119 protein-coding genes and 5 pseudogenes (2 of these 124 cut by a window edge) are annotated in these 115,343 nt (G+C 40.2%); 32 read left to right on the forward strand and 92 right to left on the reverse strand.

Going from position 1 to position 115,343, the window contains the following annotated elements:
• Positions 1-357 (forward strand): annotated as a pseudogene (mnmE, locus tag A3I9_RS12560) (tRNA uridine-5-carboxymethylaminomethyl(34) synthesis GTPase MnmE) (it extends 1,000 nt beyond the left edge of the window).
• A 104-nt stretch (positions 358-461) separates the two neighbouring features.
• Positions 462-1,752: pseudogene (locus tag A3I9_RS13195) on the forward strand (IS4 family transposase).
• A gap of 163 nt (positions 1,753-1,915) precedes the next feature.
• Here the strand turns inward: A3I9_RS13195 and A3I9_RS0106735 are convergent.
• The 10 genes from A3I9_RS0106735 to trpX form a co-directional block, all read right to left on the reverse strand.
• Positions 1,916-3,832, reverse strand: coding sequence for an ABC-F family ATP-binding cassette domain-containing protein (locus tag A3I9_RS0106735; RefSeq protein ID WP_018378271.1), 1,917 nt, complete (start codon positions 3,830-3,832; stop codon positions 1,916-1,918).
• A gap of 74 nt (positions 3,833-3,906) precedes the next feature.
• Positions 3,907-4,332: a GNAT family N-acetyltransferase gene (locus A3I9_RS12570; protein ID WP_018378272.1), complete on the reverse strand. Its 426-nt coding sequence runs from the start codon at positions 4,330-4,332 to the stop codon at positions 3,907-3,909.
• A complete protein-coding gene (locus A3I9_RS0106745; RefSeq protein WP_018378273.1) occupies positions 4,332-5,123 on the reverse strand; it encodes an alpha/beta hydrolase in 792 nt (263 codons plus the stop codon). Before A3I9_RS0106745 ends, A3I9_RS12570 begins: the two co-directional genes overlap by 1 nt.
• A 55-nt stretch (positions 5,124-5,178) precedes the next feature.
• Complete coding sequence (locus A3I9_RS0106750) at positions 5,179-6,840, reverse strand: ribonuclease J (protein ID WP_018378274.1); 1,662 nt, start codon at positions 6,838-6,840, stop codon at positions 5,179-5,181.
• 201 nt (positions 6,841-7,041) lie between these two features.
• Complete coding sequence (locus A3I9_RS0106755; protein WP_018378275.1) at positions 7,042-7,626, reverse strand: class I SAM-dependent methyltransferase; 585 nt, start codon at positions 7,624-7,626, stop codon at positions 7,042-7,044.
• 55 nt (positions 7,627-7,681) lie between these two features.
• Entirely contained in the window at positions 7,682-8,179 is a 498-nt protein-coding gene (locus A3I9_RS0106760) for a GNAT family N-acetyltransferase (protein WP_018378276.1), read from the reverse strand.
• 14 nt (positions 8,180-8,193) lie between these two features.
• Positions 8,194-8,703, reverse strand: a complete 510-nt coding sequence (locus A3I9_RS0106765; RefSeq protein ID WP_018378277.1) for a DinB family protein — start codon at positions 8,701-8,703, stop codon at positions 8,194-8,196.
• 106 nt (positions 8,704-8,809) lie between these two features.
• Positions 8,810-9,568: an ABC transporter ATP-binding protein gene (locus A3I9_RS0106770; RefSeq protein ID WP_018378278.1), complete on the reverse strand. Its 759-nt coding sequence runs from the start codon at positions 9,566-9,568 to the stop codon at positions 8,810-8,812.
• Positions 9,565-10,434 (reverse strand): ABC transporter permease, encoded by an 870-nt coding sequence (locus A3I9_RS0106775; RefSeq protein ID WP_018378279.1) that lies wholly within the window; start codon positions 10,432-10,434, stop codon positions 9,565-9,567. Before A3I9_RS0106775 ends, A3I9_RS0106770 begins: the two co-directional genes overlap by 4 nt.
• A 30-nt stretch (positions 10,435-10,464) precedes the next feature.
• On the reverse strand, positions 10,465-11,466 hold the full coding sequence (trpX, locus tag A3I9_RS0106780; protein ID WP_018378280.1) for a tryptophan ABC transporter substrate-binding protein: 1,002 nt from the start codon (positions 11,464-11,466) through the stop codon (positions 10,465-10,467).
• A gap of 364 nt (positions 11,467-11,830) precedes the next feature.
• Here trpX and A3I9_RS0106785 point away from each other — a divergent pair, with 364 nt between their 5' ends.
• A complete protein-coding gene (locus tag A3I9_RS0106785) occupies positions 11,831-13,480 on the forward strand; it encodes an Rqc2 family fibronectin-binding protein (protein ID WP_018378281.1) in 1,650 nt (549 codons plus the stop codon).
• Positions 13,481-13,681: 201 nt separating this feature from the next.
• Here A3I9_RS0106785 and A3I9_RS0106790 read toward each other — a convergent pair whose 3' ends face one another.
• Complete coding sequence (locus A3I9_RS0106790) at positions 13,682-14,914, reverse strand: tetratricopeptide repeat protein (protein WP_026217373.1); 1,233 nt, start codon at positions 14,912-14,914, stop codon at positions 13,682-13,684.
• A complete protein-coding gene (locus tag A3I9_RS0106795) occupies positions 14,907-16,088 on the reverse strand; it encodes an AI-2E family transporter (protein ID WP_018378283.1) in 1,182 nt (393 codons plus the stop codon). The genes A3I9_RS0106790 and A3I9_RS0106795 overlap by 8 nt, the downstream gene beginning before the upstream one ends.
• A 131-nt stretch (positions 16,089-16,219) precedes the next feature.
• On the opposite strand from A3I9_RS0106795, the gene A3I9_RS0106800 reads away from it, so the two are divergent.
• Together A3I9_RS0106800 and A3I9_RS0106805 are read left to right on the forward strand one after the other, a co-directional pair.
• A complete protein-coding gene (locus A3I9_RS0106800; RefSeq protein WP_018378284.1) occupies positions 16,220-17,236 on the forward strand; it encodes a lactonase family protein in 1,017 nt (338 codons plus the stop codon).
• A gap of 54 nt (positions 17,237-17,290) precedes the next feature.
• Complete coding sequence (locus tag A3I9_RS0106805; RefSeq protein ID WP_018378285.1) at positions 17,291-17,485, forward strand: hypothetical protein; 195 nt, start codon at positions 17,291-17,293, stop codon at positions 17,483-17,485.
• An 81-nt stretch (positions 17,486-17,566) separates the two neighbouring features.
• Here A3I9_RS0106805 and mgtE read toward each other — a convergent pair.
• A pseudogene (mgtE, locus tag A3I9_RS13835) lies at positions 17,567-18,902 on the reverse strand (magnesium transporter).
• Between the two features lie 159 nt (positions 18,903-19,061).
• On the opposite strand from mgtE, the gene A3I9_RS0106815 reads away from it, so the two are divergent.
• The 3 genes from A3I9_RS0106815 to A3I9_RS0106825 are packed head-to-tail and all read left to right on the forward strand — an operon-like array spanning position 19,062 to position 21,203.
• Positions 19,062-19,703, forward strand: coding sequence for an amino acid ABC transporter permease (locus A3I9_RS0106815; protein WP_018378286.1), 642 nt, complete (start codon positions 19,062-19,064; stop codon positions 19,701-19,703).
• 11 nt (positions 19,704-19,714) lie between these two features.
• Entirely contained in the window at positions 19,715-20,344 is a 630-nt protein-coding gene (locus A3I9_RS0106820) for an amino acid ABC transporter ATP-binding protein (protein WP_018378287.1), read from the forward strand.
• A gap of 46 nt (positions 20,345-20,390) precedes the next feature.
• The gene (locus A3I9_RS0106825) at positions 20,391-21,203 is read left to right on the forward strand and encodes an amino acid ABC transporter substrate-binding protein (RefSeq protein ID WP_018378288.1); all 813 of its coding nucleotides are present in this window, start codon (positions 20,391-20,393) and stop codon (positions 21,201-21,203) included.
• Between the two features lie 152 nt (positions 21,204-21,355).
• On the opposite strand, the pseudogene eno (A3I9_RS0106830) reads toward A3I9_RS0106825, so the two are convergent.
• From eno (A3I9_RS0106830) to eno (A3I9_RS0106840), 4 genes and pseudogenes are all read right to left on the reverse strand, one after another.
• Positions 21,356-21,598, reverse strand: a pseudogene (eno, locus tag A3I9_RS0106830) (phosphopyruvate hydratase); the annotation flags it as partial.
• Between the two features lie 194 nt (positions 21,599-21,792).
• On the reverse strand, positions 21,793-22,158 hold the full coding sequence (locus A3I9_RS12580) for an HAD family hydrolase (RefSeq protein WP_169333653.1): 366 nt from the start codon (positions 22,156-22,158) through the stop codon (positions 21,793-21,795).
• Positions 22,112-22,423 carry a hypothetical protein gene (locus A3I9_RS13570; RefSeq protein ID WP_169333654.1) on the reverse strand — a complete coding sequence of 104 codons (312 nt, stop codon included), beginning with the start codon at positions 22,421-22,423 and terminating at the stop codon, positions 22,112-22,114. The genes A3I9_RS12580 and A3I9_RS13570 overlap by 47 nt, the downstream gene beginning before the upstream one ends.
• A gap of 55 nt (positions 22,424-22,478) precedes the next feature.
• Positions 22,479-23,786: a surface-displayed alpha-enolase gene (gene eno, locus A3I9_RS0106840; RefSeq protein ID WP_018378290.1), complete on the reverse strand. Its 1,308-nt coding sequence runs from the start codon at positions 23,784-23,786 to the stop codon at positions 22,479-22,481.
• Positions 23,787-23,945: 159 nt separating this feature from the next.
• Between eno (A3I9_RS0106840) and A3I9_RS0106845 the strand changes: the two genes are divergently transcribed.
• From A3I9_RS0106845 to A3I9_RS12585, 3 genes and pseudogenes are all read left to right on the forward strand, one after another.
• On the forward strand, positions 23,946-24,398 hold the full coding sequence (locus tag A3I9_RS0106845) for a DUF1694 domain-containing protein (protein ID WP_018378291.1): 453 nt from the start codon (positions 23,946-23,948) through the stop codon (positions 24,396-24,398).
• 1 nt (position 24,399) lies between these two features.
• The gene (locus A3I9_RS0106850) at positions 24,400-24,726 is read left to right on the forward strand and encodes a nuclear transport factor 2 family protein (RefSeq protein WP_018378292.1); all 327 of its coding nucleotides are present in this window, start codon (positions 24,400-24,402) and stop codon (positions 24,724-24,726) included.
• 11 nt (positions 24,727-24,737) lie between these two features.
• A pseudogene (locus A3I9_RS12585) lies at positions 24,738-25,385 on the forward strand (HAD family hydrolase).
• Positions 25,386-25,389: 4 nt separating this feature from the next.
• Here A3I9_RS12585 and A3I9_RS0106860 read toward each other — a convergent pair.
• The 6 genes from A3I9_RS0106860 to acnA form a co-directional block, all read right to left on the reverse strand.
• The gene (locus tag A3I9_RS0106860; RefSeq protein WP_018378294.1) at positions 25,390-25,590 is read right to left on the reverse strand and encodes a hypothetical protein; all 201 of its coding nucleotides are present in this window, start codon (positions 25,588-25,590) and stop codon (positions 25,390-25,392) included.
• 148 nt (positions 25,591-25,738) lie between these two features.
• Positions 25,739-27,472, reverse strand: coding sequence for a phosphoenolpyruvate--protein phosphotransferase (ptsP, locus tag A3I9_RS0106865; RefSeq protein WP_018378295.1), 1,734 nt, complete (start codon positions 27,470-27,472; stop codon positions 25,739-25,741).
• 4 nt (positions 27,473-27,476) lie between these two features.
• Complete coding sequence (locus A3I9_RS0106870; protein ID WP_018378296.1) at positions 27,477-27,740, reverse strand: phosphocarrier protein HPr; 264 nt, start codon at positions 27,738-27,740, stop codon at positions 27,477-27,479.
• A gap of 172 nt (positions 27,741-27,912) precedes the next feature.
• Positions 27,913-29,094 carry an NADP-dependent isocitrate dehydrogenase gene (icd, locus tag A3I9_RS0106875; RefSeq protein WP_018378297.1) on the reverse strand — a complete coding sequence of 394 codons (1,182 nt, stop codon included), beginning with the start codon at positions 29,092-29,094 and terminating at the stop codon, positions 27,913-27,915.
• 15 nt (positions 29,095-29,109) lie between these two features.
• Positions 29,110-30,228, reverse strand: coding sequence for a citrate synthase (locus A3I9_RS0106880; protein WP_018378298.1), 1,119 nt, complete (start codon positions 30,226-30,228; stop codon positions 29,110-29,112).
• Positions 30,229-30,297: 69 nt separating this feature from the next.
• The gene (gene acnA / locus A3I9_RS0106885; protein WP_018378299.1) at positions 30,298-32,964 is read right to left on the reverse strand and encodes an aconitate hydratase AcnA; all 2,667 of its coding nucleotides are present in this window, start codon (positions 32,962-32,964) and stop codon (positions 30,298-30,300) included.
• A 283-nt stretch (positions 32,965-33,247) separates the two neighbouring features.
• Between acnA and nrdH the strand changes: the two genes are divergently transcribed.
• The 3 genes from nrdH (at position 33,248) to nrdF (ending at position 36,902) form a co-directional block, all read left to right on the forward strand.
• Positions 33,248-33,466: a glutaredoxin-like protein NrdH gene (gene nrdH / locus A3I9_RS0106890; protein WP_018378300.1), complete on the forward strand. Its 219-nt coding sequence runs from the start codon at positions 33,248-33,250 to the stop codon at positions 33,464-33,466.
• Between the two features lie 88 nt (positions 33,467-33,554).
• Positions 33,555-35,714 (forward strand): class 1b ribonucleoside-diphosphate reductase subunit alpha, encoded by a 2,160-nt coding sequence (gene nrdE, locus A3I9_RS12590; RefSeq protein WP_042361639.1) that lies wholly within the window; start codon positions 33,555-33,557, stop codon positions 35,712-35,714.
• 228 nt (positions 35,715-35,942) lie between these two features.
• Positions 35,943-36,902: a class 1b ribonucleoside-diphosphate reductase subunit beta gene (nrdF, locus tag A3I9_RS0106905; RefSeq protein WP_018378302.1), complete on the forward strand. Its 960-nt coding sequence runs from the start codon at positions 35,943-35,945 to the stop codon at positions 36,900-36,902.
• A 296-nt stretch (positions 36,903-37,198) separates the two neighbouring features.
• Here the strand turns inward: nrdF and A3I9_RS0106910 are convergent, their stop codons facing one another.
• The 9 genes from A3I9_RS0106910 to A3I9_RS0106955 all read right to left on the reverse strand — a co-directional run bounded on the left by A3I9_RS0106910 (position 37,199) and on the right by A3I9_RS0106955 (position 41,175).
• Entirely contained in the window at positions 37,199-37,858 is a 660-nt protein-coding gene (locus A3I9_RS0106910; RefSeq protein WP_018378303.1) for a CPBP family intramembrane glutamic endopeptidase, read from the reverse strand.
• Positions 37,859-37,873: 15 nt separating this feature from the next.
• Entirely contained in the window at positions 37,874-38,644 is a 771-nt protein-coding gene (locus A3I9_RS0106915; protein WP_018378304.1) for a DUF3169 family protein, read from the reverse strand.
• The gene (locus A3I9_RS0106920) at positions 38,641-38,856 is read right to left on the reverse strand and encodes a helix-turn-helix transcriptional regulator (protein ID WP_018378305.1); all 216 of its coding nucleotides are present in this window, start codon (positions 38,854-38,856) and stop codon (positions 38,641-38,643) included. The genes A3I9_RS0106915 and A3I9_RS0106920 overlap by 4 nt, the downstream gene beginning before the upstream one ends.
• 9 nt (positions 38,857-38,865) lie before the next feature.
• A complete protein-coding gene (locus A3I9_RS0106925) occupies positions 38,866-39,195 on the reverse strand; it encodes a hypothetical protein (protein ID WP_018378306.1) in 330 nt (109 codons plus the stop codon).
• A 9-nt stretch (positions 39,196-39,204) separates the two neighbouring features.
• A complete protein-coding gene (locus tag A3I9_RS0106930) occupies positions 39,205-39,768 on the reverse strand; it encodes a DUF3267 domain-containing protein (protein WP_018378307.1) in 564 nt (187 codons plus the stop codon).
• 10 nt (positions 39,769-39,778) lie between these two features.
• A complete protein-coding gene (locus tag A3I9_RS0106935; RefSeq protein ID WP_018378308.1) occupies positions 39,779-39,985 on the reverse strand; it encodes a hypothetical protein in 207 nt (68 codons plus the stop codon).
• 37 nt (positions 39,986-40,022) lie between these two features.
• Positions 40,023-40,625: a CPBP family intramembrane glutamic endopeptidase gene (locus A3I9_RS13000; RefSeq protein ID WP_018378309.1), complete on the reverse strand. Its 603-nt coding sequence runs from the start codon at positions 40,623-40,625 to the stop codon at positions 40,023-40,025.
• Between the two features lie 128 nt (positions 40,626-40,753).
• Positions 40,754-40,903, reverse strand: coding sequence for a hypothetical protein (locus tag A3I9_RS13410; RefSeq protein ID WP_018378311.1), 150 nt, complete (start codon positions 40,901-40,903; stop codon positions 40,754-40,756).
• 17 nt (positions 40,904-40,920) lie between these two features.
• Positions 40,921-41,175 (reverse strand): hypothetical protein, encoded by a 255-nt coding sequence (locus A3I9_RS0106955; RefSeq protein ID WP_018378312.1) that lies wholly within the window; start codon positions 41,173-41,175, stop codon positions 40,921-40,923.
• A gap of 205 nt (positions 41,176-41,380) precedes the next feature.
• Here A3I9_RS0106955 and A3I9_RS0106965 point away from each other — a divergent pair, with 205 nt between their 5' ends.
• Entirely contained in the window at positions 41,381-42,286 is a 906-nt protein-coding gene (locus A3I9_RS0106965; RefSeq protein ID WP_018378314.1) for a cation transporter, read from the forward strand.
• A 50-nt stretch (positions 42,287-42,336) separates the two neighbouring features.
• On the opposite strand, the gene A3I9_RS0106970 is transcribed toward A3I9_RS0106965, so the two are convergent.
• From A3I9_RS0106970 to A3I9_RS0107005, 8 genes are all read right to left on the reverse strand, one after another.
• Positions 42,337-42,702 carry a YccF domain-containing protein gene (locus A3I9_RS0106970; protein WP_018378315.1) on the reverse strand — a complete coding sequence of 122 codons (366 nt, stop codon included), beginning with the start codon at positions 42,700-42,702 and terminating at the stop codon, positions 42,337-42,339.
• Positions 42,699-43,538: a glycosyltransferase family 8 protein gene (locus A3I9_RS0106975; protein ID WP_018378316.1), complete on the reverse strand. Its 840-nt coding sequence runs from the start codon at positions 43,536-43,538 to the stop codon at positions 42,699-42,701. Before A3I9_RS0106975 ends, A3I9_RS0106970 begins: the two co-directional genes overlap by 4 nt.
• A gap of 87 nt (positions 43,539-43,625) precedes the next feature.
• Positions 43,626-43,958, reverse strand: a complete 333-nt coding sequence (locus A3I9_RS12600) for a CPBP family intramembrane glutamic endopeptidase (RefSeq protein ID WP_018378317.1) — start codon at positions 43,956-43,958, stop codon at positions 43,626-43,628.
• A 103-nt stretch (positions 43,959-44,061) separates the two neighbouring features.
• Complete coding sequence (locus A3I9_RS13415) at positions 44,062-44,226, reverse strand: hypothetical protein (RefSeq protein WP_018378318.1); 165 nt, start codon at positions 44,224-44,226, stop codon at positions 44,062-44,064.
• 29 nt (positions 44,227-44,255) lie between these two features.
• Complete coding sequence (alaS, locus tag A3I9_RS0106990; RefSeq protein WP_018378319.1) at positions 44,256-46,874, reverse strand: alanine--tRNA ligase; 2,619 nt, start codon at positions 46,872-46,874, stop codon at positions 44,256-44,258.
• A 264-nt stretch (positions 46,875-47,138) separates the two neighbouring features.
• Positions 47,139-47,633: an LURP-one-related/scramblase family protein gene (locus tag A3I9_RS0106995; RefSeq protein WP_018378320.1), complete on the reverse strand. Its 495-nt coding sequence runs from the start codon at positions 47,631-47,633 to the stop codon at positions 47,139-47,141.
• Between the two features lie 260 nt (positions 47,634-47,893).
• Entirely contained in the window at positions 47,894-48,883 is a 990-nt protein-coding gene (locus tag A3I9_RS0107000; RefSeq protein WP_018378321.1) for a peptidylprolyl isomerase, read from the reverse strand.
• A gap of 62 nt (positions 48,884-48,945) precedes the next feature.
• The gene (locus A3I9_RS0107005; protein WP_026217375.1) at positions 48,946-49,665 is read right to left on the reverse strand and encodes an O-methyltransferase; all 720 of its coding nucleotides are present in this window, start codon (positions 49,663-49,665) and stop codon (positions 48,946-48,948) included.
• Positions 49,666-49,776: 111 nt separating this feature from the next.
• On the opposite strand from A3I9_RS0107005, the gene A3I9_RS0107010 reads away from it, so the two are divergent.
• Complete coding sequence (locus tag A3I9_RS0107010; RefSeq protein ID WP_018378323.1) at positions 49,777-50,298, forward strand: transcription repressor NadR; 522 nt, start codon at positions 49,777-49,779, stop codon at positions 50,296-50,298.
• Between the two features lie 87 nt (positions 50,299-50,385).
• A complete protein-coding gene (locus A3I9_RS0107015) occupies positions 50,386-50,931 on the forward strand; it encodes a hypothetical protein (protein ID WP_018378324.1) in 546 nt (181 codons plus the stop codon).
• 72 nt (positions 50,932-51,003) lie between these two features.
• Here A3I9_RS0107015 and A3I9_RS0107020 read toward each other — a convergent pair whose 3' ends face one another.
• From A3I9_RS0107020 to metG, 5 genes are all read right to left on the reverse strand, one after another.
• Positions 51,004-51,522 carry a GNAT family N-acetyltransferase gene (locus A3I9_RS0107020; protein WP_018378325.1) on the reverse strand — a complete coding sequence of 173 codons (519 nt, stop codon included), beginning with the start codon at positions 51,520-51,522 and terminating at the stop codon, positions 51,004-51,006.
• Between the two features lie 45 nt (positions 51,523-51,567).
• Positions 51,568-53,373: an oligoendopeptidase F gene (gene pepF, locus A3I9_RS0107025; protein WP_018378326.1), complete on the reverse strand. Its 1,806-nt coding sequence runs from the start codon at positions 53,371-53,373 to the stop codon at positions 51,568-51,570.
• 69 nt (positions 53,374-53,442) lie between these two features.
• Positions 53,443-54,387 (reverse strand): competence protein CoiA, encoded by a 945-nt coding sequence (locus A3I9_RS0107030; RefSeq protein ID WP_018378327.1) that lies wholly within the window; start codon positions 54,385-54,387, stop codon positions 53,443-53,445.
• Positions 54,388-54,487: 100 nt separating this feature from the next.
• Positions 54,488-54,640 carry a hypothetical protein gene (locus tag A3I9_RS13575; RefSeq protein WP_018378328.1) on the reverse strand — a complete coding sequence of 51 codons (153 nt, stop codon included), beginning with the start codon at positions 54,638-54,640 and terminating at the stop codon, positions 54,488-54,490.
• Positions 54,641-54,666: 26 nt separating this feature from the next.
• Entirely contained in the window at positions 54,667-56,727 is a 2,061-nt protein-coding gene (gene metG / locus A3I9_RS0107040) for a methionine--tRNA ligase (protein ID WP_018378329.1), read from the reverse strand.
• Between the two features lie 121 nt (positions 56,728-56,848).
• Between metG and A3I9_RS0107045 the strand changes: the two genes are divergently transcribed.
• The 6 genes from A3I9_RS0107045 (at position 56,849) to A3I9_RS0107070 (ending at position 61,161) form a co-directional block, all read left to right on the forward strand.
• A complete protein-coding gene (locus A3I9_RS0107045; protein ID WP_018378330.1) occupies positions 56,849-57,541 on the forward strand; it encodes a DUF554 domain-containing protein in 693 nt (230 codons plus the stop codon).
• 145 nt (positions 57,542-57,686) lie between these two features.
• Positions 57,687-57,875: a hypothetical protein gene (locus A3I9_RS0107050; RefSeq protein WP_018378331.1), complete on the forward strand. Its 189-nt coding sequence runs from the start codon at positions 57,687-57,689 to the stop codon at positions 57,873-57,875.
• Positions 57,859-58,743, forward strand: a complete 885-nt coding sequence (locus A3I9_RS0107055) for an ABC transporter ATP-binding protein (RefSeq protein ID WP_018378332.1) — start codon at positions 57,859-57,861, stop codon at positions 58,741-58,743. Before A3I9_RS0107050 ends, A3I9_RS0107055 begins: the two co-directional genes overlap by 17 nt.
• A complete protein-coding gene (locus A3I9_RS0107060) occupies positions 58,743-59,474 on the forward strand; it encodes an ABC transporter permease (protein ID WP_026217376.1) in 732 nt (243 codons plus the stop codon). Before A3I9_RS0107055 ends, A3I9_RS0107060 begins: the two co-directional genes overlap by 1 nt.
• Complete coding sequence (locus tag A3I9_RS0107065; RefSeq protein WP_018378334.1) at positions 59,474-60,568, forward strand: sensor histidine kinase; 1,095 nt, start codon at positions 59,474-59,476, stop codon at positions 60,566-60,568. The genes A3I9_RS0107060 and A3I9_RS0107065 overlap by 1 nt, the downstream gene beginning before the upstream one ends.
• Positions 60,565-61,161: a response regulator transcription factor gene (locus tag A3I9_RS0107070; RefSeq protein ID WP_018378335.1), complete on the forward strand. Its 597-nt coding sequence runs from the start codon at positions 60,565-60,567 to the stop codon at positions 61,159-61,161. The genes A3I9_RS0107065 and A3I9_RS0107070 overlap by 4 nt, the downstream gene beginning before the upstream one ends.
• Before the next feature lie 43 nt (positions 61,162-61,204).
• On the opposite strand, the gene A3I9_RS0107075 is transcribed toward A3I9_RS0107070, so the two are convergent.
• The 23 genes from A3I9_RS0107075 to A3I9_RS0107190 form a co-directional block, all read right to left on the reverse strand.
• Entirely contained in the window at positions 61,205-61,708 is a 504-nt protein-coding gene (locus A3I9_RS0107075; protein ID WP_018378336.1) for a hypothetical protein, read from the reverse strand.
• Between the two features lie 233 nt (positions 61,709-61,941).
• Entirely contained in the window at positions 61,942-62,322 is a 381-nt protein-coding gene (locus A3I9_RS13005) for a barstar family protein (protein ID WP_018378337.1), read from the reverse strand.
• 45 nt (positions 62,323-62,367) lie between these two features.
• Positions 62,368-63,045 carry a ribonuclease domain-containing protein gene (locus A3I9_RS13010; protein WP_018378338.1) on the reverse strand — a complete coding sequence of 226 codons (678 nt, stop codon included), beginning with the start codon at positions 63,043-63,045 and terminating at the stop codon, positions 62,368-62,370.
• Between the two features lie 300 nt (positions 63,046-63,345).
• On the reverse strand, positions 63,346-63,771 hold the full coding sequence (locus A3I9_RS0107090) for a hypothetical protein (protein WP_018378339.1): 426 nt from the start codon (positions 63,769-63,771) through the stop codon (positions 63,346-63,348).
• 315 nt (positions 63,772-64,086) lie between these two features.
• Positions 64,087-64,299: a hypothetical protein gene (locus A3I9_RS0107095; RefSeq protein ID WP_018378340.1), complete on the reverse strand. Its 213-nt coding sequence runs from the start codon at positions 64,297-64,299 to the stop codon at positions 64,087-64,089.
• Between the two features lie 54 nt (positions 64,300-64,353).
• Positions 64,354-64,611, reverse strand: a complete 258-nt coding sequence (locus A3I9_RS0107100; RefSeq protein WP_018378341.1) for a hypothetical protein — start codon at positions 64,609-64,611, stop codon at positions 64,354-64,356.
• A 208-nt stretch (positions 64,612-64,819) separates the two neighbouring features.
• On the reverse strand, positions 64,820-65,179 hold the full coding sequence (locus tag A3I9_RS0107105) for a hypothetical protein (protein ID WP_018378342.1): 360 nt from the start codon (positions 65,177-65,179) through the stop codon (positions 64,820-64,822).
• A 4-nt stretch (positions 65,180-65,183) separates the two neighbouring features.
• Positions 65,184-65,507 (reverse strand): hypothetical protein, encoded by a 324-nt coding sequence (locus A3I9_RS0107110; RefSeq protein ID WP_169333655.1) that lies wholly within the window; start codon positions 65,505-65,507, stop codon positions 65,184-65,186.
• On the reverse strand, positions 65,479-65,742 hold the full coding sequence (locus A3I9_RS0107115; RefSeq protein WP_018378344.1) for a hypothetical protein: 264 nt from the start codon (positions 65,740-65,742) through the stop codon (positions 65,479-65,481). The genes A3I9_RS0107110 and A3I9_RS0107115 overlap by 29 nt, the downstream gene beginning before the upstream one ends.
• Positions 65,743-66,122: 380 nt before the next feature.
• On the reverse strand, positions 66,123-66,539 hold the full coding sequence (locus tag A3I9_RS0107120; RefSeq protein WP_018378345.1) for an immunity 70 family protein: 417 nt from the start codon (positions 66,537-66,539) through the stop codon (positions 66,123-66,125).
• A gap of 12 nt (positions 66,540-66,551) precedes the next feature.
• Positions 66,552-67,205, reverse strand: a complete 654-nt coding sequence (locus A3I9_RS0107125; RefSeq protein WP_156809179.1) for a hypothetical protein — start codon at positions 67,203-67,205, stop codon at positions 66,552-66,554.
• Between the two features lie 334 nt (positions 67,206-67,539).
• On the reverse strand, positions 67,540-67,746 hold the full coding sequence (locus A3I9_RS0107130) for a hypothetical protein (RefSeq protein ID WP_018378347.1): 207 nt from the start codon (positions 67,744-67,746) through the stop codon (positions 67,540-67,542).
• A 228-nt stretch (positions 67,747-67,974) separates the two neighbouring features.
• Positions 67,975-68,181, reverse strand: a complete 207-nt coding sequence (locus A3I9_RS0107135; protein WP_018378348.1) for a hypothetical protein — start codon at positions 68,179-68,181, stop codon at positions 67,975-67,977.
• A gap of 936 nt (positions 68,182-69,117) precedes the next feature.
• The gene (locus A3I9_RS0107145; protein WP_018378350.1) at positions 69,118-69,447 is read right to left on the reverse strand and encodes a hypothetical protein; all 330 of its coding nucleotides are present in this window, start codon (positions 69,445-69,447) and stop codon (positions 69,118-69,120) included.
• Positions 69,448-69,795, reverse strand: coding sequence for a PoNe immunity protein domain-containing protein (locus A3I9_RS12615; protein ID WP_018378351.1), 348 nt, complete (start codon positions 69,793-69,795; stop codon positions 69,448-69,450).
• Positions 69,796-70,008: a PoNe immunity protein domain-containing protein gene (locus A3I9_RS13860; RefSeq protein WP_083903949.1), complete on the reverse strand. Its 213-nt coding sequence runs from the start codon at positions 70,006-70,008 to the stop codon at positions 69,796-69,798.
• 164 nt (positions 70,009-70,172) lie between these two features.
• Positions 70,173-70,631, reverse strand: coding sequence for an SMI1/KNR4 family protein (locus A3I9_RS0107160; RefSeq protein ID WP_018378353.1), 459 nt, complete (start codon positions 70,629-70,631; stop codon positions 70,173-70,175).
• A 31-nt stretch (positions 70,632-70,662) separates the two neighbouring features.
• Positions 70,663-80,283 carry an HNH/ENDO VII family nuclease gene (locus A3I9_RS0107165; RefSeq protein ID WP_018378354.1) on the reverse strand — a complete coding sequence of 3,207 codons (9,621 nt, stop codon included), beginning with the start codon at positions 80,281-80,283 and terminating at the stop codon, positions 70,663-70,665.
• On the reverse strand, positions 80,267-80,896 hold the full coding sequence (locus tag A3I9_RS0107170; RefSeq protein ID WP_018378355.1) for a hypothetical protein: 630 nt from the start codon (positions 80,894-80,896) through the stop codon (positions 80,267-80,269). Before A3I9_RS0107170 ends, A3I9_RS0107165 begins: the two co-directional genes overlap by 17 nt.
• Entirely contained in the window at positions 80,893-81,591 is a 699-nt protein-coding gene (locus tag A3I9_RS0107175) for a class B sortase (protein ID WP_018378356.1), read from the reverse strand. Before A3I9_RS0107175 ends, A3I9_RS0107170 begins: the two co-directional genes overlap by 4 nt.
• A gap of 336 nt (positions 81,592-81,927) precedes the next feature.
• Entirely contained in the window at positions 81,928-83,607 is a 1,680-nt protein-coding gene (locus A3I9_RS0107180; protein WP_026217377.1) for a hypothetical protein, read from the reverse strand.
• Positions 83,608-83,709: 102 nt separating this feature from the next.
• Entirely contained in the window at positions 83,710-84,345 is a 636-nt protein-coding gene (locus A3I9_RS0107185) for an SdpI family protein (RefSeq protein WP_018378358.1), read from the reverse strand.
• Positions 84,332-84,610: an autorepressor SdpR family transcription factor gene (locus tag A3I9_RS0107190; protein ID WP_018378359.1), complete on the reverse strand. Its 279-nt coding sequence runs from the start codon at positions 84,608-84,610 to the stop codon at positions 84,332-84,334. Before A3I9_RS0107190 ends, A3I9_RS0107185 begins: the two co-directional genes overlap by 14 nt.
• A 178-nt stretch (positions 84,611-84,788) precedes the next feature.
• Here A3I9_RS0107190 and A3I9_RS0107195 point away from each other — a divergent pair, with 178 nt between their 5' ends.
• Complete coding sequence (locus A3I9_RS0107195; protein ID WP_018378360.1) at positions 84,789-85,616, forward strand: exodeoxyribonuclease III; 828 nt, start codon at positions 84,789-84,791, stop codon at positions 85,614-85,616.
• 35 nt (positions 85,617-85,651) lie between these two features.
• On the opposite strand, the gene A3I9_RS0107200 is transcribed toward A3I9_RS0107195, so the two are convergent.
• The 6 genes from A3I9_RS0107200 to A3I9_RS0107225 form a co-directional block, all read right to left on the reverse strand.
• Positions 85,652-86,008 (reverse strand): arsenate reductase family protein, encoded by a 357-nt coding sequence (locus A3I9_RS0107200; protein WP_018378361.1) that lies wholly within the window; start codon positions 86,006-86,008, stop codon positions 85,652-85,654.
• 1 nt (position 86,009) lies between these two features.
• Positions 86,010-86,489, reverse strand: a complete 480-nt coding sequence (locus tag A3I9_RS0107205) for a methylated-DNA--[protein]-cysteine S-methyltransferase (protein WP_026217378.1) — start codon at positions 86,487-86,489, stop codon at positions 86,010-86,012.
• Between the two features lie 53 nt (positions 86,490-86,542).
• Positions 86,543-87,724 carry a phosphoglycerate dehydrogenase gene (locus A3I9_RS0107210; protein WP_018378363.1) on the reverse strand — a complete coding sequence of 394 codons (1,182 nt, stop codon included), beginning with the start codon at positions 87,722-87,724 and terminating at the stop codon, positions 86,543-86,545.
• Between the two features lie 26 nt (positions 87,725-87,750).
• A complete protein-coding gene (locus A3I9_RS0107215; protein ID WP_018378364.1) occupies positions 87,751-88,338 on the reverse strand; it encodes a GNAT family N-acetyltransferase in 588 nt (195 codons plus the stop codon).
• Positions 88,338-89,432 carry a 3-phosphoserine/phosphohydroxythreonine transaminase gene (gene serC, locus A3I9_RS0107220; RefSeq protein ID WP_026217379.1) on the reverse strand — a complete coding sequence of 365 codons (1,095 nt, stop codon included), beginning with the start codon at positions 89,430-89,432 and terminating at the stop codon, positions 88,338-88,340. Before serC ends, A3I9_RS0107215 begins: the two co-directional genes overlap by 1 nt.
• A gap of 186 nt (positions 89,433-89,618) precedes the next feature.
• Positions 89,619-90,968 carry an MATE family efflux transporter gene (locus tag A3I9_RS0107225; protein ID WP_018378366.1) on the reverse strand — a complete coding sequence of 450 codons (1,350 nt, stop codon included), beginning with the start codon at positions 90,966-90,968 and terminating at the stop codon, positions 89,619-89,621.
• 141 nt (positions 90,969-91,109) lie between these two features.
• Here A3I9_RS0107225 and A3I9_RS0107230 point away from each other — a divergent pair, with 141 nt between their 5' ends.
• The gene (locus A3I9_RS0107230; protein WP_018378367.1) at positions 91,110-91,739 is read left to right on the forward strand and encodes a copper homeostasis protein CutC; all 630 of its coding nucleotides are present in this window, start codon (positions 91,110-91,112) and stop codon (positions 91,737-91,739) included.
• 306 nt (positions 91,740-92,045) lie between these two features.
• On the opposite strand, the gene rsmI is transcribed toward A3I9_RS0107230, so the two are convergent.
• Genes rsmI through tmk form a run of 4 tightly spaced genes read right to left on the reverse strand, consistent with a single transcriptional unit; the run spans position 92,046 to position 94,769 of the window.
• Positions 92,046-92,912, reverse strand: a complete 867-nt coding sequence (gene rsmI, locus A3I9_RS0107235) for a 16S rRNA (cytidine(1402)-2'-O)-methyltransferase (protein ID WP_018378368.1) — start codon at positions 92,910-92,912, stop codon at positions 92,046-92,048.
• A 1-nt stretch (position 92,913) separates the two neighbouring features.
• Positions 92,914-93,231 (reverse strand): DNA replication initiation control protein YabA, encoded by a 318-nt coding sequence (gene yabA / locus A3I9_RS0107240; RefSeq protein ID WP_018378369.1) that lies wholly within the window; start codon positions 93,229-93,231, stop codon positions 92,914-92,916.
• A gap of 13 nt (positions 93,232-93,244) precedes the next feature.
• A complete protein-coding gene (locus tag A3I9_RS0107245; protein ID WP_018378370.1) occupies positions 93,245-94,135 on the reverse strand; it encodes a DNA polymerase III subunit delta' in 891 nt (296 codons plus the stop codon).
• Between the two features lies 1 nt (position 94,136).
• Positions 94,137-94,769, reverse strand: a complete 633-nt coding sequence (gene tmk, locus A3I9_RS0107250) for a dTMP kinase (protein ID WP_018378371.1) — start codon at positions 94,767-94,769, stop codon at positions 94,137-94,139.
• Between the two features lie 130 nt (positions 94,770-94,899).
• Here tmk and A3I9_RS0107255 point away from each other — a divergent pair, with 130 nt between their 5' ends.
• Positions 94,900-95,760 (forward strand): YitT family protein, encoded by an 861-nt coding sequence (locus A3I9_RS0107255; RefSeq protein ID WP_018378372.1) that lies wholly within the window; start codon positions 94,900-94,902, stop codon positions 95,758-95,760.
• A 33-nt stretch (positions 95,761-95,793) separates the two neighbouring features.
• Here A3I9_RS0107255 and A3I9_RS0107260 read toward each other — a convergent pair whose 3' ends face one another.
• From A3I9_RS0107260 to A3I9_RS0107310, 11 genes are all read right to left on the reverse strand, one after another.
• Entirely contained in the window at positions 95,794-96,450 is a 657-nt protein-coding gene (locus A3I9_RS0107260) for a CBS domain-containing protein (RefSeq protein ID WP_018378373.1), read from the reverse strand.
• Positions 96,451-96,538: 88 nt separating this feature from the next.
• Positions 96,539-97,249, reverse strand: a complete 711-nt coding sequence (locus tag A3I9_RS0107265) for an ABC transporter ATP-binding protein (protein ID WP_018378374.1) — start codon at positions 97,247-97,249, stop codon at positions 96,539-96,541.
• Positions 97,249-98,013 carry an ABC transporter ATP-binding protein gene (locus A3I9_RS0107270; RefSeq protein WP_018378375.1) on the reverse strand — a complete coding sequence of 255 codons (765 nt, stop codon included), beginning with the start codon at positions 98,011-98,013 and terminating at the stop codon, positions 97,249-97,251. The genes A3I9_RS0107265 and A3I9_RS0107270 overlap by 1 nt, the downstream gene beginning before the upstream one ends.
• On the reverse strand, positions 98,013-98,969 hold the full coding sequence (locus tag A3I9_RS0107275; protein WP_018378376.1) for a branched-chain amino acid ABC transporter permease: 957 nt from the start codon (positions 98,967-98,969) through the stop codon (positions 98,013-98,015). The genes A3I9_RS0107270 and A3I9_RS0107275 overlap by 1 nt, the downstream gene beginning before the upstream one ends.
• A 4-nt stretch (positions 98,970-98,973) precedes the next feature.
• A complete protein-coding gene (locus A3I9_RS0107280; protein ID WP_018378377.1) occupies positions 98,974-99,843 on the reverse strand; it encodes a branched-chain amino acid ABC transporter permease in 870 nt (289 codons plus the stop codon).
• Positions 99,844-99,912: 69 nt separating this feature from the next.
• On the reverse strand, positions 99,913-101,088 hold the full coding sequence (locus A3I9_RS0107285) for an ABC transporter substrate-binding protein (RefSeq protein ID WP_018378378.1): 1,176 nt from the start codon (positions 101,086-101,088) through the stop codon (positions 99,913-99,915).
• Between the two features lie 78 nt (positions 101,089-101,166).
• Entirely contained in the window at positions 101,167-101,436 is a 270-nt protein-coding gene (locus A3I9_RS0107290; RefSeq protein ID WP_018378379.1) for a YlbG family protein, read from the reverse strand.
• Between the two features lie 217 nt (positions 101,437-101,653).
• A complete protein-coding gene (locus tag A3I9_RS0107295) occupies positions 101,654-102,262 on the reverse strand; it encodes an ATP-dependent Clp protease proteolytic subunit (RefSeq protein ID WP_342661903.1) in 609 nt (202 codons plus the stop codon).
• 104 nt (positions 102,263-102,366) lie between these two features.
• Positions 102,367-102,996 carry a uracil phosphoribosyltransferase gene (gene upp / locus A3I9_RS0107300; protein ID WP_018378381.1) on the reverse strand — a complete coding sequence of 210 codons (630 nt, stop codon included), beginning with the start codon at positions 102,994-102,996 and terminating at the stop codon, positions 102,367-102,369.
• A 90-nt stretch (positions 102,997-103,086) separates the two neighbouring features.
• Positions 103,087-103,638 (reverse strand): sugar O-acetyltransferase, encoded by a 552-nt coding sequence (locus tag A3I9_RS0107305; protein WP_018378382.1) that lies wholly within the window; start codon positions 103,636-103,638, stop codon positions 103,087-103,089.
• A gap of 71 nt (positions 103,639-103,709) precedes the next feature.
• On the reverse strand, positions 103,710-104,534 hold the full coding sequence (locus A3I9_RS0107310) for a MurR/RpiR family transcriptional regulator (protein WP_018378383.1): 825 nt from the start codon (positions 104,532-104,534) through the stop codon (positions 103,710-103,712).
• A gap of 122 nt (positions 104,535-104,656) precedes the next feature.
• On the opposite strand from A3I9_RS0107310, the gene murQ reads away from it, so the two are divergent.
• From murQ to A3I9_RS0107325, 3 genes are read left to right on the forward strand one after another with little or no spacing between them, the layout of a single operon-like run.
• Positions 104,657-105,571 (forward strand): N-acetylmuramic acid 6-phosphate etherase, encoded by a 915-nt coding sequence (gene murQ / locus A3I9_RS0107315; RefSeq protein WP_018378384.1) that lies wholly within the window; start codon positions 104,657-104,659, stop codon positions 105,569-105,571.
• A gap of 1 nt (position 105,572) precedes the next feature.
• Entirely contained in the window at positions 105,573-106,994 is a 1,422-nt protein-coding gene (locus A3I9_RS0107320; RefSeq protein ID WP_018378385.1) for a PTS transporter subunit EIIC, read from the forward strand.
• Positions 106,987-108,015: a MupG family TIM beta-alpha barrel fold protein gene (locus A3I9_RS0107325; RefSeq protein ID WP_245538929.1), complete on the forward strand. Its 1,029-nt coding sequence runs from the start codon at positions 106,987-106,989 to the stop codon at positions 108,013-108,015. The genes A3I9_RS0107320 and A3I9_RS0107325 overlap by 8 nt, the downstream gene beginning before the upstream one ends.
• 202 nt (positions 108,016-108,217) lie before the next feature.
• Here A3I9_RS0107325 and A3I9_RS0107330 read toward each other — a convergent pair whose 3' ends face one another.
• The 3 genes from A3I9_RS0107330 to A3I9_RS0107340 form a co-directional block, all read right to left on the reverse strand.
• Entirely contained in the window at positions 108,218-109,381 is a 1,164-nt protein-coding gene (locus A3I9_RS0107330) for a MalY/PatB family protein (protein WP_018378387.1), read from the reverse strand.
• Between the two features lies 1 nt (position 109,382).
• Positions 109,383-110,474: a cystathionine gamma-synthase gene (locus tag A3I9_RS0107335; RefSeq protein ID WP_018378388.1), complete on the reverse strand. Its 1,092-nt coding sequence runs from the start codon at positions 110,472-110,474 to the stop codon at positions 109,383-109,385.
• A 132-nt stretch (positions 110,475-110,606) separates the two neighbouring features.
• Positions 110,607-112,238 carry a putative polysaccharide biosynthesis protein gene (locus A3I9_RS0107340; RefSeq protein WP_018378389.1) on the reverse strand — a complete coding sequence of 544 codons (1,632 nt, stop codon included), beginning with the start codon at positions 112,236-112,238 and terminating at the stop codon, positions 110,607-110,609.
• Positions 112,239-112,371: 133 nt separating this feature from the next.
• On the opposite strand from A3I9_RS0107340, the gene A3I9_RS0107345 reads away from it, so the two are divergent.
• From A3I9_RS0107345 to A3I9_RS0107355, 3 genes are all read left to right on the forward strand, one after another.
• Entirely contained in the window at positions 112,372-113,802 is a 1,431-nt protein-coding gene (locus A3I9_RS0107345; protein WP_018378390.1) for a UDP-N-acetylmuramoyl-L-alanyl-D-glutamate--L-lysine ligase, read from the forward strand.
• A 120-nt stretch (positions 113,803-113,922) separates the two neighbouring features.
• Positions 113,923-114,708 (forward strand): ABC transporter ATP-binding protein, encoded by a 786-nt coding sequence (locus A3I9_RS0107350; RefSeq protein ID WP_018378391.1) that lies wholly within the window; start codon positions 113,923-113,925, stop codon positions 114,706-114,708.
• 22 nt (positions 114,709-114,730) lie between these two features.
• On the forward strand, positions 114,731-115,343 hold the 5' portion of the coding sequence (locus tag A3I9_RS0107355; RefSeq protein WP_018378392.1) for an ABC transporter substrate-binding protein. It continues 338 nt past the right edge of the window; 613 of the gene's 951 nt are visible here — the first part of the coding sequence; the start codon lies at positions 114,731-114,733; the stop codon falls past the right edge of the window.

The raw sequence follows: 115,343 nt of genomic DNA on the forward strand, positions 1-115,343 counted from the left end.
GACCTTCCACAAGCTATTGAAGTCCAAGAACTGCCAGAGGATTTCATCCCTATCTCAGTTCTCAAGAATCAAAATATTGACCAAATCGAAGATCGCATTAATCAGCTCTTCTTTGACAATGCAGGTTTAGTTGAGCAAGATGCAACCTATTTATCCAACAGCCGCCACATCTCCTTGATTGAAAAAGATCTCGAAGCCCTCGATGCAGTCAATACAGGTCTTGCTCTTGGCATGCCGGTCGATCTCCTTCAGGTGGATAGGACCCGGTGCTGGGAAATCCTCGGAGAAATCACTGGCGAAGCTGCACCAGATGAACTCATCACCCAACTCTTTAGCCAATTTTGCTTAGGAAAATAAGGGAGAGTTTCCTCAATGTCATTAAGTTAAATCCCCTACTACTCCAAATTATGAGTGGCAGGGGATTTTTTTCTATGTTAGACTAAAAATAAAAGGAGAAAAACATGTTTGACCAAATTAAAAGTCATTTGCTTAATAGTATTGATGACAGCGTTTCAGATGCCAACCAGTTTGTCCGTCAACCAGAAAAAGATTTCAGCCGAAACAGCCCATTGACCATGAAAACGATATTGAAATCTCTCCTTGCCTTGGGTGGCAAGAGTTTAGCTAAAGAACTGCTGGATTTGGACTTGCCCGTCTCTCAGTCTGCTTTCGTTCAACGACGTTATCAGATTAAATTCCAAGCATTTGAAAGGCTTTTTAGAGATTTTACTGCTAAAATCCCCACTGTTAACCCTATGCCAATCTTAGCTGTGGATGGCAGTGATGTCATTTTGCCTAGAAATCGCTGTGATAAGACGACCTGTATCCAAACGGGGTCACATCGTACGCCTTACAATTTGACTCATATCAATGCACTTTACGATTTAGAAAACGGTGTTTATTGTGACCTACGGATTCAAGACAAGGTCGATCATGATGAACGTGCTGCTTTCATTGACATGATGGAGAATTCTCCCTTTCGCACGAGCACTTGTCATCATGGATAGAGGCTATGAATCTTACAATGTCATGGCCCATTGCCAAGAGAAAAATTGGTTGTATGTCATTCGAATTCGGGATGGAAATGCCTCCATCAAATCAGGTTTGAACCTGCCTGACACGCCTTGTTTTGATGAACATTTCAACCTCAAACTCTGTCGGAAACAAACCCAGGAGATGAAGCAAAACTATCGAGACTTTCCCAACCAATATCACTATTTAACGCATCACTCCCCTTTTGATTTCTTGCCGAGCTCTAGTCGAAAAGCGGAACCCATCAGCTTTTATGAGCTAACATTTCGTATGGTACGACTGGAAATCCAACCTGGTTGCTATGAAACCTTAGTTACGAATACAGATGATTCCGTGGAAAAATTAAAAGACCTCTATGCCAGCAGATGGGGCATAGAGACCAGTTTTCGTGACCTTAAATACAGTGTGGGGCTGACTCATTTTCATGCCAAAAAGAAGGAAGGGATTCTCCAAGAAATCTATGCACGTTTTATCAATTTTAACTTTTGTAAATGGCTCATCTCACACGTTACCATTAAACAATCAAAGGCGAAAAAAGCTTATAAAATCAACTTTTCAGACGCTGTTTATGCCTGTCAAAAATTTCTCAGAGGTATCCTTGCTTCCTCCAAATTGAACACCTACATAGCCAAGCATTTATCCATTGTTCGACCCAATCGAACATTTCCAAGCAAGATAAAAAACCAAAGTCCAGTAAGTTTCACTTATAGAGTACCATAATTAATGAAAAATGGGGGAAAAACCTTCCTTTTGTGCGGCCAAAATGCGATAAAAAGCACAACCTATCCCAGAATATGCACCAATATACAAGTTTAGAAATAGGTTGTTTGATGAAGGATGAGGTTAACTTAATGACATTGGACATTTGTCTAGACTTCTTTTTTTATCCTTCTACTTGTTCACTTAACATTTCCCATTCTTCCATCAAGATTTCCTGCTGATGAGTGAGGGCATCCAGTTCTTTTTGCAAGTCCATCAGAATACTTGCATCGTTGGTCTGCCCCATCTCTTCATGAAGAACAGCTTCACGCGCTTCAATTGTCTCCAACTCTGCCTCAATCTGCTCAATGCGTCGAGTCAGTTTGCGAAGTTCTTTCTGGTTTTCCTTTTGTTTTTGATAATTAGAAAGGTCCTTTTCTACTGATGAAATAGATTGAGGAGTGGCTTCAGCTTCCTTCAGGCGAGCTAATTCTTCCAGCTCTGCCTTTTTGGTAATGTAATAATCATAGTCACCTAAATAAAGAGTGGAGCCTGTTTCTGAGATTTCCAGCACCTTGGTCGCGACACGGTTGATAAAATAACGGTCGTGACTGACAAAGAGCAGCGTTCCATCAAAGTCAATCAGGGCATTTTCTAGCACTTCCTTGCTATCAATATCCAAGTGGTTGGTCGGCTCATCCAAAATCAAGAAATTATTGTTTTGCATGGAGAGTTTGGCAAGGAGCAAACGAGCACGCTCACCTCCTGATAGCATAGCAACAGACTTTTTGACATCGTCTCCTGAAAAGAGAAAGGCTCCCAGACGGTTACGAATTTCTACCTCAGGTGTTGTTGAAAAATCATTCCACAGCTCATCTAAGACAGTATTGGTCGGAGTTAGATTGGACTGCGTTTGGTCATAATAACCTACCTCGACATTGGCGCCATAGGTCGCCTCCCCCTTGATAAAGGGAATTTGACCGATAATGGATTTGAGAAGAGTAGATTTACCAATCCCATTTGGCCCTACAATAGCAATGGCATCAAACTTTTTCATATCTAAGGAAACAGGCTGAGACAGGACTTGCCCATCATAGCCGATAGCTGCTTCTTCTACTGTCAACACGACATTCCCAGATACCTTGTCCGCCTGAAAGGTCATATTGGCGGATTTTTGTCCTGCCTGCGGTTTGTCTAGGCGTTCCATTTTTTCCAGTTGCTTTCGTCTAGCCTGCGCTCGTTTGGTTGTGGAAGCTCGAACGATATTACGATTAACAAAATCTTCTAACTTGGCAATTTCCTTTTGTTGCTTGTCATAATTCTTCATCTCCGTCGCCAATTTTTCCGCCTTCAAATCCATGAATTTAGAATAATTTCCGACATAACGGTCTAGCGAATGAGTTGTCAAATCAAGGGTTACCGTTGCCACCTTGTCCAAGAAATAACGGTCGTGACTGACGATAATGAGAGCCCCTTGGTAGTTAACCAAATAGTTTTCCAACCAAGCAATGGTCTCAATATCCAGATGGTTGGTCGGCTCATCCAAGACCAAAAGTTCGGGTTTTTCCAGCAACATCTTCGCTAATGCCAAACGCGTATTTTGCCCACCAGAGAGGGAAGAAATCGTCATCTGCCACATGGATTCATCAAATTTGAAACCATTTAAAATCGCTCGAATATCGCTCTCATAGGTAAAACCACCCTGCTGGCGAAACTCCTCTGACAAGCGGTCGTAGTCTGCCATCAATTTCTCTAGGTCGCTACCTGTAAGCTCTGCCATCTGCATTTCCATCGCACGCAGACGCGCTTCGTCCTTACGCAAATCATCAAAGACATGGAGCATTTCATCGTAGATGGTATTTTCCGACTCAAAACGACTATCCTGAGCTAGATAAGACAAGGTCAAATCGCGCTTGGTACTAACCTCACCAGTCGTTGCTGCCTCTTCTCCAACCAAAATTTTCAAGAGAGTAGATTTGCCAGCACCGTTGCGTCCAACAAGGGCAATCCGATCTCGCTCATCCACCTGAATATTGATATTATCAAAGAGCACTTCTCCTGAAAAAGAGCGCTCAATCTTGTTTCCGCTTAATATAATCATGATTCTATTCTATCAAAATTTTGCAAAAATGGCAGGGAAACTTCCCTGCCTAACTTACTAATAACAGATTTTCATCACGAAAGATATTTCACCATATAAATCTTTTCAACTCCCTTAAAAGGCATATCTTTCAATCGTCCAAATTCACGATAGCCAAATTTTTCATAAAAGGCCTGCGCTTGGTAAGATTCTGTTGAAATCGTGATGACATGGACGTTTTGTTCTATCGCCCATTTCTCCATCTCTTCCATCAATCGAGAGCCGATACCATCCTTTCGATGATTAAAATCTACTGCCAATTCTGCCAGATGGATGCTGTCAAAAAACTTTTTGGCAATCAATCCACCAAGGACCTTTTCATTTTCTACTGCCTGCAAAACCAGTTGATCCGAATGCTTCTCAACTTCTAATGGATGCCCCAACATGTGTTCATCATACTGGTCAAAAAAGTGCTGAATATGAGCCTTGGTATCAACCATATCTGCTTTCCGAATTTCCATTAAGACAACCTTTCCTCTTTCACATAATCAATCGGCAACATTTCTAAGAAAACTTCTAATTGCTTTTCCCAGTAGTACCATTCATGCTTGCCTGGTGCATGCGCATAGGTCAAATCAAGAGCTGCTTGCTGAAACTGCTCTACTGCGACTTGGTTGGCTTGATAGAGAAAATCCTCTTCGCCACACCAAGCGTAGAATTTAGTTTTCTTATCGTGGTCTTTCACAAGATTCGTCAGAACATGCTTAGAAGTAGTTAGTTGACTGACATCACCAAAAACACCTGTCCAATAAGGCGCTTCTACACCCGTTGCACGCGTCAAATCCTGCTCATCCATTCCAATGCCAATGGCACCTGAAAATGACCCTGCCCAACTGTATTGATTGGTGGACAGGGCAATTTTAAAGGCGCCATAACCACCCATAGAAAGACCTGCAATAAAGGTTTTTTCACGTTTTTTGGTCATATTAGGAAAGAAGCGTTGCATAATCGCAGGTAGTTCTTTTGCGATTGCGTCGTAGTAATCAAGTCCATAAGTCGTATTGGTGTACCAGCCCAAATCAGTTGTTGGCATTACGACAATTAAGTTGGTATGACGTAAAAGACGCTCGATAGCTGTTCGTTTACGCCACGAATCTTCATTGCCACCCATTCCGTGCAAGAGATACAACACGGGGATATCCGTTGACACAGCTTCTTCTGCTGTCACCTCAGCTGCATCTGGATAGAGGACAGATACACGACGCACCATATCCAGCACCGCTGATTGATATTCAATTTCAAATGTAGCCATATTTCCCACTCCTTCCTTTCAAGAAAAACAGCCACAAGGGCTGTTTTATAGATAATTAACGGACTTCCATAATCACTGGCAATACTGCCGGACGGCGTTTGGTTTGTTCGTAAAGATACTTAGACAGATCATCACGGACAGCACCCTTCAATTCACCCCAGTCAAAGGTATCTTTTGTGAAGTAATTTTCGACAGTGTTATTGACCAATTCACTTGATTCACGCAGGATATCTTTACTTTTCTTGACATAAACAAATCCACGTGTGTGTACTTTTGCCTTAGAAATAATCTTCTTTTCCTTACGATTGACAGTAATGGCAACTATGAAGATACCATCTTCAGACAAGATTTTACGGTCACGAAGGACAATGTTGCCCACATCCCCCATCGCATTTCCGTCAATCATGACATCCCCAGCAGGCACCGATCCATTGTGGACAAACTCGCCCTGTTCATAACTCATGACATCGCCACGTTTGATAATGAAGATATTTTCAGGGAACATCCCTATTTCAAGCGCTGCATTTGCATGAGCATCTAGCTGACGGTATTCTCCTTGAATCGGGAAGAGAAATTTGGGATGTAGGATGTTGAGCATGAGCTGCAAATCACGCGCATTTCCATGACCTGATACCCGTAAGTTTTTCGTAATGGATTTGACGATTCCACCTGCTTGATATACCATATTTTCAACTTTGGCAACAACTGCTTCTTTCGAAACCGTTGGGGTTGTCACGATATAGACCAAATCGCCATCTTTAATTTCGACATAGCGATGACGGCCGATAGACATCTTACGGAGACCATTGAGGGGTTCGCCCATCCTTCCTGTTTCCAAAATGATGAGTTCATGATCCTCAAATTTGTGCATTTCTTTTGGCTTGATAAGCAGTCGCTCACTTGCTAAACGAAGCTTCTTCAGTTGAATAGCTGTACGGACAATATTTTCCACATCGTGTCCTGTCAATACTACACGACGGCCTGTTGCTTCTGCTGCATCAAAAATCTGCTGGATACGGACAATATTACTTGCAACTGCTGCCACAATCACCCGACCATCCCAGTCTGCAATAGTGTTGAGGATTTCTTCAGACTCTTCATGCATACTGGCGACCTGCACATGGCTATCCGCATTTGCAGAATCAGACAAGAGCGCCAGAACACCCTCACGACCAATTTCTGTTAAACGGGCAAAATCTGTCTTATAGTACGGAGCAGCTGCTTGGTCAAATTTGAAATCACCAGTGTAGACAATATTTCCCTCATCCGTCTTGATGACAATTCCTAAACTTTCTGGAATTGAGTGAGTTGTCTTGAAGAAAGAAATAACAGAGTCACCAAAATCAATTTCTGATTTGGCATTAATCACATGAAAATCATTGAATTTTTTAGTAGCCGTATAGTTTTTCACGACCAATTTCGCCAACTCAATGGTCAAATGTGAGCCAAATACAGGGACTTCTACCTTCTCCAAAAGATATGGTAGGGCCCCTATTGCATCTGCGTGTCCATGACTCAAGAAAACACCGGCTACACGATGTTTGTTCTCTTCTAGGTAGTCAAAGTTTGGCACAATGACGTCAACACCTAACTGTTCATTTTCAGGATATTTCAGTCCTGCATCCAAGACAAAAATACTGTCTTTCACTTCGGCGATGTAGAGATTTTTCCCATTCTCACGGACACCACCCAAAGCAATAATATTGATATCGCTCATTTTATTCCTCTTTTATGATTTATTTTCATACAAACGGTCCTTGTGTCCTAGTTTTTCATAGGTTGACAAGTCGAATTACTGCGTTGCAGATACCTGCATATCATTTATATTATACACTGTTTTCATGTTTTTTTCAAAAGGAAACGCTGATAGAATCTAGCAAAAAAAGAGATTTGAGACTCCAAACCTCTTTTGGCTTCATTAATGATCAACAGATTTTACTGCACGTAATAAGAACAGTTGCGCATACTGATTTCTAAACAAATGATCATCCTCATAAATGATGTTAGATTCAATATCTGTAAAGCCAAGTGCGGCAATTTGTTTCTCCAATACCTCTACATCAAATCCATGGTGATGCTGATCTGCTAAGGATTCATTTTTTATAAAATCTACGATAATCAGTTGCCCTTCTGAGTTTAACGCTGTTTTCATTTTTAACAAAGTGGGCTTCAAATCATGAATATGGTGCAATACTTGACAACTAAAAATAATGTCAGGCCCAGCAGGTAAATTGTTTTCATCCCCATGTATCAAACGGACATTTTCCAATTCTTGTGCCAATATCTTCTTCTCTGCCTGAGCCAACATTCCTTGAGATTGGTCTAAAATAAGAATTTCTTGAAATTGATTCGCCAAAGGAATCGTAATTAAACCTGTCCCCCCACCAAAGTCTACCAATTTCGTATTTGTTTCTTGTACATAGCGGAGCAATTCTTTCCGAATGGTCTGTGCAACGACTTCTTTTTCTTCTGTATCATAGGTTGCTGCTTTTTGATCAAACATAATGTTCTCCTTTCTTTTTTCTATTGTAGCATAGAGAAAAAGAAAAGGGTGATTTTTACTTCCTTTTCCTGATTTCAAAAGGAAAACCCGCTATTACTTCCTCACTTACAGCCTCAAAAGCTGCTTCATCAAAATCTTTCCGAATCGTCAGCGTATTGAAACAGTTAAAACCTAGCTTTTCATATAATTTTAAGGCTTTCAAATTCCGAGCAGCCACTTCAATGTATAGCGATTCTGAATACTGTTGCACCCTCTCTTCTATCAGAGCAATCACCTGACTTCCTATTCCTTGATTCTGAAACGGAGGAAGAATGAATAAGTCTTCCAGCCAATCGATATTTTGACCTCGACTTCCCAAATGAGCAAATCCGATGTAGTCTCCAGCAAACCTCACTAGCCATAACTCATGACCTGTCTTTGTCCAATTTTGGTAGTCCAGTAGAGCCTCGTCATCCGTCAGCAACACATCATTATGTTCTTTCCAAAAAGTCTGTATCAGCTGATAAGCGATATCTTGTTTCTCAATAGATGCCTCAACTAATTCTACCTTCACAAACTCATTCCCCCTTACTTCCCGATCACCAAGCGCCGTGTATAGACAGCCTGTCCTGAATGCATGACAACATCATCAACAGTTGAAACCAGGCGAACTGCTCTTGTAACAGCCGGTGTCCAGCTCCGATCAACAATATCTGTTAAACGTTCTTCGTCTAAATTTGCAAAATATTCCTTCGTTCTGTCCATGCTGGTCTGCAAGTAATCAATCAACACTTGCTTGTCTTCTACCACCACTTTGGCAGCTTCTTCAGGGGTATGGCGCCAATCCTCCGTATCATCTGGCAAGTCCAGATTGAACCGCTCCTTAAAACCTGCTGTTTCATACAGCTGAGGCAGACCAGCAAGAGGAGAAATCTGATAATCCAAGACACGGCTACTATGCCAAATCAACCAAGTCACCGACTTTATCAACGGATTTGGCATCGTGTTGGCTTCTGCCACCGTCATCTGCTCCAAGGTTTCCAAAAAACGCTCCTGGCCTCGCTCCAAAGTATCCATCAACAATTCTAATTTTGACATATTGTGTCTCCTTTCGATAGTTCTAGCCTAAGTATAACACTTTTGTAAAAGGAAAGTAGATTTTTATACATTTATAAAAAAATGGTCCAGTGGACCAATTTTTTCTTCAATCAAAAAACTGATAATAATCCGCTAATTGCATATTGGCTTTTTCGGCTCTATTCAAGTCACGGACAACTTTGCCGTCCTTCATAACAATGAGACGATTTCCATATTTGAGAGCATCCTCCATGTGATGCGTAATCATGAGAGCGGTCAATTTATCTTCTCGGATAAAACCATCAGTCAATTCCATCAGGGCAACACTGGTCTTCGGATCCAGTGCAGCGGTATGCTCATCCAACAAGAGCAATTCTGGTCGCTTCAACGTCGCCATCAACAAACTCAAAGCCTGTCTTTGCCCACCCGATAAGAGACCCGTTGGCGTGTCCAAATGTTTTTCTAGTCCATTTCCTGTCTTAGTGATAAGATGGGAAAATTCCTCCTCAAAAGCCTGGATATTACGAGGAACAAAGCCTCTCTTTTCCCCGCGATACTTAGCAATCAAGAGGTTTTCTGCCACCGTCATCCGAGGAGCTGTCCCCATTTTCGGATCTTGAAAGACACGAGCAAGATAATTGGCTCTCTTTTCAGCAGGCAAGTTGGTCACATCTTCTCCAAGGATAGAAATGCTGCCGCTGGTTAACATCAAGGTCCCTGCAATGATATTAAAGAGGGTTGATTTACCAGCACCATTTCCTCCGAGAATCGTCAGAAAATCATGTTCGTAAATAGTCAAATTCACATCGTCTAAAATGGTCTTCACCTCGTCAAAACCATTATTGACCTGCACCGTCGCATGGGTTAATTCTACAATTTTTTTCATCGTGACAAATTCACTCCCTTGAAGAATTTCTGTCTCAAAACAGGCACCATCAAGCAAATAGCCAAGACTACGGCACTAAAGAGTTTCAAATAATTCGTATTAAAACCAAGAGCAATGACCGCTGTAATCAGGAATTGATAGAAGATAGAGCCCACGACAATGGCAATCATTCGCTCGAGCAAGGTCAATCCTGTTGAATATAGAACTTCCCCGATGATAATACTGGCAAGTCCGATAACGATGACACCAATCCCTTTGGACACGTCCGCATAACCATCTTGTTGGCTAACCAGAGCGCCTGCGAGGGCAATCAAACCATTTGAAACAACCAAGCCCATGACCTCCATACGGTCGGTATGAATCCCAAAACTCTTGGCCATCTCCCGGTTATCCCCTGTTGCAATATAGGCTTGTCCCAAACGTGTGTAAAGGAAATAAATTACTCCTCCAATCACTATCACGACTGCCATCAAGCCCAATAAAAGCAAATTCACATCTGCCCTAAAAGGTAGCAAGTCTGGCAAAGTCTGACTGTCTAGCAAACCAAGATTGGCCCGCCCCATAATCATCAACATGATGGAATTACAAGAAGTCATGACTAAAATTCCTGCTAGAATGGTTGGAATCCTCCCTTTCGTATACAGCAAACCAGTCAATAGCCCTGCTACACAGCCTGCCAGAGCTCCCAATAAGGTTGCCACTAGTGGATGAAGGCCACTGTTCATCAAAGTAACTGCCACCGCTCCTCCTAATGGAAAGGAACCTTCTGTTGTCATATCAGGAAAATTCAGGATGCGGAAGGTCAGGTAAATCCCCAAGCCTAATATCCCCCATAAAAGTCCCTGTGATACCGATGAAATAATCATATATTTCTCCTATCTCTCCTAACCCCAGCCTTAGTCTGCTTCAACAGCGATATCCGCTTCTTCCAAAACACTGGTGGGAATCGTAATCCCCAATTCTTTTGCCACCTTCAAGTTTACTGTTGGAACACCTGTATCTACAACCGTAACAGGCACATCTGCTACCTTCTTACCTGCAAGGAGTTTCACTGCTACCTTGGCCGTCTCTGTTCCTAAACCATACTGACTCTGTGCCACTGATGCGATACTTCCTTCTTTGACCATGGTGTCCACACTAGAATATACTGGAATTTTTGCAGCACTAGCCTCATTTATAACCGTCGTAAAGGCACTGGCAATGGTATTATCTTGTGGTACAAAAATGGCATCTACTTTGCCAGCCATCACATTCATGGTAGTTTTAATTTCGTTAGTGGATGGAACGGCATATTCAACAACCGTTAATCCTGACTCCTCAGCATACTCTGTAAATTCTTTGACCTGTGAAACGGAATTGTCCTCATTACTTGCATAAAGTACACCAATTGTTTTGGCATTCGGTGTGATTTCTGTGATAAGGTCTACCGTTTGCTTCAAAGGAACTTTATTAGACAATCCAGTCACGTTCCCTTCAGGATGGTCCATGTCCTTTACCAATTTGGCCCCGATTGGATCTGAGATTGCCCCCATGACAACTGGAATGTCAGTTGTAGCGGATGCCAATCCTTGAGCCGCTGGCGTCGCAATACCAATCACGATGTCATTTCCATCATTGACCAATTTTTTACTCATGGTTTGAATTTTACTTTGGTCTCCTTCCGCATTGAGGACTGTCAATTCAACTGTTTCTCCATCATATCCAGCTTCTGCCAGACCATCCTCAATGCCCTTTTCAATCTGGTCAAGGGCGTCATGGGTTACGAATTGTAATATACCGATTTTTACGTCCTTATCTTCGTTTGATGTTTTTTTGGCTGGAATATAGTCAATAGCCAATGCTCCCACTACTAAAACAGCTAAAACTATCAATGTTCCAATTAACGATTTGTTTTTCATATTTCTGCTCCTTGTTCTTGTTCCGATGTTCTATTTCCAAATTCCAACGAGCCAACTAAAAAAGAAAAAGCGCCTAGTAAGAAAAACTTACCATGCGCCCTATTTGATAGATGATACCTAGCGCATAGATACTTTTTTAGAAGTGCTCTAAAAAGTTGTATCTATGCACACACATAAATACAACTTATCTACGCCAGCTTTGCCATGTTGTAATGAATTGTGTATGCATCATCATTTCCTCCTGTGTTTTTTATCATTATACCTTATATTCAAAAAAATGCAAGTAATTTTTGAAATTTTCTAAAATTTTTTTATCTGAAAAAGTTATGATATAATATCATTCAGAATAGAAACGAGGTGTCCCATGTCTTTTGATGGCTTTTTTTTACACCATATGACGGCCGAACTCCAGCAAGAATTAGAAGGAGGCCGCATCCAAAAAATTAACCAACCTTTTGAACAAGAATTAGTGCTCGCAATCCGTAGCAACCGAAAGAATCACAAGCTACTCCTATCTGCCCATTCCGTTTTTGGGCGTGTGCAACTGACAGAGACCGAATTTGCCAATCCCAAAACTCCGAATACCTTTACCATGATCCTTCGGAAATATCTCCAAGGGGCTGTGATTGAACGAATTGAACAAATGGAGAACGACAGAATTTTAGAAATTTCTGTGTCCAATAAAGATGAAATTGGAGACGCTATTCAGGCAACTCTTATCGTTGAAATCATGGGTAAACACAGTAATATCATTCTGGTTGATAAGAGAGAGAATAAAATCATTGAAGCTATCAAGCACGTTGGATTTTCACAAAACTCCTATCGGACCATTCTCCCTGGCTCAGCTTACATTGCTCCTCCAGCTTCTGAAGGGAAAAATCCTTTTGCCATTAGTGATGAAAAATTATTTGAAATTTTGAGTACGCAGGAGTTAAGCCCCAAACATCTCCAACATTTATTTCAGGGGATAGGTCGAGATACTGCAACAGAATTGAGCCAGCGACTGACAAACGACAAGTTAAAAAACTTCCGTTCCTTCTTCCAACAAAAAATGCAGCCCTGTTTGACAGAAAAATCTTACAGTGCTGTTCCCTTCAAGGATAGTCAGCAGGAATTTCCCTCTCTTTCCGCGTTACTAGACGCCTATTATCAAAATAAAGCAGAACGAGATCGTGTTGCTCAACAAGCAAACGAACTCATCAAACGGGTCGCTAGCGAGTTGGAAAAAAATCGTAAGAAACTCATCAAGCAAGAGGAAGAATTACGCGCCACTGAAAATGCAGAGGAATTTCGCCAAAAAGGGGAGTTACTGACTACCTATCTCCATCAGGTTCCAAATGACCAATCCAGTGTGACCTTAGACAACTACTATACAAATCAGCCGATAAAGATTGCTCTCAACGTCGCTCTCACACCTAGTCAAAATGCCCAACGGTATTTCAAGAAATACCAGAAATTAAAAGAGGCTGTCAAACACCTGACAAATCTCATAGAAGAAACAAAAGCGACCATTCTCTATCTCGAAAGTGTAGAAACCTTGCTCAATCAGGCTAGCCTATCAGAAATTGATGAGATTCGTGAAGAGCTTATTGAGACAGGTTATCTTAAACGTCGACATCGTGAAAAAATTGCAAAACGGCAAAAACCTGAGCGTTACTTGGCTAGTGATGGAAAGACCATTATTCTGGTCGGGAAAAATAACCTTCAAAACGATGAATTAACTTTCAAGATGGCAAAAAAAAGGGAACTCTGGTTCCACGCTAAAGACATTCCTGGAAGCCATGTCATTATCACTGACAATCTAGATCCAACTGATGAAGTCAAAACGGATGCGGCTGAACTCGCTGCCTATTTTTCCAAAGCTCGTCATTCTAATTTAGTGCAAGTGGATATGATTGAAGCCAAAAAACTCCATAAACCAACAGGTGGTAAACCTGGATTTGTAACCTACCGTGGCCAGAAAACGCTCCGCGTCACCCCAACTGAAGAAAAAATAGCCTCTATGAAACTCTAATAAAATGAAACTTGGATAAGGTCTAGACTAAAATAAAAAAAACGAACAAAGATTGTTCTCTGATATTCAGAATACAGTCTTGTTCGTTTTTTATTGGTTTTATCCATTTGAACGAATAGAGTATGTCAAAAATTGAAAGCTTGTTCTCGCAAACTCTTTTAATCAATAAACATCATCCATTTGCTCAAAGATGCGTACGCCCTAGTCTTCTTGATTGTAAAAATCTTGCATCGCCACATCATCTGGTACGAGTTTTAAATAACGCGCTGCCACATGACGAGCTTCATGAAAAGCACCATCTTGTCTCAGAATCTGGACATAATCAGCTAAAAACTCTGGATTTTCAGACAAATCAGCCATCAAGCTATCAAAATATTCCAGCGCTTTTTCATCATTTTCTAATGCCTGATAAGCTTTTGCAATATTCCAGCGAGCCAATACGTTGTCCAAATCTTCGTTTTCTAAGTCTACTACATCCTCAAAACGTTCTTGTTCAAGATAGAGAGTTGTCAGCCGTAAAATGACCTCATTGGTGTCTTCTGCGCTTTCTTTGGCCTTCAACAAATATTCTTCCGATAATGTAGCATTATGCTCCTCATAGGCATACTGAGAAGCCAAGAGTAGAAGAGCTTGGTCAAATTCATTTTTTGATAATCCTTTTTGAACCATCGCCAGTGCTTCTGCCACTTTGTGCTCCGCATGCAAAGACTGAGCATAAGCAAATTCATAGCCTTCAAAATCAGGATTGATAGTGTCCAATTGTTTGTAATAAAGATTAGCCCGTTGATATTCTTCTTGATCATATAAAAGGGTTGCTAATTCGTAAACCGTCTGATCCTCATATTCCAATTCGACTGCTTTTTCAAGGAATTCGATGGCTGCTTCAAACTTCCCAAGACTAGCATAGGCAATACCAATACGTTGGTAGGTAGACACCCCCGTCATATCATAGATTACCCGATTATCTAACTGCGCATATTCTTGAACGGCTTCTTGGAAATTTCCCAATTCCATATCTAACTCTGCAAGACCAAACGTTAAAATCGGTTCATCTGACAAATTTGTTGCTTCGAGTAATTTTTCACGCGCAACATCTGCTAACCCTTCAGATTGATAAAGGTCTGCTTTCACCACCAATGCTTCTAAATAATAGGGACTTTCTTCATCAATCTGATCAAGGTAAGCAAAAGCCTCCTCGATATTTCCATCTTCGTTGGCAATATTTGCCAGATTCAAGGATACTTCTGGAAATTCACTGACCAATTGTTCATAGGCTTCCTTGGCTTGAGGGTAAAACCCAATCGATTCCAGATAGGTTGCTAAATCTAACAAGGTTGCTGCATCATCTTGCAACAAGGCTTTTTTAAAATATTTATTAGCACGTATTAAATCTTGTTGATCCAAAGAAACCAACATTTTTTCACTATTATTCACTGACAACCTCAACTTCTTTCTTTTCTTTAGGCAATACATCTTCGTATAACCCACTGTACTCTTTGTACCAATCAAAAACAGCTTTAAAAACGACTTTGATAGAGGCATAGATTGGAATGCCAAGCAAGACACCAAGTACACCATACATCTGACCAGAAGTCAACAACACTACTAAAATCGTGATTGGATGGATACTTAACGAACTACCAATGATGAGTGGCGTCACAAAACGTCCCTCAATGGTTTGCTCTACCATAAAGGCAATTAAGACTTTTACCAGCATGAATGGTCCAGCTACCAATCCCAGCAACACAGCCGGAATCATCGCAAGAAAGGAACCTAGGTAAGGAATCAAATTCAAGAAACCTGCTAATACCCCCAGAGTAATTGGGTAACTTAATCCAATAATCGAAAACAAAATTGAAAACATGGCAGCCACAATCATGGCAACTGTTACCTGCCCCCTCACATAATTGGAGAGCTGACTATTCACATTTGTTAAGACGGTGCCGATTGGACTCCGCCACGATGTTGGCAGATACTTGGTAATGTGACCTTTTAGGGCGTGACCATCTCGTAACAGATAAAAGAGAATAAAGGGCATAATCAAAATTGCTACGATAATTTGTGATGCCGTAGAAATCAAATTCCCAGCCCAATCAACTGCACTTGAAGAAACTTTTTGTGCATAGCCAATTACTTGATCATTCAGCTGATCCATAACGTCAATTACAGTTGGTCGAAATTGAGCAAAGCGATCATCTTGCAATAAATCGGTCACCCTCTCCTCAATTTCTTGAATATAATTGGGGACATTTTTGGCAAACGCTACAATCTGTTCCTGAATATTTGGGATTGCTACACCAAGTCCCCATACTAACAGAATCACAATAAATACAAAAACAATCGAAATAGCCACGGTCCGAGACATCTTCAATTTTTCTAACCAATCCACAACAGGATTCAATAGATAGTAAAGCAATCCTGTCAAAATCATTGGTAATAGCAAAATATCAATAAAACTACCGATAGGCTTGAGTAAAAAACTAACCTTGGTAAACAAGAAAAGATTAATCAGCACCAACAGGCTTACCAATAAAAAAGTTACCCCTTGGTTGTTCATAAACCACTTATAAAACCAAGAAGTAAAAAATTTCTGCTTCTTCTCCCTCATAGGAAACCTCTTTCAATGTTTTCTTATATTATTGTACCATTTTCTCTCAGGAATGATGCAAATTTTACAAGATAGACCTGCACTAATTTATGGTATAATGAATAAAATAAATACAAATGAGGAAGTTGAAGATGGAGATCTATTTTGGAACCTATACCCGGCGTACATCCAAGGGAATTTACAAGGCATCGTTTGATGAAACTACTGGAAAACTCAGCAATTTGAAGTTGGTAGCAGAAGAAGCGAATCCAACTTATCTAGCCTTTGCGGGAGATGGCAACTTGTATACAGTCGGTGCTGTGGGAGATGAAGGTGGAATTGCTTCGTTTTCCCCAGATTATCACCTGATAAATCATGTCCTTGAAGAAGGTGCACCACTGTGCTATGTATCAGTAGACAACGAACGCCAACTCGTCTATGGAGCAAATTATCATAAAGGACAAATTTTATCCTACAAACGTCAGCCAGATGGTGGTCTCGAATTGGCTGATGTCATTCAACATCATGGCTCTGGACCACACCCGAACCAACAAGGCCCACACGCTCATTTCTCTGACTTGACTCCAGATAAATACCTTGTAACATGTGATTTAGGTTGTGATCAGGTTCTCACCTATAGAGTTTCCGATGACGGAAAATTATCCTTACTGGACTCGTACCAAAGTGCAGCTGGTGCAGGTCCTCGTCATCTTGTATTTCACCCCAGTGCTAAAATCGCTTATTTGATTTGCGAGTTAAATGCAACGATTGAAGTCCTCATTTATGATGGCTTAGGCCAGTTTGAGCGGATGCAGACGATTGCAACTCTACCTTCTGATTATACTGATTTTAATGCTACTGCTGCTATCCGTATTTCCGCAGACGGAAAATTCGTCTATGCTTCCAATCGCGGCCATGATTCAATTGCTGTATATAAAACTCTCGCAGACGCTAGTTTGGAACTAGTTGAAATCGTCCCAACGAATGGAAAAACACCGCGTGATTTCACCCTTTCACCAAGTAACAGTCACTTGATTGTTGCCCATCAAGATTCCGACGGTGTTACAGTCTTCGCACGGAATGCCGAAACAGGAAAATTAACAGAAATCAGCCATGATTTCCAAGTTCCAGAGGCTGTTTGCACAAGCTTCAAGCCAATCTCTTTCTAAAAATACCATTTTATGGTTTAATAAAGATAGAAAAGAAAAAAGAGGTAATCTAACATGAACCCAACAGAATTATTAAACAAAATTCAAGAATTAATTGAGAAAAAAGATTTCTCAGCAGCACAGGATTTTCTAAATGAAAACAAAGACCAACTTGGCGAATATTTTGAACAAGCTAAAACCTTGCTTGAAGGTGCAAATGGTCTAGATGGTGTACTAGATAAAGTAAAAGGATTATTTGGTGGCAAATAATCGAATATTTGATTTCAAAAAGCTGGAAGATTCCAGCTTTTTTTATATTCCGACAATCGCTTTTTTAAAGCTACTAATGTTTCATAACAATAAGGGTAAAAAGATCCGAGCCAATCCCAAAAATGCCAAATAACCCAAGACATCTGTGGCCGTTGTAATAAAAATGGTTGAAGCCAAAGCTGGGTCCTGTTTCAAAGCCTTGAGTATTAGGGGAACAAAATACCCAAATATAGCTCCGAAAACTAGATTGACCATCATCGCTAACACGACAATCAAGGACAAATAGATTTTTTTGATAGAAGAAAAACATCACCAAGGCTGCTACCAGACCTGTGAAAAAACCATTTACTAAAGCCAGACAGATCTCATTCATGACCAGACTCTTATCCTCTTTTAAATCTAGCTTCCCAAGCGTTATCCCTTGTATAACTAATGCTAAGGTCTGTGAAGCAGAATTCCCTCCCATACCGGTTATAATCGGACTAATGGCTGCCAAGGCAACCACCTGTGCAATCACATCATCAAAGAAAGCTACCGTAGCTGAAGCCAAGAAGACCGTCAGCTAATTAATGAGAAGCCAAGGAAGACGTTTTTTCAAAGAATCAAGAAAAGGATCGCCGATTTCTTCTGATTCCTGTACCCCACCCATTCTTAACATATCCTCTTGATACTCTTCTTGCAGTACGTCAATAATATCATCAATCGTAATAATCCCTAAAATCACCTTGCGATGATTGACTACTGGGACCACTGATAAATCATATTTAGCCGTGAGTCTTGCAACTTCTTCTTGATCGACTTCTGTCGTCACCGTTATTAAGTGAGAATTCATCAATTCATTGAGCTCCATCTCAGCCTCATGAATAAATAAATCACGTATATTAATCCATCCAATGACTGTATTTTCTTGATTAGTGATAAATAATATATCAATCACCTCAGTATTTGGAGAAATTTTTCGCAGTTCTTCCAGAGTTTGGCCAACAGTTAATTGCGCTTTAAAGGTGATAAACTCAGTCGTCATAAGACCACCAGCTGTATGAGCATCATAGGCAAGAATTTTTTGCACCTCTTCACGCTCACTGTTACGCATTAGATTCAAGTACTGCTTGCGTACATCGACATGCAGCGTCTCCAAAATATCCACAACATCATCATTTGGCATGAAATAAAACAAATCAATAGCTCTGTGAAAAGTGATGATTTGCATCATTTTTCGTTGTAATTTTGGTCCAGCTTCGCGTAAAATTTCACTGAGTTGTTGATTATTGGCCAATGCAATAAAGTCTTTTAATACTTCTTCATCATCTAACTCCTCCAATATCAATGCTACATCAACTGGATATTGTTCTTCTAAGAATTGTTTCAGCAGACCATTGTCAGAATTCTGAATAATTTGCTTTAATTTCTTCTCCATAAAATCATCCGTTCCACCCACTACTAGTATACCATATCTACTATCGAACACTTTACATTCATAAAAATTCATTTAAGCGTATTTTTGGGTAAAAATGGACGACATTCTTCTCTTTTTTTGGTATAATGACTTATCTTATTTAAAAGGAGGCAGTCTCTTTTGCAGTATATCCTTGAAATTTTGCCCAGTCTATTAAATGGTAGCCTCGTCACACTGCAAGTTTTTTGTATCGTATTAGTACTTTCTATTCCTCTAGGAATTTTGCTCGCATTTTTAATGCAGATTCACTTTAAACCACTCCATTGGCTATTAAATGTCTATATTTGGGTAATGCGTGGAACACCTTTGCTATTGCAATTGATTTTCTTTTACTATGTTCTACCAAATATTGGAATTGTCATTGACCGTATGCCTGCTGCCATTCTTGCATTTGTCCTAAACTATGCAGCCTATTTCGCAGAAATATTCAGAGGTGGCATTGAATCCATTCCAAAAGGACAATATGAAGCAGCAAAAGTTCTGAAGTTCAATCAAACACAAACTATTTACTACATTATTCTACCTCAAGTAGTGAAAATTGTATTACCAAGTGTGTTTAATGAAATCATTAACTTAGTGAAAGATTCCTCACTAGTTTACGTCTTAGGCGTTGGTGATCTCCTACTTGCAAGTAAAACTGCCGCAAATCGCGATGCTACGCTAGTACCTATGTTTATTGCTGGAGCTATTTATCTTGTCTTGATAGGCGGGGTAACCATTCTCTCCAAACAGATTGAAAAACGTTTTAATTACTACAAATAAGAGGAGGTCATATGTTAGAATTACGAAATATCTCTAAACAATTTGGCCAGAAAAAAATATTCGAACAATTTGATTTAACCATTGAAGACGGAAAGGTTTTATCACTTGTAGGGCCTTCAGGAGGAGGAAAAACAACTCTTCTTCGCATGCTAGCTGGTCTAGAAAAAATCGATGCTGGTGACATCATCTATAATGGTGAATCTGTTCCAATTGACCATTTAGAGAATCTCAATTTATTGGGATTTGTCTTCCAAGATTTTCAGTTATTTCCACATTTGACTGTCTTGGAAAATCTTATTCTATCTCCAATGAAAACGATGAAGGAAACAAAAGACGAGGCAACTCAAAGAGCTAAAGATTTGCTAAATCGCCTAGGCTTATCAGAGCATGCCAAAGCTTACCCCTTTTCATTATCAGGAGGACAAAAACAACGGGTCGCATTGGCACGTGCCATGATGATTAACCCTCAAATTATTGGTTACGATGAACCAACAAGTGCCCTTGATCCTGAGCTACGTCAAGAAGTCGAAAAATTAATTTTGCAAAATCGCCAAATGGGAATTACGCAAATTGTGGTCACTCATGATCTGCAATTTGCAGAAGCTATCTCAGATACTATTTTAAAAATCAATCCAAAATAACGAAAGCAGGAAATGATGATGACGATAAAAAAAAACACTCTTATCAATGACAGCGGTGCTAGCGACGCTTGCACTCGCAGCTTGTGGTGGAACAAAAGAATCCACTTCGTCTGCCGACAAGTGGAAAACATACCAAGAAGAAAAATCTATTACCATTGGTTTCGATAATACCTTTGTTCCTATGGGTTATGAAGATGAAAAAGGTGAATATGTCGGATTTGACATTGACTTAGCGACAGCTGTCTTTCAACAATATGATATTGAGGTCAAATGGCAACCGATTAACTGGGATTTGAAAGAAACTGAATTAAAAAATGGAAAAATCGACTTGATTTGGAATGGTTACTCCATTACAGACGAACGTCAAGAAAAAGTCGGATTTTCAGTTCCTTATATGAACAACGAACAAGTCCTTGTGACGAAAAAGTCTTCAAACATCGAGAGTTTTGCTAACATGAAAGACAAAGTACTCGGTGCACAGTCTGGTTCATCTGGCTATGATGCTTTCACTTCTAAACCAGAGGTCTTAAAAGATCTTGTCAAAGATAACGACGCTACTCAGTACGAAACTTTTACACAAGCATTGATTGATTTAAAAAATGATCGAATTGATGGATTGTTAATTGACCGTGTCTACGCTAATTACTATCTCCAACAAGAAAGAGAATTGGACAATTACAACATCATTGCGAGCGAGTTTGATGGGGAAGATTTCGCAGTCGGAGCTCGTAAAACAGATAAACAACTAATTGAAAACATCAACAAAGCCTTTAAAGAACTTTACCAAAGTGGCGAATTCCAAAAAATCTCTGACAAATGGTTCGGAGAAGACGTTGCAACTGATGACGTGAAGCAATAACTCCTGCTTCTCCTGTATTTCCACCCCCCAAAACCACCAAATGGTGGTTTTTTATTTATCATTCTATATTGTCATACAGACAAAAAACTCTCTTCAGAAATTCCTGAAGAGAGTGTTTCATCCTGATTCAAAACGAACTAGGTTAGAATCTATTATTTTTTCAAGTTGTAGAATGATTTCAAACCTTTGTATTCTGCAACTTCACCAAGTTGGTCTTCGATACGAAGCAATTGGTTGTATTTCGCAATACGGTCTGTACGAGACAATGAACCTGTCTTGATTTGACCAGCGTTCGTTGCAACTGCGATATCAGCGATTGTTGAATCTTCAGTTTCACCAGAACGGTGTGATACAACAGCAGTGTAACCAGCTTCTTTCGCCATTTCGGTAAATGTTTTAAGCAATTCCCCCTCTTCGTCTTCCAAGGCTTCCAAAGAAAGAGCAATATCAATGGCGTAATAGACATCAAACAGCTGGTTGAAAACTTCTCTATCCTGCGATAACAAGACCTGATTTAATAATTCTTCCATGCTATCTCTCCTTCCACCTTGCTAGTATATCACAAACTGTTCCTTTTGTTAGGATAAAATTACAGGATTTTGAGTAAATCGCTCACTTTTTCAATCCTATCATCACAGGGAAATTCTAGACTTTCCTGATTATATTTTCCCAACCCCTGTTGTATCCAAATGGTTGTCATTCCTAACTTTTTGGCAGGAACCATATCGTTATCTATCCGATCACCAACATAAATGGCCTCTTCTGGCAAAACTCCTGCCTGTGTCAAGGCATAGTCAAAAATGGCTACATCAGGTTTACGCAATCCAACATCTGCCGAACCCACGATGACTTCAAAATAAGGTAGCACTCCAAAATTTTCTAAACGCTCCTTCAACTGTTCACCTTGATTAGCAATAATACCGAGATGGTAAGACTGAGCCAATTTTTCTAACACAGTTGCTACTTCTGGAAAGAGGACATTCGGTACTGTGATCCCACTTGGGACGCACCAGGTCACCAGTTGCAAAAAAGGCCCATGTTTCCTTTACAGGATCCTTATTTTCTTTGGCAAAACGAAGCATCTGCTCTTCAAAATCTTTGGCTGTGACACAACAACCAGCAACATGTAACTCCCTTACGCAACGCTCTTGGAAAAACCGATACGTTTCTCTCTCATCTATTAGGGTCGAACCTAAGTCAAAAAATATCCATTGTTTCATCTTATACCTCAAAAAGCTAGGACAAGGTCCTAGCTTTTATCATGCAGAGACTGCATTATTTTTTCAAGTTGTAGAAAGATTTCAAACCTTTGTATTCTGCAACTTCACCAAGTTGGTCTTCGATGCGAAGCAATTGGTTGTATTTCGCAATACGGTCAGTACGTGACAATGAACCTGTCTTGATTTGACCAGCGTTCGTTGCAACTGCGATGTCAGCGATTGTTGAATCTTCTGTTTCACCTGAACGGTGTGATACAACTGCAGTGTAACCAGCTTCTTTCGCCATTTCGATAGCGTCGAATGTTTCAGTCAATGTACCGATTTGGTTTACTTTGATAAGGATTGAGTTAGCAGCATTTTCTTTGATACCACGAGCAAGGTATTCAGTATTTGTAACGAAGAAGTCGTCACCAACCAATTGAACACGTCCACCAAGACGAGCTGTCAAAGCTTTCCAGCCATCCCAGTCATTTTCATCCATACCATCTTCGATAGTGATGATTGGGTATTTGTTTACCAATTCTTCAAGGTAGTCGATTTGTTCAGCAGAAGTGCGAACAGCTGCGCCTTCACCTTCGAATTTAGTATAGTCATATACGCCACGTTCTTTATCGTAGAACTCAGAAGAAGCACAGTCAAATCCAATCATGATACCATTTTCACCAGCTTCATAACCAGCAGCTTCAATCGCAGCGATGATTGTTTCAACGCCATCTTCAGTTCCTTCAAACTTAGGAGCGAAACCACCTTCGTCACCAACAGCTGTTACTAAACCACGTGATTTAAGAATTTTCTTCAAAGCGTGGAATACTTCAGCACCCCAACGAAGACCTTCTTTGAATGATGGTGCACCAACAGGTACAATCATGAATTCTTGGAAAGCGATAGGCGCGTCTGAGTGAGAACCACCGTTGATGATATTCATCATTGGAGTTGGAAGAACTTTAGTATTAAATCCACCAAGGTAAGTGTAAAGTGGCACTTCAAGGAAATCAGCAGCTGCACGAGCAACAGCGATAGACACACCAAGAATAGCGTTTGCACCCAATTTACCTTTGTTTGGAGTACCATCAAGTTCGATCATAGCTTTATCGATAGCTTGTTGTTGAGTAACGTCATAGCCGATGATTGCTTCAGCGATGATGTTGTTTACATTGTCAACAGCTTTTTGAGTACCAAGACCAAGATAACGAGATTTGTCACCATCACGAAGTTCAACTGCTTCGTGTTCACCAGTAGAGGCACCTGAAGGAACCATACCGCGTCCGAATGCACCTGATTCAGTATAAACTTCTACTTCAAGTGTTGGGTTACCGCGTGAGTCAAGGACTTCGCGAGCGTAAACATCAGTAATAATTGACATTCTATTACTCTCCTTTGAGTTTAAATTAGTTACACTACTATCATACTGTAAATATGGCTTTTTTTCAAGGAAAAATCAGCTTTTTTCCTTAAATTCACTCTTTTTTTAGATGTAACCGTTTGCCTTTCAAAAACTCTCTTTTTGTGATAAAATCTTAACATGACTGATTTAAACCAAACAATTTTACAAAAAGCCAGTGGTGAAAACCGATTCAATCCAGATGAACAGCGATTGTACATGGGAACCTTTCGCGAGCGAGTCTTGCTTGTCGCGTCCTTTGACGAAGCAGTCCGCCCTTCATTTCAACAACAATTTTCAAGCATTTGTCAGACTCTGAAAAATGAACAGGCTCTTCTCTCATTAAAAATCTCTCCTAAGTTGTCTGACGCCTTGCAAATATCGTACATGAAAGAGGCGCAAGAAAAACAGCTAACAGTCAGTATTATTGATGAAAAGAGCGCTATATCTCCCTATGCCCTGCTTTTCCATACAGACCATGCAGTCAATCAAGAACAGATTGGACTGGCTGAAAAATTTCCAGAACTCTTAGAAATACCCAAATCTCAACCAAATAAAAAGAAAGGCTTCTGGCAAAAACTTTTTGGAGGATAAGATGCAAAATCTAACGACTTTACAGGATTTTTTTGAAGCAGAGAATCAACGCAATTGGGAGACATACGCTAAATTTTTATCTCCTGATGTCGTCTGGGAACTGCATGGCCATATAACTGAAATCATCAGAGGAAAGACTGCCTACCTGACACGTATTCAAGAGGCCTACCACAATACAAGTGTTCAATTTACTTGTAAACAGTATGAATACAATGCAGAACAGAGTCGTATTTTAACCTATCTGGTCAATGACTACGGCCAAGTCTCCTGTGATATTTTTGAGTTCAAAGATGGTCTGATTGTGAAAGAATTCGAATTTCTACTCTAGAAAGTAAGAAAATGTACCAAACAATTTTATTCGACCTTGACGGGACGCTGATTGACTCTAGTCTGGGTATTACCAATTCAGTAGCTTAGGCCCTAGAAAAAATGGGACTGCCTGTGCCTGAAAGAGAAGAGCTCTTGCCATTTATTGGTCCACCACTACAGGAATCATTTCAACGTTATTTCCACTTATCCGAGGAACAGTCTCAACAGGCTGTTACTTTTTATCGGGAATATTTTGCTGAAAAAGGAATCATTGAAAATACTTTGTATCCCGAGGTATGCGACACACTCAAATATCTAAAACAAAGTGGAAAACAGCTCCTACTTGCCACTTCAAAACCAGAGCACTTTGCACGCATCATCTTAAACCATTTTCAACTGACTGATTATTTCACTGAAATCGCTGGTGCCAGTTTAGATGGAAAATTAAGCGCAAAAGGAGATGTCATCGCTCTAGCTCTGCAAAGAATTGGTATTACAGACACTTCGAGCTGCCTAATGGTTGGAGACCGCAAACACGATATACTAGGTGCTAAGGAGAATCAAATGGCCAGTGCTGGAGTTCTTTACGGCTTTGGTTCACGAGAAGAGTTGTTTCAGGCTGGAGCGACTTTTATTATTGATACGCTAGCCGATCTTCGTACAATCGAAAAGGACTGATTTATCAGTCCTTTTCTTCGTCTTTTTGTGCCAACCAACGCTGGTAGCTTTCAAGTAAGTTGATGGCCATTTGACTTGCCATTGCAACGGAAAATGCTTCTGTTCCTTCTGCATGGTCGTCAGCAATTTCAATCTTCGTTTCATCGTAAATTGCTTTTAAACTCTGCGGACTCAGAGTTTTTTTGAATGCTTCAAATTCTTTCATGACATGGCCTCCTGTTAGTCGTTATGTTCTACTTTTATTATAGCAGAAATTAGAAAAATGATTGATTTTTTATTGTACAAACACTTCAATTCACAAAGAGTTAAAAAACACGACCGAAGTCGTGTTTAAATACGTAAATTAACCAATATTAATCAAAATTGACATACTCTTTTGCCAATTCAAGAACTTCTTCTGCAGTTGAGCATTCTGTAAGGGCACGGTTTGCGTACTCTTGCATCTTCGCAGTATCAAGTGTCTTCATCAGACTACGAGTACGAAGAACTGATGTTGCTGACATTGAGAACTCATCCAAGCCCATTCCGACAAGAAGTGGAACAGCTTGCTGGTCACCAGCCATCTCACCACACATACCAGCCCACTTGCCTTCAGCGTGTGCCGCCTTGATAACATTGTTAATCAAGCGCAGAATAGATGGGTTATATGGTTGGTAGAGATAAGAAACTTGCTCGTTCATACGGTCTGCAGCCATGGTGTATTGGATAAGATCGTTGGTACCGATTGAGAAGAAGTCAACTTCTTTCGCAAATTGGTCAGCTAACATTGCTGCAGCAGGGATTTCAATCATGATACCTACTTGGATATCATCTGAAACAGCTACACCTTCTGCCAATAAGTTTGCCTTTTCTTCATCGAAAACTTTCTTCGCTGCACGGAATTCTTTCAACAAAGCAACCATTGGGAACATGATGCGTAATTGACCATGTACCGATGCACGGAGAAGCGCACGAATTTGTGTACGGAACATAGCATCCCCCGTCTCAGAGATTGAGATACGAAGGGCACGGAAACCAAGGAATGGGTTCATTTCGTGTGGAAGGTCAAAGTAAGGAAGCTCCTTATCTCCACCGATATCCATTGTACGAACCACAACTGGCTTACCATTCATACCTTCAAGAACAGCCTTGTATGCTTCATATTGCTCATCTTCTGTTGGGAAGTCTTGTGAATCCATGTAAAGGAACTCAGTACGGTAGAGACCAACAGCTTCAGCACCGTTATCATTGACACCTTCAACGTCTTTTGGTGTACCGATGTTCGCTGCCAATTCAAAGTGTTTACCATCAGCAGTAACTGTCTTCGCATCTTTCAAGAGAGCCCATTCAGCTTTTTGTTTTGCATAAGCTTCACCAGCGGCTTTGAATTCTGCTACTTGTTCGTCGGTTGGATTGATAATCACTTCACCAGTGATACCATTAACCGCAAGAAGATCACCATCTTTTACAAGTTCAGTAATGTTGTTGGTACCAAGAACCGCTGCGATTTCAAGCGTACGTGCCATAATCGCAGAGTGACTTGTACGTCCACCGATATTTGTAACGAAGGCTTTAACAAACTGTTTGTTCAACTGAGCTGTATCAGAAGGCGTCAAGTCGTGTGCAATCACGATTGATTCTTCATCAATAGTTGCTGGGTTTGGCAATTTTGCACCAAGCAGGTGAGCCAAGACACGTTTTGCAACGTCACGGATATCCGCAGCACGCTCTTGCATGTATGGATTGTCTTCCATACCTTCAAAGATGGCTACAAACATATCTGTAACTTCTTTCAATCCAGTTTCAGCATTTGTTTTCTTCGCACGGATTGTTTCTTTAATCTGACCAATCATTTCTGGGTCAGCAAGAACCATCAAGTGTGCATCAAATACAGCTGCGGCTTCTTCACCAAGGCTAGCTACTGCATTCTCGCGGATAACAGAAAGCTCGTCTTGTGATGCTTGTAGTGCGACATCAAGGCGAGCTTCTTCTGCATTTGTATCTTCAACTGTGATAGTTTCAAATGACAAATCCGGTTGAACAAGTAGGTATGCCTTTGCAACCGCAACACCGTCTGATGCTGCAATTCCTTTAAGCATATCTGTCATAATTTTATGCCAATCCTTCTTTGTCCATTGTTTCAGTGATAGCTGCGATAGCATCGTCAGCATCTGCACCTTCAGCTGTGATAGTTACATCAGCACCTTGACCAACACCAAGGCTCATAACGCCCATGATAGATTTCAAGTTCACTGATTTGTCTTTGTAGTTCAATGTGATGTCTGAAGCAAATTTGCTAGCTGTTTGAACAAGCAAAGTAGCTGGACGTGCGTGGATACCTGTTTCTGCCACAATGTGGAAATCTTTTGAAGCCATAGTTGGATTCTCCTTTGTTTTTTCAAAAATTGTAGGTTAGCTGATAACCCTTACAAACGCTATTATACCATTTCTTGAAATCATTTTCAAGAATTTTTTGCTATACTTTCAAAAACTATACCCCTTCCATCTCGTCTTCCCGATAAAAAACCAACTAAATCTAGTTGGTTCATCACATATTCACTCTCAAAATTTGGACAAATTCACTGGTTGTGAGGTAATTCTGTTGCCCTTCCTGTGCTAAATCTTTTGTGATATTTCCAGCAATCAAAGCCTGTTCAATCGCATATGTTATCAAATCTGCTACCTCCGTCCAGCCAATATAGCGAAACAGCATACAACCCGACAATAGGAAAGAACAAGGATTGGCTAAATCTTTTCCTGCAATATCCGGAGCTGTTCCATGAGTTGCTTCAAAAATAGCATGACCTGTCTGGTAGTTAATATTTGCACCCGGTGAAATCCCGATTCCTCCAACTTGGGCCGCCAATGCATCGCTAGCGTAATCTCCATTTAAATTAGTAAGAGCCACCACTTCAAAGGTTTCGGGTTTTAAGAGAATTTGTTGCAAAAAATTATCTGCGATTATATCATTGATGATCAGGCGGCCATCCGCTAGTTGTTCACTATATTCTTTGTTTGCTAACTCATAGCCCCATTTTCGGAAACCTCCTTCTGTGAACTTTTGAATATTTCCCTTATGCACCAATGTGACTGTCGTCAGATTGTTAGCCAAGGCATACTCAATAGCTGAGCGAATCAAACGTTCGCTCCCTTCTACGGAAATCGGCTTAATTCCGATACTGCTACTTTCTGGGAAACGAATTTTATCTACGCCCATGTCATTTTGTAGAAATTGAATGACCTTTTGAACCTCATTGCTATCAGCTTCCCATTCGATACCAGCATAGATATCTTCTGTATTTTCACGAAAAATAGTGATATTGGTCTTTTCAGGGTGTTTCAACGGACTATCAATTCCTTGAAAATAGCGGACAGGCCGTACGCAGGCGTACAGATCTAATTCTTGACGCAGAGCCACATTAAGAGAGCGGATTCCACCGCCAACAGGCGTTTCTAAAGGTCCCTTAATAGCTACCAAGTTCTCTTTAATAGTTGTCAAGGTTTCATCTGGCAACCATGTTCCTGTCTTCTCAAAGGCTTTTTTGCCCGCTAATAGTTCTGTCCACTCAACTCGTTTTTCTCCATCATAAGCCTTTTCCACCGCTGTATCAAATACCAAGCGGGCGTTTTTCCAGATGTCTTGCCCTACTCCGTCACCTTCGATATATGCAATAGTCGGATTATCAGAAACTTGTAAATGTCCATTTTCGAATCGAATTTTTTCAGCCATCATTCTCTCCTTCTCTTATCGTTTGTTAATAGGGAGGTACTCTAAACCGCTAGCGCCAACATAATTGGAACGTGGTCGAATCAATTTATTATTTTTTTGTTGTTCTTGAATATGGGCAATCCAGCCAGCTACCCGACTCATGGCAAACAGCAATGTAAAAATAGAACTGTCAATTCCCAAAACATGGTAGACCGTCGCAGAATAAAAGTCAACATTAGGAATCAATCCTTTTGTATTCTTCATATAAGCTTCTATCTCACAGGACAAGGTATACCAAATTTCATTTTCGGTTCCTAGGGTCAATTCTTTAGCCATTTCACGCAAATATTTTTCACGCGGATCCTGATGCTTATAAACTCTATGTCCAAAACCCATAATTTTCTCCTGAGAATCCAACTTTTCTTGGAGATAAACTTGCGTATTCCCTTGTTCTCGAATCTCCTTTAACATATCAAAGACACGCTCGTTAGCACCACCATGCAAGGGCCCCTTTAAAGTTCCAATAGCGGCTGTCACACAGGAATAAATATCTGAGAGTGTTGATGCACAAACCCGCGCCGCAAAGGTAGAGGCATTCAATTCATGGTCTGCATGAAGAACAAGGGCTCGATTGAAGGCTTTTTCCTGAAGAGCGTCTGGTTCTTCTCCGCTTAGCATATATAGAAAATTCGCCGCAAATCCTAAATCTTTGCGTGGCTCAATCGGCGTTTGGCCCTTACGCAAACGTGCAAAGGTCGCAATAATGGTCGGCATTTTTGCCATCAGCTGAATGGATTGTTCATATGTTGCTTCTGCTGATGTATCTTCCGCATGGACATTATACACTCCCAGCAGACTGACAGTTGAACGAAGCACACTCATCGGATGCAAATGCTGTCTAGACTGAATCAGAATACATTGTTCCACTGCATCACTGATAGCGTAATTATCCCGTAACTCTTTTTCAAAATGACGGTATTCCATTTGTGTAGGAAGATGTAAATTCCAAAGTAGGTAGATCACCTCTTCAAAACGAACATCATGCTCCATCAATTCTGAAATGTTATAACCTGCGTAGGACAAGTCATCATCAACAATGGAACTAATGCGTGTTGTGCAGGCGATTAAATCCTTTAATCCATTTTCTTCTGCCATACAAGCCTCCTTTTGAACATGGCTGATGAACCAACTGTCCCATCAGTTTTCACGTTCCCATCCTTTCTATTATTGTTCTTGTAATTTTTTACGAACGACCATAGGTAGAATACCACCATTTTTATAATAACGAATATCCGCTTCAGCATCAAAGCGCACTAAAGCTTGAAAAGTTATATCGCCATTTTCACCGTGAGCTACTACATCTACAATTTCGTGAATCGTCGGACACTCTGACAAGTGGATATCATAACTTTCAAAGCCTGTCAGTCCTAAACTATCTGCTGTCTCACCTTCTAAGAATTGTAACGGAAGGACCCCCATCATGACGAGATTAGAACGGTGAATTCGCTCAAAACTTTCAGCTAAGACTGCCTTCACTCCCAAGAGTTGTGTTCCCTTAGCTGCCCAGTCACGACTAGATCCCATCCCATAATCCTTGCCAGCAATGACCAGGGTGTCAACCGCTTGTTCTTTGTACTTCATAGCAGCATCATAGATGGGAAGAATCTCTCCTTCATACTGCGTGTAACCACCGACTGTATCTCCTGCCAATTGATTCCGAATACGAATATTGGCAAAGGTTCCTCGCATCATCACCTCATGATTTCCACGACGACTACCGTAGGAGTTAAAATCGATATAATCCACACCATGTTCCTTCAAATAGGCTGCAGCTGGACTATTACGGGCAATATTGCCTGCTGGCGAGATGTGGTCTGTCGTTACCGTATCCCCAAATTTTGCCAGGACAGATAATCCTGTCAATGGTTTGAATGTCCCTTCCTCACCTAAATTTTCAAAATAAGGTGGATTTTGGATATAGGTTGAATCTTCATTCCAGTGATAATTCTGACTTTCTTCTGTTGGAATTTGATTCCATTTCTCACTATCTGAAAAGACGTGTTCATATTCTTTCTCAAACAATTCACGGGTTACATATTGATTGACATAGGTAGCTACTTCTTCGCTGGTCGGCATGATGTCGTCAAGGTAAACTGGTTGACCTTCCGTGTCTACTCCGAGAGGCTCAGAACTCAAATCAATATTGGTTGTTCCTGCAAGGGCATAAGCCACTACCAATGGTGGACTAGCCAAAAAGTTCGCTTTAACAAGTGGATTGACACGTCCTTCAAAGTTACGATTCCCAGACAAGACAGCAGACACCAGTAAATCATTGTCCGTAACCGCTTCGGCAACTTCTGGGCGAAGATTGCCAGAATTACCAATACAGGTCGTACAACCGTAACCAACGACTTGGAAACCAAGTTGATTTAAGTAAGATTGAAGTCCAGAATTGTTCAGATAACCTGTTACAACCTTAGAACCTGGAGCTAAGGACGTTTTCACAGTCGGAGAGACCTTCAATCCTTTTTCCACTGCATTACGTGCCAAAAGTCCAGCTGACATCAATACATAGGGATTAGAAGTGTTGGTGCAAGAGGCAATGGCTGCAATGGCTACATGACCCGTAGAAATCAACTCATCATGGTCGTCAAAATGAACAGTGGCTGTTTTTTTCAGTTCGTCTTTTGTCAAACCGAAACCTTGCACACCTGCTTCCCGTGTGATGGACTCTTGAAAAACACGTTTGGCTTGACTTAGTTCTATCAAATCTTGAGGACGTTTTGGTCCTGAAATACTCGGTAAAATAGTAGATAAATCTAAGTCGACTACCTTGGTGTAGCGGGGCTCCTTAGTAGCATCATAGAAAAGATGGTTAGCTTGGGCATATGCTTTGGTCAGATCGATATGGCTTTCTTGTCGATTGGTCAAACGCATATAGCGAAGCGTCTCCTCATCAATAGGAAAATAACCACAGGTTGCCCCGTATTCAGGTGCCATATTCGCAACTGTTGCCCGATCTGCTAAACTTAAATGCCCCAATCCCTCACCAAAGAATTCGACAAATTTGCCCACTACATTCTCCTGACGTAGTAACTGCGTTACCTTCAGGGCTAAATCTGTCGCAGTCGCAATTTTAGGAAGACTGCCTTTCAGTCGAACTCCTATGACTTCAGGTATTGGAAAATAAGACGCCTCACCCAACATAGCAGCTTCTGCTTCAATTCCTCCAACTCCCCAACCAAGGACACCAAGTCCATTGATCATGGTTGTATGACTGTCTGTTCCAAACATAGAATCTGGATATAATAAACCATTTTCCTCTATGATAACATCGCTTAAAAATTCGATATTAACTTGATGGATAATCCCTGTTGCTGGTGGTACCGCTCTATAATTTTCAAAGGACTTTTCTGCCCATTTCAAAAATTCATATCGTTCATTATTCCTTTTAAATTCGAGATTTACATTTTCTTCTAAAGCAGTGTCACCTCCATATACATCAACTTGTACAGAGTGATCAATAACCAAATCTACTGGAATTTCAGGGTTAATGAGTTCAGGATTTCCACCATTTTTTATGATAGCATCTCGCATAGACGCCAAATCAACGACGACAGGTACTCCGGTAAAATCCTGTAAGATAACTCGGCTTGGTTTAAAAGGCACTTCTCCCTTTGGTTCTTTTGCTTGATAATGAACCAAATCAAGAACGTTAGATTTTTTAACATCTATGCCATCAAATTTTCGTAACAAGCTTTCAAGAAGAATACGAATTGTATATGGTAATGTATGAATAGCAACATTTTCATCTTGGCAAACTTGTGCAACATCAAAGTAAAAATAGCGATGATTATCATAATTAATTGATTTCTTGTATTGTTCTTTCATACAAATCCCCTGCCTTTCTTTGTGAATGATTATACATTAATTTTTCTGACAAATCAAGAGAAAATCAAATCAAATGTCATATTTTCTAACATAGATATCTAGAGTATCTGTTGATATGAAATTTTTCATCGTTTTATGAGTTCCTGGAAATCCCATGAAATCAAGGTTTGTACTATATATGGTATCCAATGACGAACAAAGCACTAAATATAGTATTTCTAAATTGACAATTCGCCTATTTCAGTGTAGACTAGATTGGTAATGAATTTTGAAGGAGAATACAATGGTAACTGTTTATTCAAAACACAACTGTGTACAGTGCAAAATGACAAAACGTTTTTTAGATCAACATCATGTTGCATATACAGAAATTAATCTAGATGAACAACCTGAATTTATCGATCATGTAAAAGAGCTTGGTTTTGCTGCTGCTCCAGTCATCGAAACAGAGACAGAAAGTTTTTCTGGTTTCCAACCAAGTAAGTTGAAAGCTCTCGTCTAAGTTTAGATGAGCTTACCTATAAACATGAACTATTTATAGAAAGGAAGCAAGTAAAAAGTCATTCAGTTGACCCTTGCAAGCGATTCATATGAGTTTGAAAGAATTAGGCGATGTATCCTACTTCCGCCTCAACAATGAAATCAACCGTCCTGTCAATGGACAAATTCCGCTCCACAAAGACAAGGAGGCACTCCAAGCCTTCTTTAAAGAAAATGTGGAACCCAACACCATGCAATTTAACAGCATGAATGAAAAAATCGAGTATCTACTGAAAGAAAATTACATTGAAAAAGAATTTTTAGAACAATACTCACCAGAATTTATTGAAAAACTAGCACAGTTTCTCAAAGACCAAAACTTCCAATTTAAGTCTTTCATGGCTGCCTACAAGTTTCATCAGCAATACGCCTTGAAAACAAATGACGGTGCTTACTACCTTGAAAGCATGGAAGATCGCGTATTTTTCAATGCCCTTTATTTTGCAGAAGGAAATGAAGAATTAGCTCTTGATTTGGCAAATGAGATGATCCACCTTCGCTACCAGCCAGCTACTCCTTCTTTCTTAAACGCAGGACGTGCACGCCGTGGTGAATTGGTATCTTGTTTCTTGCTTCAAGTGACAGATGATATGAACTCTATTGGTCGTTCCATCAACTCAGCATTGCAATTGTCACGTATCGGTGGGGGGGTTGGAATTTCCCTCAGCAATCTGCGTGAAGCTGGCGCTCCAATCAAGGGATACGAAGGTGCAGCATCTGGTGTTGTACCAGTCATGAAACTCTTTGAAGATAGCTTCTCCTACTCCAATCAACTTGGTCAACGCCAAGGGGCTGGAGTTGTCTACCTGGATGTCTTTCATCCAGATATCATCGCTTTTCTTTCTACTAAAAAAGAAAATGCCGATGAAAAAGTGCGGGTGAAAACTCTCTCCCTCGGTATCACGGTTCCAGATAAATTCTACGAATTGGCTCGTAAAAATGAAGATATGTACCTCTTCAGCCCATACTCTGTTGAACGGGAATACGGTGTGCCCTATAGCTATCTTGACATCACTGAAAAATATGATGAACTTGTAGCTAATCCAAATATCCGTAAAACGAAGATCAAAGCTCGAGACTTGGAAACCGAGATCTCTAAATTACAACAAGAATCTGGCTACCCATACATCATCAATATTGATACCGCAAATCGCGCCAATCCAGTTGATGGCAAAATCATCATGAGCAACCTCTGCTCAGAAATTTTACAGGTTCAAGAACCTAGCCTCTTAAATGATGCACAAGAATACCTGCAAATGGGAACAGATGTTTCTTGTAACTTGGGTTCTACGAACATTGTCAACCTGATGAAATCTCCTGATTTCGGACGCTCCGTGCGTACAATGACACGCGCTTTGACCTATGTCACTGACCATTCACATATCTCTGCTGTTCCTTCTATCGAAAACGGAAATAGCCAAGCGCATTCTATTGGTTTAGGAGCGATGGGCTTACACTCTTATCTGGCGCAAAACTTGATGGATTACGGTTCAGCAGAAACTATTGAATTTACTAATATCTACTTCATGTTGCTTAACTACTGGACTTTGGTTGAATCAAACAACATTGCCCGTGAACGCAAACAAACCTTTACGAATTTTGAAAAATCTGACTACGCAAATGGTACTTACTTCGCAAAATATGTGACAGGTGACTACCAACCAACGTCAGATAAGGTAAAAGCCCTCTTTGAAGGCATCTTCATTCCAAATGGACAAGATTGGGCAGACTTGCGTGACAAGGTACAAGCGGATGGTCTTTACCACCAAAACCGCCTGGCTGTTGCACCAAACGGGTCAATTTCCTATATCAATGATGTATCTGCTTCTATCCACCCAATTACCCAACGGATTGAAGAACGTCAAGAGAAGAAAATTGGTAAAATCTATTATCCAGCTTCTGGTCTATCAACAGAAACCATTCCATTTTATAAGTCAGCTTACGACATGGATATGCGTAAAGTCATCGACATCTATGCTGCTGCTACAGAGCATGTAGACCAAGGCTTGTCCCTCACACTCTTCCTACGTAGCGAATTACCAGCTGAACTCTACGAATGGAAAACAGAGAACAAACAAACCACTCGTGACCTCTCTATTCTTCGCAACTACGCCTTTAACAAAGGTATCAAATCCATTTACTACGTACGTACCTTTACAGACGACGGCGAAGAAGTCGGTGCCAACCAATGTGAAAGTTGTGTGATCTAACGGTGCAAGCTTGGCTGAACGATAGTCCTAGTCAAGCTACTCTAGTCGCTATTTGCGAACTAGCTACCCACTTACTAACTTCGTAAAAATCGTATCATCGACAATTTTTACTACGTGTCGTAACCATGCAAAAGATTACGAACGAGTTACCATCCTAGCAACAGCCCAATTCTCTTTGGGCTATTGACTGATGTTATAATAGATTGATTACTCTATTTAGGAGAACTTATGCAAACTTATTACAAAGCCATTAACTGGAATGAAATAGAAGATGTCATCGACAAGTCTACTTGGGAAAAGTTGACCGAACAATTCTGGCTCGATACCCGTATTCCTTTGTCAAATGACTTGGATGACTGGCGGAAATTGTCAGCCGTTGAAAAAGATTTGGTCGGTAAAGTCTTTGGTGGATTGACCCTGCTTGATACCATGCAGTCTGAATCTGGTGTTGAAGCCATTCGTGCAGATGTCCGTACGCCGCATGAGGAAGCGGTCCTCAATAACATTCAATTCATGGAATCAGTCCACGCCAAGTCTTACTCTTCTATCTTCTCAACTCTCAACACAAAATCTGAGATTGAAGAGATTTTCGAGTGGACTAACAGCAATGAATACTTGCAAACCAAGGCAAAAATCATCAATGATATTTACGAAAACGGAACACCTTTGCAAAAGAAAGTGGCTTCTACTTACCTAGAAACCTTCCTCTTCTACTCAGGTTTTTTCACTCCTCTCTACTATCTTGGCAATAACAAACTGGCTAACGTAGCTGAAATTATCAAATTGATTATCCGTGACGAATCGGTTCACGGTACCTACATCGGCTACAAGTTCCAGCTCGGCTTTAACGAATTACCAGAAGAGGAACAAAACGAGTTCCGCGACTGGATGTATGACCTCCTCTACCAACTCTATGAAAACGAGGAAAAATATACTGAAACCCTCTACGATGCGGTAGGATGGACTGAGGAAGTTATGACTTTCCTCCGCTACAATGCCAATAAGGCTCTGATGAATCTCGGACAAGATCCCCTCTTCCCTGATTCAGCAGATGATGTCAATCCCATCGTCATGAACGGTATCTCAACAGGGACTTCCAACCATGACTTCTTCAGTCAGGTCGGAAATGGGTACTTACTTGGAACCGTTGAAGCCATGCAGGATGACGATTACAATTTTGGTTTATAAAAAGAACTCCGATTGGATGCAATCAGAGTTCAGACTGTAGATAAAGTCTTTTTCAGACTTTCCTTAAGTGATAGCGGACGGTAGCGACTTCCGTTGAAATTCTATACCTAATCTCAAAGATTCCGAGTGCCTGAAACTGGAATGTTTCAGGCGCTTTTATCACGGCGGAAAGTCTGAATTATATTTTGTCAACAACCCTAATTTTCAATAGTCAGCCAATTTTTTCAAGCTGACTTTATTTGAAAAGGATAGTTTGTCTTTAACCTAAACTCCGATTGCAACAATCGGAGTTTTCATTATACCAATAACATTAATGCAAATCCTAGAGCGTTATTCAATACATGTAGAGCCATCGGATAGCGCAAATCCTTCTTCGAAAGATAGAGCCAACCGAAAGTAGTTCCCATGATAAAATAAACCATAAATTGTAAAAATTCTGTTGGTCCATGGAAGTAAGCGAAGATTGTGCTAGATAGGAGTAGATAGAGACCCACTTTGAACTTCGTATCCAGTTGCGGGAAGAGGTAGCGTGCGAGCAATCCTCGGAACAAATACTCTTCTAAAATCGGCCCCGTCACCACAACAAGGAAGAATGCCACGACTGGATAGCCCATTACAAACTTCTCAACTAGCTGTTGATTGTCACTCTCAACTGAACTCGGAAGCAGTTGTTGGAAAATTAGCAAAGCCACATAGAGGACAATTGGCCCCAATACCGATAACCACTTTTTATCAAATTCCATGACAGTCCATGAGAATTTTTTAAGCAAATGACGGTAGAGAAACCATAGACCAACTGCCATAACAAATCCTATCGCTGTCACCACATAATAAAACTGAATCGGAACTTCAGGTGAGAGGTGAGCACTTAGCAGGGCAGTAATAGAACCATTTGTGATAATATAGGCTAAAGCCATCAAAAGCCAGATTGCTACTCCTTTTAAAATCTTTTTCATAAATCACTGTCTCCTTTATTTAAAATATTGGCGAGCCACTCTGATTTGTGTCAAGTTGATATAGATATGGATTGCCGCCACAATAACAAGTGCTAAGATTTGCTTGGTTTGGCTAACCATACTAACGAGCATGATCAAGAGATAAAGAGCTGGTAGAACATATTGATTCAGATTAAACATTGTCACAAAGCTGTTTTCAAAATTCGCTTGGCGTTCTCCTTCATCGTAAGAATTGACATAATCTTTGATTTCACGAACCGTTGGAAACGCAGATAAATTGTAATTGCGAATCTTTTGTGTTGTCTTCATCAAGACTACTTGAAGAATAGCTAGTAGAATAAAAGCACCAAAATCAATCATGGAAGTTGTTAAACTGGCTCCATCTGACTCAATGATAAAATTGAAAGAGAGAATCAGATTTAATAGAGTGAGACTAGACATGATATTAAATGCAATCGTCACATACTCTAGCGAACGAAACATATTGCTATACAGTTTATCTACCGTTTCATCGTCCTCTGTTTCACTCGATCCATAGGCCTTATAGCCACCACGCGCTTCTGCAAGAAACCAAAGACCAACTAATAATGTTACAGCCAAGAAGGCCCGTGTCACCCAAAGAATATTATCTACATTAACCATTGCAGCTATTTCTTTTACGGAAAAGAATCCTGCAAGAAATGCTCCTACTGCTCCCAGCGCTAGACCCCCACCAAAACACACAACTACATAATATAACCATCTCTGAGCAACGGTTAATTGTTTCTTTTTCTTTACTTCTTTCATTCTTCTATCTCCTCTAATCGAAATACATTTTCCAGTGGCTCATGAAACACTTGTGCGATTTTCATGGCAATAATGACTGACGGTGTGTATTCACCGCGCTCAATCAGACTAATGGTCTGGCGGGAAACTCCTGCTAACTTTGCCATCTCCGTCTGATTGACCCCGTCTCTGGCTCGCAATTCCTTGAGCCGATTTTTTAATATGACATCCATAATTTCCTCCTACTCAACAGGTTTTAATTCCTTGATATCCTCAATGCGGACAATCCGTACTTCTTCATTACCCTTCTTATCCTCACGACGGATTTTCACCCAATCTTCATCCGCATCCAAGATGTCATAGGCATACGGTCCCATCTGGATTTCTTCATCAAATAAGACGGTACATTTTGCATTGATTAAACTTTGAATTAAGCGTGACATCGTATTTTCTCCTTTTGGTTTCGTATTTTTTTCTAACTTTTTGAGGCGTGTCGCCAATTTTTTAATCTTACTGCCTGCATCTATGTTCATCATAGCAATCATTAAGGCAAATACTCCAATATATTCCATATTTTCCTCCTATGCTTGGTAAATGAGCAAGCCTGTTTCTGTATCTTCGACCAAGATATTCTCCTTGCGGTGTTTGATAGTTAGGAGATAGGTATAGTAGAAATCTCCGATACAACCTGCTGCATGGGCAGAGGCTAAAACGACATACATTCCTACATTTATCCCACCTAAAGCTAACAATATTGTCAAAGCTAGGCTCAGCAAGACAAAGGGAGCAAGACTAATCACCAACATTTGACCACGATTGTACTGAGAACCTGGGCTAGTCGCATACGCCATGCCCTGTTTCAACTTAATCCCAAACTTAACCTTATTTTCAGGCTTGTAAACCTTGAAGAAAATGCCATGGATCAACTCGTGAATAACAAGTAAAATCATAAATGCAAGGAAAAACCATAGACCATCCCAACCTGAAAAAGTATAGCTATCTTTGATATTCACAACCTGCGACAACAAGACCACTACCCAAGAGAAGACATAACCAAAGATAATCCACAAAGGAATCGCAAGAAGATTTAACACAATCGCTAATTTCTTACTTTCTAAAATATTGATTTCTTGAATGAGTTTCATGATGTTTCTCCTATTTTTTCTTTTTCTGTCCTTGTAGTCCTGCTTCCATCGCTCCAAGCGAACAAATCATTAGAGCGACAATCGGCATATCTAAAGGTTGATTCTTTAGTACACTAGCTACAAGTTTTCCAATTAGTACAATGAGAGCAAGCACTTGTACTGCTCGGACCACCTTTCTTCCCGTAATGACAATAGGTTGTTTTTCTGTTGATTTCATAACTATTCTTCCTTTACTCTTTTTCATACTCCAGTTTTTATAAGGCATTGTACAACATGTGAACGATGATGCTATCTGACACTCTGCCATAGCGGTAACAAGCAAGAGCAAACACCAAGCCTCCACCGATATAAATAATTGCCTCACCGACTGATGTTACCCCATGGACCAAGCCAAACAAGACTGCTCCCACTAGATACCCAACCTTCTGATGGTTCTTGAAAAGCAACTGTGGAATCATTCCTCTAAACAACAACTCTTCCACAATGGGAGCTACGAGTATTGTTAAAAATTTATCTAAATAAGCAGGTATGTGAGTAGCTGCCTCATCGTTAATCAATTGATTCTGCGTTTCTTTAATTCCTTCCCATTCTAAGACAATATGTCCAAGTTCGCCTACCGCATACAAGAGCAGAAAGGAGAAGATAATCCAGCCAATCCGTTTCCAGTCAAACTGAATATCTTTTAAAGAAATCAGCCCTTTTTCAGAAGAATATAGACCTGCAAGTACAATAGATACAATTCCTAATATGAGTGAGATGGGTGCATTTGTAGTCGCATAAGGGAGTCCAAATAGGAACATAAATCCTAAAAAAACCAGCAGCAACATCCCTTTTTCTTGTATCAATTTCTTCGTCATATTCAATATCTCCTAGTATTGTCCTACAAACTCGCTAGTCCAATCGCCACACCAACCAAAAAACTGATGTTGGCCATCACTGCAACGATAATGGCGGCTGTTTCTACTTTGATTGATTGTTTCATCTTTTATACCTCTTTCATTACCATGTACCAAGTTACCAAAGCAAGCACTCCTGCTGATACTGCTAAGCCTAATAAATTATTGAGTAGTGAGAATAAGATAATCCCAAACGCTACTCCAACTACAAATTTTTTCATCCATTGAACTGTTTTCATTTTTCTGTCTCCTTTAACTAATTTTCTTTTTCAATCTTTATAAAAGAGAGAAGTATGCCCATCACAGCAGCTGATAGAGTACCCTGTAGTCCATCCAGATTCACAGTTCCACTTGCCAACCATGCACCGAAAATATAACCCAAACTATAGATGATGAGCATTATACCAAGCGAACGACTGAGTAAGCGGAGAAACACTTTAATGTTCATATCTTTTTTCATATTAGAAATCTCCTCATTTGTTGTAACGACATATTCTTTGAATAATTTCATTTTACTTTCTCCTTTTGTATTCGTTTTCTTTTTCTATGATGTTATTGTAACACATCTTTTTCTTTTTGACAACTATCTTTGTCAAAAAAATAATAATTTTTGTCAAAAAGATTATGAAAATTGTCATTTTTAGTAAGATAATAGTCATTTGCACCCTCCTACTATTTTTTGTTACAATAGAAGAAAGAACTACAGGAGGAATGATATGGATAAGAAAAAAATTGAACAACAATCACTTACTATGTCTGCTATTGTTAACTTGATTTCGGGGCTGATGGGACTAGCTGTCTTCATCATCACAGACCTTAACGCTCTTTTGTTAGATGCTGTCTTCACTCTCATAGCCTTTGTCTCTACTTTAGTTGCTCTCTTTATTTCTAAAAATAGCCACCGAACCACAACAACATTTCCTCAAGGCCTTTATTTTTTAGAGCCATTATATGGGGTTGTTAAATCACTAGCTATCCTCATGCTTCTTTTTCTTACTTTCTTAGAGACAACTTCAACCGCCTTTCGGTATTTCTTTGAACATCAAGGTTTACCGATGACAACAGACTTTGTTCTCCCTTATACATTATTGACCAGCACGATGTGCTTTGCCCTTGCCTTTTATAATCAGCGTAAAAGTAAGGAGTTAAATCATATGAGTACCATTGTACAGGCTGAAAGTAAGGGAAACTGGATAGATGGTTTGATTTCATTAGGAATTGGCGTGGCCATGTTAATCTTGTATTTTATTCCTATTACCAGTCCATTAGGATTTTTACATTATACTGGCGATTTCTTCATTACTGTCTTACTGATTCTCTTTTTTATCAAGGAACCTTTACAGGTGCTCGTTGTCTCTTTTAAAGAGCTGACGCACTCTACTTTTCAAGATGAAGCACTAGAAACTCACATCCGCTCTTTTTTAACAACTCACTTACCCGAGCAGTTATCCAAAATGGATATTTTTATCTATAAACAAGGAATGCAGTTGACGGTGCGTATGAAGCCAATCTATCAAGAAGTGGCTGGCGTAAACATTTCAATTTTAAACGAGATACGAGAACAACTTCACCAAGAACTAGTTGTTACCTATCCTTATCTCACCATTGAATATATTTTCTAAAAAAGTCCCCTATCTCATAGAGATAGAGGACTTTTGCATATAATCCAAACCTAATCTAGGTAAATCCGTGCGCCAAATGGAAAGAGGCTGATGACTGCCAACTTCACTGATTGGAAGGCGAAGGGAATGCCGATAATACTGATGCAAAGCACGAGGGCTGAAAAGAGGTGCATGAGAGCCAATTCCCAACCTGCTAGTAAAATCCAAAGGATATTGAGCAGGAGACTGCCTAAACCAGTTCCAGCTTCAATCCGTTTCCCAAAGGGAAAGAGACCAAAATTGCCGATTTTAAAGCACTGCAAGCCAAATGGGATACCGACAATAGTGATAGAGAGCAAAATCCCTACTAGATACCAAGCCAGCCAAGCCCAAAAGCCTGAACAGATAAACCAAATGATGTTGCCTACTGTTTTCATGATTTTATTTCACCTTTGGCCATGATAGACATGGCTTCTTTTTCCATAAATTTATAAAGTCCTGCATAACGCCCTGTGTAATCTGATTTCCACGGTTTGTCACGTCCAGCAAAATGAAGAAACACGGTGTGTGCAATCACCCAGTCCAAATCCCATTTTCCTAAGCTTTTGGCTTGGTAGAGTAAACTATATCGGGCATCGTAGTTATAGATTTCATCTGGAACAGGCACCACCATATCCGCATAGAGTCCATTTAAGACATCCTGGTCTGGCAAAATCAGACGATTGCGATTGCGGTCAATGTAATCCAAAATCGCTTCCCGCTTGACTACTTTACGAATGGTGTTTAAATTCATTAGGAGCGTCCCTGTATTGAAATACGAAGACTCCATCTCAAAATTCTGCAGGCGTAGCTTATTGACATAATCCAAAATTTTGCCGTCTGCATTATGACTAGCAGCAGCGTAAAGTTTATCTTCCAAGTCCATTTCATAGAGAGCCGTGATATCATTGAGGCAGAGCATATCAGCATCTAGATAGAGGATTTTATCCAGATGTTCTGGTAAAAATTCATGGGCTAATAGTCGATAGTAAATGGTATCAGGATAGCGATCCGTCGTTGGAGCATCCGCGAATGTCTCCGTCCCAACCACAATCGGATGGTAGCTCACGCCCAACCGCTCAGCAAACAACCGAAGTGCTTCGTCCTTTTCAAGCAAGGTTTTCTGCAGGACGTAGACCTGAAAATCCTCTTCTGGCATCTGACGCACCAGCGAGTACAACATAGTCTGAAACTGCTTCACGTAGCCATCATCAATGGTAAATAAAAGATTCATCTTTTCACTTCTCTCTTCTAGTATATGGCTACTATTTTAACAAAAGACAAAGAAAAAACCAAGTTCGACTGAACTTGGTTTTGAATGTTAGAGGGCATTATTAATGATGTGTACAATCAAACTATCACTCAATTTACCATAACGATAAGAAGCAATAGCAAGGACAAGACCCGCTCCAATGTATATCACAGCGTCACTAATAGATGACACAGAATGAAGCATACCAAATGCAACAGCCCCCACCACATATCCCAATCTGGGATATTTTTTAAAAACTAGAAGAGGTATAATCCCTCTAAAAACAACTTCCTCTGCTAGCGGGGCCACTAAGGCAACATCAAAGAAACGGAGATAGGGAGAAAAATGAGCGACTTCATCACCAACTATCTGTTGATTTTGTGTTTCCGTAATTCCTCCCACACCTGAATCACATCACCAACGTGATTGACCACTTGCAAGAGTACCAGAGAAACTACAATCAAAAGCACTCGTTTCAGTCAATTTCCAAATCTTTTTCAGTAAATCATTTTGCTTTATAGGCATAGCCAGCACTAGCAAGAAGAGAAATTAGACCTAGACCAAATACTACCGTTTCTTTCGTACTGATGTGTGGTACTACGGACAAGAACAAGAGACCTAAACAAAGGAAGATAAGCCCTAACTTTTCTTTCACTAAGTTTACAATCATTTAGATTCTCCTTGTTCAATGGATATTTATTACAACTGTTCAGCTACAGCATTCAAGAGGTTTTGGATACCTGAAGCATCACTACCACCTGCCATGGCCATGTCTGGTTTCCCACCACCACGACCAGCGACGAGTGGAGCCAATTCCTTGATGACATTACCTGCATGCACATCTTTGGATTTGCTTGCTACAAGGACATTGACTTTTGCACCGATGCTAGCCACAAGGACAAGGACATCAGAGTAATCTTTTTGTTTCCAGTTATCTGCAAAGGTGCGAAGGGCACCTGCATCAGATACAGAAACTTGACTTGCAATATAGCGTACACCATTTGATTCCTTGACATCCTTGAAGACATCACCAGCAGCTGCTGCCGCTGCTTTTTCTTTGAGGCTTGCATTTTCTTTTTGCAAGTCACGGACTTGTTCTGTCAAGGCTACAACCTTAGCAGGTGCATCTTTCAATTGAGGTGCTTTCACTGCCTTAGCCACTTCTTTCAGAGCATCCTCCTGTGCACGATAAGCTTCAAAGGCTTGTTGACCAGTTACTGCCAAGATGCGGCGAGTTCCTGAACCAATCCCTTCTTCCTTGACAATCTTGAAGAGACCAATTTCAGAAGTATTTCCAAGGTGAGTACCACCACAGAGTTCGACAGAGTAGTCTCCGATGGACACTACACGAACGACCTTACCATATTTCTCACCAAAGAGGGCCATCGCTCCCATTGATTTCGCTGTGTCTACATCTGTCTCAACGGTTACAATTGGAAGAGCTTTCCAAATTTGTTCATTAACTTCTTCTTCGATGCGGCGGAGTTCTTCAGCCGTTACCGCCTCAAAGTGAGTAAAGTCAAACCGTAGGAATTCTTCTTCATTTAATGAACCAGCCTGAGTCGCATGTTCACCAATGACATTGTGAAGAGCAGCATGAAGCAAGTGAGTTGCCGTATGGTTTTTTTCTACCCCACGACGACGCTCTGCATCAATTTCAAGTGTATAGCTTGTTCCAAGTGCTAGACTTGCCAATACTTCAACCGTATGTAATGGCTGACCGTTTGGCGCCTTTTGCACATCCGTCACACGTGCGACGATATCACCCTTTTCATTTTTGATGACACCGTGGTCAGCGACCTGACCACCCATTTCTGCGTAGAAAGGAGTCTTATCAAAGACAAGGAGTGCTTGTCCTTCAGATACTACTTCGGAACGTTCATTGTCTACGATGATGACAGACAAGGTCGCATCCAATACTTCTTCCTCATAGCTAAAGACAGATGGTTCAACAATATTTGAAAGGGTTTCATTTTGCATTCCCATTGAGCCACCTTTGACAACCGCTGCACGAGCACGGTCTTGTTGCTCTTTCATGGCAGCCTTGAAGCCGTCGTGATCAATCTTGTAACCTGCGTCTTCTGCCAATTCTTCGGTCAATTCAACTGGGAAGCCATAGGTATCATAGAGTTTAAAGATATCTTTCCCTTCCAGCTTATCCTTACCATCCTTTTTCAACTCGGCAAGCAAATCTTCTAAGTGACCAGAACCCGCATCAATAGTGCGAGCAAAGGTTTCTTCTTCACGTTTGACAATTTTCTCGATAAATTCACGTTTTTCAAGAATTTCTGGGTAATAACTTTCCATAATTTGACCAACCGTCACGACCAATTTGTAAAGGAAGGTTTCATTGATGCCGAGACGGCGACCATGCATAACGGCCCGGCGAAGGAGACGACGCAAGACATAGCCACGGCCTTCATTTCCAGGAAGGGCACCATCACCGATAGCAAAACTAAGGGCACGAATGTGGTCTGCAATGACCTTGAAGCTCATGTTGTCGCCATCTTGGTCATAAGTTTTACCAGACAATTTTTCCACTTCACGGATGATTGGCATAAAGAGGTCGGTTTCAAAGTTCGTCTTCGCCCCTTGAATCACTGCCGTAAAGCGTTCCAGACCTGCTCCTGTATCGATGTTTTTATTTGGTAGTTCTTTGTATTCAGAACGAGGCACGGCTGGATCCGCATTGAATTGAGACAAGACGATATTCCAGATTTCGATATAGCGGTCATTTTCAATATCTTCTTCCAAGAGACGGATACCGATGTTTTCTGGGTCAAAAGCTTCCCCACGATCAAAGAAAATCTCTGTATCTGGACCAGAAGGACCTGCACCAATTTCCCAGAAGTTATCTTCGAGTGGAATCAAATGGCTTGGCTCAACTCCACAAGCAATCCAGCGGTTGTAGGAATCCTTATCATCTGGATAGTAGGTCATGTAAAGCTTGTCCTTTGGAAAATCAAACCATTCTGGACTTGTCAAAAGTTCAAAGCCCCATTCGATAGCCTCATCACGGAAATAATCTCCAATCGAGAAGTTCCCCAACATTTCAAACATGGTATGGTGACGCGCAGTCTTACCAACATTTTCAATATCATTGGTACGGATAGATTTTTGTGCATTGGTAATACGTGGATTTTCTGGAATCACAGAGCCATCGAAATATTTTTTAAGTGTCGCTACCCCTGAGTTAATCCAAAGCAGAGTTGGATCGTTGACAGGGACAAGATTTGCTGAAGGCTCAACAGAGTGACCCTTTGATTTCCAGAAATCAAGCCACATTTGACGAATCTGAGCAGAAGATAATTGTTTCATTTTTAAGATACCAAGGGACCTTTCGGTTCGCCGAAAAATTCCGTATAAAAATAGGAAACCGACAATATGTGCTAGCACATGAGGAGGTTTATCTTTTTTACGAGGAATTTAGTCCCGGGTTCAGTTAAACTCCTTAACTGAACATTCCTTTCATATATTTTTAATTTCGTAGTGAGGAACTGTCCCGACAATCACAGGACGAACTCAGTTCCTTTCTAAAAAGTGTTTAAGAGTAGGGATTTTTCACCTTCTCCTGACTCATCATCAACTAGAACTAGAAGCTGCAGCTGCTTCCATCTCTTTGACATAGTCAATCGCGATAACAAGTGAAATGACCAAATCTGAATAAGCTTCATCAAATACTTCGATATTATATGTTGAAGTTAGACGAAGCCATTCTTGGGAAATCTGAGCAACTTTTTGACCATTTTGAGTCAACTCAAAGTTCATATCCCAGAAATCACCCTGAATCGTCATAGCGAGATTGTCAATCTGATAGCGAGGTTTGAAGAAAGTAAATTCCTTCCGTAGAACAAAGGATGTTCCATCTGCCAACTGCACCGTAAAACGGGGTAAAAAGGTTAAAAATTCCTTTTCTATCTGACTGACGATACGCCCTTGCATATCCGTTACTGTAAAGGTTTTAGGAATCTGCAAAAAACTCCCCTCTACTTGATAGCTTGGTATTCCCATCTCATCTTGAATAGTAAATTTTCCACCTAAAGACCACATCTTTTGTTTGATTTGAAAGTGTTTCATATTGACCTCCCAGAAACAAAGAAAAGTCCACCAAACGAAGGGCGACAAACCGCGGTACCACCTTCATTCAATGAACTTGTCATTCTCAGTAGTCACTGCAAGATACCTCACATATGACTGGTTTATTCAATTGTTATCATTGAGTAGCATATCTTTCTGATCGTCCATGGCTCGCAGCATCCGCCATTTTTCTGTATCCGATTCTTGAAAAATAATTCTCAACAATTTATTATACACAGTTTTTAAGAAGGGGTCAAGCCTTACTTCTCTGAACTGTCTTTTTTAGAATCTTCTGTTTTATCTGAGTCCGCTGAAGAACTTGTGGTGTCACTTGAACTTGTTTCTGATGTAGTGATGTACTGTGAAAGGAGGCTTTGGAAAGCATCATCTTTCACCTTAACATTTGCGTCTTTCAATGCTTTTGATACAACAGAACTGATAAAGGTAGCGTCTTGGCCTTTTTGTTTCAAAATCTGTTCTTTGAGGAGTTTCTTGTAATCTTTCCAGTTATCAGATTTCTCAGTTTTCTTGTTCAATTTCACAATGTAGTAGCTTGATGTATAAGTCGTCATGTCCACAACAGGTACTACCGCAGCTCCAACTTGGTTCTCGTCCAAGGCAAAGATAGCTGTTTGAACTTCTGCAGGAATCTCAGATGAAGTAGAATCAAATTTGACTTTTCCACCATCTTTAGCAGTCGCATCCGTTGAATTTTCTTTCGCTAACTTATCAAAATCTGCACCATTTTCTTGAGCTTTTTTCAAGATTTCATTCGCTTTTGCTTCATCCGTCAATTTGATGATTTGAGCAGTCACTTCTGGCGTATAAGACTCGTAGGCTGTCTTGTAGACATCATCTGTCAATTCTTTTTTGGCAGCTTCTTTTACAGCGTAATCTACCAATTTATTTGTACGGATTTGTTCCTTGTAGGTTTCATTTGTCAAACCAGCTGATGTCAATGCGGCTGCAAAGGAATCCCCATATTGTTTTGCCATTTTATTGTACGCTTCATCTACTTCTTTGTCAGAGATTTTAGATCCGTATTTGTCTTCGAATACATCTTTGATGACCATTTGAAGCAAGACTTGTTGCGCTGCAGAGTTTGTCTTTACTTTTTCATAGTATTCAGAAACAGTGATGGTACTCCCCTTCATCGTAATAATATCTGAATCTTTCGCATTTGAACAAGCTGCAAGTGTAACTGCTGCAAGAAGGGTAATCGCACCAGCCATGATTTTTTTAGTTTTCATTTAAAAAGTGTCTCCTTTTTTTCATTAACTCTATTATTATATCACAATTCCTTAAAAACTGCTTAATTTTCTGCAAGATCTAATCGCACATCTGCGACATTTTTACGAAGCATGAGAAGGCCATCGCTCATCGACACAAGACTAGCTGTCAGATCTGGATTATCCAATGTCGCATCAAAGAGACGTTGCAACCCACGGTAAATCGTTCGTTGCCCACGGCGAACTTCCATGATATCTCGAGCAACATCTCCACCTTGAAAAATATCATCTAAAATGATGAGGCCACCAACTTTCACCTTCTTCAACACTTCAGGTAGAAAAACAATGTATTTCGATTTTGCTGAATCCATAAAGACAAAATCATAGGTGTCATCCGGCAAGTCCGGTAACACTTCTAGTGCTTCTCCTTCGACCAAGTCAATCTGTTTGCGACTATCGTATTTCTCTAGGTTCTCACGAGCAAATCGAAGCATTTCATCATTGCGTTCAACCGTGGTAATCTTTGAAGTTGGACTATTTTCAGCCATCAATAGTGCTGAATACCCAATGGCAGTGCCAATTTCTAAGATGTGCTTCGGATGTAAGGTCTGCATCAGCAGCCGGAAATATGCCACTGTTTCGTGGGGAATGATAGGTATATTTTCCTTGCGGGCAAAGTCTTCTAATTCTTTTAAAAATCCTGTGTTTTGCGCCTGACGTGTCCGCATAAAGTCCACAATTTCTTCCTTGACAACAGGACGGCGCATATTGTGGTTTGCGTTTTTACTGTATGATTCAACCATATTTTCTATTATAACCTGTTCGATTCCATTTTTCAAAAGATTTTTCTTTTTATATGAATTCTGTCATTTCAAGTAAAATATGGTATGATGAAGAAAAGGAATGGAGGACATATGAAAGCAAGTGAACGACGTCAAAAAATCATTGAGATACTAGGTCCTATTACTCAGCCTATTTCAGCTTCTCAGCTCGCTAAACAATTAGGGGTTAGTCGCCAAATTATCGTGGGAGACATCGCACTGTTGAGAGCCAATCATCACGATATCCTTTCAACCCCAAAAGGCTATCTTCTATCTCCTCCTCAATACTCCAATCAGTATATTGGCAAAGTTGTCTGTAAGCATGGCCCTTCTGAAACAGAGCGCGAAATGCTTCTCATTGTTGAAAATGGAGGTACACTAATGGATGTTGAAGTGGAACATCCTATCTACGGAAGATTGACAGCAGCACTCGCCATTCATTCCTTGGAAGATATCTCCAATTTCATGAAAAAAATCCACCATTCACATGCTCCGCTTTTGTCTAGCCTGACAAACGGGGTTCACCTCCATACAATTGCTTGCCCTTCCCAATTCGTATTTGAACAAATTAAAGGAGCTTTACACAAGGAACAGTTATTACTTGAAGAAGAATAAACAACCATTTCTTAGCAAACATTACAGGTGTCTTGACACCTGTAATGTTTTGTTTTATAATGAATCTCATCATAAAGGAGATTTGTTATGAAACCATTCCAGTCTAAAACCATAGTCCTCACGGCCATTCTCACTGCATTTGGCATCTTGATTCCTCTGATGATGCCTGTGAAAATCGTCATCGGACCAGCTTCTTTTACTCTAGCTAGTCATGTTCCTATTTTTCTAGCCATATTTATTTCCACACCTATTGCTATTATGGTTACACTTGGTACAGCGCTTGGTTTTTTATTTGCAGGATTTCCAATCGTCATTGTTTTTCGCGCACTCTCCCACATTATTTTTGCAGCAATAGGAGCTATTTTGTTGCAGAAATTTTCAAAAATAAAGGAAAAGTCGCTGCCACTCCTTCTTCTCATTCTGTCTCTTAATCTTCTTCATGGTCTAGCTGAATTTTTTGTAGTATTTGGTTTCACAGCAACAACGAATATGACTGTAAGCTATCTATGGTCTCTCTTTTTATTAGTTGGAATAGGATCATTCATCCATGGTACGATTGATTTCTATATAGCTTACTATCTGAAAAATATTCTTTCTAACAAGGTAGGGATTGATTTTTCACTTGAAAGGTAATTAAAAAGCATTCTGTCAAGAATGCTTTTTGTACGGATTGTAGTTTTCAAAGCAACGTCAAGGGCAAAGCCTTTATTTCAGCAGGAACTGGTATTTAGCAGCCATCATCGACTTACCAAAGTAATCAATTTGCGAAATTTTCTCTAGTTGCCCACTCATCTTTTCAATGAGACGACGGCTAGGAAGATTATTTTCAGCTGCTACCACCGAAATACGGTCATATCCCTTTTCTGCAAAAAGTTCCATGGCAAATTGGATTAAGTGTTGTACAATTCCTTGTCGGCGAAAAACTGGCGAGGACATATAACCCAGCTGACCAAGATTCACAACAGTTTCATTATCCGCCTCCCAAAAACAACGAATCATCCCTGCAATTTCTCCATTCACAAAAGCATAATAAGTCGAATAAGTAGACCAGATCTGACCTTCCTTTTTTATTTCTGATTCTTGTCCTTCTAAGATGGCTTTTGGCAAATCATCAATATACTCCATTTCGACAAATGAATTCGTTGTTTTTTCAGCTAGCATCGCTTCCTCAAAACGGCGATAGGCTACTTCATCTCCTAATTGTAGCTTACGAATTTCTATCATTATTTTGTCTCCTTTTACCCAAAAAATCCCCAAAGGGATTTTGGATTATTGAGCATGAACGCCTTTTTCAACAAGGGCTTCTAATTCTGTCAGGCGGGCTTCAAAGACTTTGAAGGCCTCATTTAAGTAATCTTCCTTGGTCATATCAACGCCTGCTTTTTTCATGACTTCAAGCGGATAGTCAGAACTTCCTGCCTTCAAGTAATTGAGATAAGCTTCCTTGTCTTCTGGTCTACCATTGACAATCTTATCTGCAAGGGCTGATGCTGCTGCAAAACCAGTTGAATATTGGAAAACATAGAAATTATAATAGAAATGCGGAATACGTGCCCATTCATACTGGATAAATGGATTTTCCTCAGCAGACAAACCATAGTATTTCTCGTTGATTTCACCATAGAGTTTGTTTAAGAAATCAGCTGTTAATACTTGACCTTCCTGATCTGCTTTATAAATCGCATGTTCAAATTCAGCAAATTGTGTTTGACGGAAGACAGTTCCACGGAAACCATCCAGATAGTGGTTCAAAATCGCAAAGCGAACCTTATCATCTGTCACTTCTGACAAGAGTTTTTCAGTCAATAGATTTTCATTGGTCGTAGAGGCAATCTCTGCCAAGAAAATAGAATAATGTCCATATACATAGGGCTGATTTTCACGCGTATACATGGAGTGCATCGAGTGACCTGTTTCGTGAATCAAAGTATAGAGGTTATCTAAGGTATCTTGCCAGTTAAGAAGCATAAAGGCATTGGTGTCGTAGGCACCACCCGAATAGGCTCCAGAGCGTTTTCCTTCATTCTCATGCACATCAATCCAGCGTTCAGAAAAGGCACGCGCTACCTTTTTACTATAATCATCACCGAAGATAGTCAAGGTATCTGCTGCTTTTTCAAGCGCTTCTTCGTAGGTGAACTTGTAGTCTGTAGAAGACAATGGTGTGTACATATCGTACATCTTCAAATCATCTAAGCCTAGTAATTTCTTACGGAGATTGACATAACGATGAAGCAATGGCAAATGTTTGTTTACTGCTGAAACGAGTGTATCATAAACTGCTTCTGGTACAAAGTTAGCAGCTAAAGCTGCTTCACGGGCAGAACCATAATGACGAAGGCGTGCTTTCAAGTTGTTAACTTTCACATTTGATTGCAAGGTTTTCGCATAAGTATGTTGGAATTGCTCGTACGTACTGTACATGGTTTCATAGGCCTCTTGACGCACCTCACGGTTGCTCGACTCCATAAAGGAGATGTAATTTCCGTGAGAAAGTGGCACCAGGTGTCCCTCTTCATCTGCTACTTCTGGGAAGCGCAGGCTGGCATTGTCCAAGATAGAGAAGGTTTCTGATGGTGCATCAAAAACTTCACTTGCTGCTGCCAAGACTTCTTCTACTTCTTGAGAACGGACGTGCGCTTTTGTTGCCAAGAGTTTGTCAAACTGGTGACGGTACAATTCTAATGTTGGTTCTGCTGCATAAAAGTCTGCAAGCTGCTCATCCGTAATCGTCAAAAATTCTGGCTCATAAAAGGCAAAAACTTGTGAGAATTGTGAGTTCAAACCAAGTGCTTTTGCTTGAAATTCTTGATATTTTCCTTCGCGCGTATCTTGGTCGTTTTTCATTGAGGCGTAAACGTACAGGTTTTCGATACGACGGCTCAAGTCCAATTGTGTTTCGCTGATTTCTAAGAATCTTTCTGCTGAGTCAAGCAAGTGTCCTGCCAATTCTTTGGCTTTTTCTGTTTCAGCAGACAAGTCTGCTAGTTCTGCTTCCCATGCTTCATCTGTCGCAAAAATCGTGGTTAAATCCCACTGGTATTTTTCATCAATTTCATTTCGTTGTTTTGTCATAAATGTTTCCTCCGTTTTTTCTATTTTAGCACAAAACTTCTATTCTTCCAACCAAAGTATAGTTCTCTCTTATCTCTGACAGTCATAGTATGTAGGTGGGTACAAAATCTGCTCAGTCTTATTTTCCTGATTTTTGTAATAGCTTATAAACCTCTCCTGATAGTGAGTCAGATCCTCTATTATTTGTACAAATCCAATATCAGACTGTGGTGGACAAATTTGAGGATAAAATTCCTCCACTGTGCAAGTTAGTAAATTTTCTCCTTTCTCATAAGCTACTTCCTGCCTTTTCATCCATTTTGGGACTTGATAATAGAGTTGCTTGGCAACATAGCGTGGTAGCTGATGGTCCATTTTCCCCTGAAAACACGCCAGTTTTTGTCTCTGATATGGCAACCGTAAAAGTTGCAACAAATTACCTTGTCCGAAAGAAAATTCTTTGAAAAGACACTGGACTTTACCATGCATATCTTCATGGATCAAATAGCGTAAACGTAGGGCCTGCCTCTCCAAGTCTAACTCCCACAAGTGAAATCCCATATTTCGGCTAAAACTCAGAAACTGCTTTTGGAGGGGAGTCAGTTGGTCTTTTATCCATAAATCTTTTCCTAAAAGCCATAGTACTTGGTAGCCATTTTCTCGATAGGCTACGGTCCGCTCCCGCAGACGTTCTATGGATAGGCTAGAACATTGCACTTCCAGGGCTAATCTATGATTCACGAGCAAGTCGGCTATTTGATTGATTTCTGGCAAAAATTGCTCCACAGCTACTTCCTCATCTGCATGCAACCACCTGTAAAGCTTCGTCTTGAGTGCAAGGTGCTGAGCAGATTCGTTTTCCGAAGCAAATCGGCATTGTTCTAAGCATACATGAGCAAAGTGCGCCTTCATGACAGAACCATTTTTCAAGCGTACAGGGCTTTTACAAGCAGGGCAGAAAAAAGATATGTTCCCATTTGGGATTTCCTCAGCCAGATTGATAAGCTGTTGATTTTGGTCATAAGCAACTAACATAGACTCTCCTTTACTTATATATTCGAAAAAATCTATGAAAAGTAGCTTGTATTTGCATAATAAAAAGACGGGATTGATAATTCCCATCTTTTATTCTAACTTATTCCTCTTTGTTATTTGGATACTTGTCATTTGCAAGATAGGTAATACCTAGCACAAAAAATGGCACGCCAAGATACCACATCTTTGTGGCAACTCCCAGAGTGATAGCATTAGCTAGAAAAACGATACCAATTGCTCGGTGATCTTTCATGTCAGCATTACCTTTCTCTTTTTACCTTACCCAATCACGCTTCCGTTTGGTACGCTTGGGTCTACTGTTAAGACGGTAAGATTGCCATCATATTCTGCTGAGAGAATCATACCTTGGCTGATGTATTTTTTCATCATCTTACGTGGTTTAAGGTTGGCAACGATTTGGAGTTTTTTGCCGACCAATTCTTGCTCATTCGGATAGAACTTAGCAATACCTGACAAGATTTGACGGTCTTCGCCATCACCTGCATCCAAACGGAAGCAAAGAAGTTTGTCAGAACCTTCTACTTTAGACACTTCCTTGACTTCTGCCACACGGATTTCCACGGCATCGAAGGTTTCAAATTTGATTTCGTCCTTAGAAGATTTCAAGTCAACTTCTTCTGGGTTCCATTCTTTTTCAACAGCTGATTTACCTGCAGTCATTTGTTCTTTGATGTAGGCAATTTCTTCTTCCATGTCAAGACGTGGGAAGATTGGGGTTCCCTTGGCAACAACTGTCACACCTGTTGGCAAGCCTGACAAGGCAAGGTTTTCAAGATCAAATTCGCTACCTAATCCTAGTTGCTCCATGATCGCATTTGAGGTTTCCATCATAAATGGTTGGATAAGGTGCGCTACCACGCGCAAGCTAGCTGCTAAATGTGCCATGACTGCTGCCAGTTGCTCCTTGTCTCCATCTTCTTTGGCAAGTACCCATGGTGCTGTCTCATCAATATACTTGTTGGTACGAGCAATGATGTTCCAAACAGCTTCCAAGGCACGTGGATAATCCACTGCATCCATATTCTTATGGTAGGCTGTTAAGTTTTCAGCTACGACTGCTGCCAAATCGTCATCAAAATCAGTTGCCTGTGCAAAGGCTGGAATCTTACCACCAAAGTATTTGTTAATCATGGCAACCGTACGGTTGAGGAGATTCCCAAGGTCATTTGCCAGCTCATAGTTAATACGACCGACATAATCTTCTGGGGTAAAGGTACCGTCTGAACCAACTGGAAGACTACGCATGAGGTAATAGCGAAGCGGATCAAGACCGAAGCGTTCCACCAACATTTCTGGATAAACCACATTGCCTTTTGACTTAGACATTTTCCCATCTTGCATGACAAACCAACCGTGCGCAATCAAGCGATTTGGCAATGGCAAATCAAGCGCCATAAGGATAATTGGCCAGTAAATAGAGTGGAAACGCAAGATATCTTTGCCAACCATGTGATTGACTTCTGGATTAACAGTGAAGTCCCAGGTCTTACCAGCTTCATCTGTCCAAGATTTAGTGACTGTTTGACCCAACCAGAATTTATCAAAGTTAGCTGAATCCGTCTGACCGTAACCAAGAGCTGTCGCATAGTTGAGCAAAGCATCAATCCACACATAGACAACATGCTTTGGATTGGACGGTACAGGAACTCCCCAAGTAAAGGTTGTACGTGACACTGCTAAATCTTCCAAACCAGGTTCGATGAAGTTTTTCAACATTTCATTCATACGAGAATTTGGACTGATAAAATCAGGATGAGCTTTAAAGAAAGCTTCCAAATGTTTTTGGTATTTGCTGAGTTTGAAGAAATAAGACTCCTCAGAAACCAACTCCACCTCATGACCAGATGGGGCTACACCACCGATGACATTTCCATTTTCGTCACGGTAAACTTCTGCTAATTGGCTTTCTGTGAAGAATTCCTCATCAGATACTGAATACCAACCTGAATATTCGCCAAGATAAATGTCACCCTGCGCTAGCAATTTTTCAAAAACAGCAGCGACAACAGCCTCATGGTAATCATCAGTTGTGCGAATAAATTTATCGTAAGAAATATCTAGGAGTTTCCAAAGTTCTTTAACCCCAACAGCCATACCGTCAACATAAGCTTGTGGCGTAATACCTGCTTCTTCAGCCTTTTGCTGAATCTTTTGACCATGCTCATCCAATCCAGTAAGGTAGAAAGTATCTTTATTCATCATACGTTTGTAACGTGCCAAAACGTCACAGGCAATGGTCGTATAGGCTGAACCGATATGCAATTTACCAGATGGGTAATAAATTGGAGTTGTAATGTAAAATGAGTTGTTTTCTGTCATTTTCTAAATCCTTTCAAGGCTAATGAAACCTTTTTGATGTAACAGCTTATTATACCATAAATTATGGAATCAATCAGCTATCTTTTGTGCTATAATAGTACCGGTTAATGAAGGAGGAGTTATGGGAGCGATTGTCAACGCGATGTGTATCGTGATAGGTGCAGGTCTAGGTTTAGGAATTCAAAAGGGGTTGTCCCAACGATTTCACGATATTTTGATGAAAGGAATGAGCCTTTGTGTGGTTGTCATTGGCATTCAAGGAGCTATGCAGGCAACTGACACGATGTTGCTCATCTTATCGCTAGTTTTTGGTTCCCTTATCGGTGAAGGCTTGAACATCGAAAAAGCTATGGAACATTTGTCTTATAAGATTGAAAAAAGGCTCGTAAAAGACCCAAAAGAATCACAATTTGCTCAAGGGTTTCTCTCAGCTATCATGATTTTTTGCGTGGGCGCGATGGCCATTGTTGGAAGTCTGCAAAGTGGACTACTTGATGATGATAGCATGCTTTATAGCAAAGGGATTATTGACGGGATTATCGCGATTTTACTGGCTTCCACTAATGGAATTGGCGTCCTCTTTTCGTCCATAGCTGTGCTATTATACGAAGGTGGAATGACCTTATTAGCCGGATTTTTGGGAAGTTACCTAAGTGATAGCGTCATCACAGGAATGTCTTCTGTTGGCTCTGTCCTGCTCATTGCTTTAGGGTTCAATATGATCGAAGTGACCCATTTCAAAGTGATGAACTATATTCCTGCTGTCTTTTTACCGATTTTACTCCTACCACTTCTGAAATGGATGGGCTTATGAAAAAACAATCAAAAGTTGAGTTTTCTCAGCTTTTTTCTTTTTGCCCAATACATGACTTTTGTCATATCATGTCATGACAAAATGGGCTAAAAAGCTCTGCTATTTTTCAGTAGAATAAGGACAAGAATAAGAAAGGACGGCTACGATGATAAGAAAAATTTGTTTTGGTCTTGTGATGATGATTTTAGGAACATTGGTGGAATTCTACACACACTTTTTTACGGATTATGCAAATATGTTTTACGGTATCATTGGGATGACTTGGGGATTATTCTTTGGATTAAAAGCTTTCACTAGAGAAAATGGAGGTAGATATCATGACCAAAGTAATTGAAGTGACAAATCTTAGTAAGACAATTAAAGGGAAGTCTATTTTATCAGAAATAAATTTTGATATTCATCAAGGAGATTGTATTGCCTTAATTGGTCCAAATGGTGCTGGGAAGACGACTTTGATGTCTTGTTTACTGGGGGATAAGCTGGTTAGTCAAGGCACAATCTCCATTCAAGGACTACCTGTTCGGCATCCTGAACTTCGGACAAAAATGGCGGTTTTGTCTCAGGAAAATCGGGTACCCGGTAATCTCAAGGTGCAGGAATTACTTAATTTTTTCAAATCCATCGCCCATAATCCCTTATCAGATAAGGTGATTGACGGTTATTTGCAATTTTCCCCAGATCAGAAAAAACAATTGGCTGACAAATTATCTGGTGGGCAGAAACGACTCTTGTCCGTTGTTCTCTGCTTAATCGGTCAACCTGACATTCTCTTTTTAGATGAACCAACAGCTGGGATGGATACATCTACGCGTCAGCGGTTTTGGGAGATCATCTCCCAGCTTAAATCAGCTGGTCGTACCATTATCTATTCTAGTCACTATATCGAAGAGGTCGAGCATACAGCAGAAAGAATTTTAGTCTTGCATCAGGGAAAACTTTTGAAAGATACGACACCATTTGCTATGAGACGGGAGGACAATGAGAAGGAAGTCACCTTGTCGAAAGACTACCTAGATGTCGTTCGAGAATTACCAATCCTTTATGATGTCGAAATCAAAACCGATGTTATTCGCTTTATGACAAGGGACATTGATAAGTTATGGGATATTTTGCAAGAGCATGGTTGTAGAATTACTGATATTGAGGTGCAAAATAAAACCTTGCTCCATACTCTATTTGACAAGACACAGGAGGAAGAATGATGAAAGCCTTATTAAAAATCGAATGGATAAAAACTTGGCGAGAATGGCCTAACTTTATCATGGCAATTGGGATGCCTGTTGGTTTCTTTCTTTTCTACTCTGGCATGCGAATGTCTGATACTCCTGAGGGGCAGAGAGCTATTGTCCAGTCCTTCATGATGACCATGACAGCCTTCTCCATGTCTAGTTTTGGATTTTTCACCTTTCCTTTTATGATGGTGGAAGACCAAAGAGAAAATTGGCTAACTTATATCGAGCATTCTAGCCTTCCTATCTGGCAATATTACCTCTCAAAAATTGCTCGCGTGCTCTTAAATTTCACCTTTTCAATTGTAATCACCTTTTTGGTTGGCGCCTTTTTCCGTGATGTGACCATGCCTGCTGAACGTTGGATGGGTTCTGTTGGTCTACTCCTATTTGGAAGTTTGATTTTTCTTGCTTTTGGATTACTGATTGCTCAGATTCCTTCCTCTCAAACTATGTCTATTGTGGCCAATATTTCCTTTCTTGGGCTTGCGATTATTGGTGGTTCTTGGATGCCAATTGAGACTTTCCCAGAATGGGCGCAGAACATTTCCAAATGGACACCAATGTATCATGTTAATCAGCTTGTGGTACAATTTGCAGCAAATGGTGATTTTCTTTGGAAATCCTTCTTCAGTATCCTTGCCTATGCTATAATAGTTACAGGTATTGCACTGATGATTAAAAATAAAACTGAGGTGAAATAATGTTTCGTCCATTTCATAAAGATTTACTTCCCTACTATGTAGGATTAGTCTTTATCCTCTTCCCTTTCTTAGGCTTGAAATACTTTGGCTATCCCCTTTGGACCTTTCCCTTAACAATTATATTTGTTCTCGCCTATCTAGGCCTCATTCATCTTAAGGCTGGTCATCGTGTCTTAAAAGAGATTTTTTGGCACTATCTTTTGTTTTACATTGTCTTGATAACTTGCATCGTCAATGGTAATATGATGTGGTTCTTTTTCTACCCATCTAATCTGCTCATTTGGCGGTTTGAAAAAGGCTGGCGCTCCTATCGTGGGTATTCGTTGCTGGTTGCTATTGTATTCGTCATTGGTGTTGGTATTTGGTTTTCTCCAACCATGACAGATAAGGTAGCGATTGGTCTGGTGGCTCTCTTTATCTTAGGGATGACTACTTTTCTGATGCAAACGAGAGAGGAAGAAAAATTAAAAGAACTTCTCTATCGTCAGAGCCAAGAAAATCAAGTCCTTGTTGCTGAAAATGAGCGCAATCGAATTGGGCGTGATTTGCATGATACACTGGGCCACACCTTTGCCATGATGACCTTGAAAACAGAGCTGGCGCTCAAACAATTAGATAAGGGAAATACAGAGGCTGTACAGAAAGAGTTACAGGAACTCAACACTATTAGCAAAGAGTCCATGAAAAATGTCCGTGAGCTCATCAACAATCTTAAATACCGCACCGTTTCCGAAGAACTAGCAACGATTCGAGAGATGTTTGCCATGTCAGGCGTCGAGTTTTCTATGAACAATCAGATGAACACTGACCAGCTCTCTCCGGTACTACAGTCAAGCATGACCATGATTTTACGAGAATTAACCACCAATATCATTAAGCATGCAGAGGCACAGCACTGCCAGATTACCATCCACCAATCCGATCACATTGTGATTGAAGTCTCTGATGACGGGCGTGGATTTGAGCGATTGGCAGGGAATGAATTGCACTCGATTAAAGAACGCCTACAACTAGTGCACGGACGAGTAGAGATTGTTTCTACTGCGCATCCTACTACGATTTGCGTGGTGTTAGAAGAAGGAGGTCTCCAATGAAATTACTAGTCGCCGAAGATCAGTCCATGTTGCGAGACGCCCTGTGCCAACTCTTACTGATGGAAGAAGATGTGGAAGCTGTCTTTCAAGCGGGGAATGGTACGGAAGCTATCGCTATTTTGCAAAAGGAAAAGATTGACGTGGCCATTTTAGATGTCGAAATGCCACAGAAAACGGGCCTGGATGTCCTCGAATGGGCACGCACCCATTGCCAAGTCAAAGTTGTGATTGTCACCACTTTTAAGCGCGTGGGTTATTTTCAACGAGCTGTCAAGGCGGGAGTGGACGCCTATGTACTGAAAGATCGCTCCATCTCCGAGCTAATGGGAACGATACACGCTGTACTGGCTGGACGTAAAGAATACTCTCCTGAACTCATGGAAACCATTCTCAGCCATGAAAATCCCCTTAGCAATCAAGAACAAAGAGTCTTACAACTAGTCGCAGCTGGCAAAACGAGTAAGAACATCGCTGAAGAGCTCTTCCTTTCAAACGGCACCGTCCGTAATTACACTTCTTCCATCTTCAACAAACTTGGTGCAGCCAATCGAGTAGAAGCCATCAAAATTGCACAAGAACATGAATGGATTTAAAAAGTTGCTATGTCATTTGAAAAATAGAAAAAACAAACCAGAATCACTCTAGTTTGTCTTCCATCTGAGTCTGAGAACCTTGTTCTCGGACTTTTTTCACTTCGAGAAGAGCAAGTTGATTGGCATCATTTCTATGCAAACTACTGACATAATTGCGCTCTTCGTAATAATGGTAGTTGTCTTCCCTTGTGGTATATGGGATGAGGACATCCTGCACCTGTGAAGCATAGGTCACTTCGCCCTCGCCTGGAAGGTTGCCCAAATCTGGCGGATTAACCACTAAGCCTTCGTCGTTAGCTCTGTCCTTGGCCACTTTTTGGTGGTAGGCAACTGAAACCGTATCAAACGTGTCTATCCAACTGTACCCTTCGCTAGTGCCGAAGCTAGAGACGAATTGGAGGACATTTTGTGTGAAGCCATACCAGAAGAGTGAGTGCTCCTCACCACCTGCTGCGGTGTATGGTGATTTTCTTCCAGACTTGTCCTTTGGTTTTCGTTGGAAGAGTTGGTAAGTGTTCTTACCTTCTGCTCGACTAGCGGTGAACACACGATTATCATCGCCGTCATAGACTGTCTTACCTTAATTGTATCATACTTTTTAAGTAGTAACACTGCTACATAAAAAATAAGAGAGAGCAAAGTCTGCCTCTCTTACTACTTACTATCATTCCTCCTTTTCTTTTAATACTGGGGTATTGTCTTCTACCACCTCTACATCTCCCCAATTTTCGCTTGAAAATTGACTTGGATATACGGAAAGCCAGTTAGAAAGTATATATACTAGTCAGCTAAATACACATTAAATGATTTTTTCTTACCACCAACGACATTTTTTTCAACATCTCCAGCCCACCATTTCGCAGTATCTGATAGAATTTCTAGAAAAATTTCTTTAGACTCCATATCGCTCGCTAATAGCGATGCATAATTCATTATATAGAGTATATACCCCTCTTTTCCGAGCCATTCTAAATCCGATAACCAATCTGCAACAGCATCCCAGTTATTAGCATCAGGCATTTTAAAAATTTCTTCTAGAGCCAACAATAAGTCAGCTTTATCGGAAATATTGTTACCGTCAAGTATAGCAAAATGATAACTTTCTGATTTTAAACTATTAATATCAAAATTGCTATGTACATGTAATATTTGGTTTTGCATTTTAGCCCCCTCTTTTCTATCGACACTTAGTAAATAATTATTAAACTATTTGACTTTTATAAACGTCCCATAATGGTCTCCCGTATAATACACGCTACCATCACTGCCTCGAATGAGTCGCTGTTTGTCACGACTATCACCTACAATTTTAGAATTAACATCATATTCTTTGTAAGTAATATTATTCCCCCGCATATCCGTCTTAGGTAGACTTCCTTCCCTGTTTCTAAAGGTTCTACCAGCACTTGTCCCCGATGTTTGTCCTTTATAATTCCCTTTCCAACCAACACTATCATATCCTCTATAGGCATCTTGAACCTCTTGAGGAAGTTCGGTTAAGTGTTTACTTCCTTGAAGACCTTTCTTTATATCTCCTACATCATCAACTTTAGCAACTACCCTCGCAGCTTTAGGGAGATCATCCACTTTATTCGAAACCTTAGCCACCTTTGCCATACGGGCCATGTTTGCTACTTGACCAACGTATGGAACTAGTTCTAACAAAACAGAGGCTCCTGCTACCCATCGATTGGAGGATTTACCTGTAACGGGGTCCTTTCCTCTAAATAAGCGAATTAGATCGTATACGGCAAATGTTTCTCCTGCCAGATGCTTCAAACTCGTCACAAAATTATCCCAAACTCGTTGATTTGAAGCCTTAATTTCTTCTGGCGTACGAGTTAGAGTACCTTTGACTGATTGAATATCTAAATTCTTTATCAATTTGAAAATAGCATCAGATTGACCGGCGTTGGCTTGGTTAACGAGAGTCTGAAGTTCCCTTGGGTTGACACTCTTCTTCTTCGACTGATCCGAACCCTTGGTCGTCTTCGGATCACATACATGAGTTTGATTGTCCTCTAAAGCTTTCGTCCAATTACGATTGATATTTTTTCCCTCTCGGGTCTTGGACTTCCATCAGTACACTCAGTGTCTCTTATATTATATCATACAAAAACTCAGACTTAGAATAATACTAAGTCTGAGCTCTCTTGCCTTAATCAAGAATATTAGTTCGGTAACTCACTTATGACAATTATTTATAACATAAATAATTTCATCATCCGTTTCAACTGGTTCAATTCCTAATATAATTTGATTTGCATATCTACTATTAGATTGCATCCAATAATAAATTTTCTCTCGATTTTCAAGTGAAATATTTTGGAAATTTAAGACTATCTCTACTGTTGGAAAACAACCTGAAATAATAGTGACTACATCATAGATTTTTGCCCCAATTTCTGCGTAGTTTGATCTCAGCATACCAGTGGCAGGTACTGAGTAATATTTGGAGAAATCAATATTCTTTGAGTAAGTAGCATCCTGATTATCTAGAAGAAAATGAGAGTCCTGCAAATTGCCTGTCTTTGTAATTCCTAGATTTGTTAACAATGATTCAACATTATCTAACTGTACTTCTTTAAAAATAAGTTCAAGATATTCCATGAATAATTCCCTTCTATCTATCAATAAACCCTTTAAATGTACCGTCCATGTTAAGTCTTATTCCTTCTACCATCCGAAAGAGATTTCTGTAAAAATGAGGTTCCCCTATTCGTTGTTACTACCGAAAAATCACCCGGAGCTACAAGAATATCATCAATATGCCTCATTGCTTGTGAATTTATATTAGCTGAATTTCCAGACACTTTCCCCCAAATAGACGGATTTCTACCTGCATACTTTCGGAGGGCGTGACCAGCTATACTTTCCCCGCCAGTATTTCTTATTGCTGATGCCGATGTACGAATTTTTCTAAAATCAAAGGATAAAATACCATATTAATTGGCACTTTTTGAATATAGGGATAGGTTGTGTGAAAGGTTTTTTGAATTTTATAAATACATAGGGAGATTCAACCACGTCAACTACAAAAACTTCTGCTAGCTGTCTTTGAATAGTCTCTTTTGCACGTATTGGTTGTTTTAATAATGTATCTATCCAAATCTTTTCAACTGATTCTAATCGTCTCATCAACTCCTCGTACTATCTATATTGAATTAATCCAGATATTAGGAATTAATCTTACTACTCATAAAAATAGCTTCCGGGTTTAGAAAAGGCATCATATTTTATATTATTTAGTAAAATATGATTTGGATCAAGTGAGTTCCCACTCGTTGAATATATTTCTAACTCATCAATGTATCCATCAACAACGTGTAAAAGAAAGTCTATGCTATCCCCATTAGGTTGAAAAGCTAACATTTGAGTAGGAATCCTTTCTTTAAAAGGAAATATAGAATTTGACATTGTTTTTAATTTTAAAGAAAAAATTGGCGCCATAATTTCAGAAACAACTACAGCATTCTTGAGTTGTTCAGTAATAATTTTTTTCCTTCAAAAGAAGGCACCAACAGTAGTTCTATCCATTTTATTTCTAATTCATTTAATTTCCTGTACATAAAAAGTCCTTTCTATTTTGAAATAGGATAAAATGTCCCAACATTTATTAAATTTTCCTCTAAAGATTTTGCTTTATATCTCAAATTTTTTAATCACTAACATAATATTTAATATTGTCAAAACTAATATTATAGTAATCAATATCATCTCCTGAGAGACTATCTATTCCTAAAAGATGAATAAATCCCTCTTCATTAAGATACAGATTAAATGCTATGGGGACACCATTTGGAGGAATAATATCCATACCGATAGGAACATTTACGTTATAGGGATATTTTTCTGGACAGGTGGTTCCCATATAGATAGACGCATAGGTGCTATGCACCACTCTTTCTGACACATAAGCTTCTGATAGCTGTCGTTCAATAAACTCTTTCCCTGGGAAATCAACAGCCATCAAAACATTAAGCCATTTTTTCTCTAACTCAATTAATTCTTCTGCCATGTATCTACTTTCCTCTTATTATATATGTTCCTATATTGATTATTCCATTGTCTTCCCTAAGATAAGGTCTATATTCAATAATTTTACCTTCATAGGGGATATAAACAGGAGCATTGTGTCCTATATTTAAAGATTTTTGGCTGACATGATTAGCAATCAAATCTTCTACTTCACCATAATTAAATCCTTGTACTCCTACGTCTCGTCTCCCACCATGACCAAATGTAATTGTCTTGCCATTTTTTATAATAGTATTTGTGATTCCACCACCTCCTTTTGGAGGTGTATATTTAGGAACATCATCTAGCCAAATCAATACCTGTGTCAATGACAGTTTCAACGCCAGCCTCAACACCGACTCGTGCCACTTGGCGGACGGTTTGATTCGTAATATTTTGAGTAACATTCGCCGCAACGCTTGCCCCGGCTCCCATAAACTGGCCACCGATGAAGCCTGTTGCTGCACCTTTTAGCGTCGAGCCAACCAAGGCCCAACCACGCTGACCTGAGCTATAAGCATCGTAGCCAGAGATGATTGCTCCTGAAACTGCACTTTCAAGCATTTATAGGTTCGATAATTATATTATATCATAACTTAGAATCCGTCTAAGAAAGTGACATTAAACACTTTCAGTCGCTATCAGAACTATATTTTTTTTGCCATTGAATATTCTTATTCTAACTCAAAATTTGAAGCTACTAATATGTTCGACAAAGATAATAAGCGTAATGTATTTGATTACATAAATTTTGACAACTTCAAAAAATCATATCTTACTCGCTTTGAACATAGCAAAGAGGAAACGAATTCCGTCTCCTCTCGTGCTTAGTTATAAGTAACCCGCTACCGTTGACAAAGAGACTTTATATCATTGTATCATTCCTATTGATACAACTGCTTTTCCCTCATGCATCAAGCCGGTCACAGAACCGGACTGTTTAGTCAAATACTTTTTACAATCACATTTTGATTTTTCTCAATCGCAAATCTAAAACTAGTCAACATTACTTCAAATAAATCACTACCTGAACTAGTTACAAAATATTGCGATAAATTTGTGATATGGGATGCGATATTATTCCCCCATGGAGGAGTGGCTGACAAATCTTCAAAATCCCATATAATTTCTTGCGGTAAAAATTTTTTAAACTCTTCTTGAATAGATAACAACTCTGCTATTCCTATCTCAACATATTCCAAAGGAATCTTTCCCCAATAAAGTTGATTCATTATAACCGGGTACTTACTACCCCACTTATTATTCTCTAACCGAACATATATAGTCGAAAAGAATGAATTTAAAAGACTCCCTTCTCCTACTGTCCACCAATTATAACCGACCATTAATCCTACAGACATATATCATCCTTTCTAATCTCTCTTAAATATTACTTGTACATCAACTGAAGTTTTGTTATTGATATTATTAAAAACATAATTTAACGTATCGTCAGAAATATTCTGACCTCGAATATCAACAAAGATAGTCTGTCTACTTCCTGATGGTAAATGCTGCACCCTTTGTTCTACTTGTTTTGTGACATTGTTAACCAAATTATACTTCCCATTTTTGTTTTCTAGGTTATAATTTTTCACCTCTACACTATGGTTATTATTATAATATTCTGGTCTTACGCTTCCTTTTGTTCCATAAGGTACCTCTTGGCCATTTAAATAAGATTTTTGATTGCTATAATCAGAAAATTGCTTACCAACATCAATTTCTGATTGTCTCCAAGAAGGTCTAGTTAATGAACTATTTTTCGGCGCTTCTAATCTTGGTGTATCAGCTCTTGGTCCATCTAACAATTTCTGTGAAGATTTTGTTGGTGGAGTGACATCCTTTAATGGGCGATGATGCTGGTACCCTGCATCCAGAACCTCGATATCCCCTGCTTTCGGCTTAGCTTTAGGTTTGGAGGACTTCGCACCTTTCTTACTAGAAACACTACCTGAACCGTTGGTAATGAGGTTTAAGCCAAAATCCATGGCTACTGACTTAAGGCTAGCTCCATTACCTGTCACAAGAGAAGTGCCTGTATCAATTGCGGTTTCGACACCGGCCTCAACACCGACTCGTGCTACTTGGCGGATGGTTTGGCATCCATATCCATACCTATTATACTACAAACACTATAAAAACACTCTCGAAGACAAATCTCCAAGAGTGTTTTTTGAATTACTATGCAAATCTAAAACTATTCCGTTTATTCTAGTAGCAGGAGCTTCCTAAACATGTTATGACAATTATTAATTAGATCTGATTCTACCTGTTTACTATCTACTTGTTACAAATTTTCAGGATATTTAGACAATAATATCTTACTATTTAAATCATGAATAGGAACTGCTCCTAATCTTATCCGAAATAGAAAAACAAATCTTTACAAAATTCTTTATCGTCTTCCGATAAATCCCGCTTCTTATATTCATCTAAACTATATAGTACGCCTCTAACCCTTCTTTCCAGATTAGCATCTTCCAAAAGTTTCGCCCTAATAATCTCGTCCTCAATATAAGTATTGATAATTTTGAATAGTCTTGATTTAATATTACTATATTCCATGTCAATCACCTATAATATCCACTTTATCAAACTTGATAACTGAGGTTGTTTTTTACTGTGGATACCTTCCTTTACTATATTGAGGATAATAACATGTAATAGGTTCTAGTAGTTTTCCCGTATCTCCCGCTTCTTTAGGAACACATACATTATCCATAATTTGCAAAGTAGCAAACTCACTCCTAAAACTAGCATCGTTCTCACTATTGATATTTAACAACTATTAAACTAGCAATATAGTCCAAAAATATCTTTTAGTTTTTGATAATCATTTTTTGTTAATGTTTTAATTTTTTTTTTATCTATTTCATATATTGCCGCCTTCCACGAGCCAGATTCAATTAACTCTAAAATTATTTTTTTCTCTTCAACTTCATTAATATAGTCATTTAAAATATTTAATAACGTTCTTTCTGCCTCTTTATAACTTAACATCAAATTAATCTCCTATTATAATTACATCTCTAAATCTTATATTTTTCGCCTTATCTGTAATTAACTGAGGATAACCTCCTGTACCAAATTCAGGGTAGACCTTAGTTAGTGGCTCTAATGTTTCACCTATTTTATCACCATATGCCCTTGGCACTCTCACATTATCAAATATTTGTAGGGTATCAAACTCACCTCTAAGTTTAGCATCACTCCAATTTGGTGATATTTGATATGCATTTCGAACTTGCTTAGCTGAATCAAACTTAGAAAAACCTATGTATCCTCCAGGCGCTTGCATCGTTTTCGTAGTCTGTTCTACATATTCAGAATTCATATATCTATAACCTGTAGCAGGTAAAGTAGTTCCATCTGGTGCTACATAAAAATCTGTCTTAGGCGTAGCTTTCGGCGCTTCTAATCTTGGTGTATCAGCTCTTGGTCCATCTAACAATTTCTGTGAAGNTTTTGTTGGTGGAGTGACATCTTTCAATGGGCGATGATGCTGGTACCCTGCATCCAGAACCTCGATATCCCCTGCTTTCGGTTTAGACTTAGGTCTGGAGGTCTTCGCACCTTGCTTACTAGAAACACTACCTGAACCATTGGTGATGAGGTTTAAGCCAAAATCCATGGCTACTGATTTAAGGCTAGCTCCATTACCTGTCACCAGAGAAGTACCTGTATCAATTGCGGTTTCAACGCCAGCCTCAACACCGACTCGTGCTACTTGGCGGACGGTTTGGCATCCATATCCATACCTATTATACTACAAACACTATAAAAACACTCTCGAAGACAAATCTCCAAGAGTGTTTTGAATTACTTTATCAATTCTAAAACTATTCCTTTTTTCTAGTAGCAGGAGCTTCTTAAACAAGTTATGACAATTATTAATTAAACCTGATTCTACCTGTTAACTACTTGTATAAACACCTCCTACCCAACAAACAACTGATATATCTCATATTGACTAATTGGATTTATAACAATTTGAGAATCATTCTCTTTAGCAACTTTGTTAGATAAACGGTTCAGTCCTTCTCTAAATGGTACATCCAAGATTACAGTTTCATCTTTAGAATTGATAGCAAGTATACGAAACTCTATCACCTGTTTACCATCTACTTGATACAAATTTTCAGGATATTTAGGTAACAATATTTTACTGTTTGAATCACGAATAGGAAATACTCCTAGAATTCCAGAACTACTCTCATAGAAAGCCGGTTCAATAGCAAGTGGTTTTTGAAATAATTTGTTAAACATTTAACCTCCAAAATGCACTAAATCGTAAGGGTAATATTTCTTGTCTTTGAATGAATCATCAGGGATATTCAATACTTTTACCAACGCAGCGACTTCTAACGCCCAATAACCGAAATATAACAGCTCTTTCTCTTTATCGTAACCATAGAAATAGCTACTTCTTTGACTTTTATACCAGTTTGATAACTGTTTTGAAATGATAATTTCTCTCTCATAAGGCTTTTGATAGGGTTCTGCAACCCAAGGTCTAAATTGTTTAATATCTTTATAGCTACTAATATCAATCGCATCACCTTTATTCATAAAAATATCAATAATTCCATGTGATACACCAAATTTATCAAGCAATCATAAAAATTCTTTGTCCTCAAATAAGTTGACATTTAGTAATACTGCTAAAGCTATAAACTGAAGAGTATTCATATCAATGATATCTGATAAGGCTTCTTTGAATGCAGGAATGGATTTTATATATTCTCCCCTTATAAAGTTCAAATCCTCACCTTTAGAATATCTAGCTACTAGAATTTCGAAATTTATCGTAAAAATAGCATTCTTAATAGACCTTTTTAGTCAAATTATTTTGATTGATGTCCATATTTACAGCTTGCTCCGGTATAAGTTTTAATTCTTTAAAAAATGTATTTGTTTAGCTGCCATAATTAACATTCTAAAGACTTCAATAACTGAAATTAATATCGAATAAAAATACTGAATTTGATTTATCACATATCCAACTCTCTGCTAACAATATCCAAAAGGAAATCACCAAAACTGTCATATACTACTTCACAATCATTTCCTGCTGGCATAAATGATACAATTGTAGGTTCTCCATATAAATTCAACCTGTTATAATTAAAGCAAAATAGTTCTCCATTACCTAAGACATAGATTATTACTAAGTATTTAGGAAGACCTATTTTCTCTCTTTCCACGAGTGTCAACCAGACTGAATCAGGTACACCAGAATTTAAAAAATCTTCTCTAAAAACACCATAGATTTCTGATGAACCAAAATTACCAGCTCCAAAAGTGCTAATAAAATCACGATAATCTTTTGGATATTTTACGCCCAATGTTTCCTCTGCTAATTCTATAATATAACTAGGACATTTACCAAAACAATCCATCATATCTATATTCTTAATAATCAGCGACTTTGCACTTTCATAATTATTCATTCCTCATTCTCCTATTATTTTTTAATTTCTATTATGGAGCAAAGTCATTCACTCTATTCTTCCAATAACTCTTGCGCCACTTATCAAAATCTGAACGTTTTATACCCGATGGTAACTTACCTGTATTAATATGTATCGTGCGATAGTTTTTACTATGAAAAGATTGAGTAACTTCTGAAATTGTTCCATCATGTCTTTGAGTAACATGGTGTAAATTAATTGACTGCCCATCTGGTCCGATAGGCGCCAATCCTTTTTGCATCCGTTGAACATTTGTCCTACCAAGACCATCAACTAAATTTGGATCTATTAAATCATCTCGTTGATATACCTTATTACCATTAAATTCTACATCTGTAGTCCAATATTTTCTATTTTGATTACTCTTCGGCGCTTCTAATCTTGGTGTATCAGCTCTTGGTCCATCTAACAATTTCTGTGAAGATTTTGTTGGTGGAGTGACATCTTTCAATGGGCGATGATGCTGGTACCCTGCATCCAGAACCTCGATATCCCCTGCTTTCGGTTTAGACTTAGGTCTGGAGGTCTTCGCACCTTGCTTACTAGAAACACTACCTGAACCATTGGTGATGAGGTTTAAGCCAAAATCCATAGCTACTGATTTAAGGCTAGCTCCATTACCTGTCGCAAGAGAAATGCCTGTATCAATTGCGGTTTCAACGCCAGCCTCAACACCGACTCGTGCTACTTGGCGGACGGTTTGGTTCGTAATATTTTGAGTAACGTTCGCCGCAACGCTTGCACCTGTGCCAAGTAACTGTCCACCAACAAAGCCTGTTACTGCTCCAAGGCCTGCTCCTTTAAGTGCAGAACCAGCTAGAGCCCAACCGCGCTGACCTGAGCTATAAGCATCATAACCTGAGATAATCGCTCCTGAAGCGGCTCCTCCAATCGCCATCGCAATTGGAGCACCAAGGCCACCCGTGGCAACTGTAAGGGCAACACCGACACCGATAGCACCCGCTGTAACTGCAACCTTCTTCCAGTCAATTTTCTTGATCTTGTTTACGACTTGCTTCTTAATCCGTTTCGCAGTCTTGCAGACGTGGCGAATTGTTGCTTGAAGCGCCTTCCCCCAGTTGCGGAAGAGATTTTTCCCTTCTCGAGTTTTAGGAGTGGATTTTAGACCTGTTGCTTGGCGGTATTCGTCACTAATCTTTTGTTTGCGACGTTGCTCAGCTTGGGCTCTAGCTTGAGCCTGTTGTTGCTGAGCATAGGCATGACTGCCTCCACCACCATAGTTCGAACCACCTCCATAACCACCTCCATATGCTGGAGAGGCGGAGTAGTATGGAGAACTGTAGTTATTCCATTGCCGAGAAACCCAATTCGTCGCTTGACTAACCTTATTACCAACCCACGTAACCGCATGGTTAACGGCACTCTTCACAGCGTTCCAGGTATTATGAGCAACTTGTTTGACGGTATTCCAAGCCCGACTTGCAGCCTTCTTGACACCGTTCCAAGCTTTCTTGGCTCCTCTGACTAGTTTCTTCCAGAAGTGCCCGCTTGGGTCTGTGTAGTTGACTGGATTGTTATGAACATAGCTATAGAGATTCTGACTGAGTGGGTCTGATATTTGACCTTGGTAGCTGTCCTCGGTCAGGAAAGTCCCTGCACTACTATCATAGTATCTTGCTCGGAGATAGTCAAGTCCTGTGACATCACGAGCTTCACCGTTGTAGGCAAATGGGTTGCCTGTCTCGTCAGTGCTTTCTTTGGTTGAACCATAGAGATTGTAAGAGCTTGAAGCGACTGATTGACCATCCTGAACCAATCCTGTCACAGACCCTGCTTGGTTGGTCAGGTAATCATAACTCTTATCTGTCTGATTGTCAAGATAAGAACTTCTACCATGTCCGTAGGTGTAGGTCTCTTTAGCTTTCAGCTCACGGTCATAGGTCTGGAGCACTTCGGTATGCTCTCGGTTGACATCGTTGACGTAGTTGCGCTCCTCGTAGTAATGGTAGGTGTCTTCCCTTGTGGTGTATGGGATGAGGACATCCTGCACCTGTGAAGCATAGGTCACATCCCCCTCACCTGGAAGATTCCCCAAATCTGGCGGATTAACCACTAAGCCTTCGTCGTTAGCTCTGTCCTTGGCTACTTTCTTATGGTAAGCAGTAGACACATCGTCAAAGATATCATGCCAGATAGTACCGACTGTCTGTGGAAGTGTTGAGAGAGCCTGCAGGACATTTTGACTGAAACCATACCAGAAGAGGGAGTTTTCCTCACCGTTTGGTGATGTATGTGGAGACTTCTTCTTCTCTTGGCGTTTGAAGAGTTGATAAGTATGCTTTCCTTCTGCCCGACTAGCGGTGAACACACGATTATCATCGCCGTCATAGAGGGCAGCCATCAGAAGACCGTCCTTGTCCTTGACCGCAAGGAGGCGATTCTCCGTATCGTAGATATAATCTAGCTTCTCATCATTTTTCTTAGACGCAGTACGGTTGCCGTTTTTGTCGTAAGTATAGGTGGTGACGCCGTCCTTATTCTCCAATTTGGTCAGGCGGTTGTTGTCATCATAGCTGAAGGTCGTTTTTTCTTCCTTACCATCTTTGCTTTCTGTGCTGGTGAGTTTGTTCCCTGCTAAATCATAAGTGTAAGAGAGTTTAGATAGTTCTTTTCCTGCTTTGTCTGATACTGTCATGGTCTCCACTTGACCCAAGGTATCATAGGTATAAGCATGAACTACGGTTTTACCATCTTGGTTAATGCTCTCCTTGGTGATATAGTTGCCATCGTCATACTCGTAGGCATAGCTAGAGATAAGTTTGTTTTTCTTATCTACATGGCGAAGCTCCGTCACACGATGCGCCTTGTCGTAGGTCAAGAAGCTCCTCGTACCATCTGCACGCTTGACTTCTGTCATATCGCCTGCGTCATTATAGGTATAGGTTGTCTTCTTCCCTTTAACATCTGTCACAGAAGTTAAACGATCCAGCTCATCATAGGTGTATGAAACGGTACGACTATCTGGGTAGGTCATCTTAGAAATGTTACCATAATCGTCATAGTCATACCGAATGAGGCTACCATCTCCTTGACGAACACCCGTGATTTCACCCTCTGCGTTGGTCTCGTAAGTGGTCGTACCTGTCAGGTCACTCATGGACACACGACGACCATCCGCATCATAGGTATAGAGGACTTGACCGTCTTCCTTCTTGGAGTAGTCTACTTTGAGGAGTTGATCGAGCTTGTTGTAGTCGTAGGTAATGGTTTTACCATCTGCCTTGGTAACTTCTTCAAGTTGGTTATCGATATTATAGGTATAAGTCTCCTTATCCCCCATAGCAGTCATCCGTTCAACGACATTGGACAACTGGTCATATTTGTAGGTTGTGACCTTCCCATTGCCATTGGTAACGGAGGTGACATTCCCCACGCTATCATAGGTGTAGCTAGAAGTTGAAGCCTTCTCGCCCGTACCTTGTGTAGCTGTCAGTAACTGATCCTCAAGGTCATAAGTATAACTTGTCACTCGCTGACTGCCTGAAAATACACTGGTCACATTACCATTGGCATCATAAGCCAAGGAAGCTGTTGCGCCTGCATCATCCATTACCTTCGTCACACGGTTATCGTGGTCATAGGTATACATGGTCAATTGGCCTGCAGTGTCGCTCTCGCTGGTTAAGCGGTTAAGAGCATCGTAGGTCCGCTTGGTGACTTGACCTAGAGGATTTGTTTCTTCTAGGATATTGCCGTTCGGATCATAAGTGTAGGTTGTCTCACGTTTTCCATTGACGACTTGTTTAGTGGCCTGACCAACTGGATCATAGGTTGAGGTGATTTCACGACCTGTTGGCGATTTAACTGTCTTGAGTTGGTCAAGGGTCGTGTAATCAAAGCTAGTGGTTGCGCCTGACGGACGAGTCAACTTGGCAAGGTTTCCTGCCTCATCATAACTATAAGTAGTTTCAAGGTCAAGGGCATTCTTAGCTGTCAAGAGGCGCCCCACCTTATCATAGGTGTAGCTATTACTTCTATCGGACTGATCCGTTTCCTTGGTCAGGTTACCAGCAACATCGTAGGTATAGCTCTTAGCCAAACCTTGTGGTCCAGTTTGCTTAGAAAGACGACCGAGAGCATCGTAGCTGTAGGTATACTCTGCTTTGTTTGGAAGTGTCCGCTTGGTCACACGACCATAGAGGTCGTTAACATAGCTCGTGCTATGTCCGTTGGCATCCGTCTCCTTAGCCAAACTACCTGTCGCATCATAGGTATATGTCGTCTCGCCACCTGTAGGGCGTTTCATGCTTGCTAGACGGCTCAAACTATCGTAGGTAAAGGTAGTCGTATTGCCTTCTCCTGTAGTTTCCGTTAGGCGATTGCCTAGCGCATCATAGGTGAAGGTTTGCTTAGCACCTGTTGGAGCAAGGGTCTCTACCACACGTCCCAGTGGGTCATATTTGAAGGCTGTGGCCTGACCCTTTGGATCAGTATAAAGAACCAGTTGCTGATTGGCATCATAGCCGTAACTACTTGAATGGCCATTGGCATCTGTCACCTTCGAAAGATTGCCCAAAACATCATACTCATAGGTGAGTTTGTTTCCTTCTGGGTCTGTTTCAGTTACAACACGGCTCAAGGCATCATATTTGTACTTGGTTTCACGTTTCAGATGGTCAACTGTTTTAGTTAGATTGCCATTCTCATCGTAGTGGTAGGTTTTGGTCTTGCCTTCTTGATCCGTTGAGGTCTTGACATTGCCCATGACATCATAGGTAAAGGTTTCACTTGTACCATCCGCATATGCTACCTTGGTGAGTTGATTATCACTGTCATAGCTGTACTTGGTCACTTGACCCAGACTGTCCGTCAATGTGAGACGGTTCCCTGCTTTATCGTAGGTATACGACTCATTTAGGTCTTGGTTGTCTTTTTTCGTGAGAACACGGTCTGCCGCATCATAGGTATACTCAGTGATGAGACCACTTGAGTGACTTTGTTTAACGAGACGGTCTAGAGCATCGTATTCTTGCGTCACGGTTGAGCCATCTGGAAGGAGCACTTCTTTTAGTTGTGCTGTTGGGGTATAACTCATCTTGGTGGTATGACCATTGGCATCGACCACTGCAATAGGATGACCTAAGGCATCATAGGTATAGCTAGTCTTCCCACCAAGAGCGTCTACTTCTTCTAGCAACTGCTCCATTTGGTTGTAGGCAAAGGTTGTTTTATTGCCCAACCCATCTGTGACACTCGCGACTTGGTTTTGTCCTGTAAAGGTGCTAGAAGCTGTGTAGCCTGCGGCATCAGTGACACTATTTTGGTTACCGTTACCATCATAAGTGTAGCTGGTTCGATGACCAAGGGCATTGACAGTTGCTATAAGACGGCCTGCGGGGCTATACTCGTAAGTTGTCTCCTGACCCAAAGCATCCTTCATGGACAGGATATTGCCCATTGCATCCAGTTTGTAGGTGACTTTTGTACCATCTGGATAAGTGATACTTGTGACATTGCCAGCCATATCATAGGTATAGCTTGTTTTCTTATCTTCCTTGGTCTCTGTTAGCTTATTTCCTACAGAATCGTAGGTATAAGAAACGGTTTGACCTGCTTCATCTATGTAAGATAAGACTCGCCCCATAACATCATAGGTAGTCTGTGTCTTCGTACCAATTGGATAGTTGACATCTGTTAAATTCCCAGAAGCGTCATAGGTATTCTCTGTTACTTGACCAAGAGCATCCGTAATCGTCTTGACTGCTTGATTGCGGTCATCATAGGTTAGATGATTAGTATGACCTGCTTCATTTGTCCGAGTCAAGATACGTCCTAAGTCATCACGCTTGTAAGTGATGGTTTGACCAAGGGCATCTGTCTCTGTTACTAGACGACCTCTGCTATCGTAAGCATAGGTTGTGGTATTACCTTCTGCATCGGTGATGGTCAGCTGATTTCCGACACCGTCATAGGTATAGCTATAATTCCCGCCTTCACCATTTGAAGCTCGAATCTTATTCCCAAAGGCATCATAACCAAAGGTAGTGGTATTGCCATTGCCTTCTGTCACACCAATGACTTGACCTGCTTTGTCAAAGGTTTGGGTTGTACCAACACCATCCGCATCCTTTTCACTGAGTTTACGACCTTCTGCATCGTAAGTGAATGTGGTTGTTCCGCCACGAGGATTGGTCACACTGGTTACTTGGTTGTGAGCGTTATAAACTAGCGTAGAGACACCACCAAGAGGATTGGTGATTTTAACGAGGTTTGCCCCGTCATAAGCAAAAGTAGTTTTCGCACCTGCCGCATCTGTTGTAGAAACAATCCGCCCTTGCTTATCGACTTCATAAGAGATGGTTGAACCATCTGCTAAAGTGGTTTCAACGAGATTCCCCTTCGCATCATAGCGGTTCTTGGTCTCCTCACCACCAAAATCTGTCACAGATAAAAGGTGGTTCTGTTCATCATATGTTGAGGTTTTAACAGCTCCATCAAAGCGTGTTTCAGTGAGTACATTCCCGTTCTTATCGTAGGTATAGCTAGTCGTTTGACCCAGCTCATTGGTCTCACTTGCTAGACGGTTTTCTTTGTCGTAAGTCTTAGAAATGCTAGTCCCATCTGGATAGGCAATGCCTGTCGTCCGATACTGATCATCATAGGTATAAATAGTCTGATTTCCATTGGCGTCTGTGGTAACTGTTTTCCCTTCACTATAAGCAAGCGTAGAGATTGCTCCATTGCCATTCGTTTGCTTTACAACACGGCCTTGGTCATCGTATTCGTTTTGGATAACCTTTGTTCCATTACCATCATACCAAGCTGTCATGAGACCCTTATTATCATATTCATAACGAGTTGGATTTCCGGTTGCATCTGTGTATGTAATGAGGTTGCCGTTCTCATCATATTCGTATGATAGCGTCGAACCATTTGGCACTTGGATAGAGCCAATATAACCAGCTTCATTGTAGGTTAGGGTGAACACTAAATCTGTTGGAGAAGTTATCTTCGTAAGCTGGAAATTCTCATTGTAGTCAAACTGGGTTTTATTACCTTTTTCATCCGTTTGACTAGTCAATAGTCCGTGGAAGTCAAAGACCTTCTCTTGGTTATCTGTATCTGTAATATGGTATTCTTTGACATCGTACTCTTCTGTCTTCTCACCACCAAAATCACCTTTTTGTTTTTTGACTGCTTTGACTTCAAGATTTAAATCATAACCAACAGGAGATTTGTAGTCATTTCCATCTTTTGTAAACTTAAGAATCGAGCCATCTGTACGAGTGTAGTACAGATTTTGGTCTTCGTCACTTGACAGCTGTTCATTGAAGGCAAAAGACCAGCCACGACCAAAGAGACTATTAATACCAGCAGCTTTAGAATTATAGAAGCGAGTAATTTCGAATTCATCATTCACATCACGAATCGTTACATCCGTACGATCGAGATAGAAGTTTCCAGTGTTGAGGTTAATCGGTTCAAAACCAAACTCACAGTGCAAGCCACGTCCCATCAGCAACATATCGACATCTTTTTTCGTGCCATCTGATAAGGCTGGTGGATTGTAAGGTTTGTTGGCATTCTTTTTTGGATTACGGATAAAGAGTGTGTTGTTCTTTACCACAAGCATATCCTGAATGCGGTTATCAAAGGCAATTTGCTTGAGTGGTACACCATAGTATGCCGCAATCTTAGGGAGTGTATCATACTGTGTGACCTTATAAATCAAGAACGTCTCACTAGATTTTTTACCACTCGTTTGACTATCTTTCTTACTCTCTGCATCAATGGTGTATACCTTATTTAACTCAGGTTCAGTAAATGGCACCTGGGTTTGCCAATTGGAGAGTTTATCTTTGTATTTCGTCGTCCCCTTCTCGAAAGCAGCATCAAATGGGCTACTATCTGGATATTTATAGGAAAAACTGGCAACACTTTGTCCTTTATAATTTTTAGAAGAATCACTAAGAGCATAGTCAACTTGTGCTCCTGGTGAAGTCAAACCATCCGCAAAAACACCTTGGAATTGAATTTGACCTTTCTTATCTGTTTTAACCATGGTACGCAGGTTGATGGTCGTATTTCCAATCGGATAATTGACATCTACTGGGTCAGGTACAGACCATTTGATGGTTAGACTTGGAGCTTTATCAGGGGTAAAGCCACCTTGGGCAACGTTATTCACATCGGCTTCAGTTGTATAAAAGCCCGCACCATAATCATCTTCTCGAGTAGCTTTAACCACTAAACCATAGTTAGGAGTCAGTCCCTGAACCCAATTATTGACCGTCTCTCGAATATCAAATTTATGAAATCCATTCCGTTGGGTACTGAAAGCATTTTGTCCAGCAATCTCATCCTCTAACTGTGAAGAGCTTAACCAATCAATTGCATTGATATCAAAATCTTGTTTGAGATAATATACACCAAATGTCGCATTGGCAGTCCCCAATCCATCAGAATATTGATATAAATTAAGACTAGCACTATCAATTCGAGCCTCTGAAGGAATATTCTTTTTAAAGTCATAATTAACTTTAAAATACATGCGTGAACGACCAATGTCCCTCACTCCTGGCATTCCCATATTCGCAGCATCAATATACCCTACAAAACCATAGGCCAGACCTTGAAAAGTTCCACGAACAGAGCTGGTTACAACATCTAAAATTTTCTCACGTGGGACTGTTACAGTAGGGTCAATGCGGACAGGGTACTGACGTTCTTTTGATGATAACCATTCTTTATTAGCGTCCACTGTCACTTCATATCCCTTGTCCGTCTTGCTCAAATCAAGACTTAGGGCAGTACTAGTTTCGCCTGCGTTATCAACCATCATAGGAGCTGTAATCACAAAGAGAATCTTCGTCTGTCCTTTTTCACGAACAAGGATCTGATTGTCTTCTAGCGAAACATCATAGGATTCTGCATCCAAGCCATAGGTAAAGGTGTGCTTTCCTTCCCACTCTGCAAGGACTATCTCTTCTTTCACACCATTTGACTGGACTGTGTATTGAACATCTGTCTTTCCGTCAACATTATTGTACAAGACAGCATTTTGTTCAACAGTAGGCTTATCATAAGTTTTCTCCACTGGATAAAGGGAAATCTTATCTTCTTTATGAATGACATCAATCGGTGTTTCTTCTTTGATTTCACTCGGAAGCACGACACCTACCGGCGACTCTTTGGGAAGAAAGTATTGTTTGCCATCCGCATGATAGGAATAGAGTGACAAATCAACTGGTACTTCTACACCATCTTGGTCGATGTATGTTTTAATTTCACTTCCAATATAGGTTACAAAATTGGTATCATCCACACGGTACAATTGTTCTTGTCCACTGACAGCAACTGGCTCTCCATATTGTGCTTTTAAAGCTGCTTCTTCGGGATTGCTCGCATCTGTTACCTTTGGCTGTTGGATAGCATCTCCATCTACTTTTTTAACAGAAGGCTCTGTTGGTACAGAAGAGGAGGTCGTAGTATTGGCATTTTCCGTTCCCACTGTCTGAGTGGTAGCTTCTGTCACCGCCTGCTGGTAAGCCTGCTCAGCTTGAGTTTGTCTAATGACTCTCGAAATTTCCTCTGCATAAATCAAGGGGCTATTGGTAATGAAAAGAACAACCAATAGAAACCAATTCATACATTTATGAAACTTTTTCATCCTTTTTCTCCTTCATAAGGTACATAAAATAATAAAGTGTCGCAATCATTAGCATCGCATCCACTACAGATGCCAATGTGGCACCAATCTCGGGTAGCCAACCATTTATCAATAGGAAACAGACTGTCAAAAGTAGCACTCCAATTAAAGGTAGACGTATAAGAATAAATCTCTTTCTAATGGGCAATTGCTTATAGATGCTCACTAATCCAAAGCATAAGATGAGTTTAAAGATGTTTTGGATGATGGTACTAGAAGCCCAAATCCCTATTTGAACAGATTGATAAGTAAAACTTGTATGATTATAAATCAATTGACCAACCCCACCTATCCCTAATCCAGCTAAACAAGCAAACAGTAGGTAGCAACTGATTAGTTTCAACAGCCGCTCATCCGATCGATATTTCTTATAAAACCAAATAGCCAAAGGTAGTACACATATGAATCCCAATAGGAAACAGAGCATACTCGTTACCATCAATGGTATGGGGAAAGTGGTATCATTCGCCCAAGGAGAAATCGCTCCGCTATAAAAAAATCGTTGTCCTATACCAATCAGTAATAAACCAAGGGACAATCTCCAAAATTTGTAGTGCTGAAAGTTATGTATCATTCGTTTTTCCTTTCTGTGACAGTTTTCAAGCGTGCTGTCACCACGAATCTTTGCTCGTCATTCACCGCATCGCAAGTGGATAAAATTAAAATTTTATCTTTTTCGCTATCTATAGCTCCACGACGATAAGTACCCCCATAGGTCTCAACTCGTTTCTTTAGGGTTTGAATGTATCGATTCAAACCACTTGTCGTTCCTAGCTGAAAGTGATGAAAGAGGTGATCATCTGTATAGGGGTGTGCAGCCATGACTTCATACTCGTACCGATTTTTGAAAGTGTCTACCTGAATCTTAGAATGGTCTTTAAAAAAATTCTGATTGGCAAAGTAATCTAAAGAGCCAAACATGGATTCATCTGTAATGGCATGCCCATAAATAATGGTCACAGGATCATCAAATGTCTTCGGATTCACTCGCTCTGTAAAAATAGCACCATAATAGGTTTCAGCTCCATCCAAGTCATGAGATAGATAATAAGTGTCATCATTCGGATGCTGTGCAACGGGATAGTCAATCTTTGTTCCATCAACCGTTATCCAAGCGTATACATCTGGATTTTTATGAAATTGCTGTTTCAAATTTACTTGATTCGATTTATTTGTAAGATTTTTTTCAACACCATAAAGAGACTGAAAAATGATAAACAATATAATACCAAGAATCAATGTCACGAAACTAAATTTTATAACTTTCATAACCTCTCCTAGTTTTACAGAATACTCACCTGTCCTCAAACTTAGACTGCAGTAACACTTTTTATTATACCATAAAAATAAGTGTTTTCATGCAGCTTTTTTCTCTGAAAAGATTGTTGCTTCCTAATAGCTACTATTACATTTAAGTGTATCAGAACAGCCAATTCATAAGTCTATTCATCTTAATTTCAACTATTTTAAAATAGCATGATACAGGATTACTTAACTTATTATTGATCATACTGAGCCATAGTTAGAGATTCAACATATAAAAAAGTCTGAGTACAATGTCTCAGACTTTTTCGAATGACGAATGCAATAATGAATTGTAACGAACTATCTACTCTCTGTTTCCTTTTCTGCTATTACAATTTCAACATTCTTCAAATAATTGTCTTTGCCAAGCTGGCCTGTGAAGCGGTCACCCACTTTCAAGAATGGCAGTTGGTCTGTTGTATCTTCTGTCGCCTTTACCTTATATATTTCTCCAGACGAAGAAATATAATAGACCGTTGAGCCGGAAATCATCTGACTAGCAAGGGCTTCTACAGTACCTGAAATCATCTTCACTTCCTTACCGGCCTTGCCAGATGCTGAGCTAGACGCACCAGATAGGGCGGAAGTATCGGCATCTGTGAATTGCGAAATCAGACTTTCAATGTCATTATTGACCGTAACTTGTTGGTAATCTTCTGCGTCTACTAAGGCATAAGACTTGACCAGCCCTGCATCATCTTTGAGAGAAACGAGGTAATAGGCCTTGTCATCTAATTTGACCAAGGTTGGTGCTGTTGCCTCGTAGTCTTTTTCCTGCACTTCTCCTTCTGCAGATTCCTGAGCAGCTGTTTCAGTCGCAGAAGCCAGTTTATAATTGGTCACCTGACGCGTCCGCATATTGACCAAAATAAAACCGAGATTAGAGGAATCAGCTGTTGCTGAGGTAATACCTGTATAGAGGTAAATATCTGAACCAATCGAAATGTAGTTGTAACTATCCGTAGTTTGTTTGACACCTGTTTGACTAAAGACAGTATTCCAGAATCCATCTTGGTAAGTATAGTAATCATCGACCCGCGTCAGCACATTATTCGCTGAGAACACGCGGTCTACCCATTTAGGAATATCTTGTAAATCGTATTCCTTGGTCTCTCCTGTCACTGAATCTAGCAGGATAGCCCCTACTGGATCCTTGGACGACAACATAAATTTTGGCTGATAAATAGTTGCTACGTAGTAAGGGTTCCCATCATCATCTACTTCAAAAGAGGGATCGCCGAAAAGAGTGAAGGGATATTTAAAACGCAGATAACGCATGGTATCACGAAAAGCATATTCTGAATCTGAATACTTCATAGCCTTGTCTAGTTTCACCAGCTCCGCTTTTCCTGTCGTCTGATTGACTTTGACATAGTAGCTAATCCCTTCGGTCCGATTGGAGAGCCACTTCCAGAAATTTTTATACTCAAGTGGGGATACACGATAAGGCTGTTTTCCAATGGTAATTTGACGGTAATCATCCGAAATGCCAAACTGTGATACCTTGTCAATGGTCCCTAAATAAGTGTCACCGATTTTCTCAGCAGAAGCCCGATCCAAAAGAGCAAGCGTTGAAATGTCTGTCTCTGGAAAGTCTTTTGTAAAATCCGCTTCCTTGACCGTAATCACATTGGCATAACTTTTGGCACGGAAAACACGCGAATTGAAGAAACTCATTCCCATCAAGAGAAGAAGTAACACAAGTGCGCTTCCTCCAACCCAACTCAATGGTTTATCATAAATGGTAGACGAAGGTGTCACTTCCTTACGCCCACGGCCAACTTTGGTTCGCTGATTGGACGCTGCTGTCCCTATGGAATCTGCCAACGCTAGCACAAAGAGAGCCACAAAGGCTAAGCCAAGGCCTTCCAATACAAACATCCAAAATCCAGTACTCATTGGATTTAGTGGTGGTAAAAAGACCCAGTAACTCGCTCCCATCACGATCATCCAAAGAAAGATTAGAAAGTTCTTGAGCATTTTTTTCATACAAGCCACCTCCGCTTTTACTCTCAAGTTATTTATCCTTATTATACCACAGCGATCATGAAAGTAAGAAAAAAGACACCGCCTTAGCAGTGTCTAAATTCTACTACTTAACCAATAGGAATACACACACGGAACGACGATTGCCACGAATAGAATACTCCCAAACAGATAGGATGTGCTAAATGGAAATAAGGCATTTACCAAGAAAAATAGACCTGCCAATACCCATATACGACCTGCCAGCCGATGCGTTTTGTTCCAATTTTCTTCATTATCCAGTGTCCACGGCAACTTAATTCCCACCGTATAATTCTGCTTCATTTTTGGCAAATAATTACCAATCACTAGAAAAATCAGCCCCAGCATGACATTACCAATCCGAGCTTGACCATGAATCCAGCCCAAAGCACCGCCGTAGACCATGACTTGTACAATGCACAAAATGGTGGGAATAATCCAATAAACCAATTTTTGTATCTTAGGAGTGACATTACCAGCTTTTGGGTCACGTGACGTCACAAAGACAGCAAACAAATGCAAACCCAACATGACAAAAGGCATACCGACAACTGCTTCAAATTTGGAACTAAAGCCGTCTGCTTGCCCATCAAAGCCAAAATGGGTCGGTAAGGTTTCAGGTAGCTTATTCCACAAGATGAGCCCAATAACCATTGGTAATAAGATGACCAATGAAGTCATTAATAGTAATTTTTTATCAATTTTTTTCATCATTCTCTCCTTTCAAATCCGAAATCCAAACCATGATTTCCTCCAATACAGATGTATTCAAATCATAGTAGATAAAATTCTTCTCCCGAGTTTCAAAAATTAAATCCGCCTTTTTCAAAATGCTCAGGTGATGGGAAATCGTCGCTCCTGTCATGTCAAATTGACCAGCTATTTCCCCAGCAGATAATCTCCCTTTTTTTAAAAGGTTTAGGATTTCTCGCCTCACAGGATTGGACAAAGCCTTGAACGTATTTGCGAAACTCATAACTCCTACCTCAAATTCTATTTAGAAATATTTCTAAATAGATAATACTCCTTTTTCTTTTGAAAAGCAAGAACTATTTCGATATTTTTCTAAATAGTTTTCTAAAATCTCCATAGTCGCATAAGTCTTGTATTTTTGGTAAAATAAGAACAGACAAAACTAGAAAGTGTATCTTATAATGAAATTGATTTCTTGGAATATTGATTCCCTTAATGCTGCCTTGACTGGCACTTCACCACGTTCCGAACTATCACGCGCCGTCCTTGATACACTAGTTGCTCAAGACGCTGATATCATCGCTATTCAGGAGACAAAGCTGTCAGCTACTGGTCCTACTAAAAAGCACCTTGAAATCCTAACGCAATACTTCCCTGATTATGAAAATACTTGGCGCTCCTCTGTCGAGCCAGCGCGTAAAGGCTATGCTGGAACGATGTTTCTTTATAAGAAAGAACTCAGCCCAACTATCACTTTCCCTGAAATTGGTGCCCCTTCTACAATGGACTCTGAAGGCCGCATCATTACGCTTGAATTTGACAATTATTTCGTGACTCAGGTCTACACTCCAAATGCTGGGGACGGTCTTAGACGTCTAGAAGATCGCCAAGTCTGGGATGCAAAATATGCGGAATACTTGGCAGTATTGGATGCTCAAAAACCAGTCCTTGCTACTGGTGATTACAATGTCGCGCATAAGGAAATCGACTTGGCAAACCCAGCCAGCAACCGCCAGTCTCCGGGCTTCACCGATGAAGAACGCGCAGGCTTTACGCACTTACTTGCCACAGGATTTACGGACACCTTCCGCCATTTACATGGTGACCTTCCAAGTGCCTATACTTGGTGGGCACAACGTAGCAAAACCAGCAAAATCAACAATACAGGATGGAGAATCGACTACTGGCTCACTTCAGACCGCATTGCAAATCAAGTTCGCCAATCCACTATGATTGATTCAGGAGCTCGCCAAGACCACACACCCATCTTACTAGATATCGAGATTTAAATAAAAAATGAAACTGAAATATTCAGTTTCATTTTTTATTTAAAACCCAAGTCTTCATAAGGTGTCCGATAGCCAATTTGCAAGACCTTGCCATCCTTAATCAGAATAGGCCGTTTAATGAGCATCCCATCGGCCGCCAACAGTTCCAAGGCTTCATCCACTGTCAGGGTATCAAAACGCTCTTTCAAGCCCAAAGCTCGGTAAGAATTTCCCGAAGTATTGAAAAATTTCTTCAAGTCAAATGGAGACTTCTCCAACAATTCACGTAATATCTCCACTTGAGGTGGATTGGTCTTAATATCAATAGAGTCGAAGTCAACTCCTAGTGCCAACAACTCTTTTTTTGCCTTTTGGCAAGTGGAACATTTTGGATATTCATAAAATGTGTACATGTTATCTCCTTTTTTCGTGTGCTAATAGCCATGATTTACGATCTAAGCCACCAGCATAGCCTGTCAAATTGCCATCTGCTCCTACCACTCGATGGCAAGGAATAAAAATACTCACTGGATTTCTCCCTACTGCTCCGCCTATGGCTTGACTTGATTTACATGAAAGATGCTCGGCAATCTGACCATACGTAAGAGTTTCACCAGCTGGTATCGTCAAAAGGCAGTCCCACACTCGTTGCTGAAAAGCGGTCCCTTGGGGGGCTAACTCTGGAAAGGGAGCTAGATCCTCACCAGCAAAATATGCATCTAACCACTTCTTTGCTTCCTGTAATACAGAAGTGTCTTCCTCACGGAGGGAAACTGTTTCAAACCCATGTAACTCATATTTCTGATCGACAAACCAAGCTCCTAGCAAGGATTTTTCATCTGCCAACAAGGTAAGCTGACCTAGGGGAGAATCGTAATATTGTTTATAGAACATACTATTATTATACCAAAAAATAGCTGAGAACACTCCCAGCTACCTGATGATTCTTATTTTTTCAAAGGAATTAGTCGTACACGAATAATGTTGTCACTGTTCTCAAATTGGTCAACCAAGGTATCAATTTTAGTCTTATCTTCTTCATCCAAATCCAAAATTGTATAGGCATACTCTCCCTTCGAACGATTGATAATATTATCAATATTGATGCCTAATTCAGATACTGCCGTCGAAATATGCGCCACAATATTTGGGACGTTTTTATTAATCAACGTAATGCGGTAAGGAGCATCTTGTACCTGGTGCATATTTGGGAAATTAACAGAGTTCGTGATTTCACCTGTTTCCATGAAACGACGAATCGTCTTACCAGCCATGATGGCACAATTGAGTTCTGCTTCTTCTGTTGAGCCTCCCACATGAGGAAAGACTGTAATCTTTTCCTTATTGAGCAATTCTTCTGTACCAAAATCAGTCACATAGCGTTTGATGACACCCGCTTCAATCGCATCAAACAAAGCAGCATTGTCCACCAATTCCGCACGCGCAAAGTTAATCAATGTCGTTCCCTTTTGCATAAGAGCAAAGGCTTCACTGTTGAAGGTATGCTTGGTATCAGGCGTCAATGGTACATGGACCGTGATATAATCACTATTGGCAAAGATTTCCTTCAAGTCATTGGCCCGTTTTACATGGCTCGAAATGCTCCAAGCTGCTTCGATGGATACGTAGGGATCGTAGCCAATGACGTTCATTCCTAGACGACGCGCATCATTTGCGATACGAGCACCAATAGCTCCAAGTCCAATCACTCCCAGCGTTTTTCCAAAAATTTCTGTCCCAGCAAATTGTGATTTTCCTGCTTCGATTTGCTTTGGAACATCGTCACCTGAGAGTGTGTTTGCCCATGAAGTTGCTGAAAAGTAATCACGCGCTGACAACAAGATAGAGGTAATAACGGCTTCTTTCACTGCATTGGCATTGGCTCCTGGTGTATTGAATACAACAATTCCAGCTTCTGTTGCTTCCTCAATGGGAATGTTATTGGTACCCGCACCTGCACGCGCAATAGCTTTTAAATTGGAAGGAAAGCTTGTCCCATGTAAATTTTGACTTCGGAGAATATAGGCGTCTGGATTGTCTGCCTTATCCCCATCAATTTGGAATTGATTTCCCAGTTCCTTTAAACCTAATTGATTGATATTGTTAAATGTTTTGACACTGTATACCATATTTTCTCATCTTTCTTCGTTTCCGCTTAAAGATCCATTTGTTCAATCGGTTCTCTTCCGCCTAACATCCAGCGGTCATCTTCCGAGATTTCTTGATACAAACCTGTCTCGCTCTTGTGTTTTATTTTTTGATAGGCCAAACGCTCTCCATCAATCGGCACCTTACCACAATAAACAAATCCTAATTTTTCAAGAATGTGTTGCATGGCCACATTTTTTTCATGCGTATCACAACGAAAATCTGGCCCCTTATGCCCCTCAATCAAGCCTTGTAAGAAAGTTTGAGCAACTTGTTGACCACGAAAATCAGCCGCCACAGCCACTCGATGAAAGGTCACATATCGGTAGTTATTGTGTTGCCACTTCCCATCATAAATCGCATTGTATTCTGGCTGATTTCCTAGATATACTGCTGCATAAGCGACCACACGACCATCAATCAAGCCGACATAGCCACGATTTTCTAAAATATCCTCAAAAATATCCTCTTGAGTAGGATAACCATCTGCTCCTTGCCATTGATTGCTACCTGATGCAGCCAGATGTGCTCTTGCTTCTTCAATGATTGTGACAATTGCTTCTAATTCATTTGGATGTGCGAATCGTATGTCCATTAGTTATTTTCTTCCTCAAATTTCTTCATGAAAGCCAGCAAGTCTACAACGCCTTGCTGTGGAAAGACATTGTACAAGCTAGCACGCATGCCACCGACACTACGGTGGCCCTTGATATTTTTAAATCCTAACGCATCAGCTTCCTTGACAAATTTGGCATCCAATTCCTTACTTGGCGTGATGAAAGGAATATTGCAGACGGAGCGGTCTTTTGCAAATTTCACTGGACTTGTATAGAAATCAGATTGCTCGATAAAATCATACAACAGAGCAGATTTTTCACGATTGATAGCTTCCATTTTGTCCACGCCACCGATGTCATTTTTGACCCAATCAAAGACCAATTTAGAAATATAGATGTTATAAGCAGGTGGCGTATTGTAAAGAGAATCGTTGTCTGCCTGAACATGATAATCCAACATCGCAGACAATTGCGGTGTATCATTCAAGAAATCCTCACGAATAATGACCACTGTCACGCCAGCAGGTCCGATGTTCTTTTGAGCACCGGCATAAATTAGCGCAAAGTCTTCTACATTGTATCGGGCAGCTAAAATGTTCGACGACATATCTGCTACAATCGGAACACCATTGGTATCAGGCAAGTCATAAATAGCCGTTCCTTCAATGGTATTGTTCGTCGTAATATGCACATAGGCAGCTTCTGGATCAATGGTAGACGCATCAAAAGTCGGAATATGATCGTAAACCGTGTCTTCTGATGAAGCTAATAAAATCGGTTCAAATGGGATGGTTTTGGACAATTTCACCGCTTCTGTATAGGCTTTTTTACCCCACGAACCACCGACTAGATAGTATGCTTTTTTCCCTTGAGCTAAGTTCAAAGGCACCATGGTAAATTGCAATGAAGCACCACCTTGCAGGAAAAGTACCTTGTAGTTATCAGGAATCGCCATTAATTCACGTAGCGTCTTTTCCGCATCTTTCATAATCTTGTCAAATTCTGGAGAGCGATGGGACATTTCGAGCACGGACATTCCCGAACCTTGGTAATCCAACATTTCATCACGTGCTGTCTCAAGCACAGGTTTCGGTAAAGTAGCAGGTCCTGCTGAGAAATTGTAAATTGTCATCATGACACCTCCATCATATAATACAGGCATTATAACACAATTTTCTGAATTTTGTAAAGATTATAGATTACTAGATTCGCCTTTTTCCGAACAATTATAAAAAAGAAAAGGACGAATGGGACGATTTCACAAAAAACATTCCATTCATCCCGCTACTTCTGTGCGCAGTAATACCTATTAAACTCCCTATTTCCCAATATGAAACACACCTTCTCGCTTCATCCGTCTCATAAAAATCCACAAACTTGGAATTAAGATGGAGACGCTACCTATCCAAGCCGCAGGGCTTGCGGCTGCAACTCCCGCATATCCGAAAAATTTAGCTCCAAGAATGGCAACCATAGCCCGCATGATCAACTCAGCAAAGCCAGCAAGAGTCGGAACAAATCCATTCCCCAAACCTTGAATAAAGGAACGTGTCACAAATAAAATTGATAAAATCCAGTAACAGACACCATTAATCACATAATAAATAAATGCTAGTTCCAAAACGCGTGCAGATGGATTAGCTAAAAAAAGTCCTGAAAATTGTTTATTAAAGAGAATCAAAATAGCTGCAAAAAAGATTCCCCAAGCAACAGTTACGACCAAGGTTTGTTGCAATCCCTCTATGATTCTGGCATATTTTTTAGCACCATAATTTTGTGCAGTAAAGGTAGATACGGCTAAGCCCAGATTAATCATCGGGAGCATGGCAAGTTGATCTGTCTTGCTTGCAATAGATTGTGCCGCAATAGCATCCGTTCCTAGCTGATTCAAAACGACTTGTAAGGTAATCGCTCCAATCGCAATAATACTGGATTGAAAAGCCATAGGAAAACCAATGTTTGCATGTACTGTTAATTCTTTCAGTTTCAATCGGAACATGGTTTTATGAAACGTAAAATACGGAATCTTTCGATGACTGTATATAATGAGATACAAAACAGAAAGAGCCTGCGCCAAAATAGTAGCAAATCCTGCGCCAAATACGCCCATTTTTAGATTGAGAATAAAGAAGAAATCTAAAAAAATATTTAAAATACAAGCAATCATCAATGCATATAGAGGTGTCCTTGAATCTCCCAGGGCCCGAATGGCACTAGAAAAATAATTGTAAAGAACTGTAAAAACCATTCCTCCAAAAATTGCTAGTAAAAACTGATAGGAATTGGACAATAAATCGGATGGCATTTGCATTACGTTCAATAAAGGACGTAGCATCAGCAGTGATAGCAAACTAAGGACAAGACTAACAGTTAGAGAATAAAACAGGCCATGTACAAAACTCTGCTCAATACCGTTTGCATCTCCAGCTCCAAAACGCTGTGAGATGACAATGGACAACCCGGAAGTCACCCCCTGGGCAAAACCCAAAATCAAAAACGTGATACTTCCCGTTGCTCCAACACTTGCAAAAGCATTTTGCCCCAATGTATGGCCGACAATCATTGCATCCGCAAAATTATAGGTCAATTGGAAAAAGCTACCAACCAATAATGGAATTGCAAACTGTAAAATCACGCGAAGTGGCTTTCCCTGTGTTAAATCCTGCATATTTCCCCCCAATACATTCTTCATTTTATTGTAACCCGATTCTACTCTATTAGCAACTTAAAAAATTGGAAATTCCTGCTTTTGCTTCCTCACTTACTGACTTATTTCATGATATAATAAAAACAGAAAAGAGGTACGAAAATGATTAAAGAATTTTGTGCAGAAAATCTGACGGATCTACATAAACTCACTACTCCTGAAATTAGCAGGGTAGAGCTCTGTGATAATTTAGCGGTCGGTGGCACAACCCCTTCCTATGGCGTTATTAAAGAAGCTGCGCACTATCTTCATGAAAAAGGTATTAGCCTCGCGACGATGATCCGTCCACGTGGGGGAAATTTTGTCTACAATGACTTAGAATTAAAAGTCATGGAAGAAGATATCTTACGAGCTGTTGAATTGGAAAGTGACAGTTTAGTATTGGGCTTATTGACCAAAGAAAATCAGTTAGATACTGATGGCATTGAGCAACTCCTACCAGCTACTCAAGGACTCCCTTTGGTCTTTCACATGGCTTTCGATCTCATTCCACATGAAAATCAAAAAGAAGCCCTCGATACGTTAGTTGACTATGGCTTTGTTCGCATCTTACTTCATGGTTCAGCAGAAAGACGAAATATTTTTGACAATGTGGATGCTATTAAGGAATTAGTTAATTATGCGGACAATCGTATTGAGATCATGATTGGCGGTGGTGTCACTGCTGAGAATTGTCACGAACTTTGCCAACTGACAGGAGCAAACATTGTCCACGGCACTGCAATTTTATAAACACAAAAGGAGTTGGCTATGCCAACTCCTTCAGAGTATAGACAAAGTCTTTTTTAGACTTTCCTTAAGTGATAACGGACGGTAGCGACTTCCGATGGAATTCCATACCTAAGTTTTGAGCCTAATGTCTCAAAACTTCCGGGTGCCTGAAACTATATAGTTTCAGGCACTTTTATCACGGCGAAAAAGTCTAGATTACATTTTCAAGCACCCCTAATTTTTCATAGTCAGCCATTTTTTTAGGCTGATTTTATTTGGAAAGTATAGTTTGTCTTCAACCTAAAGGAGTTGGCTTAGCCAACTCCTTTATTCTACTCCATGATAAGCTTGATAAATTTCTTGACGATTCAAGCCATATTCTTTGGCTACTTGTTTAATGGCTTGATTAGGTTTCAAGCCTTCTTTTACGAGCTGCCTCACTCGGTCTGTCGGATTGACCTCTGACAAGTCAGTTATGCTTTCCTCGCCAGTAGAACCTGCGACAATCAGCAAACACTCTCCCTTCAAGGGGTGTTCCGCAATGTAGTCACATACTTCTGAAATACTTCCTCTTTGGTATTCCTCGTATAATTTCGTCAATTCGCGAACGACAACGACTTGTCGATCACCATAGACCGCAAGCATATTCTGTAAGGTATCTGCCACACGATAGGGAGATTCATAAAAAATTTGCGTTTCTGGATAGGACCGCTTACTGGTGAAAAATTCCTTCTGCTGTCCTGATTTTCTTGGCAAAAAACCATAGAAAACATGCGGTTGCGGAGCGATACCCGAAGCAATTAATCCCGTGATGCCTGCAGATGCTCCTGGCAATGCCACAACAGGAATAGCTTCTGCAATGGCCGCCTTGACCAAATCATGTCCTGGATCCGAAATAGACGGAAGCCCTGCATCGGACACCTGAGCCAATGATTTTCCCTCCTTCAATAGCGATAGGAGTCCAGGAATTTTCTCATAGGCATTGTGTTCATGAAAGGAAATTTGCCTTGTCTCAATCCCAAAATGCTTCAATAATAATCCTGTATTTCGCGTATCCTCTGCACAGATAAAGTCTACCAATTTTAAGGTCTCCACCGCACGAAAGGTCATATCCTGTAAATTTCCAATCGGAGTCGCCACTAGATACAGGGTGCCAGTGTCTTTCACTCCCTTAAATGATCGTTGTACTTGCATCTTATTCTCGATTCAATAATTCTAAGCAGAACATGCAGGGTTCATCATTATCCCGACGTTGCCCATAAGAAAATGTACAAATATGGAAGCCGTCTTCATAGATATTTTCCAAATTTTCCTTCCCAACATTCGCTGTCTTTGTTCCTTGCTTTTCTTCTTGGGCTAAACGGTCTCGTAGCTTAGAATTTTCTAAGCGTAGAGCTGTATTTTCATCTATGACAGACTGTAAATGTTTTTTTATAGCATCCACCTCTGCCAAAGTCATCAACAGCTGTTGTGAAAAACCATCCAAGGCATCAAAAATCTCTCTCTTATCCATTATCTCTCCCCTTTCATTCTTTCTTTAAAATCATATATTCTAAGGCATTTTGAAGACTGACATTGCTTTTCCACATACTACGAACCTCAATGAGACCAGCCAAATAGCTTTGAGCAAGGCTGTCCATACGATGTTCTGCCAAAGTCAAGGTCAACAGTTCAAGTAGCCGCTCCTGTTCTTCTTTATCACTAGTCAAATTAATCAGCTGTGACACCATCAAATAGGCTTGATTTGGCATCTCTAATAGAGCTTTCACAAAACGAGGAATGACGACCATCAACTCCTGAAATGCTTTGTTTTTTATCAATTGCAATGCTTCGTCTTGACTAGCCACCAACTCTGCTAGTATCCGAGCCTGCGATTTCAAGACGCCTTCTTTTTCAAGATATTCTGTCAAAACTGCACGATTTTTGGGAAAGGAGACAATCTGCGTTCGGCTTTTAATGGTCGGCAACATCGCCTCTTCATGATTGGTTAAAAGGAAGATGGTCACATCAATCTGGGGTTCTTCTATCACTTTTAACAAGGAATTAGCGGCATTGGGATGCATCTTATCCGCATCGCAAACAATAAAAATTTGCTTTGTTGACTCAAATCCTGATTGAGTAAAATGCTTGACCAATTCTCGGATAGTTTCCGTTCGGATGACGTTTCCCTGTGGACGAACCACTGTCACATCTGTAAACTCTTCATTTGCAATCAAGCGACAATTTCGACAGTTCCCACAAGGAAGATGGTTCGAGCTTTCTGTACAAAACTGTGCTTGGCTTAAAAAGAGTGCCATATCAAAACTTGCAAAATGACCAGAAAAAAGATAGGCATGTCCTAATTTATTTTCTTGCAACACCCGTTCAAATCGAGCCATCACTTGAGGCTGCCAGACTTGTAATTCTTTATAATTCATCTTACTCAAAAAATCGTTCTACAATGACTGCAAAGGCTGCATCAGTAACAACATCCAAAGATTGGCTAGCATCAATTTTCACAACACGATCGGATTCCTGTTCCAAAATGGATAGGTAACCATTTCGGACACGTTGATGCAAATCAACCGTTTCCATATCCAATCGATCAACATCATGGTGACGGTTTTTCGCAATGCGCGCCAGCCCTTCTTCCACCTCAATATCAAAATAAAGGGTCAAATCTGGTACTAAACCATCTGTTGCAAATCGATTGAGCCAATTAATATCTTCCACATTTAGACCACGTCCGAAGCCTTGATAAGCGACAGATGAATCAATAAAACGATCTACTAAGAGCAACTTTCCCGATTCGAGAGCAGGTGTAATTCTTTCTTTTAAGTGCTGACGGCGTGCTGCGATATATAATAATAGCTCCGTCTTATCGTCCATCGCAGTATTCTTAGGATCTAAAATGACCGATCGAATACTTTCTGCGATGGCCACACCACCTGGCTCACGCGTGGTTAGTATTTCTTTGCCGAACTGTTCTAAGCGTGGCAGGAGTGCTTGCAATACAGAGGTTTTTCCTGCCCCATCTGCTCCTTCAAATGTAATAAAAATTCCCTTATCCATATCATGCCTCATTTTTTCATACTCCCTTTATTTTATCAAAAAAAAGAGCAAAACGCACACTTTAATTTCCCTTGCCCCTCTCCTATAAATTTGTTAGAATGGAATGGTATGTAAAAAAGGAGTGTAAACCATGCGTTTTAAAAATATTTTACTCATCTTGTTGGGAGCAGGTTTGTTCTCGTTTGCTCTGAACTATCTTGTCATGCCAAACGGCCTTTATGAAGGTGGTGCTACTGGGATTACATTGATTATCTATTATCTATTTAAAATTCAGCCTTGGATCATGAACATCTTAATCAATATCCCCCTTTTCATTTTGGGTTGGAAAATTCTTGGTCGTCAGGTCTTACGATACAGTATCCTTGGAACGCTTGCTGTTACAGTCTGGTTAGCTATTTTTGAAAAAATTCCCTTTGTCATCAATTTAGAAGGTGATTTGATTATTGTAAGTATGTTAGCAGGTATCTTAGCAGGAACAGGTCTAGGGATTATTTTCAAGGCAGGAGGAACGACAGGGGGGAGTGATATTTTAGCTCGTATCGGTCACAAATACACTTCCTACACCATTGGCCAAATCATTCTGACAATTGATATCCTTGTCTTAGCTTTAACCATCATCGTTTCACAGGACTTACGAGTTGTACTGTACACCATGATTCAAGTCACCATTGCTTCAAAAGTGATTGACATCATTAGCGATGGCGGATATGGTAGCAAGGGAGTGATGATTATCTCTCAAAAATATGAAGAAATTGCGACTGCCATTGACGCAGAAATTGAACGTGGTGTCACTTTTATCAAAGCCCAAGGCTTTTACAGTAGGAAAGATACACAGATGGTGTATTCCGTCATTTACAAAAGCCAATTACAAGAAACAAAAGATTTAATCCACCGGATTGATCCCCATGCTTTTATTACTATTACGGACGCGCATGAAGTCCTAGGAGAAGGCTTTACATTAGATAAAAATAAACAACCCATCGAAAAATAAAAAATGAGGTTAGGACGACTGTCCTGCCTCATTTTAAATTTTCTTGGCAACAGTTGGCAGAATACTTTCAACTTCAACAACTGTTTCTTGCAAACGTTCTTTTAAAGTCACTTCATCAACTTGACCTTCAATCTGTACCTCGATAATGGTATAACCTGGATTGGCATCCATTTGAACAGTATTTGCAACATTGTAGCCCAAATCGGAAATAATTCTTAAAATGGAACCGAGCATACCTGCACGATCTTCTACTAAGCAACGAACACGAACTCCGTCTTCACCATAGCCTGATACATTCAAAAAGGCTTTGAACACATCGCGGTCGGTAATAACGCCAGACATCTGACCATTGTCCATCACTGGTAAAATCCCCACTTTATGTTTGAACATCAAGTAAACAGCGTCTTCTAGACTTGCAAACTGGGATACCGTGATGACGTCTCGAATCATGACATCCTTTACCTTGGTTTTGTTCAGTAAGTAATTCATCTCATAAATCGACAAGGTAGTCGCCTTTGAAGGACTGGCTTCAGCAATTGTCCCTTCTGTCACCAAACCGACTAGTTTATCATGTTCAATCACAGGAAGGCGATGAATATCTTGCTCACGCATCAAGTCAGCCGCATGCGCAATTGTTGTATCGGGGGAAATGTAAATCACTTTACGGGTCATAAAGTCTCTAACAGCCATGAAAAATCCTCCTTTATCATCCTCATTATATCATATTTTGGAAAGTGTTACATCAACGTCTCGTAAAATTTTCGTGTCATCCGATGGATTACCCACCCAAATAAGCTTTTCGCACTTCATCAGATGATAAAAGTTCCTGACCTGTACCAGATAATACAATCTTCCCTGTTTCAAGAACATAGCCTCGATCTGCAATCGCAAGAGCCTTGTTAGCATTTTGTTCTATCAAGAGAACGGTCGTCCCTTGCTTTTGAATATCTTGAATAATATCAAAGATTTCTTGAATAAAAATTGGCGCTAATCCCATAGAAGGCTCATCTAGTAGGAGCAATTGGGGTTGGCTCATCAATGCTCGACCCATCGCCAACATCTGCTGTTCCCCTCCAGAAAGAGTCGCTGCATCTTGATTTTTCCGTTCTTCCAAACGAGGAAAACGGTCAAAAACACGTTTTAGATTTTTCTGATTTTCATCCCGATTATTTTTTAGGAAAGCACCCATTTCAAGGTTTTCCATAACGGTTAAGCCTGCAAAGACATGGCGACCTTCTGGAACTTGTGATAGACCAGAAGCTACAATTTTTCGAGCTGGAACTTTGTGGATTCCCTGCCCCATAAATTCAATGGTTCCACTACTTGGACGAACCAAGCCGGAAACAGTCCGTAAAATCGATGTTTTTCCAGCTCCATTGGCTCCAATAAGCGAAACTACTTCTCCTTCATTTACCTCAAAAGAGACCTGCTTAACAGCTTCAATGGCTCCGTAACTTACTGAAAGATCTTTTACTTCTAACATGGCCATTATGCCTCACCTCCAAGATACGCTTCGATGACGCGCTTATTGTTCTTAATTTCTTCTGGAGTCCCATGCGCAATTAAACGACCATATTCTAGCACATAAATCCGCTCTGTAACTTCCATGACCAAACTCATATCATGCTCAATCAAGATGATCGTAATACCAAATTCATCTTTGATTTTTCGGATGAGAGCTGTCAACTCAGCCGTTTCCTGCGGGTTCATACCAGCAGCAGGTTCATCAAGAAATAGAATTTTTGGTTCTGTTGCCAAGGCACGTACAATTTCCAAGCGTCTTTGCTGCCCATAGGGAAGATTTTTAGCTAAAGTATCTGCGTCAGCATCCAAATTGAAAATGGCTAGCAATTCCAGCGCTTTTTGCTTCAATTCTTTTTCGCTTTGGTAGAATTTTGGTAAGCGAAGAAAAGAAGCTAAGACATGTGGATTGTGTCGATTTGCAAAACCGACTAGAACATTCTCTAAAACAGTCATATCCTTAAACAAACGAATATTTTGGAAAGTCCGAGATAGACCGAGTGAGGCAATCTTATAAGGAGCTTTGCCATTTAAGAGAGTACCATCCAACATTACTGTCCCTTCACTTGGCTCATAGACTCCTGTCAACAGATTAAAAAGGGTTGTTTTTCCTGCACCATTTGGACCAATCAGACCAACTAGTTCACCCTCATTAAGCTCCATGGTCACATCACCTACTGCTGTCAGACCACCAAAATGCTTGGTTATTTTTTTTACTTCAAGAAGTGCCATCAGTTTTTGCCCTCCTTATTTTTTGACTGGAAAAACTTGGAAAAGGTTAATTCCCATGTTCCTAAAAGACCACCTGGACGGAAGACCATGACGAGGATCAAGGCCAACGAATAGATAATCATCCGCAATTCCGAAACATTTTGGAGGAACATATTTAAAATTCCTAATACAACTGCTGCAACGATGGTTCCTGTCATAGAACCCAAACCGCCCAATACTGCGATGATCAGGTAATCAATTGAACGCATGATTGTGAAATCCTTTGGTACAACCGTTCCAATGTAGCCCACATATAGTGACCCAGCAATACTGGACACGATTGCAGCAATTACAAAGACCGTTACTTTTATTTTCGTTGTGTTGACTCCCATCGCTTCTGCGGCAATCTCATTTTCGCGGACAGCAAGAACCTCACGTCCTAAAGGACTCCGAAGGATATTCAAGAGGAGGACGACTGTCAGGACAACAAAGAGAAAAACAACTTGCCAAGAGGTAAACGGAAGAATCCCTGTCAAACCTGCTGCTCCATTGGTAAAATCACCACCATTGATAATCATAATACGGATGATTTCTGCAACTCCAAGCGTTGCAATCGCAAGGTAATCCCCTTTCAATCGTAGGGTAGGAATTCCAACCAAGAGTGCAACGACTGCTGCCACGATAGCTCCAACAACAATGGACAGATAAAATCCGCCATATGTTGGGTTGGAAGTGGTTAAAATCGCTGTTGCATAGGCACCAATTGCCATAAAACCTGCTTGACCAAGTGAAAATTGTCCCGAAAACCCTAGAATCAGATTGGTACCCAGTGCCATCATCATCGAAATTCCGATTCCCATTAAGATTTGGACATAGTAAAGTCCAATTACACCCGTATTCACAAGAGTCGTTAGCACTCCAAAAATCGCAAGGATAAGGGCAAGCCAGATTAAAATAGGTTTTATATTATTCTTCATAAACTTATACCTTCTCCTTCACATTCTTTCCAAGAATCCCCGCTGGACGAACCAAGAGGATGATAATCAAAATAGCATATACAACCGCATCACGATAACTAGAAAGCCCAATCGAAACAGCAAACGTTTCTAACAAACCAATAATCAATCCACCAAGAGCCGCACCAGGAATGATTCCAATACCACCTAAAACAGCTGCAACAAAGGCTTTAATACCAGGAGTCATCCCCATTAATGGATCGATTGAATTATAGTAAAGACCAATCAGAACACCAGCAGCCCCTGCCAAGGCTGAACCAAGGGCAAAAGTAAAGCTAATCGTTGCATTCACGTCAATTCCCATCAACTGAGCCGCATCACTATCCACTGATACTGCCCGCATGGCTTTCCCCATCTTTGTTTTTTTCACGATGAATTGTAGAGCCAGCATCAGGACGATTGAGACTCCTAAGATTGTCAACTGGACGTTTGTGACACTAATTGGACCGAAATCATACTTAACGGTTTCAAGTGCCTGAGGAAAGGCCCGAACGTCAGCACCAACCAAGTAAACCATTCCATATTCAAGAAGGAAGGAGACACCAATTGCCGTAATCAAGGCTGCAATCTTCGTCGAATTCCGCAATGGACGATAGGCTAAAAATTCAATCAAAACACCCAAACAAGCGGTTAAGACCATTGTCAAAAGAAGTGTAACAAAAAAATTAAGATGGAAATGACTGATTAGATAATAGCCAATAAAGGCCCCCATCATATAAATATCCCCATGGGCAAAGTTAATCAGCTTAATAATTCCATAGACCATGGTATACCCTAACGCAATCAGCGCATAGACGCTTCCTAGGATTAGACCATTTACTAATTGTTGGAGCATGTGATCACCAAACTTTCTATAAAATAATAATATCTGAGAGGGAAAATCCCCCCCAGATGCTCATTGTTCTTATTCTGCTTCAACAGCAACTGCTGAGGCTGCTTTTCCATTTTTCAACTCAACCATAATCGCTGTTTTTACTGGATTATGATTTTCGTCAATCGTCATTTTACCTGTTACACCGTCAAAATCTTTGAGATTTTCCAAGTTTTTAGCAATTTCTTTTGAATCTTTCGCACCTTCTGCTGCTTCAGCTGCCATATAGACTGCATCATAGGCAAGAGCCGCAAACATGTTTGGTGCTTCACCGTATGTTTCTGTATAAGTCTTTTCAAAGTTTTCAGATTTTTTATCTGATAATTTCACAGCTGAAGAATAGCCTGATACATAGAAGACATTTGTTGCATTAGTCGCGCCCGCACCTTCGATGAACTTCGTATCTGAGAAACCATCTGGTCCAAGGATTGGTGCATCAATTCCAAGTTCACGTGCTTGTTTGGTAATCAAACCAGCTTCTGTATAGTAACCTAGTAAGATAACAGCATCAAAACCTTTATCTTTTACCTTTGTCAAAACAGCTTGAAAATCTTTGTCACCTGCTTGGTAGGTTTCAGCAATGATTTCACCTTTATAATTTTTCTTAAAGGATTTATAAAGACCTTTCGCGTAGTCACTTGAAGCATCATAGTATACAAGGGCTTTCTTAGATGTCAGGTTTTCTGTTGCATATTGTGCTATCACTTCACCCTGAAAACTATCCTGGAAAGTTGCGCGGAAAATATACTCTTCTACTTTATCACCTTTGACTGTCAAATCATCTGCCGTTCCAGAAGGAGTAACCAAAGGAACAGCAGCCTTTGTTACGTTTGGTGTAGCTGCTGATACAGCACCTGAAGTTGCAGGACCAATGATAACGTTCACTTTCTCTTCCGTAGCCAGATTAGTTGAAACTGTAGCCACTTCAGCATTATCAGACTTGTTATCCTTTACAACGACTTCAATTTTCTTACCATCAACACCACCTGCTGCATTGATTTCTTTAACAGCTAAATCAGCACCATTTTTCTCTTGATTCCCATAAGCCGCTACAGCTCCTGAAAGTTCTAAGTTGTAACCAATTTTGACTGTATCTCCTACTTGTGTACCAGTTGCTCCTGCATCACTAGCAGGTGCTGAACCACATGCTGCCAATAGTACAGCTGATGCAAACGTTGCTACTGCAAATCCTAATTTATTATATTTCATAAACTCTCCTTAAAAAATGATATGTGTATAATATACTGAATTATCTGAAAATTGTCAACAAAAAAAAGAAAGAAAACATTAAAATTTTCTTTCTTTTTCATCTCTTGTTAAATTCCCGACAAAATTTTGATCAATTTCTTTTACATAAGATGGGACCACCTTCTTGATGAAACGTTCTTTTTTAAGCTTGGGAACCAACTGTTCCACTTCATCCTGATTAACATAAAGAAGGGCATAGCGCATCCGTCTAGAATGATAGAGAATATCCCCAAATTGGTTGAGCTTACGCGCATCACGGTTGTAGTGCAAATAAATTGTCAAAGCCTGACGTTCTTTTTTCTCAAACATATCGTTTCCTTATTCTTCCAAACTATATTTCCATTATTATACCAATTTTTAGAAAAAATGGCATGAAAAAAGAAAGAGGGCTCAAAAATAGTCAATTATCTAAATATGAAACATATAAACAAGCCATTAGCACCTTTGAACAATCACTTTCATCTACTACAGACGAAAAAATAAAAGCTAGTTTTTTCTTCCCAACTTCTATTTTTACAGACTTCTCTTATTTTGTTGGATTCATAATTTGGTCGATAAATCCATAAGCCAATGTTTCTTCAGCTGTCATCCAGTAGTCGCGCTCAGCGTCTTTGTGGATTTGTTTTACAGTTTTGCCAGAGTTATCAGCCAAAATTTGTTCTAATTTATTACGTGTTTTCAAGAGGTGTTCAGCTGCAATCGCCATATCCGTTTGTTGTGTACCGCCACCAGTACCCCCCATCGGTTGGTGAATCATGTATTCTGCGTTTGGCAACATGAAGCGTTTGCCTTTAGCACCACTAGAAGCGATAATTGTTCCCATGCTTGCTGCTGTTCCCATCACGATGGTTTGCACATCTGCTTTGATAAAGTTCATTGTATCAACGATAGCAAGACCTGCTGATACAGATCCCCCTGGGGTATTGACATAAAGATAAATATCTTTTGTCGGATCTTGCGCGTCAAGGAAGAGCAATTGAGCGATGATAGAGTTGGCCATATTATCCTCAACAGCCCCTGTCAACATGATAATGCGGTCTTTTAATAAACGTGAGTAAATATCGTAGGAGCGTTCGCCTCGACTAGTTTGTTCGATAACTACTGGAATCATACTGTTCTCCATTTCATTTTCTATTTTCTGATGTTTCTATTATATGTTTTTGGTCAACAAAGGTCAAATAAAAAGTTTAAGATAAAGAAAAAGGTGCCACTGCACCTCTTTTTCAAATAAGGATAATATTATTTTGTACCGAACAAACGATCACCAGCATCTCCAAGACCTGGAACGATGTAGCCATGTTCATTGAGATAGTCATCAAGGGCTGCTGTGTAAATATCAATATCTGGATGTGCTTCTTGAAGGGCTTTGACACCTTCAGGCGCAGATACAAGAGCAACAAACTTGATGTTCGATGCACCGCGTTTTTTCAAAGAATCGATGGCTAAAATAGCTGAGCCACCTGTTGCAAGCATTGGATCCACTACAAAGATATGACGTTGATCAATATCTTCTGGTAATTTGACCAAGTATTCTACTGGTTTTAAGGTTTCTTCATCACGGTACATTCCAATATGACCAACTTTTGCTGATGGCACCAAGCTTAAGAGACCATCAACTAGACCAATCCCCGCACGAAGAATTGGAACGATGGCCAATTTCTTCCCAGCAATTTGTTTTTGAACTGTTTTTGTAATCGGTGTTTCAATTTCAACGTCTTCCAATGGTAAGTCACGTAAAACCTCATATCCCATCAGCATCGCAATTTCATTAACTAATTCACGAAAATCTTTTGTAGAAGTATCTTTACGACGCAAAATAGACAACTTATGCTGAATGAGTGGATGTGAAATGACTTGGAATTTTCCCATGATATGACTCCTTTAAGTGTTTTTTCTATTTTATCAAAAAATCAGAAAAAAAGCTTGCTAAAATAGTATTTTTCAACCTAAATTTAATTTTTATTCTGGAACGGATTTGATGATGCGAGCAGGATTTCCAGCAATGACAACATTATCACCGAAGGACTTGGTCACAACAGAACCAGCGCCTACTACGATATTATTTCCAAGCGTCACTCCTGCTAGAATAACAGCTCCACCACCAATCCAGACATTGTCACCAATCGTAATCGGAGCACCATACTCAAGACCTGCAATTCGCTCTTGGGCATTTAAGGGGTGGAGGGCGGTATAGAACTGTACATTTGGCCCCAACATTGCATTGTCACCGATTGTGACAGGACAAGTATCCAACACAGTCCAGTTAAAATTGGCAAAAAAACGCTCACCAACCGAAATATGGCAACCATAATCCAAGGTGACAGGAGTTTCGACATACAGCTTCTCTCCTGTTTTGCCTAACCACTCTTTCATCAATACAGACCGTTTTTCCCCATCCATTTCTTGATTGACTTGCTGACGATAGATCCGTGCTTGTTGGCGTAAAGCCACCAATTCTGGATCACCTGCATCGTACAATTCACCTGCTAGCATTTTTTCTTTTTCAGTCATAGATTTCTCCCTATAATTATTTTTTCCATAATAACTTTTAAACAAAATACAATCCAGGCAATTTGAAAAGATTAGTTTTTTAATTTTCGAGCTAAGCTCTTACTATTTGCCAGAATAGTTGAAATTTTATCTGTCTCTCCTTGAATAAGATTCAAGTATAGCAGGTCAGTAATCAGAAGGGAATTATTTCTTGAGGTAATGGCCCCAACACGCAGTTCATGCTCATGGCGTGGAATTTTAAAAAGGTAGTCTGCATATTTATCTAGATTCGTCTTCCCTATACCTGTAATAGCAATGGTTTTTGCTCCAGACGCCTGAGCAAATTTTAAGGGCTCAATCACTTCTTTTGTACTACCTTCATAACTAATCCCAAATGCTAAATCTCCCGGCTGAATTGAGGCAACACTAGCAAGTTGAATATGGGCATCTTGAACATAGACACAACTTTTCCCAATTCGATTGAGTTTATAGTAAAAATCGCTACAAACAATGCCCGATGCACCAACTCCGAATAAGTAGATGGTTTTAGCCTCTTTTAGTTTCTGACTACTTTTTTCTAGAAGTTCAAAGTCCAACATTCCAATAGTTTGCTGAACAGAGACATTCATGGTAACCGCTAATTTTGCAGTTAGCAAGCTACCATCATCCGTAGAATCTATTCTCGCATCCAAAACATCGTCATAATGCGTTTTTGCCAGTTCAAGTTTAAATTTATTGAAAGTTGAGTAACCTAACTTTCTACTCAACCGACTAATAGTTGCCGGGGAAACTCCAACTTCTTCTGCTAATTGCTGAATGCTGAGATTTTCAATTTCTTTAGTAAATTCATTGATGTATTGGAGGACTTTTTGCTCCTTTGGACTAAGTCCTTCCAGTCCATATTGTAGAGGATTCATATGTATTCCTTCGATTTTTGAAAAAATATTTCTTTTTTTAATTATTATATTGAAAATATATTTCTTTGGTTGTATAATACAATTATAGCAAACGTTTACAAAAATAGAAAGGATGAAATGCAATGAGCATTGCTCAATTAGATACTGAACAAAAAAATCCCCAATCTGATGCTATCGAAGAGATGAGCATTGAAGATATCACAGCTTATATCAACCGTGAAGATCAACAGGTTGCAGGCGCTGTTGAAAAAAGTTTAACTTCAATTAACAATGCTATCGCGCTGGTTGTCACTACTTTACGATCCGGTGGGCGATTACTATACATAGGTGCAGGAACTTCTGGACGACTAGGCATTCTAGATGCCTCAGAATGCCCACCTACTTATGGAGTACCACGTGATTTGGTTCAAGGGTTGATTGCCGGTGGAAAGGAAGCTATTCAAGTGGCTCAGGAGGGGGCAGAAGATGATGAGGAAGCAGCAATTCGAGATTTACAACATATCGATTTTTCTAGTAGGGATATGTTGATTGGCCTTGCAGCTTCTGGTAGAACTCCATATGTTCTTTCTGCATTACAATACGCTCAATCAATTGGTGCTAAAACCAGCTCCATCTCTTGTGTATTTCGTGCGGCAATTTCACAGTTCGCGGATGCTCCAATTGAAGTCCTAGTTGGCCCCGAAGTTATAACAGGTTCTAGTCGTATGAAGGCAGGAACTGCCCAAAAGATGATTCTCAATATGATTTCAACAACTGCGATGATTCAATTAGGTAAAATTTATAAAGGCTACATGGTAGATGTACAACCTACCAATCAAAAGTTGGTAGAACGAGCACTATACATTATCCAGCAAACAACTGCTTGTGATAAAGAGGAGGCAGAATCCGTTTTTCAAGCTGCAGATAAAAATGTGAAACTAGCTATACTTATGCAACTGAGTGGACTTTCCAAGCAGGAAAGTAATTTGCTCCTTCAAGAAAAACAGGGAAATGTGGCATTAGCCATCAAAAAAATATTACATCAGGAGGAAAAATAATATGGACTTCGCACTGGTTAGTCAACAGATTCTAGAAAATGTTGGTGGAAAATCAAATATATTAGGAAACATCGTCTGCATGACTCGCTTGCGCTTGCAACTTCGTGACCGAGCATTGGTGAATCTTGAAAAATTAAAAAATATTGAAGGAGTTTTGGGAGTTGTCGAAGCAGATACTTTACAAATCGTCTTTGGTCCCGGTACTGTCAACAAAGTTGGCGAAGCATTTGCTAATTTGACAGGACTCAGTCTAGGCAGTATTGATGAGAATTTAGGAGCAGTAGACTTAGCTACTACCAATAAAGCTATTAATAAGCAAAAACATGATAAACCTTTGCAACGTTTCTTACAGCGAATTGCTAATATTTTCATTCCTTTACTCCCAGGTATCATTGCTGCAGGTTTGATTAACGGTGTATCTAACGTTATTAACGTTACTTCTCAGAATGCTTTTGCCATGGAATGGTGGTACCAATGTATTCGTACCATGGGCTGGGGATTATTTACTTTCCTACCAATTTATGTTGGAATGAATGCTGCAAAAGAATTCCGCGGAACACCTATTTTAGGTGCGATTGGTGGTGCGATGTCTGTCGCAGTACCTTCTATGCCTCTTTTAACTATGATTGATGAAAAAGCGATTATTTTACCTTTTGTAGATAAAGCATTTGCTCCGGGTGCTGGAGGGCTCTTGGCAGCACTTTTTGTCGGTATTTTCTTTGCTTATCTTGAAAGAGGGATTCGCAAATTCATGCCAAGTTTCTTAGATACTTTCTTAACACCATTGTGTACTGTCATTATAGGTAGTCTTTTAGCTTTATTAATTCTCCAACCACTTGGGGATTTCTTAACAACTGGTATTTACTCTAGTCTAAATTTTGTCTATGAAAAATTAGGTATTCTTGGTGGTTATTTGTTATCAGCTGGCTTCTTACCATTAGTCTCTGTCGGATTGCACCAAGCTCTTACTCCTATTCATGTCCTTTTAAATAATCCTGATGGGCCAACACAGGGAATCAACTATCTCCTTCCGATTTTGATGATGGCAGGTGGTGGTCAAGTAGGTGCTGGATTAGCACTCTATCTCAAAACTAAAAACCAAAAACTTAAACAATTGACACGTGATTCCCTACCTGTTGGTATCCTAGGTATTGGAGAACCTATGATGTATGCCGTAACTCTTCCTCTAGGAAAACCGTTCTTGACAGCCTGTCTGGGTTCCGGATTTGGTGGTGCTTTGGCCGTCCTCTTTCATTTAGGCACTGTATCTCAAGGTGTATCAGGACTTTTTGGAATGCTTATCATGGTTCCAGGGACACAAATTCAATTTATCATTGCCATGATTGGAGCATATATCGGAGGGTTCATCCTGACTTGGTTCTTTGGTGTAGATGAAAAACGAATTAATGAAATCTATGGATAAGAAATTTTCTAGTTGTCTAGGTTTCTCCATCTATCCATCAAATTCCCTGGAAGATAGTTTAACTTGGATAGAAGCGTATGCGAAAGCTGGTTTTTCTTTCGCATTCTCCTCTCTCAATATCCCAGAGGCAACAAAAGATACTAGTCATTTAAAAAAGTTACTTCAAAGCTGTCAAAGGCACAAAATTTCTGTATTTGTGGATATCAATCGGCAAAGTCTGGACAATTACGGTAAAGATGGTTTGGCAGAATTAGGCATTGAAGCCCTGAGATTTGATGATGGGATTTCTGTTCAAGAAATGGCAGAGCTCTCAAAATATTTCTTCATTGTTCTCAATGCTTCTACCTTGACAAAGGAACTCATTGTAGATTTAATGGAGGTAGGTGTAGATTTAAAACAGGTGATTGCCTGTCATAATTATTATCCAAAGCCTTACACTGGACTGAGCCTTAATAAAGTGAAAGAAATGAATGAACAACTTCACCAATATGATATTCCAGTTATATCCTTTATCGCGGGACAAGAAAAGCGCCTTCCTATTTTTGAAGGCTTACCAACCATAGAAAGTCATCGTCAAATGCCTCCTTTACTGGCAGCCTTAGAAAGCTTGATAGCTGGTAAATCAGACTACATCTGTGTAGGCGATAATGCCCTATCTGAAAACTCGCTCACTTTGCTGTACTATCTGAGTCAGGGAGTGGTGCCTCTTTTGACTAATCTTCCCGAAAATCTAAAAGGGATTATCTTTGAAAATCGTCAAGATAATAGTGATTATGTTATCCGTGCTGCTACTTCTCGCCAACAGTTAAAAAATTTAACATTTGAAGGCGAAACTAAGTTACGCCATCGTGGAGACATTGTCATTGCAAATGAAAAATTCCTCCGCTACCAGAATGAATTAGAGATTTGCTTGACTGATTTACCGCAAGATGAACGTCAAACAATTGTTGGACAGATTCAACCTGACAGTTTGGGCTTACTTAATTTCATTCAAGGAGGAAGCAAATTTACATTTATCTAGAACAAAGAAAGAGTCTGATACAAAATAGTTCTCAGTCACACAAAAGCTAGAGATTCCAAATAGTGGAACTCTAGCTTTTTAATTTTATGTCCTTTCATCATTAATTTTATTATCAGTATTACAAATGTAAATCCTTATTTCATTACTCGTACCTTCCATTAATTTACAAAAAAGCCACTATAGTCAGCGGCTTTCCTCACCCTCATCTTCCAAACACACGAACAATTCGGTTGCAGGCTTCGGCAACTGTTTCGAATGGTGCTGCTGCATTAAAGCGGGCGTGTAGTTTACCTTCGGGACCAAAGGTAACTCCATCGTTCATTACAACTTTAGCTTGCTTTACTAATTTTTCTTGAACTTCTTCATTGGTCAATCCGTAAGCAGAGAAATCTAGCCAAACGAGGTAGGTTCCTTCTGGTTTCATAACGCGAATCTTCGTTTTTTCTGTGAGTGTCTGGAAGACATAGTCAATGTTTTTTTCTAATACGACCTTTAATTCTTCTAACCATGGTTTACCATATCGATACGCGGCTTCTGTTGCCAACAAACCTACCGTAGGAATTTCATGCTGATTATTGGCCAGTTGTTGGGTTGTAAATTTCTGCCGTAATGTAGAATTTTCAATGATGGCAAAGCTATTCTTTGTACCCGCGATGTTGAAAGTTTTTGTCGCTGAGGCTAATACAATGGCAAAGTTTTTGAAATCAGGTGATAATGTATTAAAACTATGGTGCTTATTTCCAAATAGAACTAAATCTTGATGGATTTCATCTGCTACCAGTAGGACACCATGTTTCTGACAGAGTTCCCCAATCCGGAGCAACTCTTCTTTTGTCCAAACTCGACCACCAGGATTGTGAGGATTACAAAGCAGGTATAGCTTGACATCGTGTTCGATAATGTCTTTTTCCAACTGATCAAAGTCAATTTCAAGGTGATGATTGCGTTCCACCAATGGAGAAACCACCAACTGACGGTGATTTAAGCGAACAGAGCGGGCAAAAGGTGGATAGAGAGGCGTTTGAATCAACACAGCATCTCCTATTTCCGTAAAAGCTTGAATAGCCACGGAAATAGCAGGTACGACTGCCTCAATGAGTACGACTGCCTCTCTTGCGACTTCATAACCATGTTCATTCTTTTCCCAATCTAAAATGGCTTGATAAAGCTCTTCGCGCTCTTGTGGATAACCAAAAATATGTTCTTCTGCATATACTCGTAGTGTTTCTCTAATTTCTGGCACAGGTAGGAAATCCATGTCTGCCACCCACATTTGTAATAGCTCTCGATCTTCTTCACTCGCAAACCATTTTTTGGAATGCTGGCCAAAGCGATTAGGTCGCGTTGTAAAATCATATGTCGTCATCTTATGCCTCCAAAGCTGTTTTTAAATCTGCCACCAAGTCTGATACATCTTCGATACCAATCGAAATGCGAAGTAAATCGTCAGTCAATCCATAAGAATATCGGACCTCAGCAGGGATATCTGCGTGTGTTTGAGTTGCAGGATAGGTAATTAAACTTTCCACACCACCAAGACTTTCTGCAAAAGTAAAGACCTGCAAACTGTTGATAATTTGAGGAATTCTTGTCTCATCCTGAACCTTAAAGGAAATCATGCCCCCCTTACCTGTATAATAAACTTCCTTCACTTCAGGATGCTCCTGTAAGAAGGCCGCAATCGCTTGTGCATTACGAGTAGACCGCTCCATACGAAGAGATAAGGTTTTCAAACCACGCATAAAAAGATAAGCATCTAAAGGCGATAGGGTCGGTCCTGTTGTATTTTGATCATAGAATAATTTGTCATAAATGGCTTGATTGCTCGTTACCAATACCCCTGCCAATACATCGTTGTGACCAGAAAGGTATTTTGTTGCTGAATGCAAGACAATATCCGCTCCCAGTGCAATCGGATTTTGGTAAATCGGGCTATAAAAGGTATTGTCAACAATCACAATAGCACCATGAGCGTGTGCTTTTTCCGAAACCGTTGCAATGTCAAATTCCACCATCAAAGGATTGGTTGGTGTCTCGATAAACACATAGTCTGTCTCATCCGAAATCGCAGCTAACATGTCTTCTTCCGTATTGGTATAGGTAAAGAAATAACGTCCTTTCTTTTCCTGCTCATGAAACCAACGAAATGACCCTCCATACAAATCACGCGCCGCCACAATCCTTGATTGTTCTGGAAAGCTATTAAATAATAAAACCAATGCAGCCATGCCAGAACTCGTCACCAAGGCATAGTCTGCTTTTTCAATCTGCGCCAACGTTTTTTCTAGTGTCTGACGAGTTGGATTTTTCGTGCGGGTATAGTCAAACCCAGTCGATTGTCCAAATTCGGGATGTTGATAAGTCGTCGAAAGATGAATCGGTGAGATCAAAGCACCAGTTTTCTCATCCTCACGAATTCCTGTGTGAGCTAAAATTGTATCTAATTGATAATCTGTCATACTCTCCTCCAAAATACTATTCTCCTCATTTTATCACGATTAAAGGAGCTTGTTGGAGATTTTCCTGATATAATTTTTCAAATCAAGAGATAGGCAAAGACTATGATAAAAGAGACCTTTCTAGGTCTCTTATCACTCTAATTTGAATTTTCTACGTAAGGTTTGAGCCTTTGGCTTGCCAATAATGAAATCAATGGAATGACTCATTAGACTCATCATCGCGTAAGTTCCACCACCAAGAGCTCCCGACACTAACAAATGCATGACAGCAGGAATACGACCAGTGACAGGGTAAACCGCTTTGAGAATCACCTCAATGATACCCACTAGGAGAATCATGATAAGAGTTTGAGCACAAATCATGAGAGTCCTGCCAGCTAATAATTGAACATCCAAATCTGTAATGTCAACCAGACGTTTAAACATCAGAACTATTGGCACCAACAAGCCAATCAAGGTCGAAATGAGTGGTCCATATGCATGGAACAGGAAGATGAACGGAATTTGCAACACTAGCTTCACCACTACTCCATATAAGAAATACTTGACTGCATTTCTATTCTCAAAAAGAGCCTGAATCATAGGGGAGAGGACTGTATAAAGTCCTAAGACCAGTGTCGACATCATAGAAAGAATAAAGAGCCCTATCGCATCTTGATCAGGTAAATCGTAGAAAACTGTATACAGCGACTTGGATAAAAGAGTCGCTCCTGAAACAGCTGGTAACAGGAAGACCAGCAACATCGTCAAACTATCGACAATCAGCTTGGCAGAAGCTTTAGTGTTTTTCTTGACAAAATTCTCCGTCAAAAGCGGAATACCAACTCCACCAATAGCCGTTGCCACCGCAATCAAAATCATGATGACCTTATTCGGATTAGCTGTAAAGTAAGCATAGAGAATGTCGAGCTCATCCTGACTATGATTGGTAAAAATCTTCATGCTGTTGATAAAGGTGAATTGGTCAATCAACTGGAAAATTTGAATGGCAGAGCCCGTGATGATAAAGGGAATGGCCTCCTTAAAGGTCTCCACCAAAATCGTTTTTGTATCAATTGTCTCATCTGTCTCTGGCACCTGCAAGATATGAGGCATAATGCCTGCTTTGATCAGATAATAAACCAAAATCCCAACACTCGCAATCATCCCAATAAAAGCCGCGAATGTCGATTGAATAACGGCCTCTACATAGTTACCAGACCCCAATTTCATAATGAAGAAAGTCGTAAGGAGCATCCAAATAACACGAACGATTTGCTCTGCCACTTGGCTAAGGGCATAGGGTTTCATATCGTTGAACCCTTGAAAAATACCCCGCATAACACTCATAGCTGGAAAGACCAGAACAGCCCACGATAGGCTATGCATCACTGGAATCAATCCCTTCCCCCCCCCAGAGAGACCCGCAAAAATCGGCGCACCAACGAACATGGTCAAAGCAAATCCTAATCCCAACAACAGCATCAGCACGAGAAAGCTACGAATGAGTTTGTAACTCATCTCAGGTTTTTCCATGGAATTATACTTGGAAATCTGCTTGGCCACTGCTACGTTCAGCCCTACTGTTGAAATCAGCAGGAACATAGCATAAATATTATACCCTTTGCTAAAGAGAGCATTGGCCTGAGGAGCCTGCGCTCCCATCCAAGTATACCAAGGGATAATGTAAATTGCCCCCAGTAACCGGCTGGCAAAATTCCCCACTGTTAGCCAGAGAGTCCCTCGACGCATCTGGGCTTGTTGTTTGTTTTCTTCTTGTGACATAATCTTTTCCTATTCGTAATTCTACTAACTAGTATAACACCCTTTAGATTTTGTTACAAATCAAAATCTATGACTTTGAAAGAAAAGCAAGTAAAGACTTGTCAAAGCCTCTCAATCGGTTTACAATAGAAGCATGATAAGATTAGAAACAATATTAAATATTTTAAAAAGTGATGATAACCTACTTGGAGTGACTGGCACAGCTGATGAAAGCAGAACCTTTCAAGCACTAAGCTATGACAGCCGAAAGGTTGATAGAGATACTCTCTTTTTTGCCAAGGGCTTATCATTTAAGAAAGAATTCTTGGAAAAAGCGATTGAAGAGGGGCTTAGCTACTACATATCTGAAAAAGATTACCAAGTCAGCATTCCTGTCCTTCTCGTTAAGGATGTCAAGCAGGCCATGAGCCTAATTGCCATGGAATTCTATGGTCACCCAGAGCAAGAATTGAAGCTCCTTGCCTTTACAGGCACCAAAGGCAAAACGACCACTGCTTACTTTGCCTACAATATCCTCAAGCAGAGCCACAAACCAGCTATGCTTTCCACCATGAATACTACATTGGACGGCAAGACCTTCTTCAAATCAACCCTCACAACTCCTGAGAGTCTAGATCTTTTTGCTATGATGGCAGAAGCCGTCAAAAATGGGATGACACATCTTGTCATGGAAGTCTCTAGCCAAGCCTATCTGGTAAAGCGAGTATATGGTCTCATCTTTGATGTCGGCGTTTTTCTCAATATCAGCCCTGACCACATTGGACCTATCGAGCACCCAAACTTTGAGGATTACTTCTATCATAAGCGTCTTTTGATGGACAATAGCAGAGCTGTTATTGTCAACAGTGGTATGGATTACTTTGAAGTCGTGCGTGACCAAGTTGTGAATAAGGAACACGATTTTTATGGTGAACATTCGGACAACAGTATCCAGCAATCACAAGCCTTTGACTTTGATGTTACAGGTAAATTAGCTGGGCATTACGACATCCAGCTAATCGGTCATTTCAACCAAGAGAACGCTCTTGCTGCAGGACTTGCTTGTCTCCGTCTCGGAGCTAGTGCAACAGATGTTCAAAAAGGAATTGCCGAGACAACCGTACCGGGACGCATGGAAGTATTGACCCAATTAAACGGTGCAAAAGTCTTTGTTGATTATGCCCACAATGGTGATAGTCTCAAGAAACTGATAGATGTTGTCACTGAGCATCAAAAAGGACAAATAACCCTGTTGATTGGAGCTCCAGGAAACAAAGGGGAGAGCAGACGCAAGGATTTTGGACTCCTGCTCAACCACTATCCTACTGTTAAGGTCATCTTGACAGCAGACGACCCAAACTTTGAAGATCCTGCAACAATCGCTAAAGAGATTGCTTCTTACATGACGCGACCGTATGATGTAATCATCGACCGTGAACTAGCCATAAAGACAGCTATGGGAACTACGAATGACCCAGATGACGCTGTTATTATTGCTGGCAAGGGGGCAGATGCCTACCAGATTGTCAATGGTAGTAAAGAAGACTATCTCGGCGACCTTGAAATCGCTAAAAAATATTTGTAAAAAACAGGCTTTTCTAAGTCTGTTTTAATTTTTCTCAAATTGTCAGAAAACAGTGGTTTTATGAGAAAAAAATTGTTATAATAAACACAAATAAATCAGAAGAAAGGAAAAATCCAAGGCGTGTATACAATTCGAGCCGACCACATCAGGGTCGCCTATGACAAAAAGGTGATCATTCCTGAACTATCAACAGCAATTCCTCAACAACAGATTACGACGATCATCGGGGCAAATGGATGTGGCAAATCAACCTTGCTGAAGGCTCTCACACGGATTCTTCCTGTACAAGAGGGAGTTATTTATTTAGATGGACAGGCAATTGCGACACTTTCAACTAAGGAAGTCGCAAAAAAACTGGCTCTTTTGCCTCAGGTACTTGAAGCAGCAGATGGAATTTCTGTTTACGATTTGGTCTCCTATGGTCGCTTCCCTCACCAGTCTGGTCTTGGCCAACTGACAGACTTCGACCGCGAAAAAATCAATTGGGCCTTAGAGGCGACACAAACTACTCCCTTCGCCCGCATGATGGTAGATGAACTTTCAGGAGGTCAGCGACAACGTGTCTGGATTGCTATGGCACTCGCTCAGGATACAGACACCATTTTCTTGGATGAGCCCACAACCTACCTAGACCTCAACCATCAATTGGAAATTCTAGAACTCTTACAAGAATTAAACCAAACATGCCAGAAAACGATTGTCATGGTCTTACATGATCTCAATCTATCCGCTCGATTTTCAGACCATATGATTGCCATGAAAGAGGGAGAAATCCGCTATGAAGGACCCGTTTCAGACATCATGACCCCTGATATTTTGGGTGACATTTTCCAGATTGAGGCACAGATTGTGCAAGCTCCCCAGCAGGATTATCCTATCTTGCTGACCTATTCTCTACGTAAATAATATTTTAATAAAGGAGTTTTTGATGAAAAAAATTATTTCATTTCTTACTTTAGTGTTAGCAGTGTTCTTCTTAGGTGCCTGCACCTCTTCTACTTCCAAATCAGCTAATACCGCTGAAAGTTCTGCTCTCTCTAGCAAGCCAAAGATTGAAGGGATTGCTTATTACGGAGATATTCCTAAAAATCCTAAAAAGGTTGTCAACTTTGCTTACTCATACACAGGCTACCTCTTAGAATTAGGGATTGATGTCTCTAGCTACACCTATGACCTCGAAAAAGACAGCCCTGCCTTTGGGGACAAATTAAAAAAAGCGAAGCAATTGACAGCTGACGATACAGAAGCCATCGCAGCGGAAGAGCCAGATTTGATTATCATCTTCTCAGGAAATGAAAACTTGGATACGCTGAAAGAAATTGCACCTGTCATCGAAATCACCTATGGAAAGAGCGACTATCTCCAAATGATGACGGATTTGGGGAAAATCTTTGGCAAGGAAAAGGAAGCACAAGCTTGGTTAGATCAATGGGAAACAAAAGTGGCAGATGCTCGAAAAGAACTCAAAGATGTCCTAGCCCAAGATACCACCTTCACAGTAATGGACTTTTTCGATAAAAATATCTATCTTTATGGAAATA

Origin of the sequence: Streptococcus ovis DSM 16829 (genome assembly GCF_000380125.1) — a bacterium.
GTDB lineage: Bacteria > Bacillota > Bacilli > Lactobacillales > Streptococcaceae > Streptococcus > Streptococcus ovis.

What these genes read in the sequence shown, in the direction of transcription:
- A3I9_RS0106735 (WP_018378271.1), bottom strand. Translation starts at nt 3,832, where the DNA reads ATGATTATATTAAGCGGAAACAAGATTGAGCGCTCTTTTTCAGGAGAA.
- A3I9_RS12570 (WP_018378272.1), bottom strand. Translation starts at nt 4,332, where the DNA reads ATGGAAATTCGGAAAGCAGATATGGTTGATACCAAGGCTCATATTCAG.
- A3I9_RS0106745 (WP_018378273.1), bottom strand. Translation starts at nt 5,123, where the DNA reads ATGGCTACATTTGAAATTGAATATCAATCAGCGGTGCTGGATATGGTG.
- A3I9_RS0106750 (WP_018378274.1), bottom strand. Translation starts at nt 6,840, where the DNA reads ATGAGCGATATCAATATTATTGCTTTGGGTGGTGTCCGTGAGAATGGG.
- A3I9_RS0106755 (WP_018378275.1), bottom strand. Translation starts at nt 7,626, where the DNA reads ATGTTTGATCAAAAAGCAGCAACCTATGATACAGAAGAAAAAGAAGTC.
- A3I9_RS0106765 (WP_018378277.1), bottom strand. Translation starts at nt 8,703, where the DNA reads ATGTCAAAATTAGAATTGTTGATGGATACTTTGGAGCGAGGCCAGGAG.
- A3I9_RS0106770 (WP_018378278.1), bottom strand. Translation starts at nt 9,568, where the DNA reads ATGAAAAAAATTGTAGAATTAACCCATGCGACGGTGCAGGTCAATAAT.
- A3I9_RS0106775 (WP_018378279.1), bottom strand. Translation starts at nt 10,434, where the DNA reads ATGATTATTTCATCGGTATCACAGGGACTTTTATGGGGGATATTAGGC.
- trpX (WP_018378280.1), bottom strand. Translation starts at nt 11,466, where the DNA reads ATGAAAAACAAATCGTTAATTGGAACATTGATAGTTTTAGCTGTTTTA.
- A3I9_RS0106785 (WP_018378281.1), top strand. Translation starts at nt 11,831, where the DNA reads ATGTCTTTTGATGGCTTTTTTTTACACCATATGACGGCCGAACTCCAG.
- A3I9_RS0106795 (WP_018378283.1), bottom strand. Translation starts at nt 16,088, where the DNA reads ATGAGGGAGAAGAAGCAGAAATTTTTTACTTCTTGGTTTTATAAGTGG.
- A3I9_RS0106800 (WP_018378284.1), top strand. Translation starts at nt 16,220, where the DNA reads ATGGAGATCTATTTTGGAACCTATACCCGGCGTACATCCAAGGGAATT.
- A3I9_RS0106805 (WP_018378285.1), top strand. Translation starts at nt 17,291, where the DNA reads ATGAACCCAACAGAATTATTAAACAAAATTCAAGAATTAATTGAGAAA.
- A3I9_RS0106820 (WP_018378287.1), top strand. Translation starts at nt 19,715, where the DNA reads ATGTTAGAATTACGAAATATCTCTAAACAATTTGGCCAGAAAAAAATA.
- A3I9_RS0106825 (WP_018378288.1), top strand. Translation starts at nt 20,391, where the DNA reads ATGACAGCGGTGCTAGCGACGCTTGCACTCGCAGCTTGTGGTGGAACA.
- A3I9_RS13570 (WP_169333654.1), bottom strand. Translation starts at nt 22,423, where the DNA reads ATGAAACAATGGATATTTTTTGACTTAGGTTCGACCCTAATAGATGAG.
- eno (WP_018378290.1), bottom strand. Translation starts at nt 23,786, where the DNA reads ATGTCAATTATTACTGATGTTTACGCTCGCGAAGTCCTTGACTCACGC.
- A3I9_RS0106845 (WP_018378291.1), top strand. Translation starts at nt 23,946, where the DNA reads ATGACTGATTTAAACCAAACAATTTTACAAAAAGCCAGTGGTGAAAAC.
- A3I9_RS0106850 (WP_018378292.1), top strand. Translation starts at nt 24,400, where the DNA reads ATGCAAAATCTAACGACTTTACAGGATTTTTTTGAAGCAGAGAATCAA.
- A3I9_RS0106860 (WP_018378294.1), bottom strand. Translation starts at nt 25,590, where the DNA reads ATGAAAGAATTTGAAGCATTCAAAAAAACTCTGAGTCCGCAGAGTTTA.
- ptsP (WP_018378295.1), bottom strand. Translation starts at nt 27,472, where the DNA reads ATGACAGATATGCTTAAAGGAATTGCAGCATCAGACGGTGTTGCGGTT.
- A3I9_RS0106870 (WP_018378296.1), bottom strand. Translation starts at nt 27,740, where the DNA reads ATGGCTTCAAAAGATTTCCACATTGTGGCAGAAACAGGTATCCACGCA.
- icd (WP_018378297.1), bottom strand. Translation starts at nt 29,094, where the DNA reads ATGGCTGAAAAAATTCGATTCGAAAATGGACATTTACAAGTTTCTGAT.
- A3I9_RS0106880 (WP_018378298.1), bottom strand. Translation starts at nt 30,228, where the DNA reads ATGGCAGAAGAAAATGGATTAAAGGATTTAATCGCCTGCACAACACGC.
- acnA (WP_018378299.1), bottom strand. Translation starts at nt 32,964, where the DNA reads ATGAAAGAACAATACAAGAAATCAATTAATTATGATAATCATCGCTAT.
- nrdH (WP_018378300.1), top strand. Translation starts at nt 33,248, where the DNA reads ATGGTAACTGTTTATTCAAAACACAACTGTGTACAGTGCAAAATGACA.
- nrdE (WP_042361639.1), top strand. Translation starts at nt 33,555, where the DNA reads ATGAGTTTGAAAGAATTAGGCGATGTATCCTACTTCCGCCTCAACAAT.
- nrdF (WP_018378302.1), top strand. Translation starts at nt 35,943, where the DNA reads ATGCAAACTTATTACAAAGCCATTAACTGGAATGAAATAGAAGATGTC.
- A3I9_RS0106910 (WP_018378303.1), bottom strand. Translation starts at nt 37,858, where the DNA reads ATGAAAAAGATTTTAAAAGGAGTAGCAATCTGGCTTTTGATGGCTTTA.
- A3I9_RS0106915 (WP_018378304.1), bottom strand. Translation starts at nt 38,644, where the DNA reads ATGAAAGAAGTAAAGAAAAAGAAACAATTAACCGTTGCTCAGAGATGG.
- A3I9_RS0106920 (WP_018378305.1), bottom strand. Translation starts at nt 38,856, where the DNA reads ATGGATGTCATATTAAAAAATCGGCTCAAGGAATTGCGAGCCAGAGAC.
- A3I9_RS0106925 (WP_018378306.1), bottom strand. Translation starts at nt 39,195, where the DNA reads ATGGAATATATTGGAGTATTTGCCTTAATGATTGCTATGATGAACATA.
- A3I9_RS0106930 (WP_018378307.1), bottom strand. Translation starts at nt 39,768, where the DNA reads ATGAAACTCATTCAAGAAATCAATATTTTAGAAAGTAAGAAATTAGCG.
- A3I9_RS0106935 (WP_018378308.1), bottom strand. Translation starts at nt 39,985, where the DNA reads ATGAAATCAACAGAAAAACAACCTATTGTCATTACGGGAAGAAAGGTG.
- A3I9_RS13000 (WP_018378309.1), bottom strand. Translation starts at nt 40,625, where the DNA reads ATGACGAAGAAATTGATACAAGAAAAAGGGATGTTGCTGCTGGTTTTT.
- A3I9_RS13410 (WP_018378311.1), bottom strand. Translation starts at nt 40,903, where the DNA reads ATGAAAACAGTTCAATGGATGAAAAAATTTGTAGTTGGAGTAGCGTTT.
- A3I9_RS0106955 (WP_018378312.1), bottom strand. Translation starts at nt 41,175, where the DNA reads ATGAAATTATTCAAAGAATATGTCGTTACAACAAATGAGGAGATTTCT.
- A3I9_RS0106965 (WP_018378314.1), top strand. Translation starts at nt 41,381, where the DNA reads ATGGATAAGAAAAAAATTGAACAACAATCACTTACTATGTCTGCTATT.
- A3I9_RS0106970 (WP_018378315.1), bottom strand. Translation starts at nt 42,702, where the DNA reads ATGAAAACAGTAGGCAACATCATTTGGTTTATCTGTTCAGGCTTTTGG.
- A3I9_RS0106975 (WP_018378316.1), bottom strand. Translation starts at nt 43,538, where the DNA reads ATGAATCTTTTATTTACCATTGATGATGGCTACGTGAAGCAGTTTCAG.
- A3I9_RS13415 (WP_018378318.1), bottom strand. Translation starts at nt 44,226, where the DNA reads ATGATTGTAAACTTAGTGAAAGAAAAGTTAGGGCTTATCTTCCTTTGT.
- alaS (WP_018378319.1), bottom strand. Translation starts at nt 46,874, where the DNA reads ATGAAACAATTATCTTCTGCTCAGATTCGTCAAATGTGGCTTGATTTC.
- A3I9_RS0106995 (WP_018378320.1), bottom strand. Translation starts at nt 47,633, where the DNA reads ATGAAACACTTTCAAATCAAACAAAAGATGTGGTCTTTAGGTGGAAAA.
- A3I9_RS0107000 (WP_018378321.1), bottom strand. Translation starts at nt 48,883, where the DNA reads ATGAAAACTAAAAAAATCATGGCTGGTGCGATTACCCTTCTTGCAGCA.
- A3I9_RS0107005 (WP_026217375.1), bottom strand. Translation starts at nt 49,665, where the DNA reads ATGGTTGAATCATACAGTAAAAACGCAAACCACAATATGCGCCGTCCT.
- A3I9_RS0107010 (WP_018378323.1), top strand. Translation starts at nt 49,777, where the DNA reads ATGAAAGCAAGTGAACGACGTCAAAAAATCATTGAGATACTAGGTCCT.
- A3I9_RS0107015 (WP_018378324.1), top strand. Translation starts at nt 50,386, where the DNA reads ATGAAACCATTCCAGTCTAAAACCATAGTCCTCACGGCCATTCTCACT.
- A3I9_RS0107020 (WP_018378325.1), bottom strand. Translation starts at nt 51,522, where the DNA reads ATGATAGAAATTCGTAAGCTACAATTAGGAGATGAAGTAGCCTATCGC.
- pepF (WP_018378326.1), bottom strand. Translation starts at nt 53,373, where the DNA reads ATGACAAAACAACGAAATGAAATTGATGAAAAATACCAGTGGGATTTA.
- A3I9_RS0107030 (WP_018378327.1), bottom strand. Translation starts at nt 54,387, where the DNA reads ATGTTAGTTGCTTATGACCAAAATCAACAGCTTATCAATCTGGCTGAG.
- A3I9_RS13575 (WP_018378328.1), bottom strand. Translation starts at nt 54,640, where the DNA reads ATGAAAGATCACCGAGCAATTGGTATCGTTTTTCTAGCTAATGCTATC.
- metG (WP_018378329.1), bottom strand. Translation starts at nt 56,727, where the DNA reads ATGACAGAAAACAACTCATTTTACATTACAACTCCAATTTATTACCCA.
- A3I9_RS0107045 (WP_018378330.1), top strand. Translation starts at nt 56,849, where the DNA reads ATGGGAGCGATTGTCAACGCGATGTGTATCGTGATAGGTGCAGGTCTA.
- A3I9_RS0107050 (WP_018378331.1), top strand. Translation starts at nt 57,687, where the DNA reads ATGATAAGAAAAATTTGTTTTGGTCTTGTGATGATGATTTTAGGAACA.
- A3I9_RS0107055 (WP_018378332.1), top strand. Translation starts at nt 57,859, where the DNA reads ATGACCAAAGTAATTGAAGTGACAAATCTTAGTAAGACAATTAAAGGG.
- A3I9_RS0107060 (WP_026217376.1), top strand. Translation starts at nt 58,743, where the DNA reads ATGAAAGCCTTATTAAAAATCGAATGGATAAAAACTTGGCGAGAATGG.
- A3I9_RS0107065 (WP_018378334.1), top strand. Translation starts at nt 59,474, where the DNA reads ATGTTTCGTCCATTTCATAAAGATTTACTTCCCTACTATGTAGGATTA.
- A3I9_RS0107070 (WP_018378335.1), top strand. Translation starts at nt 60,565, where the DNA reads ATGAAATTACTAGTCGCCGAAGATCAGTCCATGTTGCGAGACGCCCTG.
- A3I9_RS13005 (WP_018378337.1), bottom strand. Translation starts at nt 62,322, where the DNA reads ATGCAAAACCAAATATTACATGTACATAGCAATTTTGATATTAATAGT.
- A3I9_RS0107090 (WP_018378339.1), bottom strand. Translation starts at nt 63,771, where the DNA reads ATGGAATATCTTGAACTTATTTTTAAAGAAGTACAGTTAGATAATGTT.
- A3I9_RS0107095 (WP_018378340.1), bottom strand. Translation starts at nt 64,299, where the DNA reads ATGAGACGATTAGAATCAGTTGAAAAGATTTGGATAGATACATTATTA.
- A3I9_RS0107100 (WP_018378341.1), bottom strand. Translation starts at nt 64,611, where the DNA reads ATGGCGCCAATTTTTTCTTTAAAATTAAAAACAATGTCAAATTCTATA.
- A3I9_RS0107105 (WP_018378342.1), bottom strand. Translation starts at nt 65,179, where the DNA reads ATGGCAGAAGAATTAATTGAGTTAGAGAAAAAATGGCTTAATGTTTTG.
- A3I9_RS0107115 (WP_018378344.1), bottom strand. Translation starts at nt 65,742, where the DNA reads ATGCTTGAAAGTGCAGTTTCAGGAGCAATCATCTCTGGCTACGATGCT.
- A3I9_RS0107120 (WP_018378345.1), bottom strand. Translation starts at nt 66,539, where the DNA reads ATGTCTGTAGGATTAATGGTCGGTTATAATTGGTGGACAGTAGGAGAA.
- A3I9_RS0107130 (WP_018378347.1), bottom strand. Translation starts at nt 67,746, where the DNA reads ATGGAATATAGTAATATTAAATCAAGACTATTCAAAATTATCAATACT.
- A3I9_RS0107135 (WP_018378348.1), bottom strand. Translation starts at nt 68,181, where the DNA reads ATGTTAAGTTATAAAGAGGCAGAAAGAACGTTATTAAATATTTTAAAT.
- A3I9_RS0107145 (WP_018378350.1), bottom strand. Translation starts at nt 69,447, where the DNA reads ATGTTTAACAAATTATTTCAAAAACCACTTGCTATTGAACCGGCTTTC.
- A3I9_RS0107160 (WP_018378353.1), bottom strand. Translation starts at nt 70,631, where the DNA reads ATGAATAATTATGAAAGTGCAAAGTCGCTGATTATTAAGAATATAGAT.
- A3I9_RS0107165 (WP_018378354.1), bottom strand. Translation starts at nt 80,283, where the DNA reads ATGAAAAAGTTTCATAAATGTATGAATTGGTTTCTATTGGTTGTTCTT.
- A3I9_RS0107170 (WP_018378355.1), bottom strand. Translation starts at nt 80,896, where the DNA reads ATGATACATAACTTTCAGCACTACAAATTTTGGAGATTGTCCCTTGGT.
- A3I9_RS0107175 (WP_018378356.1), bottom strand. Translation starts at nt 81,591, where the DNA reads ATGAAAGTTATAAAATTTAGTTTCGTGACATTGATTCTTGGTATTATA.
- A3I9_RS0107180 (WP_026217377.1), bottom strand. Translation starts at nt 83,607, where the DNA reads ATGCTCAAGAACTTTCTAATCTTTCTTTGGATGATCGTGATGGGAGCG.
- A3I9_RS0107185 (WP_018378358.1), bottom strand. Translation starts at nt 84,345, where the DNA reads ATGAAAAAAATTGATAAAAAATTACTATTAATGACTTCATTGGTCATC.
- A3I9_RS0107190 (WP_018378359.1), bottom strand. Translation starts at nt 84,610, where the DNA reads ATGAGTTTCGCAAATACGTTCAAGGCTTTGTCCAATCCTGTGAGGCGA.
- A3I9_RS0107195 (WP_018378360.1), top strand. Translation starts at nt 84,789, where the DNA reads ATGAAATTGATTTCTTGGAATATTGATTCCCTTAATGCTGCCTTGACT.
- A3I9_RS0107200 (WP_018378361.1), bottom strand. Translation starts at nt 86,008, where the DNA reads ATGTACACATTTTATGAATATCCAAAATGTTCCACTTGCCAAAAGGCA.
- A3I9_RS0107205 (WP_026217378.1), bottom strand. Translation starts at nt 86,489, where the DNA reads ATGTTCTATAAACAATATTACGATTCTCCCCTAGGTCAGCTTACCTTG.
- A3I9_RS0107210 (WP_018378363.1), bottom strand. Translation starts at nt 87,724, where the DNA reads ATGGTATACAGTGTCAAAACATTTAACAATATCAATCAATTAGGTTTA.
- A3I9_RS0107215 (WP_018378364.1), bottom strand. Translation starts at nt 88,338, where the DNA reads ATGGACATACGATTCGCACATCCAAATGAATTAGAAGCAATTGTCACA.
- serC (WP_026217379.1), bottom strand. Translation starts at nt 89,432, where the DNA reads ATGACAATTTACAATTTCTCAGCAGGACCTGCTACTTTACCGAAACCT.
- A3I9_RS0107225 (WP_018378366.1), bottom strand. Translation starts at nt 90,968, where the DNA reads ATGCAGGATTTAACACAGGGAAAGCCACTTCGCGTGATTTTACAGTTT.
- A3I9_RS0107230 (WP_018378367.1), top strand. Translation starts at nt 91,110, where the DNA reads ATGATTAAAGAATTTTGTGCAGAAAATCTGACGGATCTACATAAACTC.
- rsmI (WP_018378368.1), bottom strand. Translation starts at nt 92,912, where the DNA reads ATGCAAGTACAACGATCATTTAAGGGAGTGAAAGACACTGGCACCCTG.
- yabA (WP_018378369.1), bottom strand. Translation starts at nt 93,231, where the DNA reads ATGGATAAGAGAGAGATTTTTGATGCCTTGGATGGTTTTTCACAACAG.
- A3I9_RS0107245 (WP_018378370.1), bottom strand. Translation starts at nt 94,135, where the DNA reads ATGAATTATAAAGAATTACAAGTCTGGCAGCCTCAAGTGATGGCTCGA.
- tmk (WP_018378371.1), bottom strand. Translation starts at nt 94,769, where the DNA reads ATGGATAAGGGAATTTTTATTACATTTGAAGGAGCAGATGGGGCAGGA.
- A3I9_RS0107255 (WP_018378372.1), top strand. Translation starts at nt 94,900, where the DNA reads ATGCGTTTTAAAAATATTTTACTCATCTTGTTGGGAGCAGGTTTGTTC.
- A3I9_RS0107260 (WP_018378373.1), bottom strand. Translation starts at nt 96,450, where the DNA reads ATGGCTGTTAGAGACTTTATGACCCGTAAAGTGATTTACATTTCCCCC.
- A3I9_RS0107265 (WP_018378374.1), bottom strand. Translation starts at nt 97,249, where the DNA reads ATGGCCATGTTAGAAGTAAAAGATCTTTCAGTAAGTTACGGAGCCATT.
- A3I9_RS0107270 (WP_018378375.1), bottom strand. Translation starts at nt 98,013, where the DNA reads ATGGCACTTCTTGAAGTAAAAAAAATAACCAAGCATTTTGGTGGTCTG.
- A3I9_RS0107275 (WP_018378376.1), bottom strand. Translation starts at nt 98,969, where the DNA reads ATGAAGAATAATATAAAACCTATTTTAATCTGGCTTGCCCTTATCCTT.
- A3I9_RS0107280 (WP_018378377.1), bottom strand. Translation starts at nt 99,843, where the DNA reads ATGCTCCAACAATTAGTAAATGGTCTAATCCTAGGAAGCGTCTATGCG.
- A3I9_RS0107285 (WP_018378378.1), bottom strand. Translation starts at nt 101,088, where the DNA reads ATGAAATATAATAAATTAGGATTTGCAGTAGCAACGTTTGCATCAGCT.
- A3I9_RS0107290 (WP_018378379.1), bottom strand. Translation starts at nt 101,436, where the DNA reads ATGTTTGAGAAAAAAGAACGTCAGGCTTTGACAATTTATTTGCACTAC.
- upp (WP_018378381.1), bottom strand. Translation starts at nt 102,996, where the DNA reads ATGGGAAAATTCCAAGTCATTTCACATCCACTCATTCAGCATAAGTTG.
- A3I9_RS0107305 (WP_018378382.1), bottom strand. Translation starts at nt 103,638, where the DNA reads ATGACTGAAAAAGAAAAAATGCTAGCAGGTGAATTGTACGATGCAGGT.
- A3I9_RS0107310 (WP_018378383.1), bottom strand. Translation starts at nt 104,534, where the DNA reads ATGAATCCTCTACAATATGGACTGGAAGGACTTAGTCCAAAGGAGCAA.
- murQ (WP_018378384.1), top strand. Translation starts at nt 104,657, where the DNA reads ATGAGCATTGCTCAATTAGATACTGAACAAAAAAATCCCCAATCTGAT.
- A3I9_RS0107320 (WP_018378385.1), top strand. Translation starts at nt 105,573, where the DNA reads ATGGACTTCGCACTGGTTAGTCAACAGATTCTAGAAAATGTTGGTGGA.
- A3I9_RS0107325 (WP_245538929.1), top strand. Translation starts at nt 106,987, where the DNA reads ATGGATAAGAAATTTTCTAGTTGTCTAGGTTTCTCCATCTATCCATCA.
- A3I9_RS0107330 (WP_018378387.1), bottom strand. Translation starts at nt 109,381, where the DNA reads ATGACGACATATGATTTTACAACGCGACCTAATCGCTTTGGCCAGCAT.
- A3I9_RS0107335 (WP_018378388.1), bottom strand. Translation starts at nt 110,474, where the DNA reads ATGACAGATTATCAATTAGATACAATTTTAGCTCACACAGGAATTCGT.
- A3I9_RS0107340 (WP_018378389.1), bottom strand. Translation starts at nt 112,238, where the DNA reads ATGTCACAAGAAGAAAACAAACAACAAGCCCAGATGCGTCGAGGGACT.
- A3I9_RS0107345 (WP_018378390.1), top strand. Translation starts at nt 112,372, where the DNA reads ATGATAAGATTAGAAACAATATTAAATATTTTAAAAAGTGATGATAAC.